This is a genomic window from Clostridioides sp. ES-S-0054-01 (assembly GCA_021561035.1).
Taxonomy (GTDB): Bacteria; Bacillota; Clostridia; order Peptostreptococcales; family Peptostreptococcaceae; genus Clostridioides.
In genome coordinates this window covers 1,135,413-1,250,755 of record CP067346.1, presented here as the reverse complement: position 1 = coordinate 1,250,755, position 115,343 = coordinate 1,135,413, and the positions used below count along the sequence as shown (strand labels likewise).

Below are 115,343 nucleotides of genomic sequence, written 5' to 3'. Positions count from 1 at the left end.
ATATCTTTTTTCTTACCAACTCTTTTTATTGTTTTTACACCTTGTGCAGTTAATCCCATCAAATCACTGACAGCAACTCCAATAGTTTTATCACCAACATCAAGACCCATTATTCTTCCGTCTAACATAGTTCCTCCTTTATTTATTTATATTCTACAGGTTAAATACATATTATCAATCATAAAAATTGCAATATGATTTTTTATGTAAGCGTCCAGTTTACATTAATAATCATATTGCATTTTTTATTTAAATCGTATATGAACAGTAAAAAATTTTTTAGTTATTTTTTTCAAATATTATCATATTTATACTTATTATTATGAGTGGTATAAGTATATATATAGATGCTGTAGATGCAGCAACTATTCCAGAGTCATTAACTAAAAGAGTAATTATACAACCAACCATAGATGCAATAAACCCTTTAAATAAGATTGGGAAGTTGTTCATTATCTTCCTAAAGTGTCTAGATGGTTTAAATATAAGTATTGCAATTACTCCAATTCCTACAAGTAAAATATTTACCCACACACTTGTCTGTGCTAGTTGCATATTCATTTGAATTTTTCTTCCAAATGTTTGTAATATCTCTCCTGGACCATTTAAGAAAATTCGCTGTACAAACATACCTAAATGAGATTCACTACCTGAAACTATATCTAAAGCTGCAAATACACAAACGACAACTACAGCTGAAATAGCCAATAATATAACTTTCTTAAAATCTAATTTAATGTCATATATAAGCATTATAAACAACAAATATGCTACACATTCTGATATAGCTCCACCAACATTTGCACCCATCGAAGGATATGCACTAGTTATAAGTATTGTTAAAGAAAAAGTCACAACATACAATTTAGAGATTTTCTTATAATGTAATAATACTGCTAAACCAAAGACTGCACTTGCTATAGTTACACCCTCATATTCATTTCCTACACCATAGTATCTAGCTCCAATGACAGCATCATAACTCATTATGTTATTTTGCATTAAGTATGTCCCAAATACAGCGTCTATAACTATTACTAAAATAGTAAGTGTTGCAAAAAATCCCATGTGCTTTATATCATTGTCCTTAAATAATTTTCTACCTAATAAGTATAATATTAATGTAGTCGCAAATATTCCCAAAGATATTGAAATTGGAGTTTTAAAATTCATCAAAGGAGCTAACATAAATGATAGTGGCATTATTATACCTAATTTTATAAACTCCTTAAGTACTTTGAATACACGCTCTTTATGTGGCATATAATTTCTAAAGAAAATTGCAAACATTGCAATTACCCAAGAAGCAGATATCACGCCTACAAAACCATTTATAATACTTGACCTTATTGAAGATATAGATACTGCCCTTTCATAAAGTGATTTTAGATAACTAACATTATCATCTTTATTTACTAAGGTATAGCTTCTACCTACCATCTCTTTATTTTCAAGACCAAATGTACTTAATATATCCACTCCAACATCTAGGTTTGCGACAATCCCATCCTTTCTTGTTGTAGCAGATTCCAATACACCTTTTCCTTCCCCACTAAATTTTATTATTGGAGAAAGTCTTCTCTTATTTTTATAATCTAAGTCACTTGGAAATGCACTTGCTATATAAACAGTGTCATTTTCTTCAACCATAGAAAACACTTGTTCAAGATATTTATTTATATTTTTTACAATGTTTTTTTTCATTGTAGCATAAGTATTATCATTTAGATTCAATCTATACATATCTAATCTATATGTATCTCCAAGTTCTACAAATATAGCATCACTATTTTTATAAGATTTTTTAGTTTCATCTAATAACTTATCATAGTCTGTAGATATTCCAAATGGCATTTTAGAATCTTTCTTATTAATATTATCAATATTACCTGAATCAATCCTTCCATATTGGTCCATAGCAACTAAACATAAGTTTCTATTTTTAACTAATTGATTATTTTCAACTATATCAGCGTTTCCAATTACAGATGTCTTTAAACCATTTTCTGATAAAGTTTTTCCTAATGACCCTAAATTTGCTCCATACTCTCCATAATCAAGATTTTCATTTATCGATCTATTAATGCTTAAATCATTTATTTCTTTGGCTTTTTGACCCGTTGCGACTTCAAAAGCTCTAGCAGTATCTTGGTCTACTTTTTGAAAATTGATATAGTCTTCAGTAGTTACATCAGCTCTTGTTCCTGCCCCCATACTTGCATAAGACCTTCTATCATCAGTACCTTGATCCCCTCTTATATTCATGAGAGCTACATAGCCTCTCTTTTCTATCTCATTTTTTAAGATTGGAATATTCATCATACTTCCAAGATTGGTCCTATTCATATCAATAAATATGACCTTGCCTTTTTCTTCGGCAAAACCATAGCTAGCAGTTGATACAAAAATCATAATGACTACTGCAAACAATGACATAATCTTTTTTCTCATTTATTTGACCTACTTTCTATTCAGATAGTGCGTGATAACTTCTTCAAGTATCTCATCTCTTTCAAATTTTTTAATTATAGCTCTTGCATTTTTATGACTAGTTATATAGCTAGAATCACCAGAAAGGAGATACCCTATAATTTGATTTATAGGGTTATATCCTTTTTCAACTAGTGCTTTATATACAAAATCAATAGTATCTCCTACACTCATTCTATCTTCTGGTATTCCTTCAAATTTCATAGTGTAGTCTAAATCTTTTTCCAAATTAAAAACCTCCTTGAGTGAATGTTATTTAACTTGTGTCTTAATAACCTCACTTGCATAGCTTAAAGCTTCGTCAACCTTAGACACATCACTAGCTCCTGCTTGTGCCATATTAGGTCTTCCTCCACCTTTTCCACCAGCTATTTTTGCAACTTCTCTAACAATATTGCCTGAATGTATTCCCTTCTCTAATACATCTTTAGTGGCAGTAACTACAAAGTTAACTTTATCATCTACTACATTTGCAAGTACCACTACACCAGAACCAAGCTTATCTCTTAGATTGTCTGCTGTTTCTCTTAGTGTATCCATATCCATACCTTCAAATTTATTAGTTATCAAATTAACTCCATTTACTTCAACTTTAGAATCAAAAATAGAATCAGCTGATTGTAAACTCATCTTAGCTTTCATATCATGTAATTCTTTAGATAAATTTTTATTCTCTTCTAATAAAGAGCTTATTCTTTGAATTAAATTGTCTTCTTTAGATTTTAAGTTTACACAAACTTCAGAGATAATTCCATCTCTTTCTTTTAGGTATTCATAAACAGCTTTTCCTGTTATTGCCTCTATTCTTCTTACACCTGCTGCTACTCCACCTTCAGATAATATTTTGAACATTCCTATTTGAGAAGTATTTGTCAAGTGAGTTCCTCCACAAAGTTCTGTAGAATAATTTCCCATAGAAACTACTCTTACCTCATCACCATATTTTTCACCAAATAGTGCTGTAGCTCCTTTTTCTTTAGCTTCCTTTATATTCATAATATCACATTTTATGTCTAAAGATGATAAAATAACATTATTTACTTTTTCTTCTATTACTTTTAACTCTTCATTTGATATAGCTTCAAAGTGAGTAATATCAAATCTAAGTCTTTCTGGAGTAACTAAAGAACCAGCTTGGTTAACATGGTCTCCTAATACTTCCTTTAATGCCTTATGAAGTAAATGTGTGGCACTGTGATTTCTTGCAGCTGCCATTCTAGTTTCTCCATCTACTAGTGTCTTTACTTTATCTCCATTGCTTATTGCTCCTGATTTTATTATACCTATATGCTTTATACTATTATTAGCACCTTTCTTAGTATTTAGTACTTCTAAAACTAAGTTTTCATTAGTTATTAATCCACAATCTCCAACTTGTCCTCCACCTTCAGGATAAAAAGTAGTATTATCCAGTACTATAGATACCTTATCTCCTTCTTTTGCACTTTGAACTAACTCATCATCTTTGACTATGGCTTCAATAGTTCCTTCACCATAAATTTCAATATATCCATTAAATATACTGTCAACCGTAGATTCTAATTTTGATAGAGGGTCTTCTTTCCAGCTTTCTCCATCCATATTTCCTCTAGCATTTCTAGCTCTTTCTTTTTGTTTTTCCATTTCTTCATTAAAAGCTTCTTCATCTACAGATAGATGCTCTTCTTCTAATATTTCCTTAGTTAAGTCTATAGGGAAGCCATAAGTATCATATAGTTTAAAGGCTTCTTGACCACTTAGGACAGTCTTTCCTTCATTTTTTAATACTTCTATATAAGAGTTCAATATTTCTGTCCCTTGGTCTATAGTTTCATTGAATTTTTCTTCTTCTATTCCAACTACTTTTTTAATATAGCTTTCTTTTTCAACTAAAATTGGATATGCTTTATCATTTACTTTTATAACTTCATCTATTAGTTTCTGTAAAAATAATTCTTTTACTCCTAATAACTTACCATGACGAGCAGCACGTCTAAGAAGTCTTCTAAGGACATATCCTCTTCCTTCATTTGATGGAAGCACTCCATCACTAACTAAGAATGTTACAGCTCTTATATGGTCAGTTATTATTCTTATTGATATATCATTTTGGGGATTCTCTCCATATTTTACTCCTGTTAACTTCTCAACTGCTTCTAATATAGATTTAATTGTATCTACTTCAAAGATAGTATCAACACCTTGCATGATGCATCCCATTCTTTCAAGACCCATACCTGTATCTATATTCTTGTTTTCTAATAGATTATAATTTCCTTCTTCATCTCTATCAAACTGAGTAAATACATGGTTCCAGAATTCCAAATACCTATCACATTCACAGCCTGGTTTACAGTCTGGATTGTCACATCCGTATTCTTCTCCTCTATCAAAATAAATTTCTGAACAAGGACCACAAGGACCTGTACCTATCTCCCAGAAGTTATCATCCTTACCTAGTCTAACAATTCTTTCTTCTGGGAAATTCATTTCTTTTGCCCATATATCATAAGAATCATCATCTTCTTCATATACAGTTACCCATATCTTATCTTCTGGTATATTTAGCCATTCTGTAACAAATTCCCATCCCCATTTGATTGATTCTCTTTTAAAGTAATCACCAAATGAGAAGTTACCCATCATTTCAAAGAATGTAGCATGTCTTGCAGTTATACCTACGTTTTCTATATCTCCTGTTCTTATACATTTTTGAGATGTACACATTCTTACACTTGGAGGTACTTCTACACCTGAAAAATAGTTTTTTAAAGGTGCCATACCTGAGTTTATAAGCAATAAACTCTTATCATTATTTGGTACTAAAGAATAACTATTTGCTACATAGTGACCTTTTGACTCAAAAAATTCTAAAAACTTACTTCTTATTTCGTTTAATCCCATCTTTTCCATATCATGTTCCTCCTAATAAATTTTATTTTTTCGTTTAAATAAAAAACCTCGTCCCTATAAATAAATTTATAGGGGCGAGGACAATCGCGGTACCACCCTAATTATCATATAAATTATGATATCTTCGGAAAACCTTAGCTATAACGTAACTACCGTCAATCTCTACTTAAATCCTATTTATAAAAGAAAAATTGTTCAAGATTGCTACTAAAAGGCTGCTTCAAATATTATATTCTAAGGGCTTCCAGCATTTCCCTCTCTCTGTAAGACATCAAATATTTTACTATTCCTTATCACTGTATTTACTTTCTAATTAATATACTAATTATATTACTAAACTTTACAAAATTAATCAATACTATATTCTCATATACAATAAATTTATTTTATAAACTTTATTCTTTCTTAATATACTTTATTGTTTATTTTTTTAATTTTTTAGATGTTTTTATAAACTTTTCTCGATTATTCCTCCACCTACTACAATATCTCCATCATACATTACTACAGACTGACCTTTAGTAATAGCCCTTTGAGCTTCATCAAAAACCATTTTAATAGTGTCTTCTCCTATTTTATGGATAGTAGCTAGTGATGGCTTTGCTGAATATCTTATTTTTGCTTGAACTCTTAATGGTTCTTCTAATTTATCTATTGATATAAAGTTAACATTTTTTGCAATAAGTTCCTTTTTAAATAAATCTTCATTATCTCCAAGAACTATAGTATTATTTATTGGATTTATATCTATTACAAACATTGGTTTACCAAAAGTAATTCCAAGCCCTTTTCTTTGACCTATAGTATAATATAGTATACCCCTGTGCTTTCCAAGTATATTGCCTTTAGTATCTACAAAAAAACCTTCTTCAATACGTTTTTTAGAATGTTTTTTTACATAATTTGCATAATCATTATCTTTAACAAAACAAATTTCTTGACTATCGGGCTTATTGTGTACTGCCATACCAATTTCCTTAGCAATTTCTCTTACTCTATCTTTTTCATAATCACCTATGGGCAATAAAGTATGCTCTAGTTGTTCTTGTGTAAGATTATAAAGTGCATAAGTTTGGTCTTTTTTATCTGTAACAGATTTTTTTAGCAAATATCTCCCTGTACTTTCATCCTTTTCTATCTTTGCATAGTGACCTGTAGCTACGTAATCACAACCTATTTGTCTAGCTTTCTTATAAAAATCATCAAATTTTATATGTTTATTACAAGCTATACAAGGATTAGGAGTTTTTCCTTCTAAATATTCATCTATAAAATAATCTATTACTTTCTCTTTAAATACTTCTCTAAAATTCAGAACATAAAATGGTATACCTATTTTATTTGCTACCCTTCTAGCATCTTCAACAGCAGATAAAGAACAGCAACCACCTTCATTTTCAACATCGTCATCATCTTGCCACAATTTCATGGTAACACCAATGACATCATATCCTTGTTGTTTTAAAAGATACGCAGCTACAGAGCTATCAACTCCTCCACTCATACCTATCATTACTTTTTTATTCATAAACAAATTTCACCTCATCTTTTGCATTACTTATTATTATATCATATAGAACAAGCATTGTATTTATTTAAAATATAGCTTGCTCTATTTTCTAAAAAAAATAATTGTTTTCATTATCCAAATATTATAAATATATATTTTGCTAATTAATTGACTTCTAAAACAAGTTAAAACTATTAATTTAAGCAATAAAAAATAGCTATTTTGCAAACAGCTATTTTTTATATCTCATTAATACTTCTTTTTAATCATTTTAAACTTTCTCATAACACAATCACTTATTTTTATTCTTCTTCTTCAACATCATGGTCATGAGCATCATCTATAACATATCCATCCAATTCTGGTATATGGATATTATTTTTTTGAGCATAATCTATAAGTGCTGCTTTTACAGCTTGCTCAGCTAAAACTGAACAATGCATCTTTACTGGTGGTAAACCATCTAAAGCTTCCGCAACAGCTTTATTTGTAAGTTCTAATGCATCTTTTATAGTTTTTCCTTTTATCATTTCAGTTGCCATAGAAGAACTTGCTATAGCTGAACCACAGCCAAATGTTTTAAACTTAACATCCTTTATTACATCTCCATCTATGTCTAAAAATATCTTCATTATATCTCCACATGTAGGGTTTCCAACTTCACCTACACCACTTGCATTATCAATTTCTCCCATATTTCTTGGATTCATAAAATGTTCCATAACTTTATCACTATATTGCATTATTTTTTCCTCCTACTCAATTTATGTCTATTTTTTATGCTTTATCTTTCTGTCTATTTTATTAAGCCTTGTTTCTTCGCATCATCATAAAGTGGTGACATGCTTCTAAGTCTTTCTATAACTTTTGGTAAGTTCTCTAGTATATAATCTATATCATCATCTGTTGTAAAATCTCCAACTGTAAGTCTTAATGAACCATGTGCTATTTCATGTGGTAGACCTATTGCAAGAAGTACATGTGAAGGGTCTAATGAACCAGAAGTACATGCAGAACCACTTGAACCAGCAATTCCTAACATATCTAATAATAAAAGTATTCCTTCACCTTCTATAAATTGGAATGCAAAATTTGCGTTTCCTGGTAATCTATTTTCTAAACTACCATTTATTCTTGTATAAGGTATTCTTTCTAACACACCATCTATTAGCTTATTTCTAAGACGAGTTAAAGTTTCTACATGATTTTGCATATTTGCCTTAGCTAATTCTGCTGCTTTTCCATATCCAACTATTGCAGGTATATTTTCTGTACCAGCTCTCTTACTTTTTTCTTGTGCTCCACCATGGACAAAGTTATGAAGTCTTACACCTTTTCTTATGTATAAAGCTCCTACACCTTTTGGTCCATATATTTTATGTGAAGACATACTCATTAGGTCTATTCCTAATTCTTTAACATCTACTGGAATATTACCTGTAGCTTGTACTGCATCAGTATGGAATAATATCTTATGTTTTTTAGCTATTTCAGATATTTCTTTAATAGGCTGTATAGTTCCTATTTCATTATTTGCAAACATTATACTTATAAGTATAGTCGTATCTTTTATTGAATCTTCTAGTTGTTTTAAATCTACTTTTCCTTCGCTATCAACATCTAAATAAGTTATTTCAAATCCATGATGTTTTGCTAAGTATTCACATGTATGAAGTATTGCATGATGCTCTATTTTTGAAGTTATTATATGATTACCTTTGTTTTTATTAGCATAAGCTACACCCTCTAGTGTCCAGTTATCACTTTCTGAACCACCTGCTGTAAAATATATTTCAGTAGGTTCAGCATTTATAAGGGCTGCTACTTGTTCCCTTGCTTTATCCAAAGCCTCTTTTGCTTCTCTTCCGAATGTGTGAAAACTAGATGCATTACCAAAATAATCTGTTAGGTATGGCATCATTGCATCCAATACTTCTTTTTTAATAGGTGTTGTTGCAGAATAATCCATATACAATCTTCTTTTTTCCATTACATTCATCTCCAAATCTATTTTTTAATATTTGTTATATCATTTTCTAATTTATTTTTGTTATAGTCATTTATCATATCTCTAAGAGTAATTGAATCTATAACATCTTCTATACCCTTTTTCATCTTTTCCCAAACTATTTTTGTTACACACATGTTCGAGTTTTCACATACATCTTCATCTAGTACACAATCAGATAATGCAACTGGTCCTTCTAATACTACAAGTATATCTCCTACTGTTATGTCTTCAGCATTTTTTGAGAGCAAATACCCTCCTTGAGCGCCTCTTACACTTTTTACTAGACCCGATTTTCTTAAAGATGAAAATATTTGTTCTAAGTACTGATCTGATATTTTTTGCTTCTTAGCAATAAATTTTAGTGATACCGGTCCATTATCCTGATTTAATGCTAATTCAAACATTGCTTTTAATCCATATCTACCTTTAGTAGACAACTTCATATATTATCACCTCTATATAGAAATCTAATTCATACTGTTTTAGTAGGAATTACTTTCAAGATAATTTTATTATACCCTACTAAATTTGTCAAGATTAATTTTAATTTTTTTATTTTGAATAAATTCCCCATTTTCCAATGTTTTCAAATCCTAGTTTTTTATATATCTTTCCAGCCTCTTCATTATCATAAAATAAGCAAGGTATTTTGTTCTCTCTTAACAGTTCTGAACATAGCTTAATCAAGCACTTTGTGGCAAGTCCTCTAGCTCTATATTTAGGATGTGTGCCTACTCCAATTATCATTGCATGAGTCCTATTTTCTGAAGTACTCTTTGCCATTGACACTACTTGCTTATTAATCTCTACACAATATCCTCTCCCTGTTCTTAATCCATTTTTTAAATTATCTAAAGTTGTACTGTGAAACTCATCTATCAAATCATAAAGCCTTACTGTTTTTTTTAGATTTCCAAGCCTAATTCTCTTAACCTTTACATTACAATTATTATCTATTAAAAACTTTCTAGTTTGAAGTTTGCAAAAATCAACTATCTTTAAATTATTAAGCCCTAATCTCTTTGCTAAAGCATCTACAGCACATATTTTCCCAGATATTTCTTCATAGTTAGTATTACAAAGTATATTATAAAAGCCTTCAACATCATACTCTCCATCAGAATAAAACATCATAAATTCAAAATATTTAAGTAATATCGCATTTATTTCACCTCGTTCATCTACATCTGCCCATATATTTAAAAAATTATTTCCATATCCATATCTTTCAATATCCCCTATTATAAACAAATTGTACTCAGGTTCTTTTTTTAAGTATTGCATAACTCTACCATGATAAGTTGAGTTAAGTTTTATAATCATAATATCTACCCCCGACACATAAAGTTCAGTTTAAAAATCGCTATCTAGATATTCTAAATATTTTTTTATATTTCTCTCAGTTTTATTTTCTTGTGGTATGTAATAAATACTATCTTTTATGCTATCTGGTAAATACTGTTGCTTTACATAATGATTTTTAAAATTATGAGGATATTTGTATCCACAACCTCTACCTATCTCTTTAGAACCAGAATAATGAGCATCTTTTATGCTATTTGGTATGTCCTTAACAAACTCTTTATCCAGTTCATCCATAGCTTTCATTATTGCTGTACATGCAGAATTAGATTTTGGAGATGTAGCTAAAAGAATAGTAGCTTCTGCTAGTGGTATTTTTGCCTCTGGAAATCCAAGTTGCATAGCTGAATCTACACATGCCTTTACAATCACAATAGCATTTGGATAAGCGAGACCTATATCTTCACTAGCTATTACCAAAAGTCTTCTACAGATACTTATTAAATCCCCACCTTTTATAAGTCTTGCTAGATAGTGTATAGATGCCTGTGGGTCACTTCCTCTTATAGATTTTTGAAATGCACTTAAAATATCATAGTGACTATCACCATTTTTGTCATAGTTTATAATCTTATTAAATGTAGATGCCTTTATTACATCTGAATCTATATAAGTTATATTATTTTTATTAGGTTTAGTTGAGTAAACTACCATTTCCAAAATATTTAAAGCTCTTCTCATATCTCCATCAGAAAGAATAGCTATATCTTCAATAGCATCCTTATTACACTCAATATCCATATAGCTATCTTCATTTAGTACATCAACAGCTCTTTTTAGTCCTTTTTCTATATCAATTTTTTCTAAAGGTTTAAATTCAAATACAGTAGACCTACTTAAAAGAGCTTTATATACATAATGATATGGATTTTCTGTAGTACTAGCAATCAAGGTTATACTCCCATTTTCCATAAATTCTAATATTGATTGTTGCTGTTTTTTATTAAAACTTTGTATTTCATCTATATATAATAAGACTCCATTTATGTTATTTATACTTCCAAGTTCTGATATCACCTTTTTTATATCTTCTAAAGATGAATTAGTAGCATTTATTTTATAGAAACTTTTATTGCTTCTTTCTGCTATTATTTCCGCTACTGTAGTTTTCCCAACACCAGGAGGACCAAAAAATATCATATTTGGTAAAAAATTAGATTGTAATATCTTAGACAATATTTTTCCATTACCTATTATATGACTTTGACCTATTACGTCATTCATTGTTTTTGGTCTTATTTTATCTGCTAAAGGCATCTTCTCACTCCTTTTTAATAAAAATACTTACTCTATAATTATCTCAATAATTCGTCTAAAAAAGGTATCTATTTCAAATAGATACCTTTTCTAATCTAAACCTATAAAATATAGATTATTGATTGTTTTTTAATTTTTTTAATTCATCTGTAAGCTTGTCATTAAGTATTCTTATATGAGTACCTTTCATACCTAATGATCTTGATTCTATCACACCTGCACTCTCAAATTTTCTAAGTGCATTTACTATTACTGACCTAGTTATACCAACTCTATCAGCTATCTTACTTGCTACAAGCAGACCTTCTTTGCCATCTAATTCAGCAAAAATATGTTCGACTGCTTCAAGTTCGGAGTAGGACAGAGTGCCTATTGCCATTTGAACTACAGCTTTCTTTCTCATTTCTTCTTCTAGTTCTTCACCTATTGCTCTTAATATTTCAAGACCAACAACAGTTGCACTATATTCAGCTATTACTAAATCATCATCATTAAATGAATTTGAATATCTTGAAAGTACTAATGTTCCTAGTCTTTGACCACTTCCTAATATTGGAACTACTGTAGTATATTTTTGTAATCTTCCATGCTCTTCAGGAAAGATTTCTAATATCTTCTCACCATTTAAATTTTCTAATGTTTCATTGATTTTTAACACATTTTGAGTATATTCATCTGAAAATTTCTTTTGCTTAGTATACTCATCTTCTATAACTGAACTGTCTTGAGCATCATTTAAATGAAGACCTAGTACCTTACCTTTTGCACTTACTACATAAACATTAGAACTTAAAACATCTCCCAATGCTCCGGCCAGTAAATCAAAAGAGACACTGCTTCCACCACTTGTTTGTAATGTTTTATTTATTTTCCTTGTTTTTTGTAACACTTCACTTGCCATTTAATCATCTCCTCATGAAATTTAGGCCTTTTAATAACCTTTTATATTTTCTAATATTATTCTCACTTTTAATGAAAATTTATTTTTCTATTAGTTGTTTACACTTGAAAGATTATCATAGATTGGAACCTTTTTCAAGAGAATTATGTGATTTTTTTCAATTTTCACTCTTTTCCGTCATTATGCTCTTTTGACTCTTTATTACATTCTTTATTAGAACACACTGTTTTTGTTTCGGATTTAGTCACTTTTTCAACCATATATGAACCACACTTCTCACAAAACTCTCCTGTCGGTTTATTCCAAGCTACAAAGTCACAGTTTGGATAATTAGAACATCCATAAAAAGCTTTACCTCTTTTAGATTTTCTAAGTATAATATCTCCTTCTTCACATTTTGGACATTTAACACCAATTTTATTCATAATTGGTCTAGTTGTTTTACAATCAGGATAGTTTTTACAAGCCATAAACTTTCCAAATCTACCATATTTTATAACCATATTAGAACCACAGTTCTCACAGATTTCATCAGTTTCTTCATCCATATTTACTTTTTCTATATTTTCAAGTGCTTCTTCAATAGCTTCTTTAAGCGGTGCATATGATTCAGATACAATCTTTTTCCAATCTGTATTTCCTTCTTCTATAACATCAAGTTTACTTTCCATATCAGCAGTAAAATCCACATCTATGAATTTATGAAAATTATTTTCCAAAATATCAGTAACTATTATTCCAAGTTCTGTTGGACATAGACTTGTTCCTTGCTTTTCAACATATTCTCTATTCAATATAGTAGCTATTGTTGGAGCATACGTACTTGGTCTACCTATACCTAGTTCCTCTAGTGTTTTTACTAAACTAGCCTCTGTATATCTTGCTGGTGGTTGTGTAAAATGTTGGTCTGGTAATATATTTTCTATATTTAATATATCCCCTTTTTCTATACTTGGTAAAATTTTGTCTTCTCTTTCTGAAAAATTATATACTTTTGTATAACCATCAAATTTCATTTTTGAACCAGTTGCTTTAAATACGATATCTCCTATTTTACATTCTACATTTAATATGTCAAATACTGAATCCTCCATTTGACTAGCTACAAATCTTCTCCAAATTAAATTGTATAACTTGTACTGGTCTTTGCTAAGGGAAGCTTTTATACTATCAGGAGTTCTATCAACAGAAGTTGGTCTTATTGCCTCATGGGCATCTTGAACCTTTTTAGCATCCTTTTTTTCTTTTTTATCACCAGCGTTTTTATAGTAGTTTTCTCCTAGATTACTTACTATATAACCCTTAGCTTTTTCTTTTGCCTCATCAGATATTCTTTTAGAGTCAGTTCTTATATATGATATAAGACCAACAGTACCTTCACCTTCTATATCGATACCTTCATATAATTCTTGTGCTATCATCATTGTTTTTTTAGTCGTAAAAAATAGTTTATTTGCTCCTTCTTGTTGAAGCATACTTGTTGTAAATGGTTTTGGAGCTGATTTACGTCTTGATTTAGATTCTATCTTCTCAACTTTTAAATCTTTACCTTCCATTTCTCTCAGTATTTCATTTACAGCTTCTTCATTTTCTAATTCAATCTTTTCATCATTTTTACCATAAAATTTCAAAGTTATATCTTTATCTTTTGCTGTCTTTGCTTCAACATCTATTGTCCAATATTCTTTTGGAATAAATGCTTTTATTTCTTTTTCTCTATCGCAAATTAATTTTGTTGTAACAGATTGCACTCTACCTGCACTAAGACCTTTTCTAAGCTTTTGCCATAATATAGGGCTTATTTGATAACCTAAAAGTCTGTCTAGCACTCTTCTTGCCTGTTGTGCATCAACCAAATTTGTATCAATATTTCTAGGATGTTTAATTGCTTTTTTGATTGCATCCTTAGTTATCTCATTAAACTCTATTCTACAATCTTCAGATTCATCTAGATTTAGTATATGAGCTAAATGCCATGATATAGCTTCACCCTCTCTATCAGGGTCAGTTGCTAGATACACTTGTTTAGATTTTTTAGCTTCTTTTTTTAATTCCTTTATTACATCGCCTTTTCCTCTTATATTTATATATTGAGGTTCAAAATTATTTTCTATATCTACACCTAATTTACTTTTAGGTAAATCTCTGACATGACCAACTGATGCTTTAACTGTGTAATGACTTTTCCCTAAAAATTTTTCTATAGTTTTAGCTTTTGCAGGCGATTCTACGATGACTAATGTTTTGGCCATAAAACCATACACCCCCACTACCTAATCTTAATTTATACATTTAAACTGTACGTTTTATTATTCATTTCTACTACTAACTCATTTAGTACTAATTCATTGATTATTGAATTTACATACTTTATTTCTATACCAGTATAATCACAAATACTATCTATATGCAAGTTTCCTTCTCTTTTTATAGCTTCAATTATTTGCTTAGACTTGGCATTTAAACTTATATTATCATATTTTTGATTTATTTTTTTATTAATAATATTAAATATGTTATATTCATTTAAAATATCATCTATATTTTCAATTAATTTTGCACCTTCTTTTATAATTTTATGACAACCTCTACTCATTTGAGAATTTATATTACCAGGTATTGCAAAAACATTTTTACCATGTTCAAGAGCAAAATCTACTGTGATTAATGCACCACTTTTTATTGCTGCCTCTACAACAACTACTCCGTCACTTAATCCACTGATAATCCTATTTCTATTAGAAAAATGGTATGGAGCTACTGTCGAGTTAATATTATACTCTGATAATAATAATCCCCCATTTTCTAATATTTTATTTGATAAATGTAAATTTTGTTTTGGAAGAGGATTGTCTACTCCTGAACCAAGCACTGCTATAGTTTTAGATTTTCCACTCATACAACCTATGTGCGAGTATGCATCTATTCCTATAGCTAATCCACTTACTATATTAACTCCACACTGGGATAGTTGACAACTTATTGTTTTTGCACAATTAATTCCATAGGCTGTAGGTTTTCTTGAACCTACTATAGCTATATTAAAATTATTATTAACTAAACCTATGTCACCTTTATAAAATAATAACTTTGGAGCATTGTATATATTCTTTAAAGTTTCAGGATATTCTTTATCATATTGACAAATATATTTAATTGTTTTTTTGTAAAGTAGTTCTTTTATACTTTCTAAATAAGCGTGACCTCTATATTTTACTATATTTTTTCTAATATTCAAGCTTATATTTTTTAAATTATATATTTCTTTTTCAGAAAAATCAAATATATCTTCAATATTTACTATTTCATTTTCTATTATTTCAATTGTTTTTGTTGTTATTCCACTAATTGATTTCAACCATAAATAAGTATCTCTCTTTTCCATAAAATCCACCTCAAAACCTTATTTAAAATAACTATAATAAGCCTTTCTAAATGAAAAAGCTTCTATAATACACTGTGAATTTATCAATTCCATATCCTCTAAATCAGCTATTGTTCTTGCCATTTTTAAAAGTTTTGTATAACTTCTACTGCTCAGGTTGTATTTATTAAATATTATCTCAGCCGTTTTTGAAGCTTCTTTTTCTAATTTACAATATTTTAATAAATTGTAAGCTTTAATTTCACTATTATTTTTTATATTATCTTTCTTAAATCTATTTATCTGTATTTTTCTAGCATTTTCTACTCTTCTCTTTATTTTTTGAGAGCTTTCTTCTTGTTTTGAAGAATTAAAATCTGAATATTTTATAGAATTAACTTCTACAAAAATATCAAACCTATCTAACAGTGGACCTGATATTTTATTTATGTATCTATCAATTTCATTACTTCTACATCTGCACTCTGTCTCTGACATATAATAACCACATGGACATGGATTCATAGCTGCAATTAACAATACTTTACAAGGATATTTTGCATTGTATTTTACTCTAGATATATTTATATATCCATCTTCTATAGGTTGTCTTAAAGTCTCAAGTATTTTTCTATCAAACTCAGCTATTTCATCTAAAAACAAGATACCTCTATGTGCTAAAGCAACTTCTCCAGGTCTTGCATCCATTCCTCCTCCAATTAAGGATTGCTTTGTAGTTGTATGATGAGGTGCTCTAAAAGGTCTCTTATCAATTATTCCTTTAGTCTCATTTATCATACCCAATACACTATAAACTTTACTTACTTCTATCATTTCTTCTATACTTATATCTGGTAAAATTGTCCTTACTCTTTTTGCAATCATAGTTTTTCCTGAGCCTGGAGGTCCAATCATAAACATATTATGATTTCCAGCTGCTGCAATTTCTGCACTTCTCTTTACGAAGTAATTTCCTTTTACATCCTTAAAATCTTCATCATATTTACTTTTTTCTATATTATTAATCTTAGTATATTTATAATCTATATAATTATCATCTTTTTCTAGTTCTTCATTATCTTTTTTTGACTTATCATTCAAAAAAGACATTATCCTTACTTTATCGACTTTTATTTCTTCATTTAAAAAATCTACACATTCTTTTAAACTTTTAATAGGAATTATATCAATTTCATCTACAAATAGACTTTCTTTTATATTCTCAATTGGTATAAAAATACGTTTTATGTTTTGGGTTTTTGCACCCATAATTATAGGCAATATCCCTCTTACTTTTCTTATTTTTCCATCTAATGACAACTCTCCTATAAACATACTTTCTCTTATGTAATTTTCATCCTTTTTTATTAACTCTCTTAAAAGACCTATACTTATAGATAAGTCTAAAAAAGCTCCTTCTTTTTTTATATCTGCTGGCGATAAATTTACAACTATTCTAGTGCTTGGAAATTTATATCCACTATTAAGAATTGCTGACTTTACTCTCTCTCTTGCTTCTTTAATTTCTTTGCTTGGAAGACCAACAATATTAAAACTAGGTATTCCATTGCTTATATCTACTTCAACCTTTATCAAAAAGCTGTCTATTCCCACTAAGTTGCTTGAATTAATAATACTTAACATATTTAATCCTTTCCAAAAACTTTATCTTTTTTAAAAAGCATTCATTATGTGATTTATTCTTTTTTCTAATAAATATACCTCTATAATATCAAATCTTATAGGAGTATTATTTAAGTTATTTTTTATAATATAGTATTTTGCGACATCAATTATCTTTTTTCTTTTTTTAAAACCTACAGATTCGCAAGGGTAGCCATACTTTATGTTAGACCTTGATTTCACCTCCACAAATATAACTTCATCTCCTATATTTGCTATTATATCTACCTCCCCTATCTTTAATCTATAATTTTTTTCTAGTATCTTTGCACCTTTTGATAGCAGATAATTAACTGCTATTTCTTCTCCAAAATCACCTTTTTCTTTATTATTCATTATCTACTCCAATATATTAAATTTTTACTTTTAAATTATCGTCAGTATACAATTTAACTATTCATTTTTTTGAAATTGATTTTATTTCCATTAATATTAATAAATACTTCTATTGACTTTATTCTTTTATGATATTATGCTAGTTTTCATGAGGAAAGTTTATTTTTATGGAGGAATGTCTTTAATGAACAGAAAAAAATTATTTATTTTTATACGATATTTATCTCTATTTATATTACTTGTAAACTATTTGAATAATGCTGAAAATACATTGTATCCAGTTATAACAATGATTATATTATTTCTAATAATAAATAATCAAGTTAGATTTTTTTCTTTATCAAATGAGAATAAATTTATACTTATTTCTTATTTTTTAGAGCTTATTTTAATTTTTATATTGTATAATTATACAAAAACTTTTAATTCACTATACTTTGTCCCTTTAATTTTGGATACCTCATTTTTAATAAAGGAAAAATATAAATACATATTATTCTCTTTAGTTATAATATCCTCTTTTATCATTGGTTTAGATAAAAATGTATATTTAGCACTAGAATCAAGTTCTATATTACTAATTATAACTATACTTTCTATGTATCTAGAAAGTGAGAATTTATCTAAATTATACAATCAAAGTCTTTATGATAAACTCAGAGTTTCTAAAGACGAATTAAAAAAAGCTAATGCTGATTTAGAGATTTATGCAAGTTCTATAGAAGAATTAACAATTTTGAAAGAAAGAAACCGTATATCGAGGGAAATACATGATAGTGTTGGACATTCTCTTTCTACAACGATAATTCAATTAAATGCTATAGAAAAGCTCTTAAAAGACAAACCTCTCATTTCTGATTCAGTTCATGAACTTAGAGAATTTGTAACTGAAAGTTTTCAAGATGTAAGAAGAGCTATATCTGAACTAAAACCTGTTGAATATGAAAATTATCAAAATTTACTTAAAATCAAAGAACTGGTTAAAAGCTTTATTAAGCTTACAAATATCAACGTTAGATTAACTATATCAAAAAATACTTGGAACCTATCTAGAAATCAATCTATCGCTTTATATAGACTTGTTCAGGAATCGCTTTCTAACGCATCAAGGCATGGAAAAGCAACTGAAATTAGAATTTTTATAACATTTAATCCTTCAAATCTTATAATTACTATCAGTGATAATGGTATAGGATGTAACAATATAAAAAAGGGAAATGGACTTAACAGTATTAGCGAAAGAATATATGAATTAAATGGAAAAGTTGAATTCGATAATTCTAATACTGGATTCACAATTAGAGCATCTTTTCCTAAATTTTCAGGAGGTGATTTTTTTGAATAAAATCAAAGTTCTTATAGTAGATGATGAAAAATTGATTAGAAAAGGTCTTAAGATTATTTTATCATCTTATGACGATTTAGAAATTGTAGGAGATGCTTCCAACGGATATGAAGCGTTAGAATTTTGTAAAACAAATGATGTAGACATAGTTCTTATGGATATTCGGATGAAGGTTTGTGATGGAGTTCTAGGAACAAGGCTTATAAAAGAATATGATAGTTCTATAGCATTATTAATTTTGACAACCTTTAATGATGATGAGTACATAAAAGATGCTATGAAGTTTGGTGCTTCAGGATATCTTTTAAAGGATAGTTCAGATGAAGTATTACATGAAGGGATTCGTTCCTCGTTTTTTGGCAATATTGTACTTGATAAAAGTGTAGCTAAAAAAATTATGTCCCCTGAAAAAACTATAGAACAAGAACATATTTCTGATATGTATAATTTAACAGAAAAAGAAATATCCATAATTAGATTAATTGCAAATGGACTTAACAACAAAGAAATCAGCCAAGAATTATTCTTATCTGAAGGTACAATAAAGAATAATATCACTAATATCTTAGGGAAACTAGAGCTTCGTGATAGGACTCAACTAGTTATATTTGCCTTCAAAAATAAAATTGTAATATAAATATATAGGTAAGAAATCCATACCCTAAAAAATTTCTTACTCACAAGCTCATTTATAATAAATAAAAATATAAAGTGACTTAAGTCACTTTTTTTAGTGACTTATAGTAATAGAATTATGATTCATAATTCTTTATTATAGTATTATAGATTTTTAACTTATACAAAATTATTTTGGGAGGGATTATTATGGATATAGTCAGAGTAAATAATATAACAAAAAGATTTAATGATAAATTAGCACTTGATAATATCAGCTTTTCTGTTAAAGAAGGAGAGATATTTGGACTTATTGGACCAAATGGGGCTGGTAAATCTACACTTATAAATATAATTACAAATCTTATGTTACCAAATAGTGGCAACATTCAAATCAATGGTTTAGATTTGTCAAAAGATTATATAAAAGCAAAGTCTATAATAGGATTAGTTCCACAAGAATTAGCACTTATAGAAACACTTACTCCTTTTGATAACTTAGAGTACTTTGGGGCTTACTATGGATTAAAGGGAAAATTGCTTCAAGAGAGAATAACTGAAGCCTTAGAAGTCACAGGACTTACTGATGTTAAAAAGAAAAAAGTTAAAAAATTATCTGGTGGTATGCAAAGGAGATTGAACATTGGAATAGCACTTTTAAATCATCCTAAAATATTAATATTGGATGAACCAACTGTAGGTGTTGACCCTCAATCAAGAAATCATATTTTCAATTTTATAAAAAATATATCTGAAAAGCAAAAAACCACAGTAATATATACTTCTCATTACATGGAAGAAGTTGAGCATCTTTGTTCTAAGATTTTTATTATGGATGAAGGTAAGGAGATTGCTTTTGGAGATAATGATTATTTAAAATCATTAGTATCTACAAATACAAAATTAATTATGGAAATAAAAAATATAAATGCTCAACTTATATTTGATTTAAAAAATACTAAAGGTGTTATATCTATCTTAGAAAATAATTCATTATTAGAATTAGATATAGACAAAAAATTACAACTTACAGATGTGTTATCTGTTGTTGACAAAAATAATTCAAAAATAACACGAATATCTTATGAAGAACCTAGTCTAGAAGACGTGTTTTTGAATCTAACAGGGAAAAATTTAAGGGATTAATGGAGGTGATTTCATGAAATTATACATTAGTGTAAAAACTATGCTAAAAGGTTTAAAAAGCTCCTTTATACTTAATTTAATATATTTCTTAGCTTTACCTCTAGTTTTAGCTGGATTTCTTGGTATGGTGACAGAAAGTATGTTTCAAAATCCTATAAAAACAGATTTGACATCAATTGTTATATATGACAAAGATAATACAAAGCTATCAAATAATTTGACAGGATACTTAAAAAATGATTTATCTTCTATATTAACAGTTCAAAAAGATGATTCTAAGGCAGATTTAAAACTTACTATACCTAAAGGATATGAGAATAATTTATTAAATGAAAAATCAAATAATATAAGTATAGAAAAACTTAAAGCTAATGATTATATTCCAATATTACTTCAAGATATATTAGATACTTATCATGAAAAATTATATTTGAATAATTCTCAAAAATTAAGTTCAGAAGATTTCTCAAAATTATTTAATAAGAATTCTATTGATACCTCTATAATAAAAAATAATGTTAAACAAAACTCTTATGAGTACTTTGCTTTAGTTTCCCTTGGATTCTTCGCAATAATTTTTATAATGAATAACATTTTATCAAATTATGTAAGTGAATCAAAAGGACTTTCAAAAAGACTCTACTCTATGCCTGTAACTAGAGTACAATTTTTAATTTATGATTTTGTAGGTTTATGGATTTACTCATTTATATTTTTATCATTATACGTTTTATTTTTTAGAACACTCGGTGTAACATTCAAAGGTAACTTTGTTATATTAGCTTTACTTTGTGCTTTAGCTTCTTATTTTATGACTTCAATATCTACTTTTATAACTACCTTTTTTAGCAAGAAATATGGTACAGTTATAGTTTATGCATTACTCTTCTTACAAACAGTTTTTGGAGGTATTTTCAGCATGGTAAATGATGTATTTACTAAGTTTACAAGTTTATCTCCTACTTATTTAATAGGAACATTGTTCAGTAATTATGAGACGTTTAAAACTATAGATTCAATAGAAAGTTTAATTTTTACATGCCTAATTGCATCTACAGTATTGATTGCACTTTCTATTATAAAAGAAAAATATAAATGGAGGGAGGTTTAATAATGATTAGGTTGACTATTGCAAACATAAAAAGATATATAAAAAATCATGCTCTTTTAGTTAATATGGTTTTATTTCCTGTTATATTAATGTTTTATCTTAACTTTTTTACTGGCAACTCAGAAAATCAATCAATGTACTTTTCTCCAGTAGCAATTGTATCCAATTCTTCTGGAAAATACGAACATAAGTTAATAGATAATTCTAAATTAAAAGAAAACTCATTTGGATTAAACGAACAAGACAAGGCTATGAATCTATTAAAAAACAATAAAGTTTCTGCTGTCTTCATTTTAGATAAAAACTTTTCAAGCAATATAGATAACTTAAAACGACCTATGGTTAAATGCTTTAAAACTGAAAATGGTGGAGGTAGTCTTTGGGCAGAATCACAAATAGAATCTTTTATTACTAATTCATTAAAATTAAAAATAGATAGAAATATAGATGATAAATTGACCAAGACAAATATAATTGATAACAGTTCAGGTAAGAATAAAAATTCATTTTTAATAGTTTTCTTGATATGTTATTTTATGTACATTAATGCAGCGCATCTAGCTTCTGATTTATTTTCATTAAAAAAATCTAATACCTTAAAAAGACTTGTTTCTACAAAACATAATGATATAAAAATAATTTTCAGCATATTTTTAGGATTATTTTTTACTCAAGCAATTGTATACACCTTAACTTTAGTATGTTTCACATCTATAAGTAATTTTAAATTGACTCTAAGTACATTGATGATTGTACTTGCAAATAGTTTTGTTGCTACTGGATTTGTATTTTGGATAGCTAGGGTGTTTAAAAACGAAGGTTCTATAAGTCTTATGTCTACGTTTTATTCTTTAATAGGTTTAGCTATATCCATATCTAGTATGATACCATCACTTAATAAATTATCCTTTATGGCTAATCTTTCAAAGCTTACACCATTTTATTGGACTATAGATGCTATTAATAATAATGGTAATATATTAATAAATATAATTGTTTTAATTCTTATTGGAATGGTATTTATAACAGCTGGAAGTCTTAACTTAAGAGATTTTGCTAGAAATTAATAATTATTAAATCTAGTTAGTATGTTATTTTATACAGTACTAACTAGATATTTTAATATATTAAATCCTCTTATCTTATATTTTTATATCCAATTATATATATCTATTATTCTAAACTTTTTATTATATATTAACTCATTTGACTTGTCAAGTATTTCATGATATAATATTAATTATTAGATAATTAAAGCATTGTACCCAAATTGCAATATCTAAAATTCAGTTTGGAGGTATAACCATATGTATAAAATCGGTGAAAGTGTAATGTATCCAAAAGAAGGAGCCTGTTATATAAGTGGTCTTGTAACAAAGGATGTAAATCATCATATACAAAAATACTATGAATTGACTGTTATTTACAATAGTAATCTTAAAATTTCGATTCCAGTTTTAAATGCTGATAAGATTGGCGTACGTCCAGTTATGGATGAAAATGAAGTTGACAACTTTATCCAATCCATTGATAAAGCGGATTGTTTATGGGTTCTTGATAGAAAAAAACGACTTAAACTATACCAGGATAAATTTCATTCAGGAGATGTTTTCGAGATTGTGAAATTAATTAAGATGCTTATGATACAAGATAATTCAAAACAACTATGTAGCACAGATAAGGACTTTCTAAATAAGGCTCAAAGATTTGCTTTGTCAGAATTGGCTGCAGCACAATGCAAATCCTACACAATTGTATTAGAAGAAATGAAAAACCATATACTAAATTCAAAAAATAACAATTAAACTAGTTTAATTGTTTAACTATTCATATGATTACTATACTCTTCTTCAAACCTTTCAATCTAAAATTAATAAAGATAGATTAATTAGATAGACATCTTTATTTTAATAAAAAAGTCTAGGGGTAAATCATATTCTTGATTTTCCTCTAGACTTAGTAATAAAACTTACTCTTGCTCAAGTTCTTTTTTCTCTTCTAATAAAACACTTAACTCATTTGCTTCTAAAATTTGTGCCTCTGCAATATCAAGTAACTCTTGTTGCCATTCCACACATTTATCTTTGTAATCAAAAGGTAGCGTTCTGTCAACTATGTACTTATCAATACAGTCCTCCGCACTTTTAATTATTTCTTTTCTTTCATCAATAAATTTTTCTAATTCTACTAAGGCTTCTTCATAAGCTTTTCTACTCATATAAATTCCCCCTTTGTACAATTATTCTACATTAAAATGATTTTTCCTCTTTTTTGTATAAAATTTTATTTGTATATAACTTTTCCATCAATATCTTTTATAGTTTGACATCCAGTTAATATCATAGAACTACTTAGTTCTGATTGAAGCTTATTTACGTAAGTTTCTACACCATCAGTTGCTCCACCAAATGAAGCAGTCACAAAAGGTCTTCCTATTAATACCGCATCTGCCCCTAGTCCTATCATCTTTAATACATCTAATCCTGTTCTAACTCCACCATCTGCAAGTATTGTAACTTTGCCTTTAACAGCATCAGCAATTCTTGGTAAAACTTCACATGCTCCTGGTGTACAATCTAGTACTCTTCCTCCATGATTTGATACAACTATGGCATCTACACCTGCTTCAACTGCCATTAATGCATCTTCAACAGTCATTATTCCTTTTAATATAAATGGTAGTTTAGTAGAGTTCACCAACTCTTTTATTTGTTCAACATTTTTAGGAAGTACTGGCTTTCCATGTAGTGATAAAGTCACTAGACCACAAGCATCTATATCAACTCCAACTGCAAATGCCCCAGCTTCTTCAGCTAGTCTTATCTTTTTTATAATATTTTCATTATCCCAAGGTTTAATAAATACAATTCCAGCTCCATTATACTTTTTAACTACATCTAAATTTTCCATTAAAAAAGCATCTACTGCTGTATCTCCAACCATTGCATAAATACCACTATTAGCACATCCTGCAACTACTGGTTCTATGTAATCTCTTTCATTAATTTTTCCACCCATATTTAAAGTAGTTCCTGTTACTGGAGCTGCAAATATAGGCGCACTCATTTTTTTCCCAAACATTTCTATAGATGTATCAGGATTTGAGACATTATGTATTACTCTCATATTTACTTTTACTTTTTCTAAGCTCTTACTATTTTCTATAAAAGAAGAACCACTGCCTTTACCTCCCATACCAGGAACTTCCCCTGCACAAACAACTCCATTACAAACCTTACAAACTTTACAACTTCCATTTAAATTTTCTCTAGCATTTTTTAATAATTCATTATACTCCATCTTTAATCCCCCCATTTATTATAGTAATTTATATCATATACATTATATCATATTGTATTTACAGTATATTTTTCAAAAAACTTTTCCTATGTATAGGAGTTATTCCGTGTTTTTCAATGGCTTCATAATGTTCTTTAGTCCCATACCCTTTATGAGATTTAAAACCATATTCTGGATAGACCCTATCATATTGATACATTATACTATCTCTAGTAACCTTAGCCAATATACTTGCTGCTGCTATTGATATAGATTTTGAATCTCCTTTTACAATTGGATTTTGAGCTATATCAATCCCTGGTATTGTCGCTGCATCAACCAATAGATAATCAGGTGCTTGTTTTAAACAATTTATAGCTTTTTTCATTGCCATATATGTAGCATTCAATATATTAAATTCGTCTATTTCTTCATTATTTACTATACCTACTCCATAGTCTAATGCTTCTCTTTTTATTACTTCAAAAAGTTCATCTCTTTTTGCTTCACTTAGTTTTTTAGAATCATTTACGCCTTCTATTTTTGTGTTTTTTTTAAATACTACTACAGAAGCTACAACAGGTCCAGCAAGAGGTCCTCTTCCCGCTTCATCAATTCCTCCAATATATAAATAACCTTTATTGTAACCTTCATTTTCAAATATATTTATAGTTTCTAATCTTTCTTCTTCTTTTCTAATATTGTCTAATTTTTTAGCTAGTTTTACAGCTAAGCTTTGAACAGATTTTCTGTCATCGACTCTCAATAGTTCTATATATTGCATATATTTTTCTACTTCTAAGGTCTCAATTATTTCTTTAATCTCCCTCACGCTTTTATTCTGCATACAATTACCTCATCTTTCATTTGTAAAAATATAAGTTTTTAAATCTATTAAAATTTTGCTAACACAAAGTTTAATTGCACCCACTATATCCACATTTTAAGCATATACTACAACCACCTGTATGTGCAATTCCTTCACTTCCACACTCAGGACACACAAATTTTTCATCTTCTTCAAAATTTTTATTTATTATTTCTTTGGCTTTTTCCTCTTTATTATCTTTTTCTTTTTTATTATTTTTATAACATTCTTTTTTATTATTTTTATAACATTCTTTTTTATTATCTTCTTTTTTATTATTTTCTTTATTATTTTCTTCCTTTTTTTCATTTATTAAAATTCCACTCCTTTTACATCCATCTCTAAATATTGTTACTCCTTTAAGACCAGCCTCCCATGCCTTAATATATATATTGAAAACATCTTCAACTGTAGTTTCAAAAGGTATATTTATTGTAGATGATATAGAAGCATCAATATACTTTTGCCAAACTTTTTGCATGTTTATTCTTTCTTCATATCCTATATTCATAGCAGTAACAAAAAAATCTGGCAAACATTCTTCATCCGTAATCCCCTTCTTATCCATATACTCTTTAACAATTGGAGTATATACTTTATAATATACATCTTCATCATGCAAGCTTTCAGTTTTTCTTATATATGAAAGGTTAAATATAGGTTCTATTCCACCACTAATTCCTATCATTGTAGATATAGAGCCTGTAGGGGGTATAGTTAAAAGCTGTGAATTTCTAAGCCCATACTTTTTAACCATTTCCTTAGTATCTTCATTTAAATTTTCTATAAAAAACTTAGATTTAGAAATATTTTCATATTTATACTCACTAAATGTTCCATATTCTTTAGCAATTAATGCTGATTGCTTTACAGCTTCATTTAGCATAGTCTTACCAATTAAATCACATAATTCTAAAGATTCATCAGAGCCATATCTTATTCCCATCTTTATAAGCATATCAGCTATACCCATTACACCTAAACCTATCTGTCTATATTTATGTACACTATCTCTTTGCTCCTGTAACGGGTGTAAGTTTAATCCTTCATCTAAGACATCATTTAAAGCTACTACAGCTTCTCTAACGCAAGATTTTAATTTATTAATATCAAACGTAGCATGTTCACCAAATGGTTGTATTATAAACTCTGACAAGTTTATTGAGCCAAGTAGACAACTTCCTCCACTTGGAAGTGGCTCTTCTGCACAAGGATTTACTCCTGAAAAGCAAAAGTTTTTATCTTCACTCATAAAATTATATGTTCTTATTTTATCCCAGAACAATATACCTGGTTCTGCATAATCCCAGTTATTCTTCACAAATTTATTAAACAACTCATACGCGTTTACTATCTTGACTATTTTTTCTCCAGTAGTTTCAACTTCAAAAGTACAATTATATAACTTTTTTTCCTTTACAGCTTGCATAAATTCATCTGTTACTCTTACAGAAATATTTGCTTTAGTAACCTTCTCCAAATCTGTTTTTATATCTATAAACTCTTCTATCTCTGGATGATTTACGTCCATAGAAATCATAAGAGCTCCTCTTCTCCCCCTTTGACCAATCAAACCAGTTGTCATACTGTAAAGTTCCATAAAAGAGACTGCTCCAGTCGTATGTTTTGCGGCATTGTTCACTTTGGCTCCTTTTGGTCTTAACTTTGAAATATCAATTCCAACTCCTCCACCATAACTAAATGTTCTAGCAAGTTTTTTTGCAGTATCAAAAATGTCTTCTATGCTATCTTTCGGTGGTTCTATTACATAGCAATTGGAATATGTTATTTTTTTTCCTTCTTTTTGTAATCCTCTATTTGCCAAAATTCTTCCAGCAAATAGAAATCTTTTTTGTCTTATTAGTTTTGATATTCTTGAACTATTATTTGAAATTCTCTTTATCCATTCATCAAAACTCTCACCATTGTGTCTATACTTGTTCTTCCATATTGATTTTTGTAATTCATCAAAGTCCCAAGCTTTATTTCTTATTTCAGAACGTCTTTCTCTATATAATATGTAGTGTTTTGCTATATCTTTTCTATTTGATTCCATAAGCAATACTTCAACTATATCTTGTATTTCTTCAACAGATAAGCATTTTTCCATAGAACTATAGTCATTAGCTATTTTTCTTGATATATCATATGCTAAATCTCTATCCACTCCACCTTCACTGTTTATACTAGCTTTATAGACAGCATCTTCAATCTTACTTTTACTAAAAAGTTCTTTCGTACCATCTCTTTTTATTATGTACTTCATCTTTAGACCTCCAATAAATTAGTATTAAATTAATACACATATTAACTATAACTCTAAACAAACTTTTTTATATACTTGTATATTTTCATATTAATTATCTAACATAATATATATTATACTATTTTATATTCAATATAACACTCCTTATAGTTTTCTCAACTTTTAAAATATGTTTATAAAAAACTCAAAAAAATATAAAAAAGTATATAAAAGTCCAATTATACTTTTATATACTTTATTTTTTTATATTTTTTTTATTTTAACTTTGATTAATTAATAAGTGATTAAACGATAAATTCTTTATTTTTTCTTTACAAATATATATTAATATTTTTATATTAATATTAAACATTCATAGTATGTATAATTTTATTTATAATTCTAAATAAATCTTTTTTATTTTACACACTATATAAATCATACTGCTCCAAAATAAATTTTATAATTTGATAAATAAGACTAATAATATTTTTTAATCTACAATAATTAATATACTTTCAAATATAAAAAGGAATTGCCTATATAATTTAAAGACAATTCCATAATTATCAATTAGTTTTTATTATTATGCAGTTTTACTGCTTTTAGATGGAATAAAGATTCCTATTATTCCCGCTATTACAACTGGAACTATCCAGTTAAATCCTAATGAAGCAAATGGTAAAATATCAATTAGAGGAATATTTACACCAAAGCTCTTTACAACTGTTAATACACTTACTAATAACGCCATATATGTAGCACATTTGAACACATTGTCATTTTTAATTTTATCACTAAATAAAGCTAGTATAACTAGAGTTATAGTTGCTGGATATACCATACTTAATATAGGAGAAGAGAATTTTACTATTGTACTTACTCCAAAGTTTGATATGATTGCACTAAACACACAAACTACTATAACTATATGCTCATACTTTAATTTTCCATCTGTAAGTGTTGAGAAATATTGACCTGCTGCTGAAGAAAGTCCTATAGCTGTTGTTAAACATGCTAATGTAACTATAATAGCTAATAAGATTTTACCTGTAGTTCCAAGTAAAGCTGCTGTTATTGCAACTATTAAAGCTGTTTGTTGAACATCTTGTCCATATTGTTGAGATACAGTTGCTCCAAGATAACATAATCCACCATAAACTAGTGCCATACCTATTACTGCAATAACACCTGCACTTACTGTGGCTTTCATCTTTTCTTTCTCACCTGTATACCCTTTAGCTATTACTGACATGATTATAATTGATGCAAATACACTAGCTGCTAATGCATCCATTGTTTGATAACCTTGAGTTATACCTTCTGCAAATACATTTTGTATTAAAGAACTGTCTCTTATTTCTCCTAATGGAGATATGATACCCTTAACTATTAATACTGCTAAAGCTATAAGTAAAGCTGGAGTTAAGATTGACCCAACTATATCTACAACTTTTGATGGTCTTATTGTTAAAACCAATACTAGAGCAAAAAATACTACAGAGAATATTACTGGACTTATTCCAGAACCTATTGTAGGTAATATACCCATTTCATAAGTTGTTGCTGCTGTTCTAGGTATTGCTAAAAGTGGCCCTATACAGATTACCATTGCACATCCTATTGCAATACTTAATCCTTTGCCTGCTCTTGAGAACATCTTTGATGTGTCTCCATTGAACTTAGTTGCTGCTATAACTGCCAATAATGCCAAACCACCATCTGCAAAAAGGAATCCTATGAAAGCTACTAGCCAACTACTTCCAGATAAAACTCCTAGATATGGAGGGAATATTAAGTTCCCAGCACCAAAAAACATTGCAAATAGTGCAAATCCAATTACAATTACATCTTTAAAATTGATTTGTTTCTCACCCATTTAAAGCACCCCCATCTGAATTTTACTACCTTTTACTAAGAAATAAGTCCAATCTCTTCTTAAATGAAAACCTTTTGACGAGATTTTATTTAATTATACATTTTTGACTTAAATTTGTCAATTATATTTCATAATTTATAAAATCTTCACAATATTTAATACAACTTTTTTAATTAAACAAAACCAACCTGTATACTTTAAACATAGTTGTTTTTTTATTTTTTTTCTAATTTTTCTTGACAAAATTAACTATTCTGAATAATAGAAATATTAAGATTTTTTAATTATTCGATTTATTGCCAAGTTGTATTGCTTTATACTATGTATTGTATATATCAACCTCCTTTTTACATACATATAATCCTTTTAATTCAATTTAAATTTTAAATATTTTGTGTTTATTATATAGTCTGAAAAAAAAGCAGTCAATATCATTTTTAATTTTTTAAATTTTCAAAATTATGATTCTCGAAAAATCGTTTTCCTTTTATCAGAACTCCTATTTACGTTAGTTCTTGTAGTATTTTGTATTTATTTTGCTAAATTGACTATTAATTTTATTTAATTATTATTCTACTTTTATAGATTTATCACTTGTTTTTTAGTCTAGAAATCGTTTTTTCTGAAAATTCCTTATTATGATTTATTAGCTTATTTTTCTTCATAGCAATTATTTTCTAACTTCCAACTTACTTAAACTTTGCAGTTGCTAGTATTCATGTTTATGTACTCATATATCATAATTAACTAAAAATTCTTAATATATACCTGTGAGAAAATAATTTAGTCGTTTACTCAATTCATTTGCATAGTTATATGTCTTAAATTTTGTTTTATTATTTTATTATTGTCATAATTTTATTTATATTATATTTTTGTAAAAATCATCTAATACATATACTTAAAATTATAAAATTACTATAAAATTATTTTTTTAATCTCTATTATTGTTAAAAAATAAACCATCTATCTTTTTTATATTTTCTTATATTTTTTCTATATTAAATACAAATAACTAATTATAGAATCCAAAAATAAAAGGAGTTATTTATACAAATAACTCCTTTTATTACAGATAACTCATTTATTTACAGTTGATTATATTTTAATTAAATAAAACTTAATTTGTTCCAAGTGTATTAGATTGGCTCTTTGATGGTATAAAATTACCAATTATTCCAGCTATTATAACTGGAACCACCCAGTTAAATCCTAATGAATGAAGAGGTAAAGATTTTACTACTGGAACATTTACTCCATAACTAGATATAACTGTTAATATACTTATAAGTAATGACATATATACTGCTCCTTTGTACACATTATCATTCTTAATTTTTTCATTGAAGAAAGCTAAAATTATTAAAACAATTGATGGTGGATAAACTATACTTAGTATAGGAGATGCTATCTTTATAATAGTTCCAACACCAAAAGATGCTACTACTGCACTGAATACAGACACAGCTAATACTATTTTTTCATAACTTAACTTTCCTTTTGTAAGTCTAGAGAAATATTGACCTGTGGCAGATGTAAGACCTATAGATGTAGTTAAACATGCTAGTGATACTACTACTGCTAAAATCGCTTTCCCGATATTTCCAAGTAAACCTTCAGTTATATTTACTATTACTTGTGATTGTACTGCATCTGTTCCATACATTGTGGATACAGTTGCTCCAAGGAAACATAAGCCTCCATAAACTAGAGCCAATCCTCCACAAGCAAGAACGCCAGCTTTACCAATCATTTTTAACTTATCACTAATAGTAGAATATCCTTTTTCATTTAAAGATACTATTAGTACTGACGCAAGTGCTATTGCTGCAAAGGCATCCATTGTCTGATATCCTTGACCAATACCTTCTGCAAATACATTAGGTATCATAGGTTTATCTATTATCTCTCCAAGTGGCGATACAACACCTTTTATAATTATAAATGCTAAAGCTATTAGAAGAGCTGGAGTTAAAAACTGTCCAACTATATCTACGACCTTAGAAGGTCTTATTGTCAATACATATGAAATCGCAAAAAAAAGTATACAGAATAATAACACTGGAATTGAAGTTCCAAATAAAGGCATTATACCCATTTCATAAGTTGTTGCACCTGTTCTTGGTATAGCTAGGAATGGTCCTATACATAAAATATCTGCACAACCTATAAGAATTCCTAGTTTCATACCACATCTTTTAAACATTTCAACTACATTTCCATCGAATTTAGCTGTAGCCATTACTGCTAGAAGTGCCAAACCAGCATCAGCAAATGTAAATCCTAAGAAGGCAATTAACCACTCTGGACCTGTAATTATTCCTAAGTACGGTGGAAATATTAAGTTACCTGCTCCAAAAAACATTGCAAATAACGCAAATCCAAATACTATAATATCCTTGGTCTTACCCATTATAAAATCCCCCTTTTTAACCTTATTAAATTAATAAAATACTTCAACTGTTTACACTTGTATAAATAAATTAAATAAAACAATAGAACTTATTATTAAATTAATAAAATTAAATTTTTAATATATTGTATTGATTTGTGCTTATTATATATTATACGAAACAAGCAAGTCAATATACCAAAAGTTTAAATAATCCTACTCATTTTAATTTTCAAAATATTAGGTATATTTGTCTTAAATTAATATTTTTAAAATTTTTCTAATCTAATTTATACTTTTACATGACAATATTTGTCCATATTTCAAAAAAATAAAAAAAACCTTTATAAAAAGGTTTTTTTAAATTTATAATATTAAATTTTTAATTTTATTTTAAAATCTATCTTTTAACATTTTCTGGTACTTCTAAAGTTATATTTCCTATTTTTCCATCTCTAAATTCATTTAAAACAGTTGTGGCTATACGTGTATAATCTAACTCTTTTTTCCCTGTTATAAAACCCCTTTTATGACCAATCATATCCATAGTTTCAATTGGAGTTTCTCCTAGATAATCCAACTTATATCTAGCTTTCAACTTCTCAGGTTCTATTTTCATAAGTTTTTCTATAAGTCTTAAAGCCAAAGTCTCAGTATCTAAAATCTCATCCTTTATAGCTCTACTAAATGCTAAATTTAATGCAACTTCTTGGTCTTCAAACTTAGGCCAAAGTATTCCAGGTGTATCTAAAAGTTCAAGATTTCCCTTTAATCTAACCCATTGCTTCCCTTTCGTTACTCCTGGCTTATCTCCAGTTTGAGTGCTTTTTCTACCTGTTAACTTATTTATAAGAGATGATTTACCAACATTTGGAACGCCAACTATCATTATTCGTATAGCTCTTTCTTTTCTACCTTTATCTTTCAAAGAGCTCATTTTTTCTCTAGTTACATTCTTACATTCTTCAATTATCTTATTTATACCAATCCCTTTTATTGTATCTACAGGTATAGCTTTTATATTAATTTTTTTATAGTACTCAATCCATTGATTTAATTTATCTCTATCTGCCATATCACTTTTATTAAGTACGACAACTCTTGGTTTATCTCCTACAAGCCTATCTATATCTGGATTTTTACTACTAAATGGTATCCTAGCATCCAAAAGTTCAACCACTACATCAATCAATTTTAAGTTGTTTTTTACCAACTCCTTAGTTTTTTTCATATGACCCGGATACCAGTTTATATGTAGATTGTCATCCATAAGATACTCTTCATATTCATTTGACACATGCATCACTCCTTATTAAATATTATATTATTATATCCTAATTCCACTTAAAAAATATATCTTTACAAACTAATAATATTGTCACCTTTTTAACACCATACTTTACATAATATTGTTCTCTTATTTTTAATATCATTACAAAATATAATACAGTATTTACCAATTTTATTTTTCATTTTAAAAAACATAAATTCATTAGTAAATAATGTATATTTTCAACAAATAGTTCTATTTATTTCTAATATAATCGTCTGCTGTAATTTTCATTAAAATAGAAAGAGGACTGATAAATCAGCCCCCCATTTATAAGTAAAGTTTTTAATTATTTATTTCTAGCTTCTTTTATCTTAGCAGCTTTACCTACTCTACCTCTTAAGTAGTTTAGTTTAGCTCTTCTTACTTTACCTTTTCTAGTAACTTCTATTTTTTCTATTTTTGGAGAGTGAACTGGGAAAGTTCTTTCTACACCAACATTGAAAGACATTTTTCTAACTGTGAAAGTCTCTCTTGCTCCTCCACCTTGTCTTTTTAATACTACACCTTCGAATACTTGTATTCTTTCTCTTTTTCCTTCTATAATTCTAACGTGTACTCTAACTGTGTCCCCAGGTCCAAAATTAGGAACTTCATTTTTTAATTGTTCTTGCTCAATTGCTCTTAGCATTTCATTCATCTTTCTTCCTCCTAAATATCATAGACGTTCTTAACTACCCGACCAGTGTAAACAGAGGAACGCCCGTATTTTCAACATTTTATATTATACTATACTTCAATAGTTATTACAAGCACTTTTATGTTTTTAATTCCATTTATTAGGTACTTTATTGTACACACATATATTAATTTTGTATTATATTTTTATTTTTCTTTAGACTTTTTATATAAATCGAATCGTCTTTCTTTGGTTATTCTTATAGATTCTTCTCTTCTCCATTCATCTATCTTTTTGTGATTACCTGATAAAAGTACCTCTGGTACTTTTAATCCTTCAAAATCTCTAGGTCTAGTGTAATGAGGATATTCCAACAAATTATTTTCAAATGATTCTTCTTCAAATGATTCTTCTTGGTTTAATACACCTGGTATTAATCTTGATATAGAGTCTATCATTATAAGTGCTGGAAGCTCTCCTCCAGTTAATACATAATCTCCAATTGAAATTTCATCAGTAACTATTAAATCAATGATTCTCTCATCTATTCCTTCATAATGACCACATAGCAGTATTATATCTTCTTTGACAGACATCTGCTTTACTATAGACTGATTATATACCTTACCTTTTGGAGTTAGATAAATCACGCTTGGATTATCTATATTGTGAGTTGTTATTATATGCGTATACGTGTCATATATAGGTTGAGGAGTCATTACCATACCAGCCCCTCCTCCAAACGGATAATCATCTACTTTTTTATGTTTATTATTAGAAAAATTCCTTATATTATATATATGAACTTCAATTATACCTTTTTCAACTGCTCTTTTCATTATACTTTCATCCATATATGAATTAAATATTTCTGGAAAAAGTGTCATTATATGAAATCTCATATTACCACCTAATCTATCATTCCCTTAATAGGGTCTATAATCATTTTTCTTTCATCAATGTTTATTGTAGGTACAAATTTTTTTACAGCTGGTATCATAAATTCTTTATCTTCCTCACCTTTCACTACGTAAACATCATTTGCTGAATATTGAAGAACATCTTCTAGCACTCCTACATATTTTCCATCTACAGTTAAAACTTCCATTCCAATCATATCTGCTATAAAAAATTCTCCTTCTTCAAGCTCTCTGCTATCTTCTCTAGACACGTACATAAATTTATTTTTTAACTTTTCTGCTTTCTCTATGCTATCTATCCCTTTTATTTTCATTATAACCATAGAACCTTTGTATCTTACTTTCTCAACAGTCCATTTATTATTTAAATCTTTTCCTAGATAGAAGTCTTTTAATTCATCGAATCTCTCTATATCATCAGTAAGTGGATAAACTCTTACCTCACCTTTTAGACCTTGTGTATTTACTATTTGACCTACCTTAAAATGAGTTAATTTTTCTTTCATGTTATCACCTTCTTAAAAAATTTAATCTTATGTGGTCATATCATCATAAAATCTTAAACGACATATAATTATATAAAAAGGACTAGGTATTATACCTAATCCTCCTATTTACACTATCTCAAGAGAAACTTTTATATTTTCTCTATTTGCAACAGATCTTACGACAGTTCTTATAGCTTTAGCTATTCTTCCCTGCTTCCCAATAACCTTACCCATGTCTTCTTGAGCAACTGTAAGTTTTAAAACGATACCGTCATTATCTTCAAATTCCTCAACAATAACTGAATCAGGATTATCAACTAGAGCCTTAGCTATATCTACAACTAGCTCTTTCATATATTTCATCTCCTAAAGTAACCTCAGCAATGAGTACTTACTTAAACTAATTGCCAAGAAAAAATTATTTTGCTTGTTTAGAAGCTTCGAATTTTTCTATTACTCCGTTTTTTACAAGTAATTTCTTAACTACTTCTGTTGGTTGAGCACCAGTAGCTAACCATTTTATAGCTTTTTCATCATTTATTCTTACTTGTTTAGGTTCAGAAATTGGATTATAGTATCCTATTTCTTCTATAAATTTTCCATCTCTTGGAGCTCTTGAATCAGCTACTACTATTCTGTAGAAAGGTTTTTTATTAGCTCCCATTCTTTTTAATCTTATTTTAACTGCCATTACAGTCACCTCCGAATAATTTTTACTTTTTTATATTTTATTTAAAAAAAGGTAAACCGCCTAAGCCGCCCCTTTTCTTCATACTTTTTTGTGAACCAGCAAACATCTTCATCATTTTTTTCATTTCATTAAGTTGTTTTATAAGTCTATTTACATCTTGTACACTAGTTCCACTACCCCTAGCTATTCTTTTCTTTCTAGAAGCATTTAATATTCCTGGGTTTCTTCTCTCATATGTAGTCATTGATTGAATTATGGCTTTAGTTCTCTTCATTTCTTTGCCATTCAAATCTACATCTCCAAGTTGGTCTTTTACATTTCCCATACCAGGTATCATACCAAGTATCTTGTCAAGAGGTCCCATATTTTGTATTTGTTCCATTTGTTGTAAGAAATCCTCAAAATCAAGTTCTTGTTTTTTGATTTTTTGTTCTAATTCCTTAGCTTTCTCTAGGTCTATGTTTTCTTGTGCTTTTTCTATTAAACTTAAGACATCTCCCATACCTAATATTCTCGATGCCATTCTATCTGGGTGGAAAGGTTCTATATCGTCTAGTTTTTCTCCCATACCCATAAATTTTATAGGCTTTTGTGTAACTGCTCTTATTGAAAGTGCAGCACCACCTCTAGTATCTCCATCTAATTTAGTTAATACAACCCCATCAACACCAAGTGCTTCATTGAAGCTTTCAGCAACATTTACAGCATCTTGACCTGTCATAGAATCTACAACTAAAAGTATTTCATGTGGCTTAATTTCTGATTTAATAGATTTTAACTCATCCATAAGTAATTCATCTATATGAAGTCTACCAGCTGTATCTATAATAACTAAATCATTAGCATTTTTAATTGCATGGCTTAAACCTGCTTTTGCAATATTTACTGGATTTTCCTTATCTCCCATATTGAATACAGGTATATCCAATTTTTCTCCAACAACTTGAAGTTGCTTTATAGCTGCTGGTCTATAAATATCACAAGCCACTAATAAAGGTTTTTTACCTTGCTTTTTAAAATATCCTCCAAGTTTACCTGCTGTAGTAGTCTTACCTGCACCTTGCAATCCAACCATCATTAAAATTGTAGGTGGCTTTGAGGAAATCATTACTTTACTTTGTACATCTCCCATTAAACTTGTAAGTTCTTCATTTACAATTTTGATTACATGCTGAGCTGGAGTTAAGCTTTGCATAACTTCTTGTCCAACACATCTCTCTTGAACTTTTTTTATAAAATCTTTAACTACTTTAAAGTTAACATCTGCTTCAAGAAGAGCAAGTTTAACTTCTCTCATAGCATTTTTTACATCTACTTCTGTAAGTTTTCCTTTTGATTTTAACTTACTAAATGCCCCTTGTAGTTTATCAGACAATCCTTCAAATATCATTTTATCATCTCCCTACATACATCTTCTATATTTTCTAGCTTAGGGATTAAATTAGCACAATCTCTATTGTGCAATAAATCTTCTTTAATGTCAATAATTTTATCTTTTATAATCTTAATATTTTTTTCCTGCTCTTGAATCTTTGATACTAAGTGTAACTTCTCTTCATAATCTCTTAGTATTTTTTCTGAACGCTTTAGAGTATCATACACACCTTGCCTTGATACATTCAGATTTTCACTAATTTCACCTAAAGAATAATCTTCTTCATAGTATAGAGCAACTATTTCTTTCTGCTTGTCAGTTAATAATTCTTTATACTGTTCAAATAACAATCCAATTTCGACCATTTTTTCTATATTCATATCTTACACTTCCTAGCAGTATACTGTAAAGGTTATTTACTTTACACTATTGTATTTTATATCATATAAACACTCTTGTCAACCATTATTTTTAAAAGAATACTAGTTACCAAATAATGCATCTGAAAATGATTTTGCATTGAAATCTTGTAGGTCTTCTACTCTTTCTCCAACTCCAATGAGTTTTACAGGTACATCCACTTCTGATTTCACTGCAAGCACCACTCCACCTTTTGCTGTACCATCAAGTTTTGTAAGTACTATACCTGTTATATCTGCAACTTCTTTAAATGTCTTTGCTTGCACAACTGCATTTTGACCTGTTGTAGCATCTACTACAAGAAGTACTTCACGCTTTGCTTCTGGAAATTCTCTATCTACTATTTTAAATACTTTTCCAAGCTCATTCATAAGATTAGCTTTATTGTGTAATCTTCCTGCTGTATCACATATTAATACATCTATTTTTCTAGCCTTTGCTGCTTTTATAGCATCAAATACTACTGCTCCAGGGTCTGCTCCTTCTTGATGCTTTATTATATCTACATTGGTTCTATTTGCCCAGATTTCTAATTGCTCTGTGGCTGCTGCTCTAAATGTATCTGCTGCTGCTAATAAAACTTTTTTGCCATCTTTTTTGTATCTATTTGCTAGTTTACCTATTGTAGTAGTCTTACCAACTCCATTTACACCTACCATTAATATTATACATGGTGCTGGTTCTATATCTAACGTAGAGTTTTCATTTGTAAGAATATCTTCAACTATAGATTTAAGTTCCTCTCTTACTTTTATTGGTTCAGTAATACCTTTTTGCTTTATTTTATCTCTTAGTTTTCCAATTATATCCATAGTTGTATTTACACCAACATCTGCTGTTATTAAAATTTCCTCTAAATCTTCAAGTAATTCTTCGTCTATTTTTGTATATGATTTTAAAACCTCATCTATTCTATCAGTTATTCCTTGCTTTGCCTTTGTCAATCCTTGTTTTAGTCGTTCAAATAAGTTAACTTTCTTTTCTTCTTTATCTTCCACCTCTTCAACTTCTTTATCATAATTTTCTAATTCTTCTGTTATATCCTCATTAGAATCAGCACTTGAAATATCATCTACTTCTAGTTCATCACTAGTTATCTGACCTTCTACTGCTTCATTTTCTCCAGTAATTTCATTGTTAGTTGCTTCTTCATCTTTTTCTTCAATATCTTCTACTTTATCTATCACTTCTTCTTCAAGCCCTGAAAAAATAGTTTCTTCCAAGTTTTCTAGACTATCTGTACTGCCTTCTACTTCTTCTTCTGCATCTTTTTTTTCGATTTCCTTTTCCTTGTCTTTTCCAAAACCAAATAATTTTTTTAACACTGTTTTTCCTCCTATGTCAATCTAAGTTATATAATATCTGTTATTTCCTGAGCTTCTTTTAATTTTAAACTAATAACTTTTGAAATGGCTTTTTCCTGCATTGTAACTCCATAGATATAATCAGCAGCTTCCATAGTTCCTCTCCTATGAGTTACTGATATAAACTGCGTTTCTTTAGATAAATCCTTCAAAAATTCTCCAAATCTAAATATATTTGCATCATCAAGTGGAGCTTCAATCTCATCTAATATACAAAATGGTGTTGGTTTTGTAATCAATATAGCAAATAATATACTTATTGCTGTTAAAGCTTTTTCTCCACCAGACAATAGGTTTAGGTTTTTCATTTTTTTACCTGGTGGTTGAGCTGTTATTAGTATATCACTTTCTAATAAATTTTCTTTATCTAAAATAGTTAATTCTCCACAACCTCCACCAAATAATCTCTTATACACATATTTAAAGTTTTTGCTTATTTCTTCAAATTTAATCTCAAATTCAGACTTCATATTTTCTTCTAATGTATGTATAAGTTTTTCTATCTCTTCCATAGACTCCTCTAAATCTTGTTTTTGTTCACTATAAAAATCGTATCTTTCTTTTATTTCTTCATATTCCTTTATAGAGTCTATATTTATATTTCCAAGACTTCTTATTTCTCTCTTTAGACTTTCTAAGAATTTTCTATCTATATCCAAATCTTCATCTTTAATTTCCAATGCTTGTACTAGAGTCATCTCATATTGCTCAAATAACTTATTTATATATGTGTCTTGACTAGTTTTTAATCTTTCTAATCTTCCACCAACTTTAAATAAACTTTCTTTAAGTTCTATATGTTGTCTATCTATAGTTTTTAATTCTTTATTAATTTCATCAAAACTATTTTTCAAATCATCTTTTGCTATTTTTCTAGTTTCAAGATTTCTATTACTATCTCCTAATTGTTTTGTTAAATTTTCTTTTTCTTTTTCTTCAGTAGCTATAGAATCTTGTAGTTTAACTATTTCTTGTCTTTCATAATTCAATGACTCTTCTAATTGTTTATTCTTTTCTTCTAGTTCACAATTTTCACTAGATATTCTCTTTATATCTCTAACTATACTATTGTAAGCTTCTGTTTTCTTCACTAAGCTTAAGTTTAATTCATCAAATTCAGATTTTTCTTTATCATATAAATCATTATATCTTTTTATTTCATCATTCAATGCATCAATTTTTTCTTTATTTTGATTGTATATATTATTTAACTCTTCCATATCTTTTCTAACATCATCGCTTTTTTCGAGTGTATAACTTAAATTAGAGTTTAAATCATTCTTCTCATTTTCTAATTTAGTAATACTACCTTTTAACGATTCAATTTCAGATTCAATATTCTTTATACTGGTACTTTTTATTATTATACTTTTTTCTAAATCTTTTATTTTACTTTCATGTGAGTTAATTTCATTTTTTATATTTTTTACATCTTTGTCTAGAGATTCTCTTTTTAATTCTAAATGTGAAATCTCATTCTTGATATTATTTATCTTTTCTGTATATTCATTAATGTATCTTTTTCTCGATAGTATATTCCCATTAGTTTTTAGACTTCCTCCAGTCAAAGAACCTCCTGGATTTAAGATTTCACCGTCTAAAGTTACTATTTTAAACCTATGACCAGTTTCTTTTGCAAATTTTATACCTTCATCTATATTATTTATAAGTATTGTTCTTCCAAGTATATTTTCAAGTATATTTCTATACTTTTCATCAAATGTAATTAAATCACTTGCTATTCCTATGAACTTAGTATTCGCTTTTAAGTTTCCTAGACTTATTTTATTTGATTTAATTATATTTAATGGAAGAAATGTTACTCTACCTAAATTATTCTGCTTTAAATAGTTTATTGCAGATTTAGCACTAAACTCATCATCAGTTATTATATTTTGCATATAAGCACCAAGAGCTGCTTCTATAGATTTCTCATATTTTTCAGGTACACTTATAATTTGACCTAATGCTCCATGAACCCCTTTTAAGTTTTTATTTTTTAGTACTTCTTTTACTCCTCTATTAAATCCTTCATAATGATTTTCCATATCTATATAGACATTTAACTTTGAATTATATCCATTTAGATTATATTTACTTTTCTGTATTTCATCTTCTAGTTTATTGTATTCACTAATTGAATCTTGCAAATTAGTTGATAATTCTTTATGTCTATTATTTACATTCTTTAAATTCTCACTTTGCATATTAAACTCTTTATTTATACTATCTAATTCAGATGACTTTATTTCAATACTCCTGTTTAATTCTGCTATTTCTGAGTTTATATTTTCATCTCTGATATTCATATTTTCTTTATTTGCATTTAAAGTGGACAACTTATTACTAAACTCTTGTTTTTTATTTAATATATCTATTATACTTTCTTTAAATAATTCTATCTCATTATTTAAGGATTCTAACTTAACTTTTTGTTTGTCTTTACTGGATTCCAATACTTTTATATTTTCTTGCAAGGTAGATAGTTCTTCATTACCTAATGACTTATTAATTTCTAACTCTTTTATGTATTGCTTATTTTCATTTAGTTTTTCTTTTATATCATTTATTTCTATATTTTTTCTATTAATTTCATTCGTAAAATTTATTATTCTTTCCTTAATTAAATTTATTTGGGACTCTTTTTTTGATATAACCCCTTTAATTGAGTTTATATAATCTACAGATTTTTCAATTACATCCTGTAATACCTCTATCTCTTTATTAATATCTTCTTGCTTTTTCTCTACAACACTTTTTTGTTCTTCTTTTTCATTGAGTTCCTTTTCAATTACCTTGCTATGTTCATTAACTTCGCTTAATTCTTTTTCTATTCCTTCAATTTCTCTTATAAAACTATTTACTTCAAATATCTTTAATTTTTCACTTATTTCCAAGTACTTTTTTGCTTTTGTCTGTTGATTAAAAAGAGGCTTTAATTGATTTTCAATTTCTATATATACATCATCTATTCTTTCTAAATTTTCCTTTGTATTACTTAGATTTCTTTCTGCTTCCTGTTTTTTATATCTATATTTTGATATGCCACAAGCTTCATCAAAAACTTTTCTTCTGCTTAAAGGATTATTACTTAATATTTCATCTACTTTTCCTTGTTCTATGATTGAATAACCATCTTTTCCAATACCAGTATCTAAAAAGACTTCTTTTATATCTTTTAATCTGCAACTCTTATTATTTAGAAAAAATTCACTTTCACCATTTCTATAAGCTCTTCTTCTTATAGTTACTTCTGTAAAATCTAATTCTAATTGATTTTCAGAATTATCAATAGTAAGGGCCACCTCACAATAATTCATAGGTTTTTTTGTATCTGTACCTGCAAATATTACATCTTCAAGTTTATCACCTCTAAGACTCTTAATACTCTGTTCTCCTAATACCCATCTTACAGCATCAGATATATTACTTTTTCCACTTCCATTTGGTCCCACTATTGCTGTTATTCCTTCTTTAAAAATAATATCTGTTTTTACTGGAAAGGATTTAAATCCCTTTAACTCTAGTCTTTTTAAATACAAATAGTTTCTCTCCCTTCATTATTAAAACTAAAAGTCATAAATGTCATACAATTTTCTATGAATGTCTCTCATATTAGCACTAATTAAACTTTTCCCATCTAACACAATTTCTAATTGATTTATATCTAAATCCGATTCTTGTGTTTTTAAAATCACACCAAGTTTTTTTTCCATATAATTAACATTTGTTTTTTTATTTCCTATAATTTTAGAAATATTCTTTTTATTAGATTTCACCAACATCTGTTTTATATTTTTATTTTGTAAAATAATAAATTCTAAATAATCTTTTATCATATCAGCTTCTACCAATTCTCTAAATGCAGGATGATATGGTCCTGCTAAAACAGCTTTTCCAATTTGTATATCATCAGTAGCTTGAAGTCCAACTCTTATTACATTAATATTATTAACATAAAACAATACAAGAACTTTTTTTACTATGTTTACACTATCTTCAAGGGTAGATGGATTGTATTCATTTTGTTCCATTAACTTTTCAAGACCTGTATCTTTTACTACTAAAGTTGGATAAACTCTAACACAATCTGGTTTTAGCTCTACAAATTTTTTTGCTGTAAATATACATTTTTCTTCTGTATCCGCTGGAAGACCAATCATCATCTGTAAGCCAAGTTTAATTCCACTATTTTTTATCATCTTTGAACTCTTATACACAATTTCAGACTTATGACCTCTTATACTATCTAATAGTACTTTTTCATCTAAAGATTGTACTCCAAGTTCAATTATGCTTGTCTTATATTCTTTTAACATACTTAATATGTCTTCATCAATACAATCTGGTCTTGTAGACATTCTAATATCTTTTACAAGACCTTTTTCTACATATTCTTTAGCAACTGATAATAAACTTTTTTGTATATCAATATCTATAGCAGTAAAGCTACCACCAAAAAATGCTATTTCTACATCAGCATCTTTATCTATAGTCTCTAAACATTCTTCAATTATATTTCTTGCATCTTCACTAGTAACATCAGTACTCACGCCTGTTATTTTTTTTTGATTACAAAATATGCAATCATGGGGACATCCTTTATGAGGAACAAATATAGGTATAATTCTCTTTTTCATCTACAACATCCTTCTAATATAAATATTTCTTTTTATATTTTTACATATTATATTTCTTTTTCCCATAATTTTTTCTTTAAAGCTACTTTAGCAGCTAACTGTTCAGCTTCTTTTTTACTCTTGCCTTCTCCAATACCCAGTACATCTTCATTAATTCCAACTTCCATTATAAATCTTTTATTATGATCTGGTCCTTTTTCTTCTATAAGCCTGTACCAGATATTATTTTCTCCATTCCCTTGTAACACTTCTTGAAGATGCGTTTTGTAGTCTCTAAATATATTTCCTTTTCTTGAATCATAAATTATATTTTCCATATAATGAAGTATAAACTGTCTTGCACTTTCAAAACCTCCATCAAGATATATAGCTGCTATTACAGCTTCAAATGCATCTGCTAATATTGAAGTTCTATGTCTTCCTCCAGTTGCTTCTTCCCCTCTACCTAATAACATGTGAACACCTAAATTTATATCATTAGCTACTTCACTTAACGAATCTTCACAAACTATATTTGCTCTAAGTTTAGTTAGTTCCCCTTCGGGCAGATTAGCTTCTTCATTAAATAAATAATCACTTATCACTATGCCTAAAACCGAATCCCCTAAAAATTCCAACCTTTCATTAAAATTATATTTTTTATTTTCATTAGAATATGAGCTATGAGTAAGAGCTTCTAATATATATTCTTTATTTTTAAATTTATAATTTATAACATTTTCAAATCTTTGTATATTATCTAGTAATTTTTTACTTATTTTCATATTTACATCCCTCCAAAATCCTATTCTATAAATTCTAGTGTACTATTTTTGTCCAAGTATTGCAAAACCAAAATCCGTAATAATCTTCCTCATAAAAATAAAACTACCTATGAAACAAAATATCTCATAGGCATCATAGGCAGTTTTAATTCTTATGAATTTTTATTCTCTATCATCACAACTTGAACAACCACCACATGTACAATCATCATCACAATCATCTTCTGATGATAATATTACAGCCTTGCAATCAGGACAAACAACATCTACCTCATCATCATATAACAAATCTTCGTCTATTTCTACTAACTCTCCACAATTTGGGCATTCCATTTCTATATAGCTGAAGTCCTCATCATCGTCATCTTCTTCATAAATATCTTCTTCCATATCAGCAATATTTTCTTCTAAATCTGCTAAATCTTCATCTATAGATTCAACAAAATCTTGAAGTTCTTCTTGTTCTTCGTCCAATGTTACAATAGCATCTGCAAATACTTCTAATGCATCAACTATTTTATGTATCATTTTCCCTTCTTTACTTTCATTACTTATTTCTAATCCTTCTGCTAGGCCTTTTAAGTATGCAACTTCTTCATATAAACGTTTCATGTAACACCCCTCGCTTTCTTTTTTATATATAAACTAAAAGCTCATATATCTTATATTATTAAGATATATAAGCTTTTATATACATAAATTTTTATACTCTTGATAAATATTCACCTGTTCTAGTATCTATCTTTACTTTATCTCCAGTATTTATAAATAATGGAACTTGAACAACTGCTCCAGTTTCAACTGTAGCTGCTTTAGTTACATTACTTGCCGTATCACCTTTTATACCTGGCTCTGTATCTGTAACTTCTAGCTCTGCAAAGTTTGGAGCTTCCACTTGGAATGGTTGTCCTTGGTAAAATCTTATTGTAGCAACTTCATTTTCTTTTAAGAACTTAATTGCATCTTCAACTTGCTCATAGTTTAATGGTATTTGTTCAAAATTTTCTTGATCCATAAAATAATATAACTCACCATCATTGTATAGATATTGCATTTGTCTTGTATCTATAACAGCCTTAGGGAATTTTTCACTTGGATTGAAACTTTCTTCTCTTATAGCTCCTGTTTTTAAGTTTCTGTATTTAGTTCTAACGAAAGCAGCTCCTTTACCTGGCTTAACGTGTTGAAAATCAACTACTAAACATGGTTGTCCATCTTTTTCAAATGTAACACCTTTTCTAAAATCACCTGCTGATACCATTTCTTGTTCCTCCATATTAAAATAAATTTCTTATTTTTTAGTAAATTTTACATTACTATGCCTTTAAAATTATATCTCTTACTTGAATTCTGTCAAGTCAGGATTACAAATTTTTACTATTATCATAATATCATAAGTTATACAATATAAACAAGTATTTGGCAAATTACTTATTCTATTATTTTTATTATTCTCCTCTACAATCTTAATCTATACATTTTATATATTGATATTATTTAGTTATATAGTTCTCAATAATTATATATTATATGACTTATTGATGTTATTTCTTGCTCTTAAACTTATGTATTTTTATATACTTTTACTAAAATTCCATATTTTTATTTTAAACTTGGTTTCATAGTTTTGACTACGTTTTGATAATTTCAATTTAATATTAACATATTGACCATCATTAGTAATTGATACATACATTTCATCTACATAATCTCCAATTTCATAACCACCAGCTTGACTATTTTCACCATTTAAAGAATTCACAAATAACTTATTTCGTCTTTCATTTAATATAATTTCTTTATTAGTTATATTTTCTTCATTATTAGTTATATTTTCATCTACATATCTACATTTTATAGATGTAGTCTTTTTAAATGCTTCTTCATCATTAGATACATTTATTATTCCCATAGAATTACTAATAATTCCTTCCATAGATTTTATGATTTCAAGACTTTGTTGTTGTAGTTCTATCTTATCTTCTATTCTTAGTTTTAAGTTTATTGTAAATACAAATACAGAATATAGAACTATTATCAGTATTACAATTGAAGTTAATGATATTACACTTTCTAAAAGTAAGTATCCATATTTACGTTTCATATTTTCCCTCTTTCAGAAGTACTCTTCCACTTACAGGTGTTATTGTTATAGTTTTTCTTAATCTATTATTATATATTTCTATTGTAGATGCTTTTTGAGGTGAGCCATCAGATTTAAACTTTATTATTTCAATACTTCTAGCTATTTTTACATTTTTAGGTAGTATCATTGATTTAATATTTTTGCCATCTTTTCTCAATACATAACCTTCATGTTTATCTTGATTTATATAGTATATATATGTATTGTAATTGCTAAACATATTAATCCGCCTAACATACCTTATATCTGAACAAAGTTGACGTGCAAATAAATTTATTTTATGATTTTCAAGATTATCTTTTGGAAAAGATAATGTAGCTATCAATAGTATTATACTGATAGATACAATTAATTCTATTACAGTCACATTCCTTCTTTTTTCAAAGTTATACACCCCTATACTTATATACACATACTAGTTTTTTTTCATCAAAATTCTTCTTTATATTTTCAATTATGTTTTGTTTAAGTTCTTCTTCATATTCTTCAATATCTTTGTCTGTGGGTTCAACAACATCTTGATTAATGATATTTTCATTCTTAGTTTTAAATTCATTTAGAACTTCATCCTTTTTAGAGACTTTATAATCATTGAATGTTTTATCATTAATTTTATTGTTATTAAATTTATCCATATAATCTTCAATGTCAATTCCTACCCATGGATTTTTAATTTTTACTCTTACTTTTATTACTTTTAAAAATTCTTTTTCTCTAACTGTACTTGCTATATCAAATTCAAAAAAGTCACCTCTATCATAGATAGTATTATTTTCTACCTTTAAAGAAAGCTCCTCTAAGTTACTATAAGATGTATCCTTTATTTTTTTTATACAATCAATCATGTTATTTCCTAAGAAATATTCTCTAAATTCGTCTTCATTATTAGCTTCATTAATGGCTTCCTCAACACAAGAAAGTACATTGCTTACTGATATTTCAATTCCACTTAAAGAAATTTCTTTTAGTTGAGTGTCTTTGTATTCTAACTCAAGCATATTATTATGTGTATAAATTAAACCTATGCACATAATGCACACAGTACTTATAATAGAAAATATTATCAATGCTATTATTAATATAGAGCCTTTATTTTCTAGTAACATAGCTATTAAACCTCAATTTTTTAATTTTATTTTTTATTTCTATATTTATTTCATAACATTGATAATAATCTAAAACTTGTTTTACTGTACTGCTAATTTCATATCCATTTATGTAATTTTTTTCTGTCTCATCTTCAATTGACTCATATTTACTATTTTGTATTCGATACTTCTCATCTTCTATATATTTTTTTGCTGTATTTAACATTTCTCTATCAGATATATTTCTACTAATAAAACTATAACAACTATACAAAGATGTAGAAACTAAATAAACAATCAAATATAATATAGTAATACTTATTATACATTCGATTGATATAAAACCACTCTTTCTTGTTTTCAATAATAAAAACTCCTAAGTAATATTTTATATATAAACGTGTAATTATAAGTTTTTTCATAAATATCTTTTGTAAGTTTTTTCATTGTAATCAAAATCTCCTCCTGTCCATATACAAATTAATACACCACCTTCATTCTTAATAGTATTAACTACGACTAATACTTTTTACTTGTAATAAACTTTACCCAAACAATTAATTACATTTACCTTTTTAAGTATTGTAAGATTACACCTCCTATATGCACATTTTTTATGATTTCTAATGCTTTTCCTGAATCTTTTGGCTCCAACATCAAAACATGCATAAATATTATTTCCTTTATATTTATTGACACCTAAATTTCAATTTATACTTTATAAATTAATAATTCCTTCGCCTTGTTTCATATATATACAACAAAAATTTAATTTTCCATTCTTTATGCTATATTACATCCAAAAGTTTGCAAATGTATGTTTTAAATTCTAAAAGTATGCATATTATTTTATTAGATAACAGTCAACTTGGATAAGTCTCCTTCATATAATTTAAAGTGACCGTTGAAAAGGGGGTGACCTATTGGCAGCTCTTAAATCTTTTGAAAAACCCTTAACCCCTGAAGAAGAGATTGAGTATTTAACTAAATTTAAAATAGAAAACGATAAAAGTGCAAAAGATACATTAATTGAAAGAAACATGAGATTAGTAGCTTATATAGCAAAGAAATATAATAATTCGACGGAAGACCAAGATGATTTAATATCCATAGGTACAATAGGATTAATTAAAGCTATAGAAACTTATAACATAGATAAAGGAACTCGATTAGCAACATATGCTTCTAGATGTATTGAAAATGAGATTTTAATGAATATTAGGTCTAACAAAAAAAATAAAACTCAAGTATCTCTACAAGACCCTATCGGAACAGATAAAGAAGGTAATGAAATAAGCCTTTTAGATATACTTGGTACAGAAGCTAACTATGTTCTTGATGAAGTTGAGCTAAAAGTTCAAGTTGGAAAACTTTATGAACAACTAAACAATATTCTTACTCCTAGAGAAAGAGAAATTGTCCAGTTAAGATATGGGTTAACTCCTTATGGCTATAAGACGCAAAGAGAAATTGCACAAAAACTCGATATATCGAGGTCATATGTATCTAGAATCGAAAAAAAAGCTCTTAAAAAACTAGAAAAAGAGCTTGTTCAAGAAAGTTAATACTATATTTTAAAAGGATATATCGTACATTATTAGACAAAACTTTCTATCTCAAAATCAAAGTTACGGTATATCCTTAAATTTTATAGTACATAATTTTATTGTATACTTTCACATATTTCCTTAAATATAGGTACTGCAGATTTATTTCCTTTTTGAGTTCCTTCTACTAATACAGTTATTACATATTTAGGTCTTTCTTCAGGATAAAATCCAGTTATCCATCCATGGTCTATTGCTTTTTTATTCAAACTACTTTGAGCTGTACCAGTTTTAACTCCACATCCACCCTCAATATCTTTCAAGTCTTTAGCTGTACCAACTCTAGACACAGACTTCATATATTCTTTAACTAGTGTACATACATAAGGAGAAATAAGTTCTTCCTTTTTTGCAGACTTATAAGTTTTTATTGTATTCATATCATTGTCCACAAGACTTTTATACAGGTATAATGGTTTGAATGTCCCATTATTAGCCATTATTTGAGTCATTTGATTTATTTGAAGTGGTGTAAATTCTATATTCTCTTGACCTATAGCTAAATTTCTTATTGATATGTTTTTTGGAGCTTCTCTAATTTTTTCTTCATCAAGACCAATATTAACCTTTTCAAATAAATGTAATTTTTCAGCAGATTTAAGTATCTTTTCTTTTCCAAGTTTCATGGCTATATCTAAAAATGCAGGATTGCATGAATTAGAAAAAGCTTGTCTTAAGTTTTGGAAACCATGACCATCTCTTTTATTACATCTTAGTATTTCATTAGTATTCCCAACTTTAGTCTTTCCTGTACAACTATAAGTATAGTTCTCATCTACAACACCATTTTCAAGTGCAGAAAATAAAACTACCATTTTAAATACAGACCCTGGTGGATATGTCGCCTTTATAACTCTATTTTCAAATTCCCCATTTTTTCCTTTTAAACTTTTTGATATGTCATTTTGGTCAAAATTAGGTCTAGAACACATTGCAAGAATTTCACCTGTAGAAGCTTCCGATATTACTACTGCTGTAGGGTTTTCTTCTTTATTTAGTATCTGTTCTAATTTTTTTTGAATATCATAATCAATGGTAGTTTTTAGATGTATATCTTTATCCTTATTATCAACAGTTTTTACACTTCCCTTTAGTATATTTAGGGATTTTTCATTTCCTGCATCTCCAGCTTTAAAAGCACTTATATACTTTTCATTTGAATTTCTAAGCACACTGTCCATACTTTTTTCAATTCCTGATTGACCTGATTTATCATCTTCTTTTATATATCCTATTGTGTGTGATAATAAACCATCTTTTGCGTATCTCATAGTTTTTTCTTCTACCATTATTCCATTTTTCTCAAGTTCTTTTTTCATACTCTTATCAATATTTTTGGTCTGAATCTGTATTATAGGGCGTGTTAATTGCTCTTGTACGGCTTTATATATATCTAAATCATCCATCTCAGTAGCTTTCTTAATAAGCTCTAAGATTCTATAGTTATTATTTAATTTTTCCTTTTCAACAACCAATACCTGAGACTTACTTATATCTGTAAGCTTCTTGTTGTTTCTATCGTAGATTATTCCTCTTCCACTATTTAACTCTACTTTCTCAATACTTTGTGATTCAACACTTTGTTTGTATTTATCACCTTTTAACACTTGTATATCAACTAGCCTATAAATTAAAGCACTATAAATTATTAAAACTATAGTAAATATACACCAGCTTCTCTTTCCCACTTTTTTCAAAAATGAAGTCTTCTTTTTTGACATGAAATCACCCCTTAGATAATTTCATTATTGACAATTTCTAAGGGGCTAATACTATCTTTATCAAATTTTTATTATTCTTCAACCTTTTCTTCTATAGCTTTTCTAAGCATATAATCTTTACCAACTTTTACTGACAACTTTAATTTCACTATTTGTCTAGGATGGGGAGCTGACTCTATAGCTTCTCCTTCTTCATTATACATTTCTTCAATTTTAGTAAACATAGTTTCTTTATATGGTCCCATAACTTCTATTTCATCACCAACGCACATTTTATTTCTTTGCTCAACTACAATAAGACCATCTTCATCTTCTGTTTCCCTAACTATACCTATAAAATCATAGTTTCTAACATATGATGCTGACTGATAATTTTGGTCTTCTGTTGTTGGTTTATTCAAGTAAAATCCTGATGTAAAATGTCTATGGCTACCTTTTTTTAACTCTTCCATCCACATTGGGTTGAACTTCCAGTTTTCTGGGTCTTTGTAAAATTCATCTATTGCCATTCTGTATGCTCTTACAACAGTAGCTACATAGTATGAAGTTTTCATTCTACCTTCTATTTTTAAACTTGTTATACCAGATTTGATTAATTCAGGTATATACTCTATCATACATAAATCTTTTGAGTTAAAAAAGAATGTACCCCTTTCATCTTCATATATTGGGAAATACTCACCAGGTCTTTTTTCTTCAACTAAGTGATATTGCCATCTACAAGATTGAGCACAAGAACCTTTGTTTGCATCCCTTCCAGTCATATAGTTGCTTATTAAACATCTACCAGAATAAGAGATACACATAGCTCCGTGCATAAACGCTTCTATATCCATATCTAAAGGTGTTTTTGCTCTTATTTCAGATATTTCATCAAAAGATAACTCTCTTGCCACTACAACCCTTTTTATTCCATGCTCATACCAGAAATTTGCACTTAAATAATTAGTTGTATTTGCTTGTGTACTTAAATGTATTTCCATATTCGGAATTACTTTTTTAATAACACTAAGCACTCCTGGGTCAGCTATTATAACTGCATCTATTCCTATCTCTTCTAACTCCAACAAATAATCTTCTAATTGTAGAAAATCTTCATTATGAGGTATTATATTTACTGTTACAAATACTTTTTTACCTCTTTCATGTGCAAAAGCTACTCCTTCTGCCATATCTTCCTTACTAAAGTTCTTTGCAGCGGACCTCATTCCAAAAATTTCTCCACCTATATAAACAGCATCTGCTCCATACGTTATAGCTATTTTCAATCTCTCCAAATCGCCTGCTGGAGCTAAAAGTTCAACCTTATTTAATTCCATCTACGTCACCTCTTTTACTTTCTTTATAACTTAGTGCTACACCATCACCTATTGGTATCAATGATGTACTTAAATAGTCACAATTACATATATAATCTAAATAACTTCTCATTCTTTTAACTATAGTTTTTTTTCTTCTTACAACAAAATCATCATGAGCAACCATACCTTTATATAAAATATTATCAGATACCAAAAGTCCACCATCTTTTAATTTATCTATAACTAAATCAAAAAATAGCTTGTATTGACCTTTAGCTGCATCTATAAATATAAGGTCAAATTCACCTTGGACTTGACTAAGTTTTTCTTCTGCATCTCCTTCTAGTATGGTTATGTTATTGTCAAATCCAGCTAATTTTATATTTTCTTTTGCTTTTTCTATCATTTTTTCATTTCTCTCAACAGTTATTATATCTGCATCTTTTCCTATAATACTTGCAAAAAAAATAGAAGAATAACCAATTGCACATCCTACTTCTAAAACTCTCTTTGGCTTTTGAACCTTTAATAATACTTTTAACAAATCTGAAACTTCTTTATGTATTATAGGAACACTATTTTCCTCTGCATAAATTTCCAAATCTTTTAAAAATCCTTCTTTTTCTTTTAATGTCACCCTTATATAATCTTCAACTAAGTCATTAACTATATTACTCATAAAAACACTCCCTAAAATAATAAACATTCAAGTTTTGTCTTAATTTATTATTTTTTAAATTCATATTGTTATATATATTTACACTTTCTTTATTATAAATCTAAGAATAACAATTTTCAATAAAAAAGCCCAACATTATTTTTACCCTGTCAGACTTTTTATAATCACTGTTTATTTTTTTGTATTTTCTTTATTTGTTGCTTTTGTATCTTTTGATTGCTTATCCCTTGCTTCTTTATATTCTTTAACATATTTTAAATGGTCTTGATAGTTTGTACTATAATTATTTCCACCATCAATCTTAGCTACAAAATATAAATAGTCTGTTTTATCTGGATATAGTGCTGCTTCAATAGATTTTATACCAGGATTTGATATTGGCGTAGGAGGCAATCCTTTATTTTTATAACTATTATATGGTGAATCAATTTTTAAATCATCATACGTTACAATTTTCTTTCTCTCTTCAAATATATATTGTATTGTTGCATCTGATTGAAGAGGCATACCTACCTTAAGTCTATTATAAAACACACTTGCTATTATTGGTCTATCTTTGTCAAGAACAGCTTCTTTCTCAATTATTGATGCCATTTCCATTACTTCTTGAAGAGTCATCTTTGATTCTTTTTGTTTCTTTTTAAACTTGTCCGCGTATTTACTGTCAAATACCTTTAACATTTCGCTTAAAATATCTTCTTCTGATTGTTTCTTTGAATTAAAATAATACGTTTCTGGATACAAGAACCCTTCTAAAGAAGTTATTCCATCTTCCTTTAAGTATGGAAATTTATTATAAAATTCTCGAGGTTCTTTTATTAGTTTTTCAAAAGTGGCTTTATCTCCTAAATTTTTATTTACTAACATTGCTATAATTTCTTTAGATGTAGCACCCTCTGGAATAGTTACTTTTAAACCATCCTGATATACTTTACCTGAAACTAAAAGACTTATTATATCATTATTTGAATACGATTGATTAAGTAAGTATGTTCCTGATTTTATAGATGGAGCTTTATTACTAACTTTTACCAAAAGTTTAAATAATAGTTCATTTTTTATTAGTTTATTTTCATATAATATGTCAGATATTTTTCCAACAGATGCTCCACTTGGAATGTCAATAATTACATCTTTTTTGTTATTTTTATCATAAGGACCTATTTGCATAAACACAAATATACCTCCTAAGATAATTAAAATAACAATTATTAATACTGCTATTTTTAATCTATTTTCTTTAAAGTTCATAATATAATCTACTCCTTATGTATATTTACCCATTTTCTATTATAAAACTAGATGCTTTAATTTTCAATCATCTTGTAGAATAAACTTATTTATATTGTAAAAAATGTTTTAAAATATATCTTTTTGCTATAATTTACAACTTATCAAAAAATAAAAAACCTAACATTATTTTTGACATGTTAGGTCTTTTATAATCACTTTTCTAAAATTTTCTAAAACTTTTTAATCTCATCTTTAGTTACAATACCATATATTAATTTATTTTTGTCTATTTTTACATCTACAATAGAATAGGAATCAACAAATCTGTCTTTTGCCAATGAAAGCTTTTGTTCATCATTATAATACATATAGGCTAAAACTTCACCTTCATTTACATAATCTCCAACTTTTTTTTCTAAAATTATCCCTGCTGATAAATCTAAAATATCATCCTTAGTTTCTCTACCTGCTCCAAGAATCATAGCTGATACACCAACATCTTCAGCTTTAATTTTACTTATATAACCTGATTTAGTTGATTTAACTGGATATTTGTACTTTGATTTTTTGAATAAAGAATAATTATCTACTACATCTTTATTACCACCTTGATTTTCTATAAACTCTTTGAGTTTATGTATAGCACTACCAGATTTTATTGATTCTCTTATTTTTTCAATACCATCATCAAAATCACGTGCTACCTTTGATAAAACCAACATATATGCTCCCAGTACTTCACATAGCTCAACAAGGTCTTTAGGACCATTTCCTTTTAAAGTCTCAATTGCTTCTATAACTTCTAAAGAGTTTCCCACTGCAAACCCCAAAGGTTCATCCATATCTGTTACAATTCCTATTGTATCTCTATTCATATCAGTACCTATATCAACCATAGATTTAGCTAGCTCAAAAGACTCTTCTAAGGTCTTCATAAATGCTCCATCACCAGTTTTTACATCTAACACAATTGCATCAGCTCCTGAAGCTAACTTTTTAGACATTACACTTGATGCTATCAATGATATATTATCAACAGTCGCTGTAACATCTCTAAGAGCATATATTTTCTTATCTGCAATTGCTACCTTTGCACTTTGACCACAAACTGCAATTTTGTACTTATTTACAGAGTCAATAAACTTACTTATCTCCATTTCTGTCGAAAAACCTGGTATAGACTCCAGTTTATCAATAGTCCCACCAGTATGACCAAGCCCTCTACCAGACATCTTTGCAACTGGTGCTCCACATGAAGCAACCAAAGGTATAAGAGCTATAGTAGTCTTATCTCCAACACCACCAGTACTATGCTTATCTACCTTTATTCCATCTATATCAGATAGGTTTATCATATCACCAGAGTTCATCATTGCTTCTGTAAGATGCACTGTTTCTTGTTTATTCATCTTATTTAAATAAATAGACATTAATAGTGCAGAAGCTTGATAGTCAGGTATATCCCCTTTTGAATAGTTTTCTATAAAGTAGTTTATTTCTTTTTTACTAAGTTCTAGCTTATCTCTCTTTTTTTTTATAATATCATACATTCTCATACTTCAAATCTCCATTCTAATCTGTAATAATTTAAATCAATCTTTAAATTTGAAAACATTTTTAAACGTGATAGTATTATAAAAAAACTGTCTTTTATTAGAAATAACTTTCTATATCAAGACAGCTCCTTATTAATTCTTTTCAAATCAAACACTGATTATTTTATTATAAATTTACTCAAAAAATTTATAATAATCTTTAATTTATAAATTTTTAACTGTTCTTTTAACTAAATTCATAAATTCTGATTTAACTTTTTGAGTGGTTTGTATTACTTCCTCATGACTTAGTGGCTGATTTAAGATACCAGCAGCCATATTTGTTATACAAGATATACCAATAACACTAATATTAGAATGTGCCGCTACTATGACTTCTGGAACAGTAGACATACCTACAGCATCAGCTCCTAAAATTTGAGCCATTCTCACTTCGGCTGGTGTCTCATAGTTTGGTCCGCTAAAAAACATATAAACGCCTTCTTTTACATCTATATTACATTCTTTAGCACAGTTTTTAACTATATCTACATATTTAAAAGAATAGGCATCCGACATATCTGGAAATCTAGCTCCAAATCTATCATCATTTTTTCCTACTAATGGATTATTTCCACTAAAGTTTATATGGTCTCTTATAAGCATCAAATCTCCTGCTTTAAACTCTTTATTTACGCCTCCAGCAGCATTGGTTACTATAAGAACCTCAACTCCTAAGGCTTTCATAACTCTTACAGGAAAAGTAGCTTCTTTCTGAGAATATCCTTCATAATAATGAAATCTACCTTGCATAGCAATTACTTCTTTTCCTTCAAGTTTTCCAATGACAAGTTGTCCAGCATGTCCTTCTACTGTTGATACAGGGAAATTTGGAATTTCACTATATTTAATTGTGACAGAATCTTCTATATCATTTGCTAAATCACCTAGTCCAGAACCTAGTATCAAACCAATTTTAGGTTTTATATTAATTTTAGAATTTATAAATTTACTGCTTTGTGCTATCTTTTCAAACATTCCCATCTCTCCATCCTATTAAGTTAAGTTTTTTAACATTTTATCATTTTCTAATTTAAAATAAATCTTCTTTAAAGCTTGACCCATGTTTAGGCAATTTTACATTTAGTATATCTGCAACAGTTGCTCCAATATCAGCAAAAGTATCTTTTACTCCTAAATTAAAACCTTTTTTAATCTTATTGCCATAAATCATAACTGGTATATATTCTCTTGTATGGTCTGTACCTTTATATGTTGGGTCATTTCCATGGTCTGCATTGATTATTAAAATATCATCTTCTCTCATATTAGCCATTATTTCAGGAAGTCTACTATCAAACTCTTCAAGTGCTTTCTTATATCCCTCTGGGTCTCTTCTATGACCATATTTAGAATCAAAATCAACAAGATTTGAATATATCAGACCTTTATTATCTTGTTTCATATAATTTAAAGTTTCATCCACTCCATCCATATTACTTTTAGTGTGGATAGCATCTGTAATTCCTTTTCCATTAAAAATATCTTCTATTTTTCCAACTGCTAAAACGTCAAGCCCTGATTCTTTTATATTGTCAAGAACTGTTGGTTCAAATGGGTCTAATGAATAATCTCTTCTATTTGAAGTCCTCACAAACTCACCTTTTTTCTTACCTATGAATGGTCTAGCAATTACTCTAGCTACTGCATTATCCCCCATCATTATTTCCCTAGCGATTTTGCACATATTATAGAGTTCTTCTAGGGGAATTACTTCTTCATTAGCAGCTATCTGAAATACACTATCAGCTGATGTATATACTATTACATTACCAGTTTTTATTTGATGCTCTCCATACTCATCTATTATTACAGTTCCTGAAGCTGGTTTATTTCCTACTACTTTTCTTCCAGTTTTTTTCTCAAACTCTTCTATTATCTCCTTAGAGAATCCATGTTCAAATGTCTTAAAGGGTTTGTCAACTATTATACCAGTCATTTCCCAATGACCTGTAGTAGTATCTTTTCCCTGAGACATTTCCTTACACTTTCCAAAACAACCTATTGGTTCTTTTATACTTTCAAAAAAATCTATACCATCTATATTGCCTATACCTAAATTTCTCATATTAGGAATCTGAATATCTGGATATTCCTTAAATATATTTCCAAGGGTACTTACATCCTTGCTATCACCAAATTTTTCAGCATCAGGTAATGCTCCTATCCCAACACTATCAATTACAATCCAAATTACTCTGCTCATATAAATATGCTCCTTCTAAGTTATAAAATTTGCTATACAGTTTATTTAGCCTCTGCTTTTTGTAATTCTATATCAATATCATTTCTAGGATGTTTTTCCTTTATTTCTCTTCTCACGTTTTTATCTATATGATTTAAATATACTTGCAAACTAGATAAATTAACATTTCCTAAAATTTTACTTACAACAGCAATGTTAGCACCTTCATTTAATAAATGAATTGCAAATGAATGTCTAAGCATTGTAGGATTTATATTTTTATCTATATTGGCTAAATTAGAATATTTTTTTATGACTTTCCAAAGACCTTGTCGTGTAAATCTTTGACCTAATGAGCTTACGAATAATGATTTTTCACCTTCTACAGCCATTTTAGGTCTTGCTTCTTTTATATACTTTTCTAAATAAAGTTTTGTAATATCACAAAGTGGTATCACTCTTTGACTTTTACAACATGAATTACAATATATATAATCAATGTCTAGGTCAACATCTTCTATATTCATCTCTACTAATTCAGATACTTTTATACCAGTACCATATAGTACTTCAAAAATAGCCTTGTCCCTAATCAACTTAGGAGTTGTTAGCTTTGGAAAATTTAATAGTCTTTCAATTTCTTCTTCTGTAAGTATATTTATATTTTCTTTTTTTATTTTAGGTTTTTTTATATCTTTTGCAGGATTATTTGTACATATATGATTTAAAAATAAATAATCATGAAAAGATTTTATAGAGGATATCATCCTCGCTATTGTAGCTATTGATACATTATCTTTTTCCAACTTTATTAAGTAACTTATAATATCATTTTCCACTATATCTACTAGTTTAATACTCTTTTGATTTATATATTCCATATATTTTTTTATATCCATAAAGTATGATGCCACTGTATTTTCTGATAATCGCTTTTTATCTTTTATGTAATCTATATATCCCTCTATAATATCCATTATAAACTCCTTTATTTAACTAGGAACTTAATAATACCAATACTTGCAGTATTTAATATTAATTGCAACCCCAATGATAGTGCTATTATAATTATAATATTTAGTATATACCTCTTAATTAAAAATTGCATATTTTTTCTATTTTTCTTTTTAAATTCATAAACCATCTCTTTAAAATAGCTTAAACTAATTAATGCTAATATGATTGCACATGGAATAATAATCAAATTTTTAAATAATATTATTAAAATCATTTTTATACTTTTAAATTTTAATGCCAGTATACAACTATTTATTGTATAACCGATTGACATACCTTTTAACACAAAAGCTACCAGAACTGCCGGAATTGTTACTACAAACAGGCTTAATAGAGCTATTGAGCCCATAAAAATTGCATCTGATTTTAAATTCTGTATAACTGTATCTTTTATGCTTATATTTAAATTATAATACTCTACAGCAGGATTTATATTGTTTAATATATTGTTACTAGAACCAGGCAATACTTTATTTATATAAGACCCAACAACAATAGACATCATAAACAACAATCCTATAATAATTATTTGTCTATTCAATTCTCTAAAATCATTTTTTCTATATGTTCTTCTCAATTTTATTCCCCCTTGTCCTTTATAAAATAATATGCTTTAGGACAAGGGGTTATTCATCTTATAAATATTAATTTTTAAACATATCTTTTACTAATAACAATCCAATAGAAGTTTTTGCATCCTCAATATCATTTTTTAATACCATATTATATGCTTCTTCAAGCTCAATTTCATAGACATCTAAAAACTCATCTGCATCTAGATTATTCTCTCCTGGAGTAAGACCCGTTGCTAAATATACAAACATTATCTCATTAGAAAAACCTGCTGAAGTGAAAAATTTATGTATTAGTTTAATATTTTTTGCACTATACCCAGTTTCTTCTTTTAATTCTCTTTCAGCACATTCTTTTGGACTTTCATTTTTTTCTAGTTTACCAGCTGGAATTTCAAATATTGGCTTTTCTATAGGTTTTCTAAATTGCTTAACTAGTACAACTTTATTATCATCTGTAATTGCAACTATTCCTACTGCTCCACCAACTTCTACTAATTCCCTTTTTTGATATCCTTGCCCTGGAATTTCAACAGTATCAACCTTTAAAGTAATTACTTTACCTGTATAAACCCTATCACTACTAATAGTTTTTTCTTCTAATACCATCTTAAACCTCCATTAAGTAATATGCTGCTGTGCTTGCAGCTTTGAAAAATGCCTCATCTTGTTCATAATTTCTTCCCATACTCTTTACTTTTAGATTAAAATAGTCTAAATCCTCTTTCGTTTTATTATTATCTATATAAATTATATTATGCTTTTTGTCTAAACCATTTGAATCGACTTGCTCTTTTATAAATTTTAATTTTTCATCATCATATATAGTTATCGGTATGTCTACATTTACATTTACAATATCTTTAAATACAGTCATACTATGGTGTGAAATGCCTTGATGTCTTTCCCGTTTATCAGCAAAACTAACTCTTGGAATTGCTATTGCTCTTCCACCAAGTTTTTTTACAGCATCAAGAATTGGACCTTGTTCAATCCCTGTAAATCCATATTTTGTTCCTGTTCCAGCAATTCCTGGTCCCATGCTTACAAATACTACATCTGCCTTTAGTATTTCTTTTGCTGTAATTAGTGCAGTATATATATTTATACATTCATAATCTCCACCAAAAGCATTTCCTATAGTTATCGTACTATCTATTAATTTTTTTTCTTTTAAAGTATCCACATTTTTACTTAAATAAATTGAAAGAGAAGCCCCATCAGTCATTATATATACTAATTTTTTATTTGGATTATTTCTTTTAAATGAAGCTGCAAATGGAGTCAACATACTATGAAGAGTCCCCACTACAACAGAAAGACTTTCTAATCCTTTAAAATTCTCAAATTCATCATGATAAATACTTTCTTGTTCTTCAACAGAATCCACTTTTATTTGAAGAGGTGTATATCTAAGTTTCATTATATGACCACCTTCAGTTAAAGTAGATTCTAAATTATTTAAATTAGTTATTACAAAATGGTATCCACCTGTACCTAAGCTTAGTTCTACTGCTGTTGTATTTAAAACTACTTCATCTCCTATATTTATAGTTCCAGATATTTTGGGATAATTATATGCCCTTTGTATTTCTCCATTTACATTTACTCTTATATCATCTAGAGTTTCAGTTTGACTTACTATTGATTCAACAATCCCCACTCTTTTGCTTATCATAATACTACCTTCCCAATTTATCTATAAAATTTAATAGTTTATTTTTTTCTATTATCTTAGTTAATGAGTATTTCTCAGTGAATATATGCATAATAACTATAAATATTAACCATCCTAATCTAACATTAAATGGATACCCAAAAGAAATGAGCATCCCAATAGATATTCCAAGGACATTTGAACCAGTATCTCCCATCATGGCTCTTGCCTTTAAATCATAGTTAAAATATGCAAGTACATTTGGTACTATAAGTAATGGAAGAACTTGAACAAATCCTGTCAGTGTTAAAAATATAATTACCATTATGAATAAATATGCTTTTATTGCTCTTCCTGGTCTTAAGTCCAAAAGATTCATTAAATTAGTTGATAGAGCTATTATCAGTGTATTTATTATTATATCAATTATATCCTTTGATATAGCAACAGAAACTATAAGTCCTACAAATCCACCAAATAAGGCTTTAAAACCTCCTGTTGTAAGACTTCCTTTAAATAAACTCTTAAAATGCCCCTTTAAACCACTTACATCTCTATTTCCAATGACATCGTCTAGTATCCCTGCAAAAAACATGGATATCATACCAAACATAAACATAAATATATACGCTAAATCCTTAAATTCTGTAGTAAAGAAAGCAAGTATTATTCCATTAATTACAATCATAGGTAAAAACACAATTCCCATACTTACTGGTATCATATCTTTTTTATAGTTTGGTCTAAGTACATTTCCATTTATCAATAAATTTTTAAATAGTGGAATTACAGCATAGGTTCCAAATAATCCAGTTAATAATAAAATGGTATAAAGTATATAATCTTTCACTAAGATATTACCTCCATTCTTTCTTTTTTTGTCCCAAAACCTTTTTTATATGATAATACTGTTTCCCTCTATGAATAAAACCTTTTAAATTTCTTCCTGTTTCATTATGAGTCATATTTACTAGTACTTCTTTAATTTTAAATCCATGCTTTAAGATATCAATGGTCATTCCAACTTCTACTCCATATCCAAAAGGTATTTCATCAAATTTTTCTAAAACTTCTCTTTTAAATACTCTTTGACCTGATAAAGTTGCATCTAACTCAACACCAGTCATCTCAAATACAGAATTCTTAGCTAAACCCTTTACAAATCCCAAACCTCCTTTTTTCTTCGCAGGAGGAAACTTGGCTATAGTAACATCAGCATCACCATTTAATATAGGTACTATTAATTTTTCAACTTCTTTAGCAGAATTTCCTAAATCTCCATCTAAAAAACCTATAATATCTGCATTTTTCATTGCTAACTTGATACCATAATTTAAAGCATATCCTTTACCTCTATTTTTATCTAACTTAAAAAATTTAATCTTTTCACTTTCTAGTTCAGATACAACTTTAGTAGTATTATCAGTTGAACCATCATCGACAACTATTATTTCATTTATTTGTTTAATATCAACTATACTATCTAATGTATATTTTATTCTACTTTCTTCATTATAAGCTGGTATTATTATACTTATATAAGAATCCATTTTTTCTCTCCTTAAAATTATTTCTATTTAATAGATGGCAACAATGAAGTTGCAGTATCTAATCTACCAAAATTACCAACTATATTACCTTGTTGTAGAAGAATAGCTAGAGATATACTTCCTATACCTTCATCAATATTATCTACAGTTGCAACCTTGTTTTTAGAATATAGTTCTACATAAGAAGTTTTAACTCCTGTATTTTGAACTTCTACTAAATATTTATTTTCTGATTTAAGTTTTGAAACTACAAATTTTTCTATCTTTTCAAACTGTTTTGTACTGTCTTTTGCATCATTTCCACCAGCTATTACAACAGAATCATATTTTAGATATGTATTTCCAAGAGAGTTAAATTTTATTACATCTAGTTCTTGAAGATATGTTAGAATATCACTTGCATCTTCCTTTTTAAGAGTATCAATTATATAATTAATTGCATCATTTGCATTTTTTACCTCTATACCTAATTTAGTTGAGATTTCTTTTAACTTTTCTGGATTTGTTATATTTTCTTTTAATACTATATTAAATGCAATACTTCCATTAGATTTATTTATTATGTCTTCTATATTCTTTGTATAATCGTCATTTTCATTAGCTGATATTATTCCTATACTTTTACCATTCAACGAGCCAGCTAAAATCTTATCTACATTTTTATTTATAAAATTAACTGACTCTTCATAATCTCTATTTACATTTGCTAGGTCACTATCAAGTTTATCATTTTTTTCTTTTAAGATATTAAACTTATCATCCAAATCATTTATTATATTTGCTTGTTGTTCACTTAATTGTTGATTATTATTTAAATTAAATCCTACTAACATGCCTATACCCAAAGCTATAAATATAGCACCTATAGTGACTATATAATATTTCATATTAATATGCATATTTATCCTCCTAAAATTTACATCTGTAATAATACTCTAAACTTCAATTGCATTAGTTGTACAAATTGTTGAACTCCTGGTGATAATGATGCAACTACCAACACAGGAAATAATGCTGTTGCTATTAATGCCCATATGTACTTTATTTTTAATTTACTTCTATATAACAAATTAACTCCTTTAGCATCTATAAGCTTTGAACCTATTTTAAGTCTAACTAAAAAAGTACTTGCCATACCTTTTCTTCCTTTTTCAAGGAAATCAATCATATTTGAATGTGTGCCAACTGCTACTATTAGCTCAGCTTTATACTCATAAGCGATAAGCATAGCTATATCTTCACTAGTTCCTGGTGCAGGAAATACAACTGCATCTAAGCCTAATTCCTGAACTCTTTCAAGACCTGGTGCTCTTCCATCCGTATAAGCATGTACTACTATTTCACTAGCCTTTTTTAAAGCTTCATCACTCACGCTATCCATATCTCCTACGATTACATCAGGAGTATATCCAAACTCAATTAAAGCATCTGCTCCTCCATCAACACCAACCAAGACTGGCTTTACCTCTTCTATATAAGAAAGCATAGTACTCAAATCTTCTTTGTAGTCCTGACCTCTCACAACTATCAATACATGTTTATTAGCATAATTAGTTTTCACTTTTGGAATTTCTACTTCTCCAAGTATAAATCCTTTTTCTTTTTTAGCATAATCTATAGTATTATCTATAAATCTATCCAATTCTACAGCTAAATTCTCATAGGCAGCCTTTATTAGATGCGAAACTTCATACTTGTCTAAAACTTCGCCAGCACCTAAAAATTTTCCTTTTCTATATATCTTTCCATCTACAACTTCTATAATCTGTCCTTCTTTTAATTCTTCAAATAACTCTTCTCCAACATTATCAATTATTAGTATATTATTTTCAGTTAATATTCCTGGACCTTTATTGGGATACCTACCACTTATAGAAGGAGCCGCATTTATGACAAGTTTTATTTTAGCTTCTACTAAAGAGTTTGCAGCAACTTCATCTATATCGATATGATTTACAACTGCTATTTCCCCACTCTCAACTCTTTTAGCAAGCTTTTTAGTTTTTCGATCTACTTTTATAGGGGCCTCGACTCTCATTTTTAAACCTCCACTATCATTATTAAAATCACATTATATTATAGCATTACTTAACAATAAAATAAATGTTTTAAGTTTGTTTTGCATCTTTGGAATTCACAATACTATATTTCATCATTTTTTTATTTAATATATTCCATAATACACTTAAAAATACAAGTTTTATCTATGCTAAAATTAATATTTACATTAAAAAATAAACCATTGTCAATTTACAACTTGTAAAGACACATACTATAACCATAGTATAATAAAGTAATTATATTGATATATTAAGCAAATAATAAAGAAAAATTTTATATTTATTAAAATAGCGAAACGGTATAACCCTACTGGTTATACCGTTTCGCTGCTTGTAATACGCATTTATAGCCAATGCCTTAATTAAAAAGGCTTACTTTTTATGTCTGTTTATTTAACCATACTATGTTCTAGTCTTAATTTATCAGCAATCATTGCTATAAATTCTGAGTTAGTTGGTTTTCCTTTAGTATTGTGTACCGTATATCCAAATAGTTGATTTATTGTGTCAACTTTTCCTCTACTCCATGCAACCTCTATCGCATGTCTTATTGCTCTCTCAACTCTACTTGGTGTTGTATTGAATTTTTTAGCTATACTTGGATATAACTCTTTCGTTACTGCACCTAAAAGCTCAACATTATCAATAACCATCTTTATTGCTTCTCTTAAATATAAATATCCTTTTATATGAGCTGGTACTCCTATTTCATGTATTATGTTTGTGATTTCTGTTTCTATATTTCCTACATTCTTAACAAAATCACTTCTAGTCATTTGAGTTTCTTGAACAGGTCTAGGCTTTGGCTCAACTTGAGTAACTCTATTAGAAACTAATTCTCTAATTCTGTTTATAAACACAACAAAATCAAACGGCTTTACTATGTAGTAATCTGCTCCTAGATTTATTGCGCTTTGAGTTATCTTATCCTGACCTACTGCTGATAGTACTATTATCTTTGGCATTTTAGGTATATCCATAGTATTCAATTTTTCAATTACACCTAATCCATCTAGATGTGGCATTATTACATCTAGTATTAATAAATCCGGTTGTGTCTTTTTTACTAAGTCTAATGCTTCAATTCCATCCTTAGCTATGCCTAATATATCGATATCATCCTCATTAGACAAATACTCTTTTAATACCTGACAAAAATCCTTATTGTCATCTGCTAAAACTATTTTGATTTTTTCCACTAAAAATCCCCCCATTAAAAAACATCTTCTTATTACAGAAAACTAAACTTTTTACACAATTGCTTCCTAATTATCTACTCTAAAGCATATTCGACACTCCAAAATTATATTCCTCCTAGATAATTGATAAAATAATAAAATTTTTAATGCCTTACCTATAATTTTATCATTTCATCTATAAAAATACCATATCCTTTTTTCGGATTATCTCTAAAAACATGAGTTATTGCACCAATAATTTTATTATTTTGTATTATTGGAGCTCCACTCATGCCCTGTACAATACCTCCTGTGTATTCCAATAACTTATCATCTACTACTTTTATTACCATATCTCTATAATTTCCTTTATCATATACTATACTTTCTATTTTTATATCATAGCTTGTTATATTTTTGTTTTTGTCCTCAAAAAGAATTACTGCATCTCCTATTTTTACATCTTGTGCTCTTCCAACCTCTATTAACTGCATTTCTTTATTTGCTAAATTAAATTCTTTATTATGTTTTTCTGTAATATTACCACTTATACCTAGCTCTGAATTATTTGAGAAATTACCCATTAAATTACTGTCATTAAAATCTCCTTTTATTTTACCTACTTTTTCATTACTAGCTTTTACTATTTTTAACTGTTCTGGCTTATATATATATCCTTGTTTTATTTTTAATAGTTCATTAGTGTCCGAATCTTTTATAGCATGACCAATTGCTTTGAACTTTTCCATACTAGGGTCATAAAAAGTCATAGTTCCAATTCCAGAAATTTTATCTCTTACCCATAATCCAAGCTTATACTTGCCATTTTCTTTTTTAGTATCTATTACTTCTGTTTTATACTTATTTTTTCTCTCAAAAGTCACTTCAACTTTACTTTTTTTAATCTTATTCAAAATCTCTGATACATCTTGACTATTTTTTATCCTTTTATTATCTATTTTTACTATATTATCACCAATTTGTATGCCTCCAATATAGTCTACATCTTCTTCCTCATATCCTAAGACCAATACACCGTCTGTATTTGCTTTTACTCCAATTATATTTCCCATAGGATATACAAATTTTTTATCATGATTCTTAATTGTAAAAGCTTCTATTTGGGTCTCTTTATTCACATTACAATTTTTATAAAAAATTATAACCATGGTAAAAATCGATACAGCTCCTAATATTATCCAAATATTTTTGAAATTTTTATTTGTTTTGTTCATATATTCATCTACTCCTATGCTGTATTATTATGTATTTATAATTCCTTTTTATAGAGAATTTATTCATTCAAAAACCTCATTTAAAATCTTAATAAGTGATTTTTAATATATAATATGATAGTATTATATTGTAACAAAAAGTTTGAAGGGCGGTAATATCTTGAAATTAAATGTAAGAATCGCAGACATAAATAATTGGCGTGATTTAGTTGATTTGTCTGTAGATAAAAGTCAGTTAGATTATATAGAAAGCAATGCACTTTCTATTGCTGAATCTAAATTTATAACAGCTTGGATACCTGTTGGAATATATGATGAAAATTCTTTAATAGGATTTGCTATGTACGGTCGCTTAGAAGATGATAGAGTTTGGCTTGACAGATTTATGATTGATTCAAAATATCAAGGTAGAGGATACGGAAAAGCATCATTAGATTTTCTTATAAATCATCTTAAAAAGGAATATAACTGTGATGAACTATATCTTAGTATATTCGATGATAATAAAATGGCTATTAAGCTTTATAAAGATTTTGGATTTGAGTTTAATGGAGAGCTTGACTATGGTGGAGAAAAAGTAATGGTATTAAAATCTAATTGATATTAATAAAAATATACATATATCAAGGAGGTGAAGTCATTATATAAACATATTTATATAATGATGGATAAAATGGCTCAAAATATAACTTTAGAATTTGTTGAAGAAAAAGATTTAGAAAACCTTGAAAACGTAAAAATTTTATTTACTGAATATTCAAATTCTCTAAATATAGACTTATGTTTTCAAGACTTTAATAATGAATTAAAAACACTTCCAGGAAAATATATAAAACCTTCAGGTTCATTGATAGTGGCATTTGTTGATGAAAATTTAGCAGGTTGTGTTGCTTTAAAAAAACTTGAAGGTAAAATATGTGAATTAAAAAGATTATATGTAAGAAATCAATTTAGAGGATTAAAGATAGGAAAAATATTATTAGAAGAAATCATTGAAGAAGCTAAAAAAATTGGATATACACATATGAGATTAGACACTCTTCCAAGCATGAAAAGTGCACAAGGATTATATGAAAAGCTTGGTTTTTATGATATAGAACCTTATACTTATAATCCGATTGAAGGGGCTAGATATATGGAATTAAAATTATAATTTTTTAATAGAGTATAAATAGAACTACTACAGTTTTATTTATACTCTATTTTATTGAACAAACTTATATTTCAATAAAGTATTCTCTATTATCCCTTATTCCAGAATTAAATACAGGTTGTTCAGTCATATAATCAGACTTAGTCAATTTTTGCACATCAGAACTTTCAGATATAACTCCACTTGTAACTACTTTATAGTCATATTCACTGCCTGTATTTATCTTTATTTCACAGGTATATGATAATTTTCCATGTTTTGTCATTTCAATTTCATTCCATTTATCACTATCTTCTTTAATACATAAAAAATAAGTGTAAAGCATTTATCTAAAAATTCTTTACACCTATTAAAATATCCATTTTTCACTAATATTTTTTAGCCAGTTCAATGATTTCACTTGCATGCTCAATAGTTTTTTCTGTTATATTATTACCTGCTATAAGTCTGGCAATTTCATTTTTTCGTTGAGACTCATTTAATTTACTGACATTAGTGAATGTCCTATTGTTTGAGGTATCTTTCTCTATACAATAATGAGTATTTGCATTTGCAGCAATTTGAGGTAAGTGAGTTATACATATTATCTGTTTTTTCTTTGCTATATCACTCAATTTTTCTCCAACAATCTGTGCTGCTATGCCACTTATCCCTGTATCTATTTCATCAAACACTAATGTATCAATATCATCTATATCAGCCAATATTGTCTTAAATGCTAACATAAATCTAGACATCTCCCCACCTGACGCAACTTTATATATAGGTTTAATATCTTCTCCTAAGTTAAAAGATATCATAAATTCAACATCATCTATTCCGTTTAAAGTAAATGGACCTTCTTCAAAATTAACCTTGAACATTACATTTTTCATATTTAGGCTTTTTAATTCATCAAGAAGTATTTTTTCTAAAGTAGTGGCTACTTCTATTCTTGCTTTAGTCAATTTATTAGCTTTTATTTTTAAATCTTCTTCTATCTTCATCAGTTGACTTTTTAACTGTTCAACTCTTTCATCTCTATTTAATATTTCATCTAATCTATCTTTAATTTTTCCATAATACTCAAATATATCGTCTATGCTATCTCCATATTTTCTTCTTAAATTGTTAATCTCATCAATTCTAAGCTCAATCTGCTCTAGTTCATAAGGTTCAAAATCTATATTATCTTTGTAATTTCTTATATCAGCAGATATATCTTGCAACTCATACATAATCCTTTCTACAGTATCACTATATTCATTTAAAACACTGTCATATTTAGATATGTCATTAAGTTCTTTAGATGCAAGACCTATTAGGTCAATAACACTATACTCGCCATTATGTAACTTGCTATAACTCGAATTTAGATTATTATATATCTTTTCACTATTTCTATAAACTTCTCTTTGTTTTAATAAATCTTCATATTCATTCTTATTTAGATTTGCAGCTTCAATTTCATTTATTTGAAATCTTAATAAATCTATTTCTCGTTGAATTTGCATCTCATCTTTATTTTCCATCAAGCAATTCAAAGCTTTTTTTACTTCACTATATTTACAGTACACTTTTCTATAGGCAACTTTAAACTTTTCCAATTCATTTTCTCCAAAAAGGTCTAGAAATTTTAAATGAGTGTCTTTATTAAATAAAGCTTGATTTTGATGTTGACCATGTATATCTATAAGTGTAGATGCAATTTCTTTAAGAAGAGACACTTTAACAGTCCTTCCATTTACTCTAGCAGTACTCTTTCCATCTGAGTATATCAACCTAGTTATCACCAATAAATTATCATCTTCCATACTTATATCATTTTCTTCTAATATTTTTTTAAGAGATATATTATCCGAAAAAAATACAGCCTCAACAAGTCCCTTATCTGTTCCCTTTCTTAGAAAAGACCTATCATATTTATCACCTAGACAAAGTCCAAGTGCATCTATTATTATAGATTTTCCTGAACCAGTTTCACCTGTAAGTATATTTAAATTTTTATCGATATTCAACCTTAGCTCTTCAACTAAAGCACAATTTTTCATATATAATTCGAGGATCAAATCTAAGCCCCCTTTTAACCTATTTGTCTAAATTATGAGAAGCTTCAACAACTTCTACTATTTTATTATTATATGTCTCACCATCAAATTCATATCCTTCATTTCCATTTCTCAAATGAATTAGATATTCTATATTTCCTTCTGGTCCTTTAATAGGAGAAAAATCTAACCCTAAAATCTCAAATCCATTTTCGACTGAAAAGTCAGAAATCATTTTTATAACTTCTATATGTGTAGATTTCTCTCTAACTACTCCTTTTTTACCCACTTTTTCTCTTCCTGCTTCAAATTGAGGTTTAATTAAAGCTACAATTTCTCCATCATGACGTACTAGCTCCTTTGCTTTTGGAAGTACCAACTTTAATGATATGAAAGACACATCAATCGATGCAAAATCTGCAAACTGCTTTGTATCTTCTATTGTCACATTTCTTATATTGGTCCTTTCCATACACACAACTCTATCATCTTGTCTCAATTTCCATGCAAGTTGACCATAACCAACATCTATAGAAAATACTTTTATTGCTCCATTTTTGAGCATACAATCTGTAAAACCACCTGTAGATGCACCAATATCCATACATACTTTTCCATCAATAGTTAAATCAAAGTTTTTCATTGCTTTTTCAAGCTTTAAACCACCCCTACTTACATATGGTATTGGATTTCCTTTTACTTCTATATTGCAGTCCTCTTTTACTTCTGTACCAGCCTTATCACACCTTTGATTATCAACAAAAACTAATCCAGCCATTATTGCTTTTTTAGCTCTTTCCCTACTTTCAAAATGCCCTTGTTCTACTAACAATAAATCTATTCTTTTTTTCATACAATTACCTTTCTGTTAAAAGCTACTTTAATAATAACTAAAGTAGCTTGAAGTAACACACTTGATATTTATTCTAATTGATAAACTTTATATTTTATATAGTTTTTAATTTATAATATTCAAACTAATCTTTTACTCAATGACTAGTTTCCTTATTTTATCAGCAATACTCTTTGGCGATAATCCTACAAAATCATATAATTCATCTGCATTGCCATGTTTTATAAATTCTTCTGGTATTGCTATATTAAGTATATTTACCTTATACTTATTATCTATAATAAACTTATTTATTCTACTTCCAAACCCTCCAGTTACAATGTTATCCTCTATAGTAACTACATTTTTATGAGTTTTTAATAAAACACTCAGCATATCTTCATCCATCGGTTTTAGAAACCTAGCATTAACTATTGTGGGATTTATTCCTTCTTTTAATAACAGTTCTTTAGCTTCTAAAGCATGTTTCACCATACTTCCAATAGAAAATATAACTGTATCTTGTCCATTATCTAATACCTCAAACTTACCTAATATAATTTCTTTATATTCTCCCTTATTTAGGTAATAACTATTTCCTCTTGGGTATCTAATCGCTAATGGGCAATCTACTTTCAATGACAAATCCATCATAAGTTCCATCTCTTTTGTGTCTTTTGGTGCCATTACTACAATATTTGGAATAGAATTCAAGTAACTTAAATCAAACATACCATGATGAGTTTCTCCATCATTTCCAACTAACCCAGCTCTATCTATAAGAAAGGTAACTGGCTTTTTTGTTATACATACATCGTGAATAACCTGGTCATATGCCCTTTGCAAAAATGATGAATACACAGCAAAGTAAGGTTTCATACCACTTTTTGCAAGACCTGCTGCAAATCCTGTTGCATGTTGTTCAGCTATACCAACATCATAATATCTTTTCGGGTATGCACTTTCAAATAAATTTAACCCAGTACCAGATGGCATAGCAGCAGTTATTGCTACTATCTCTTCATTATCATTAGCCATATCAACCAGTTTTTCTCCAACACTAGTTGACATAGACTTAACTTTTGAAGTTGTAACACCTGTCTTTATATCAAACTTAGATACTCCATGATATTTATCAGGTTGTACTTCTGCAAATCTATACCCTTTTCCTTTTTTCGTAATTACATGTAAAAGAACAGTCCCTTTTTTGTGTTTAGCCTTTCTCAATATATCTATTAAGTCTTTAGTATTATGACCATCTATAGGTCCATAATATCTTATACCTAATGAATCAAAAAATGAACAGTCCTGAGGAGAAAAGCTACACATTAGTTTATCTTTAAATCTATGTGCAGTCTTAGATAAAATTTCACCTGTTTGTGTAACATTTAAAATTTTATCAACTTCATCTGTCATTTTCTCAACTGTTGAGTTTCTTATAATACTTGACAGATATTTAGACATTCCACCAACATTTTTATCTATGGACATCTCATTATCATTAAGGATTACTATCATATTGGTATTTATATATCCTAATTGGTTTAAAGCTTCAAGTGCCATACCTCCAGTTATAGAACCATCTCCTATTACAGATATAACACTATAGTTTTCTTTTTTTATATCCCTAGCACAGGCAATACCTGTAGCTATAGAAATAGATGTACTGCTATGTCCTGTGTCAAAAATATCATGAGGACTTTCACTCTCCTTTGGAAAACCACTTAGTCCATTAAATTGTCTCAAAGATACAAAACAATCTTTTCTTCCAGTAACTATTTTATGAACATAAGATTGATGTCCTACATCCCATACAATCTTATCTTTAGGACTATTAAATACTTTATGAAGTGCTAATGTTAACTCAACTACTCCTAAATTAGAGGCTAAGTGTCCTCCTGTCTTTGAAACAGATTTTACTAAGAACTTTCTTATATCCTTTGCAAGTAAATCCATTTCTTCTATACTCATATTTTTTATATCCTTTGGAGAATTTACTTTATCTAAATATTTATACATATTATCCTCACCTTTATTTTGTAAATTTTCAATTTACATCAATATTAAAGCTGTTACTATCCCAAGTAAAGCTCCAAACCAAACTTCTAGTGGTGTATGACCTATTAATTCTTTTAATTTCTTCTGCTCTATATGCTTTCCATGTTGTATATCTGCTACCATTTGATTTAATATAGTGGCTTGTTTACCAACAGCCCGTCTAACACCTGCTGCATCGTACATTATAATCAAGGCAAGCACGGTAATTATAGCAAAATCAGTAGAATTAAACCCTTTTTCAATACCTACCACTGTGGCTAAACTTGTAACAAAAGAACTATGGGAACTAGGCATACCTCCTGAAATAAGTATTCTTGATAACTCAATTCTTTTTTCTTTGCCAGTAAATATTTTTATAAATTGTGCTAAGAAACAAGCAATCAGACTTATTCCCAAAGCCCCATTGTTAAAAATCTCCGAAAAAAAGTCCATTTTTCCCTCCTCGATTTTAGCTGTATATTTTAGTATTCTCTATCTATTATATATTCAGCCAATCCCTTTAAAAAATCTACATCGTCAGATAATTTTTCTATACTCTTCTTTGCTTCATCAATCAGATTATGTGCAATTTCTTTAGATTTATTTAAACCTAAAATAGATGGATACGTTGACTTATGATTTTCTATATCACTTCCAACCTTTTTCCCTAACTTAGCTTCATCTCCTACTATGTCTAGTATATCATCTACTATCTGGAATGATAATCCGATATTTTTTGCATATTTAGTTATATCTTCCATTTGTTCTGAATTTGCTCCACCTATAGTAGCTCCTGCCCTCATACAGCCTACCATCATTGCAGCAGTTTTATTCATATGTATATAGTCTAATTTTTCTTTTTCAATTTGTTTATTTTCACTTTCTACATCTACTACTTGACCGCCTATCATTCCATATATACCAGCACCTTTAGCTATCTCATTTATAGCTTTTAGATATTTTTCCGGGTTTTCTTTATTGATTGAACCTGCAAGCATTACTTCAAAAGCATAATTTAGTAGCGCATCTCCTGCTAAAATGCCCATAGCTTCTCCATATACTTTATGATTTGTTGGTCTTCCTCTTCTTAAGTCATCATTGTCAAGAGCTGGCAAATCATCATGTATTAGTGAGTATGTATGTATCATTTCAATTGCAATAGCAAAAGGAATAGCGTCTTCTTCATTCCCTCCAACTATTTTACAGGCCTCTAATGTAAGTATTGGTCTTAATCTCTTACCTCCAGCACTCAAACTGTAGTTCATAGCTTCAATAACAGTTTTTTGATACCCCTCTTCTTTAGGCATATATTCTTTAAGTATATTTTCTATAAAACTCGCTTTTTCTTTCAGGCATTGTTTAAATTCCAATTTTATTCCTCCTCTACTCTAAAGTCTTCTTCTATTCCTAATTGATTAAATTTACTTATTTTCAATTTAGCATCATCTAAAAGCTTATTACAATGTTTATAAAGGCTTATACCTTCTTCATACAAGCTTAAAGATTCATCTAAGCTAGCATTTTTAGATTCTAAATCATTTAAAATGCTCTCTAATCTTTTATAAGCTTCTTCATAGGTTAAATTCATACTATCCCTCTTTATTTTCAATTTTATCTATTATACATTCTAAATTTCCATCTTTTAATACTATATCTATACTATCCTTTATTTTTAATCCTTTTATACTATTTATTACCTTTCCATTTTTTTGAGCTATACTATAACCTCTGTCCATAGTAGCTAATGGACTTAGATTATGGAGTAATGCTCCAATTTTTACTAGTTTTTCATCTTCTAATTTTAAATTATTTTCTATTCCAAAAATTATTTTATCATATATTTTATCCAATTGTATAACTTTATCTTTTATTGTGTAAGAATCTAAATAGTTATTTATCTTATTAAATACTGCCTCTAACCTATATTGGTCTATCTCAATTTGATTTGTAAGAGACTTACTCATTCTGCTTTTTATGTTTCCAAGTTTATAGTTTATATCATCTAATGATGGAGTGGCAATCTCAGCTGCTGCTGACGGTGTCGGTGCTCTCATGTCAGATACAAAGTCACAAATAGTAAAGTCAGTTTCATGCCCAACTGCTGATATTATTGGAATTTGAGAATTAAAAATCTCTCTTGCCACCATTTCATCATTAAAAGACCAAAGTTCTTCTATCGAACCCCCACCTCTACCAATTATAAGTGTATCAACATTCTTCATATGATTGAAAAATCTAATTGCTTCACAGATTTCTTCAGCTGATTTATCTCCTTGAACTGTTACTGGATAAAGCTTTATATTAACTTTCGGATATCTTCTTTTTATCACATTTATTATATCTCTTATAACAGCACCTGTTGGAGATGTTATAACACCAATTGAGTTTGGCATTTTGGGTATAGGTATCTTGTATTTAGGGTCAAATAATCCTTCTTTATTAAGTTTTTCCTTTAGTCTATTAAATTCTATGTGTAAATTTCCTATTCCCTCTATTTCAATTTCATTAATGTATAACTGATACGCACCATCTCTTTCATAAACTGATATATATCCATTAGCTATAACTTTCACACCATTATCTAATTTTAGATTGCGATTAAAATTACTTTTAAAAATTACACAGTTTAACTTTGATGTTTCGTCTTTAAGTGATAAATATACATTTCCACTACTATGAACCTTAAAGTTAGAAATTTCTCCTTTGACTTTGAGGTTAGAAAGTATTGGGTCGTTTATTAAAATTCTTTTAATATATGAATTTGCTTCACTTATATCTAAAGCTCTTAGTTTCATACTCTTTCTCCTAAAAAGTTATTCAATCCTATTATAGCACACCCAACAGCATTATCAGTTGAATATTGTGGTTCTGTAAAGTAAGCTTCTATATGCTTTTTTCTTAATTTCATGCTTAATTCTCTAAGAATATACTTACTTGCAGAAACTCCACCTGCAAATACTACTTCATTTACATTATAAGTTTCACATAAATATACTAAAGATTTAAACATATTTCTAACTACTGAATCTAATACTAACTTAGATATGTATTCTTTTTGATTAGTATTGTATCCATTATCCTCTATAATCTTATTTACCTGATTTTCTAAACCAGATAAATTCATATATCCATCTCTTACAGAGGTTTTCAGACCACTTTCTATTTTAAGATTACAATTTAAAGCATTTTCATCTAAATATTTTCCTGAAGGAAACTTATATCCAAGCTTAACTCCTACCCTATCTATAAGTTGACCAAAGCTAATATCTTTACTTCCTCCAATTATATCTATATTATATCCAAAATTATTGTATAACTTACTTTTATCATCTTTTTTATTACTTATTTTGCTAATTCTATCTAAATTAGTATCCGATATATTATCATTACTATCCAATTTGCTTATTAAAAGTATCTCTGTAGTGCCACCAGACATGTGAACAGAAATAAATCTATTATTATTTTTTAATTTACTATTTAATAAACTTGCTTCAATGTGATTTTCTTGATGAGTAGTCTCATAAAACCCACAACCATATATACTGGATAATAGCTTTCCAAAATTATGCCCTACATTGAATACAGGCATATATGAGTTTTCAACGGGTCTAGGTTTTGTAGATGAACAAACCCCTTCTACATTAAACCTATCTTTAAAAGATTTTATCCTATCACTAAGAATCCCTAAATTATTGATATGTTGGAATACAGCTTCACTTTGTCTTAGACCTTTTGCATTCTCTCTTACTTCTAACATTATTTTTTCATTGAATATAACTTTCTTATCTAAAGAGATAGCTGCTATAGAAGTAGTATAGCAGCTAGTATCAATTCCAATTATTATATTATTTCGCAATTTCATCAACAACACTTCCCAATATACCATTTATAAATTTAGGAGATTTATCATCACAATATATCTTTGCAAGTTCTACAGCTTCATTTATTGATACTTTATTAGGAGTATCTAAATAAAGTATTTCACACACAGACAATCTAAGTATAGACACATCTACCTTTGGCATTCTATCTACTGTCCAGTTTTTAGCATGCTTATTTATTAACTCATCTATCTTATCATGATTTTCTTTTAGTACTTTGCATACTGAATTTATATATGTTCTGTCTATAACATCTTCAAGCTTATTATCTTCTAACTTTAAATTTGAGTTACTTGAATATTGAAGAGCAAGCTCTTCATATCTATTTATAATATGTTCTGAATTATCTTTTAGAAAAGTATCTACCTTATCCTCTAAAGCTTCAAAATCTTCTTTATTAATATTTATTTGATATATAAATTTCATTATATATTCTCTTGTTGTACTCTTTTGCGCCCTATCTTTTTTCATCAATTAAAATTCTCCTTTAAGTTTAATTATCCATATAAAATCAATTTTCAGCAAAAAGCCCTCTGACTTTTCAGAGGGCTAATATTAATTTTTCTTAGTTGCTTTTGCTTCTTCTTTATCAACTTTATCTTTTTTAAAGCTGATTCCTTGAATGTGTATATTTACTTGAGAAACCTTCAGTCCTGTCATTGTCTCAACAGTATTTTTTACATTTTCTTGAACTTTAAAAGCTGTATCTGGTATTGACATTCCATACTTTATCGTAACCATTACATCTAAATTAACATCCTCTTCTTCTATTTGTATTTTTACCCCGTTATTTTTTAACAACTTATCTGTTAATGTTGCTGTAGTTTCTATGCCTTCAACTTCTAATGCTGCTAGACCAGCTATTGTAGCTATTACATCATTAGATATTTTTACTTGTCCAAATTTATTATCTTCCATATTAAAACTTACCTCCTGATTTTAAGGAACTATTTTTATAAGTATAATAATACCAAATACAAGTCTACTTTGCAAGAAAATAACCTCAGTTAATTCTGAGGTTTATACTTTACTTATTATTATTATTTGTAAGTTTAATATTTTCATACTTTACATTGGCTTGTTCTGCAACTAAATCAAATATTTTTGCTGCATCTTTCTTTTCTAATTTAGCTTCGTTCACAACTACATTAACTTTGTTATCGCTTATATAAACTAATGCTTCCTCATATCCTTTTGTACTCAAAAGATTTTCTATTTGAAGTTCTTTTTCTTGAATTTTAACTATATTTAATTTCATATTAGAAGCTTCTTTTCTAGATTCTTCTGTTGTAGATGGATTATTTATCATTTCATTTAAATCTTGAACTAACTCATTTCTTTGTTTTTCTCTGTTCATTTTCATATCTAAAATATAAGATGCCTTTTTCATGTTTTTCTCAGATGATAATTGAGCTTTTATTTCCTTACTTGTCTCAGTTGCTTTTTCTTTTACTTTACTAGCTTTGCTATCAACTATGTCAATATCAGCACTTTCCTTTCCATCTTGTTTATCTACATTACTAGAATCCTCTGTCTTACTACTATCATCAGTATTTTTTTGCAACTGTGCTTCTTCATATGCCTTAAACTCTTTTGATGTTTCCAATAAGGATTTCTTACTTAATTGATAATTCACTGTTCCTACTACAACTAACATTGCAGTTAAAGTTATTATTACAAATCCTCTTCCCTTATAATTAAACTTCATTCATTTATCCCCCCGGTTATATGTATTTATTTAGAATATATTTCTACTTGATGACCAGCTACTTGTAATGATGTTTGTACTGCACTATAAAGTGTTTCTTTAACACTTGGGTCATTTGCTCCACTTGCTACCACTATCACTCCCTTTATCTTTGGCTCTGTAGTTTTTATAACTACAGGGTCACTTGAATTTGAAGTTATCATTGTTTTATTTTCACTAGAAGTCGTAACTGTTCTTTCTCCACCTTGTGCATCTTTTTCCTCCGTTGTTTCTGTTGTATTATTTGAATTAAAGGCAGGTTGTATCTCTTCACTTGATTCAAATGTAACCATTACATCAACATCTCCTGCACCATCAATTTTAGATAGTATTGTTGTTAATTTTGATTCCAAATCATCTTTTTCTTGTTCTTTAGTGACTTGCTTTTCAGTACTTTTGTTAGCCTCTGTTTTTCCAACTTGTTTATCATTATTGCTACTAGGAAAACAAGATAATAATACTAATGAAACCACACATATTCCAGCTATAGTTATTAGTGAATATACCTTTCTCTTATCTTTGTCATTTAAGTTTTTCAACATTCTCCCAACTCCTATTTATCAATTTGTATATCTTCTATAGAAACATCAAGCACCTTTATTAAGTCATTTTTTAATTTTTCTTCATTTAGATTCAGTCCATATTCTGTACCTTTTTTAAAGACTTGTTTAGAATTTTCTTTGTCATTAGAGTTTATGTTTTCTTCATCTCTTTTAGTACTATTATTTTTATTTTCTTCATTAATACTGCCATTATTTTTTGTATCATTATTCTTTTCTTTTATTTTTATATTATTTATATTTGCTCCATTAAGCTCTATATCTTCTAAATCATAACCATATTCGTCAAGCTTTAATTTAAGTACTTCTTTTAAACCATCCTCATATCCCTTAGATAGACTATTATTTCCAGTCTCTTTTGCCAAAGCATTTGTGCTATCTACATACTGTTTGTTGTAGTTTCCCATAGATTTCAAGATTCTGTCTTCTAAACTCATATCTTTTGAAAAAAAACCTACTACTGGAGTTATTACAATAAATACAAACATAAAGTTTAAAACTAAGTTGACATAAGGTTTTATCTTAGAATTTGGTAAAATCATGTCTACTATATTTACTATAAAAGCTCCTATCAAAACACTAACTATCCATGCCTTTATGCCCTCTAACATAGCATCCTCCTCTCTAAAAACTTTAGATTAAACGTAATCATTTTTCATTGATATATGAATTATCCTTGACTTACGACACTTATCGAGGTCAAAATAGCTACAGTTACAAAGAACATTACTGTTATAGCAATTACTGATGCTAGCATTATTATCATTAAATTTGCAACTTCATTTAAAAAATTAGATATTCCATCTTCTCCAACAGGCTCTACAATTATTGCCGCTAATTTGTATACTACTATCACTGATAAAATTTTTATCACTGGAAGCAAACAAATTCCAACAAGTAAGATAAGTCCTATTCCTCCAAATATATTTTTTATAAGCTGAGATGAAGATAATAAAATATCCACAGAATCGGATACAAATCCACCGACAACAGGAATAAAATTACCTATAGCAAATTTAGCAGTTTTTACACTGAATTTATCAAAACTAGTTACATACAAGCCTTGTATAGATACAAGACCCAAATAAACTGTAAACATCGCTCCAATAGAAACATAATTTATTTGTTTTACAAAGGAGAAAAATCTCTTTAGCCTTATATTTTTTGATAAATTGTTTATTATTAAAATTCCAAATGCAACAGTAATAGATACAAATAGGAAGTTTTTAAAAAATACATTTATAAATGTTACTCCTCCTATGAAGATAGGATTCAAAGTGGTAGATGTTATTGGGAATCCAATTAAAAGTAAAAATGTTATTAATATTGGCATTATGACTTGCATAAGACCTACAGTATGGTCTATTGCATTATAGCAAATCTGTAATACATCTTTGAAACCAACAAGTGTAAGTGATACCATTGTGATAAATATTATATATGTTGCTATTTGACTTACTGCACCTGATGAAAAAGAGTTTTCTAGACTCTTTAAAATGGATGATAACAGAGCCAGTACCAAAATCACTGCTACTACTTTTAAACTTGCTTTAAATTCATCAAACATCAATATCTTCAATCCATCTTTATTGAATAAATCTAAGATATTTTTTTCTCCACTAATTAAATCTTTTACAAACGATTTTAAATTAACATCATTAATAACTATTTCTTTATTTATATAGTCTTGAATTTCATTTATGTCCAGCTTATCTAACTGACCATCTATATATTTATCTATGCTATTTTTTGTTTCACCATATTCTTTATCTTCACTACTTGGTACTTCATTAGCAAATATCATAATAGCAAAGATATTTATAAAAAAGAAAGTAAATAAAAAACCTATAATCATTGGTAAAAATCTTTTTTTCATAAGCAACCATGCCTCTCTTCACTCTATAAACCTCAATACAACTAAAGCTCTCTAATATACCCATAGTCATTCCAAGATATACAACTATGGAATTATGTTTACCACCATTTCTACAATGGATAAAAGTATAGGGAAAGACATTGACATAACTATTATCTTACCTCCAAACTCTAGTTTTGAAGCAATGTTTCCTTCCCCACAATCTTTACAAAGTTGTATCGCAAATTCCATTAAGTATGCTATCCCAATTAATTTTATTATTAATGATATATACATAGTCGGGATATTAGCCTTATTAGCTAAATCTTGTATACTATCTACTATGAAATTTAGCTTAAACATAACTGATAGTAGTATTATTACTCCAGTTATTATTGCTATGAAATTTGCTATCTCTGGTCTATCTTTTTTAATTACTAAACAGAGTGTAGTTGAAATGATTGCAATTCCTATTAATTGCATTATTTCCAAATTACTCCCTCCTCTTTAGTAAAGTTGAAACATTGTTCTTACAGTATTAAACAAATCACTTATTTCTGTTATTACCATGCCCAATACGATTATTACACCTGCTAATGTAGTAAGACCTGCCCAATCTTTTCTATCTGTTTTTTCCAATATCATATTCAATACTGATATTAGAATACCGACACCTGCAACCTTTAATATCAATGATATTTCCATAATAAACCTCCCCATATTAAATCAATATAATACATATACCTATACCTATAAACGTCACTAATTTTTTATACAATACGCCTTTTTTGTTTATATCTTCCTTTGTCTCATAGGTTTGTTTTTTCAAATTTTCTATAGATAAATCTATCATTCTTTGTTGTGACTCTATATCACTTTTCCCTAAAGTAAGTATTAGATTTTTCAGTTCCTCGATTTCTCTATTACCTAGATAAGTTTCTTTATTTAAGACATCAATATTTTCTGATATTATCATTTCCAAAGTTTTACTTTGTTCATTGTGAAGCCCTTCTGATATTTGATAGAAAAATTTCCAAAAACAAAACTCTTTATTTCCACCTATTCTATTAAAAATTTCTTCTAATGTATAAAGCCCGAAAGATAAATCCATCCTCAAAATTTCTAAAACTCTTATTAAATCGTTTAATTGTTTATGTCTACGAGTATAAGTTTTGTATATATGTTCACCTATTAAATAACTACTTCCTATTAAAAGAGCTATAATAATTATTTTAATTTGCAAAATACCATCTCTTTTCTTCTAAATCATAAATTTTCTCAATCGTTCCTGCTCCTCTTTTTGCAGAAAGAATTATAACTTTTTTAAATAATTCTTTATCTAGAAGTCTACTTAACTCTTTTCTATTTTGTATATCATCTATTGAATCCCCATGCACAGTAGTTATTAATCCTATCCCTCCATTTAATGCTGTGTATAATGCCTTTATTTCTTTTTCACTTCCAATCTCATCTGTCACAATAACATTTGGCGACATAGACCTTAAAAGCATCGTAATACCCAAGTCTTTTGGGCAAGTTTCTATTATATCAGTCCTTATTCCAACATCCATTTGTGGAACACCTAGATAAGCACCTGCTATCTCATTACGCTCATCTACCAGAGCTACTTTCAAACCTTTAAATCCATAATCCTCATTACCATTACTTAAATTTCTTACTATATCCCTTATTAAAGTTGTTTTTCCACATTGAGGTGGTGATATTATCAATGTATTATTAATCTGATTTTTTCCCTTTATGATATGACTTAAAATCTTATTAGAGCATCCAATAATTTCCCTTGATACTCTTATATTTAAAGATGATATATGCTTTATGTTTTTGACTTGTCCATCTTCTACTATTACTTTTCCAACTAATCCTACTCTATGACCACCTCTCAAAGTTATAAATCCTTTTTTTATATCGTCCATAAATGAATGTATTGAATATTTACATATTATTTGAAAAGTTTGCTCTACATCTTCTCTTGTTACTATATATGAGTTTTGTTGATTTAAATCAAGGGTCATAGTTTTTTGATTGTAAAAATAATCTTTAGAGTTTGCATTTAGTATCAATGGTTTTTCTGAGCGTAACCTAATTTCTTCTATGTTTAGATTATTGTTTGAGATTTTTTCTACCTTTTCTCTTATAGTTGTAGAAAGAGAGTTTATTATTTCATCAGAAAGTTTATTCATTTCTTGTCCTCCTCCTTTGTTTATATAATTCTATTTATAAAGGACAAGGAATATTACCAAAACATATATATTTTTTAAATAATGTTTATCAATAAAAAAAGTAAATCTATTTATTTAGGATTCATTTAGTAAGTAGGTTCTGTTAAATTACTATTATTAATCTTTATAATATATTACTCAATAAAAAGGGGCTGTCACATGAGCAAATTAAATTTGTTCTGTGAGAGCTCTTTTTTACTTATCTTAATAGGTGTATTTTTAATTATTTTATATAAAATTTATGTTCTAAGTAAAATTATGCATGACAAATAAAGGTATAAAAATACCATTTTTCAAATAATATTTGATTATAAGTAATAAATTGAGACTGTAAACTAACCTGTGCTTTTGCCTTTTAAAAAATTCATGTCAAAAAAAGAGCTGTCACTCATGATTAATTTTAATCATTTTGCAACACCCCCTTTAAGCTAATGTTAAACTATGTCTTTACTCATTTACTAAACTATAATATGTATTTTCATTTAATATAAGTTCCTCATGATTACCTGATTCAATAACTCTACCTTTGTCTATAACATATATTTTATCTGCATTTTTTATAGTAGATAATCTATGGGATATAACAATAACGGTTTTATTCTCTAGCAAGTTACTTATATTTTCTGTTATTATTTTCTGAGATATATCTCATAATCTCATTAGTATCCAAATAATCTTTTGCTTATCAGTAAATCTTCAACTTTAAACTCTATTTTTATATTATCAATCATTTTTTTATCAGTCATTTTTGCTCTACATTTTATTTTATATAGTTATGCTTAATCATTTTGTGAAAAACACTCAACAATAGATTCTCCTTCAATTTTATCTTTCGATATATATACAGAAATAAATCCCATAGCAACAAAAATTGCAAATAGTATAATTATTTGAGTCCAAGGAATATTGAGTTCTGCTGTCCTAGTATATCCACCTTCTAAAAGAGATTTATTTAGATTTACTATATTATAATTGTAATTAACTGTTGCAATCACAGATCCGATTATAGAAGCTATAATTCCATATAGTTGACTTTCAATAATTAGAATTTTTTTAATACCTTTTGTACTCATACCAATTGCTCTTAAGGTTGCCAACTCTTTTCTTCTTGCAATAATATTACTTCTCATAATGAAAATGATATTCACTGAAAGTATTAATAGAATCAAAATCTGATATATTATAGAAAGCCTTTCTTCTGAACTTTGTTGAGCTCCCATAAGTTTTAGTTCTTCACCTTTTCCATTGATTTCTGTAGCTCCATAATTCTTGGTTAATTCTTCTACTCTTCTTTCTACAGAATATAACTGTCCTTTTTCAGCTGTTATAAAAAGTTTATTGTACTCTTTTTGACCTGTTAATTCTTTATAATCATTTTCTCTAAATATTATTTGAGCCCCTTGAGCTTGTGTATTCCCATCCTGACCTGCTGCATATGATTCTTTCATGATAGCGCTAACCTCCACCTTGAAGTTTTCATATTTTTCAATTCCATCTCTATATACAGGTAGTTTTATTTCTATAATATCTCCTATTTTCACATCATCAATCACCTTTGTAGCAAAAGAATGTGTAACTTGCGAATTTGTATTGTTAACTAAGATTACTTTCTTATACTCACCATATATAGGACTTAGTATATTTTTACCTTTTTCAATAAATCCTTGTCGTTGCTTTAACATATCATCGCTATATCCTCTTATTAAAAGTGGATATTCATTGATATATTCATCTTGATAAGAGGATTTCTTTCTGTCCAATTCGTCTTGATATGCTTTTGACAACTTATCTTTAGAAAGCAAAATATGGGCACGATGATTATAAAAATGTGGTTCTACATACCTTACTCCTTTTGTATCATTTACTTTTTGTATTAAATTATTGTCTAATTTATAAAATAAAGATTCTGAATTTCCAGAATAACCCTCAATAGTTTTATCCACACTTCCATATGACATCGACCAGGAACCACCTGTTATTCCTTCTGCCATATTGGATTTTACAAAACTTTTAGTACCTAAATTTAATATAAACATTGTTCCAATAAAAGTAATTGCTAATATTGTCAATATTGTTCTAGGTTTATTTCTCCATATATTTCTAGTTGCTATACTTATAAGTAAATTTTTACTTTTTTCATCTCTCTTTTTATTTTTGTTTTTTGATTTTCTCTCATACTTTTCACTTGTCATTATAGCTTCGATTATAGACATTTTCATAGACTTTTTAATTACTATAAAACTAGAAAGAGATACTGATATGATTGAAACTACAAAAGAACATATTATACTAGATATTTGTATTGTTAGTACCGAACTGTATCCATACACTACTCTTAACCCAACATATGAAAAAATCATTCCAAATACTATTCCTATTAGGGTTCCTAAAATTATATAAATAAAGCCCATAGTAATAAGCATGCTTTTTACTTTTTTATTTGACATACCAATAGATCTCATAAGACCTATTTGACTAGTCATATCCTGAAAAATAATATTAAATATATTGTATATCACAATAGTTGATACAAAAACTAAAAGGACTGAGTTTATAATATTTTCTTTACTAAATTTTGAAGTTTGTCTTTGATGTTTTGCTAAATCAACCTCCCCATTTTCATGCAACTTAGATAGATTAGTATCTAGCTTTTTTGTCATTTTAGTTATAAATTGAGATACATTTTTCTCTGACTTAAGATATATTGTTCCAGTATATGTATCGTTTACTTTTATTGGTAACTTAGAGTCATTATACACAAAGGCTCTAAATATGGAACCATAGCTAGATGTGTCATAATATTTAGCTGGTTTTTCTATCAAACCAACGATTTTGAATGTTTTATTTGCACTGTCTATCTGATTAATTCCATTGTCATCTAAGTACTTGTTCAAAAGCATTAAGTCTATACTTTTATTTAATGGAGCAGATATTCCCATCTGATTTGTAGCCTCTTTTTCTATTACTATTTCTCCATCTTTTATTGGTTCTCTTCCATCTATCTTATATCTCAAAAAATTTATAAATTTTTTGTCAAATGAATTTAAATCAAGCTTAACGCCGCTTTTTTTATCGACTATTTCACATAGTTCTTTTGAGGTATTCGACTTTGATATATCATTTTCATTTATAAGATTCTGTACTTTATCCTTATCTAACTCCTTAAACTCTACGTGATAGTCACCCTGTAAATCCTTCGCCTCTGTTATTTGAGAATCATATCCAGAATTCCTAATCACACTCATTGAGAAAATAAGCATCACAGCAAGAACTATACATGATAATAGTGCTATTGTTTTTCCTTTTTGTTTTTTCATGTAAGAAACTGCTAGTTTCCATGTATTATTCATAATCATTCTCCCCTATATTTATTAAAAAGTATTAAATCAGTAAATCTCATATAAAAAATATAGATTTCCTGCTTCAAAACTCTGTCACATAAAGTTACTCTTACTTTTTATCTAATTCTTAATACGCTGTTAATCCAAATGGCGATGGTCTACCATCTATTGGTTCACAATCTGTATAACAGTAGTAAGTTTCTGCACTTGGATTATATCTACATGAATCTACTTGTACCTCAACCTCTTCAATTTCAACCTTACCAGCTATTGCGCTAATTGTTAATTTTTCCATAGTATTCGTCTCATCTAAACCATTAACGATATAACTATGATAGTCTGCTTTTTTACTCATTAATTCCTATATCAAATACACATTAACTAAATAGATTGAAATAAATGATAATAAACATTTTTTGTAATTATCTGCATGATATCCACCTGTAAATTATCGTATTGGACAGTGTCATATAAAAATAATGCAGTTTCCTTAAATCGATTTAGTATATATCCTATAATAATATAACAATTATATTAACTATAAATGCTATTAATGTTTTAAATCCATATAAGTATAAATCATATTCCTTTTCGTTTACTGTTTTATTACAAATTAAAAAGGATGTTATCTTATTAACACAAGATTCGGTCATATAAATCGCCTCCAAACCTTCTATACTTAAAAAATAACACACCTTATTCTATTATTCAACATAATCTCTCCAACTGGTCATTTTGGATACCCAACTGGGTTTACATTGTAAAATTGATTTAGACAAGTGTTTATGTTTTAATAAACCTCTTACATTTAAATTTTCTACTACTACTCTACAAGGCTTGGTTTTCACTATTGTATTAGTAGTTTGGTGTATATGATTTAATTTAATATCAGAAAGTTTTTTATAGACAAGTTTTATCTGCGTTTCAACCTTTATGATATTTTAAGTTTTTATAAGTTTTTCACCTTTTTGAAAGGTATTACCACTTTTTAACATATCACATTTCCTTGAAACTTACCTTTGAAGTTTTTTAAGTTTCTTATTTAATCTTTTAACTTCTTTTATCTTAGATATCATTGCAGGAGATACGTCAATACCATATAATTCTTCCATTTCTTTACCTCCAAAAGTTTAATATGAATATTATTCCAATCTTACCAATTTTACATTCAAAAAAGACTATAGGTAAGTTTGTATTTACACAAACCTACTTACAGTCTCGAACGAAAACCTCCTATAATATCTACATTTCTTTTATCATACCTTTCTTATAAGCCATCAAAAGTAGTTTTAAATCTTCTATTTCTTCTTGTATTTTTACTCCTTCATCAGTATCCCTCACCATTTTTCTCTCTGTTTTATGCTCTACTACAACGGTTGTAGATAAAATATCGCTTTCATTTGCAATGGCTTCTTCTGCAGAATTAAATGGTTCATGTGATACTAATTGTAAGGTTCTAGAATTGTATATCAAAGTGTATCCAGCTATACCAGTAGTTTTTTGGTAAGCTCTAGAAAAACCACCATCTATAACGAGAATTTTACCATTAGCTTTTATTGGACTCTCCCCATTTTTACTTTCCACAGGAACATGACCATTTATTATATGTGATTCATCAAGTTCTAAATCAAATTCTTCAAATATTTTTTCACAAGCCATCTCATTTTCTCTAAGCTTAAAATATGGATTCTTATTTTCTTTATGAGTCTCTTTTTCTGCTATAAAATACCTTTCAAATGTAGTCATATCATCTTTTCCAAATAATGATGAACATTTTCCAGTCCACAAATACCACATAATATCCATACCATATAGTTTTTCTTCTGCTTTATCTTTAAAGAAAAACCCTTCTCTTGCTAGAGATTCCATTTTATCCATAAGAGCTTTACCTTTATACTCTTTTCCCATTATATTCATAGACATAAAACTTCCATCTTCATTTAATGGTACACATCCATGAATCAGTAAATTTGAGTTTGCTTTTAAATATATACTTCCTTTAGAAAATAAAAATGAAACATGTTTTTGTAATTTTTCACTGCCTCTAAATGAAGATACTAATTTATCCATAACGTTTTTTTCTTCTATTGTTAATTTATATGGGTCTTTTTTGTCTATTGTAGGCAAATAGGTATCTTTTAATTTATATGTTTTCCCTTTTAAAGTAATCGTACCTTCATCATAATTTATCATGTTGAGCAAAAGTCTATGTTCCATCTCAAACTCAGGTCTTCGTCTTATAACTTCACCTTCAAGCTTAAATTGAATTATACTTATTGCTTTATGCATTTTCGCCATTAAAGATTTTTCTGTTGTTGTTACACTTTGGTCATTAATCTTTGGAATAAATTCTTTACAAGGGTCATCTTTATACATCTCTATAGCAAAAGTGGCTAAAGGCAATAGATTTATTCCATATATGTCTTCTACAATGTCTAAATTCGCATATCTAGCTGATATCCTAAGTGCATTTGCTATACAAGTTTTTTCACCTGATGCTGCACCCATCCATAATATATCATGATTTCCCCATTGAATATCTACACAATGATGCTCAATAAGCTTGTCGACAATTATATCTGGTCTTGGACCTCTATCATAAATGTCTCCTATTACATGCAGTCTATCCACAACTAATTTTTGTATAACTGTAGAAATAGCAATTATAAACTCTTTAGCTATTCCTATATCAACTACTGTTTCAACTATACTTTTATAGTACTCTTCTTTATGCTCACTTTTAACATGCTCGTGCAAAAGTTCTTCTATTATGTATTTAAAATTTTCTGGTAAAAGCTTTCTGACTTTAGACCTAGTATATTTGCTAGAAGCATACTTACAAAGTTCTATAAGCCTATAAATATTTATTCTATAAAAATCATCTATATTTTCCTCTTGCTTAATTATTAAATCTAGTTTTTGTTCAGGATAATATACAAGAGTTGCTAACATTTTTTTTTCACTGTCTCTTATTGTATTTGAAAACAATTCTTCTATTTTTCTCTTTATTACACCAGAACCATTTTTTAATACATGGACAAATGGTTCATATTCACCATGTACATCTGTTATAAAATGTTCTGTTCCCTTTGGAAGATTTAATATAGCCTCTAAATTTATTATTTCTGTACTTGCTTTTGATATACTTGGATATTGTTTTGACAATAACTTTAAATACTTAAGCTTGCTGTTTAAATAATCATCTGATATTTTACACAGATTTTTCATAATTCGTCCTCCAAAATTATATTAAGTTATATTCTTTTTTAATTATACCATACTTAATATACTTTTTCCGAGATAAAATATACACTAATTATATTCCCAATAAAAGTGACATTCCTATTAAATTAGTATAAATACCATTATAATAACATTCTTTTTTTAGTATACTCTCTACTTCAAATCCAACTTTTTTGTATAATTCTATAGCATTATAATTTTCTTCATTAGTGACAAGAGTTATTTTCTTAGTTATTCCATTTGATTTACACCATTCTATAAGGTCTAACATAAGCCTCTTACCTAATCCAATGCCCCAATATTTTTCTTTTACAACAATTCCTAATACTCCGACATGCTTTCCTTTCGCTTTTTGATTAGAATCAATCGTCGCAATACCAACTATTTCACCTTCTATAAATGCAATCAATTTTATTGAATTATCAGACGCTTTTGCTGCTTCTATAGCATTTTCTTGTTCCTCCAAAGATATTTTATATTCATTCTTCCCAAATGAGAGAAAATGAGTTTCTCCACCTACTTCATTATAAAAATTTATAATACTTTGAGCATCTTCTTTTACTCCTTCTCTAATAATCACGTCTACACCATTTTTTAATGTTATTGTTGGCATAAATTTACCTCCTAATAAGTTTTTTTATCTATAAACATGATACTATTGTTTTTATGTTGTTACAATATTTTTCATGTATTAATAACAATATAAGGCTATACTAAAATAAAAAACTAATAATATTTTAATATAACCTTATATGTACTTATTTGTATTTAATTTTCTGCCAATATTTAACTTTAGCTTAATAAACTATTATAATATAATTAAACTATTTTCTTTAAATCTTCACCATAAACCTTTCTATTATAAGACTTCATTATAAAGTATAATGGTACTCCGATTGCTAAAGCTCCTAATCCCATAATTAACTGATGCATAGATGCTTGGAACAATAACCATGTACCAACACATACTGCAATTAGAGGGATTACTGCTCCAAAAGGAGTTTTAAAAGTACCTACTAATTCTGGTCTTTTCTTTCTAAATACTAATACTGATAACGATGTTGGTATATACTGTATAAATCTAGCAACTGCACTTATCGCTGCTAATTCAGCAAAGCTTCCAGATAAAGCTATTGGTATAGTGATTAGCATAGTAGCTATTATCGCTACATATGGTGTACCTTTTTTATCTTTTCTTGCAAATATTCTTGGTAACATTTTATCATCAGCTAAAGCCACACAACTTCTTGGATTTACGAAAGCACCACACATACAAATTCCACCAACAGAAACCAATGTTCCAAAAGTAACCAATCCAGCACCCATATTTCCAAAACATATTCTTGCAGCATCTGCAACTGGTGTAGATGTATTAGATAATGAATCTCCTAGTATACCAACACATACAACTTGATTTAATATATATATTATTGATGCAATTACTATTACACTTATAATTGCTATTGGTATATTCTTTTTGGGATTTTCCATATCTTCTGCTGCAACTGCTATAGATTCAAACCCTGTAAATGAATAAAACATTAAAAGTGCTGCTGCTCCAAACTCTGTTGCTCCAGCTCCTGGAGGTACCATTGTTGAAGTAGTAAAATTAACTCCTTTTATAAAAAATATTCCTATTCCTATAAATAATATTAATGGAATTAGTTTACCTACAGTTATAACATTTTGTACAATTTTTGATAGAGATACACCTAATAAGTTTATAATTGTAAGTCCAACTATCATGGCTACAATTATAATTTTTTGTATATATGGGTCACCTGCTGGAGCCCATACTGCTGATAATGATGTAGGAAAACCTACTATCAAAGCTCCCCAGGAGATACATCCTATTACCCATTTCATAAGACCTACTTCAAAACCACAAAAATCTCCAAAAGCTTCCTTAGTATATACATAGGCAGCACCGTTTTTGTTAAATTTACCTGCCACCTCAGCAAAACAGAATGCCATAGATAAAACTAATAACATATCAAACATGTATACAAATATACTTGCTACACCAAATGCTTTCATTGCATCTCCTGGTAATAGGAAAACTCCAGCTCCTACTACTGCATTAATACCTAAAAGTATAATACTTATCAATCCCATTTTATTCTTTTCATTCATGCTCAATCCCCCCAAGGTATATTATAAATTCGAACAAATACTTATAAAATATTTAAATAAATTTTCCATTTTATTACAGTAATCTACCATCATTTCTGGATGCCACTGTATTCCTACTACAAAATTTTCATTCTCTTTTTCAATAGCTTCTATTATACCATCTTTTGAGTATGCTATGGCTTTTAATCCTTTTCCAAGTTGATTGATACTTTGATGATGATAACTATTTGTAAGTAATTGTTTTCCTAAGATTCCTTCTAAAATGCTTCCTTCTTTAACATCTACTTTATGAGTAGCTACATGTCTTTTGGAAGATTGTGTATGTTTTATATAACTTCCTTCTATAAGATTATTATCTTGATATAAAGTTCCTCCTAAACTTACATTTAAAATTTGTAGTCCCCTACATATACCTAATATAGGCTTTTTAAGTTCTAATGCTATACTTATTGCAATTAAATCAAATTCATCCACTTCTGGATATATAAATGTCGTTTCTTCTCTTATTTCTTCTCCATATAACTGAGGATTGACATCCCATCCTCCAGATATTAAGACTCCATCAACCATCTCAATCTGTTTTCTTATAACTTCTTTATCTGTATTTACTGGAATGATGACTGGGCTACCTCCACCTTTTAGTACTGCATTTATATAATCATTATTTACATATGACCTTTCAAGACCTGGAAACATACCATTTTCCATTATTATTAAATTTCCTAAAATCCCTATTATTGGTTTCATAATTAAACTCCTAACTAATCGATTGTTTTATGTATTTATTTTATATTTATATAATTTTCCAATGCTAGAGAAAGCTGGTCTGGGCAAGATGTTGGCTTTGTTTTACACTCTATTCCTTTTAACTTTTGAATTACATCTTCTATATTCATACCTTCAACTAATACCTTTATCCCTTTTAAATTTCCATCACATCCACCTATGAAGTTTACATTTGTAACTTTATTTTCCTTTACCTCAAATTCAATTTCTGTAGCACAAGTCCCTGTTGTTTTGTATTTCATAATTAAACCTCCCAATTATTTTGTCGTCTTATCTTTATAAATAGCAATATACATGCCAAAATTTATAATTATTTTTATTTATTATTTATTTAGTATTTTCAGCAGTTTTATTAATTGTATTTTTTATTTTTAATTCTATTTGCACTTTTCTTACAAAAAAAATAGGTAATGGGTTATTTTATTTTAACCTATTACCTATCTAATCCTATTTTTAAAACCTATTAATATTTAATCTTAAATATAGAATATTCTTTCTGACATAATACAAATCAAATTCTACAGATGTAAAAATCTATTATTTAAGTATATATATTCAGAATATATCATTTCAATATCTGTATACTTAATTTAATTTATGCTATTATAAAGTTTTATACCCTCTGAAGTTATTTGACTTCCACACCTACCAGATTTAGATGATATATATCCACATTCACTCAAATAAGATAGCACCTTTCTAACTTTACTTTCAGAAATCTCAATCCCTTCCTCCAAAAGTTTTTCGATTATAAATCCTCTTCCAATTCCAGAAGATGACTCCCTTCTTTCATATAGAATCCTTAGTATTTCCTCAAATTCTTTTTTTGTATAGCCAAATCCATCTTCATAATTAGTAGCACATTCTACCTTTATATATGGTGGCAAGTCATCTCTAAAAACCATACTGTCACACATTAGACTTACATAAGAAGCAACGTTTTGCAACTCTCTTATATTTCCTGGCCAATTATATTTTTCTAAAACAGTTATAACCTCAGGTGAAAGTCTTATATTATTTTTCAAAAAGAAATTCATAAGTGTTATTATATCTTCTCTTCGATTACTTAGTGATGGTACATCTATTGGCAATACATTTAGTCTATAATACAAATCTTCTCTAAATTTTCCTTCTCTAATCATCTTAGGTAAATTTTTGTTTGTTGCTGCTATTATCCTAACATCTATATTTATAATATTATGAGAGCCTACAGGCATAACTTGCTTCTCTTGGAGTACTCTTAGTAACTTTGTCTGTAATAATGGAGGCATATCTCCAATTTCATCTAAAAATATAGTTCCATTGTTAGCAAGTTCAAATAAGCCCTTCTTTCCTTCTCTTAAAGCTCCTGTAAAAGAACCTTTCTCATATCCAAATAGTTGACTTTCTAATAGACTATCTGGAACTGCTGCACAATTGACTGCTATAAATGGTTGATTTCTTCTATTAGAAGCATTATGAATTGATTGTGATAACAATTCTTTACCAGTACCACTTTCTCCTATTATTAACACAGAAAGGTCTGATTTAGATATTTTTTTAGCCAATTCTATACACTTTATCATATTTTTATTTTTAGTTTTTATATCTTTAAATGTATATTTTGCTATTTGCCCTTGTTCTCTTAATTTATTAGTAAGGTTTTGTTCTAATTTTTTTATATACGTTATTTCTTGTAGATTATAATATACACCAGCTTTATTTCCCATAGAAAAAATACTTTTTTTATTTACATTTATATATTTTTTATTTGTAAATACGACTTCATCAATTATTTCTTTGTCTCCAAGTAGAATGTTTAAATCTTTAGAAATAACTTCTTCTATGTTTTTACCTTGTGGATTCTCATTTATACCTAAAATTTTTAAAGCTTCTTTATTAAACGTGTTTATAACACCATCTGCTGAAGTAAATATTATTCCATCTTTGGATAGATTTAATATAACATCTTGTTCTTCTATTTTTAGAAACAATTGTCTATAATTATCTTTAACTCCATTATCTAGGCTTATTAAGCTCTCAGAATATGCCATTAAGTTTTTACGTATTTCTTTAACATCAATTCTAAGACCATTTATTATTTCTATAAAAGTAGATATATCAATATATCTATTACCAAGGTCAATTACTTTATTTATATAACTTGGTACTTTTTCTTTTACTCCAGGCGTTATAGCTATATCTATATTTTTATAAATTTTTCCTTCAATATAGGGAGTAAACTTTAAATTTTTTACTCCTATCTTGTAAAATAAGCTTATCGTTTCTAAGGTAGTTTCTTTTGTATCATTTACAACCAATACCTCTGTTCCATTGGGTATTGAAAATAATCCATATATTTCATTTTCCTTAAGAGTTCTCCTTACCACTATAATCTTACTATCTTGTACTAAATGCTTTCTCATGCTATTTAACCTATCATCATTCATTACTAATACAAAATCACCTTGTATTTTATCATCCTCTTTTAAATTTTCTAAATAATAATGGTTTATATCAATATAATCACCTAAAACCAAGCGTATATTTTCTTCTAAAAAAGATGACAATTTGGTTATTTTATCAGTTACTATAGCTATTGATTGTTTCATATTTATACCTCTTATTTATACAGCATACAATTACTTATATACCACTTTATTCCTACCCAGTTGTTTTGCTTTATATAGATTTTTGTCAGCTTCTTCTAGTATATTTTTGCTATCCGAAATATGAGCTACACCTGCACTTATAGTCACAGTCACATCTTCATTCCATTTTTTATTAGCAATTTCAATCCTTATATTGTCAATGATATCTACTACCTCTTCTCCAGACTTATTTCTTATTAACACAGAAAACTCTTCTCCTCCATACCTAAAGATTTTGTCTCCTTTCTCCAACATAGCACAAATAGTATTTGTTATACCTTTTATAACAATATCACCAAATTTATGACCATAATTATCATTTATGAGTTTAAAATTGTCAATATCTATCATTACAAGTGCAAAATTATCATCTTTCTCTCTGTACTTTTTATACATAATATCAAAACTTTTTCTATTATAAATATTTGTAAGCCCATCATGTAAGTTTTGTGTTTTAAAATAATTCAGTCTATTATATAAAAAAGTAGACCCTAATATAGCAATTAAAATTACTGTAAATAATATTTTATAATATTTCATTTCTTTTTTAGTTTTTTCAAATAACTCACTTTCATTTGATACTTTATCAATTATATAGAAACTAGTCTCTGAATCTCTTATACTTTTGTTCTCTTTATATTCATTTATTAACATCTTTTGATACTTATTTAAAGATTTTACATTTCCTTGTTTTTCATATATATTTAATATCTTATTTAAATTTTTTATTTTCTCTTGAGTTAACTTTCTTTCGGTGGATATCTCTAAGCTTTTTTTATAATTATCTATTGCAGAATCATAATTTTCGCTTTTATACTCTAAATTTCCCATTGCCATATAATAATACATATCTTTATCTAATATATGAACTGTTCTATCAGATTTTATAAGATAATCAGCTCTTTCTAAAAAAGTCTTTGCCTTTTGTACATTATTTTTTCCTACATATGCATTTGCCTGCATTATAGAAGCTATTATCTCAAAATCATTGTAATCATCCGCATTTACAAATTTTTTATAATCTTTTACTCTATCAGCTGTTTCAATAGCTTTATCATATTCTCCCAACTCTACGTATACTTCTGATAGATTTATAAGAGCATATAATCTAACCATCCCATTTTTTTCACCTTCATCAATATCTATCTTAAAAGAATCTTTTATTAATTTCTCTCCTGTTTCATAGCTACCTACCTTTAAAAATATGCTCGCCAAATCAACATCTAGTCTTGCTTTTTCATAATTATCCCCCAATTTTTCAGCCAATTTTATAGACTTTACAGTTAAATCTACTGCTTTAGAATAATTATTATCCATTATATAAACTGATGCTAATCTTTTTTCTATATTAAATCTACACTCATCAGATAACTTTACATCTGATTCTCTCATCTTTTCTAAAGAATCAATAACTATCTTCGTTCCATCTGGAATATATGAAATAGTCTTTAACATATCCCAAACTTCATTATATACTTTATTGTATTTTTTTTCTGGGATAGATTCAAAAGAAGCCTTAACCACTTTTTTTGCTTCATCATACTTCTTATCTGCCACAAGACTTTCAGACATAGATTTTCCCTTATTTATAATTTCTCTTTCTTTCAGTCCATTTTGGTCATACTTTACAAACAAAATAATACTAATAAGTATTATGCATATAAAAATTAACTTTTTAGGTAACCTCTTCCTTGGTAGTCTAAAATTCAAAATTTTAGTCCTCCTTTTGTATATTGTAAAATGAAAACTTGCATATATAAATAACCTCTTAATAATTAATAATACAATATATCAAAATGATTTACAACATATGCTAGAATTAAATCTTAACAAAAAAATCTCCTAAAATAATTTAGGAGACTTTAAATTTAAGCCAATGTAAATTCATAAAGTTGAAACAAGTACTTATCTTTTAATTTTATATTTATACATATTTTTTTAGTACTATTGTGGCATTATGCCCACCAAACCCTAAAGAATTTGATAGTGCATATCTAACATTTTTTTCTTTACCTCGATTTGGAACATAATCTAAATCCAAATCTTCACCAACTTCTTGTATGTTTATAGTTGGAGGCACAAAACTATCTTCTATACTCATCGCACAAACAACAGCTTCTATAGCACCGGATGCTCCTAATAAGTGACCCGTCATAGATTTTGTTGATGATACACATAAATCATATGCCTTTTCTCCAAATACAGTTTTTATAGCCATAGTTTCGTATAAATCATTGTAATAAGTTGAAGTTCCATGAGCATTTATATAATCTACTTCTTCTAATGGAACATTTCCATCTTTCAAAGCCATATTCATAGACCTAGCTGCTCCTTCTCCATTTTCAGCTGGAGTTGTCATATGATATGCATCAGCAGTTAAACCATATCCAACTACTTCTGCATATATTTTAGCACCTCTTGCTAAAGCATGTTCTAGGTCTTCTAAGATAACGATTCCTGCCCCTTCCCCCATTACAAAACCATCTCTGTCTTTATCAAATGGTCGTGATGCAGTTTTAGGGTCATCATTTCTAGTTGACATAGCCTTCATATTACAGAATCCAGCAAAAGCAAGACCTGTTACAGCAGCTTCAGAACCTCCTGATACCATAATATCTGCATCGCCTCTTTGTATTACCTTAAAAGCATCACCTATTGAATGAGTTCCTGATGCACAAGCTGTACATACATTGGTGTTAGGTCCTTTTGCTCCTAAAAATATTGAAACTTGACCAGCTGCCATATTTCCAATCATCATAGGTACAAAAAGTGAACTTACTCTTTTATTTCCTTTTTCTAAAAGAATTTTATGTTGAGTTTCTATTGCTTCAACTCCACCTATTCCAGAGCCTATTATAACACCAACACGCTCTCTATCAACTTTATCTAAATCAAGATTTGCATCTTCAACTGCTAATTTTGCAGATACTACTGCAAATTGAGCAAATTTATCTAATCTCTTTAATTCTTTTTTGCTTATATATTCTTCTGGATGAAAATTTTTAACTTCTCCTGCTATCTGAGTTTGATATGTGCTAGCATCAAAATTAGTTATTGTATCTATACCAGATACTCCAGATTTTATGTTGCTCCAGAACTCATCTTTTCCCGTTCCCAACGGTGTAACACATCCAAGTCCCGTTATCACTACTCTTCTCTTCATCGGATACCTCCACTTTTTTAAAGCTCGACTATTTATTAGCTTCTATATAGTTAACTATATCACCTATAGATTTGAAGTTTTCTGCTTCTGTATCTGGTATTTCTATACCAAATTCATCTTCAAGTGCCATTATTATTTCTACTGCATCTAATGAATCTGCTTCTAAATCCTTCATTAATGATGTCTCCATAGTTATTTCTTTATCTTCTACTCCTAATTGCTCTATTATTATTTCTACAACTTTATTAAACATTGTGTTCCTCCTAAGATTTTTTATTTTAATAGATTTCTCTACTTTTTAAATTATTATTTTGATTATTGCATTACCATTCCACCATCTACATTTATTACTTGTCCTGTTATATAACTTGACATATCACTAACTAAAAATGCTACAGCATTGGCTACATCTTCTGGTTTACCATAAGATTTCTTTGGTATGTTTGCTAGTGTTGATTCTTTTACGTCATCACTTAGTACTTTAGTCATATCTGTTTCTATAAATCCAGGTGCTACTGCATTTATATTTATGTTTCTTGATGCTAACTCTCTTGCAGAAGCTTTTGTAAATCCAATTACACCTGCTTTTGATGCACAATAATTAGTTTGACCTGCATTACCCATAATTCCAACTACTGAAGTCATATTTATTATTCTTCCATACTTCTTTTTCATCATAGGCTTAGTAACTGCTTTTGTACAATTAAACACACCTTTTAAGTTTATATCTATAACTCTATCAAAATCTTCTTCTTTCATTCTCATAAGCAAACCATCTTTAGTTATACCTGCATTATTAACCAATATATCAACTTTTCCAAATTCTTTTACAACAGAATCTATCATTTGATTTACTTCATCAGATTTAGACACATCACATTTTATAGAAGTACATTTTACATTCATGCCTTCTATTTCATTTTTAGTTTTTAGTGCTTCATCTTCTCTAGAAGTATAGTTGATTACTATATCAGCCCCGAAAAATGCTAGTTTTTTTGCTATTTCTTTCCCTATACCTCGAGACCCACCAGTAACAACTGCTACTTGTCCTGTAAGATTTATCATTATATCTCTCCATTTCTATAATTTTGTACAAATTCATTAAGAGAATCTATGCCATCTATATTATAAATATTTACATTTGCTTTTTTATTAGAAGCTATCTTCTTAATAAACGCTTTTAAAGTTTTTCCAGGTCCCATTTCTATAAAAGTATCATATCCATCATTTAAAAGTCTTTCTATAGAATCTTCCCAAAGAACAGATGAACTTACTTGTTTTATAAGCAGGTCTTTACCTTCATTTTTATAGTAATCTGCATTTACATTTGCCACCACATCAACTTTAGGTTTAGTTATGTTAACTTTTTCTAACTCACCAGCTAATTTTACTCCTGCTTCTTTTAACATCGATGAGTGAAAAGGTCCACTTACATTTAATTTAACTGCTCTTTTTGCTCCTGCTTCTTTACATTTTACCATTGCTTCTTCTATCTTTTCATTTTCACCAGATATAACTATTTGTCCAGGAGAATTGTAATTTGCTACTTCTACAATACCTCCTCGTATATCCTTAACTACATTTTCAAGTACACTTCTATCTAGACCTAAAATTGCTGCCATAGCTCCAATACCTGTTGGAACTGTTTCCTGCATAAATTTACCTCTTTTTTTTACTAAACATACAGCATCCTTAAAGTCAATTGCATCTGCTGCAACCAATGCACTATATTCTCCTAAAGATAATCCTAAGCATGCATTATATTTTAAATCTATTTGAGCTTGTACTGCTTTTAATACTGCTACACTATGTGTAACCATAGCAGGTTGAGTATTTTCAGTTTTAGAAAGCTCTTCTTCATTCCCATTAAACATAAGTTTTTTTAAGTCCATTTTTAAGGCATCACTAGCCTCATCTATTACACTTTTAGCAACATCATTATTTTCATATAAATCCTTGGCCATACCCACATATTGAGCTCCTTGACCAGGAAATACTAGTGCAACTTTTCCCATCTTGCTCCTCCTGATTTACAGTTTGATTGCTGGCATAATTTCTCTTGCTTGATTTACCATAGTTTCTATAATTTCTTTACAAGGTGTTATTTCTTTTACCATAGCAGCACTTTGACCTGCCATAAATGAACCTTTTTCTATGTCTCCATCTACTGTTGCAAATCTTAAAGCTCCTGTACCTTTTTTATCCAACTCTTCAGGAGTAGCTCCATTTTGTTCCATCTTTAAAAATTCTTTTGATAATTTATTTTTTAATGTTCTTACTGGATGACCAGTACTTCTTCCTGTTACAATAGCATCTCTATCTTTTGCTTTTAGTACTAAGTTTTTATAGTTTGAATGTACAGAACACTCTTCACTACAAATAAATCTAGTTCCTACTTGAACTGCACTAGCACCTAATGCAAATGATGCAGCAATTCCTCTACCATCTACAATTCCTCCAGCAGCTATTACAGGTATGTTTACAGCATCAGCAACTTGTGGAACTAAGACCATAGTAGTAAGTTCTCCTATATGTCCTCCACCTTCAGTACCTTCTGCTATTACTGCTGTAGCTCCTAGTTTTTCCATTCTTTGCGCCAAAGCTATTGTAGGTACTACAGGAATAACCTTTGTTCCAGCTTCCTTTAATCTATCCATATACTTTGCAGGGTTTCCAGCACCAGTAGTAATAACTTGAACTTTTTCTTCTATAATTAAATCAATTATATCATCAACAAATGGTGACATAAGCATTACATTTACCCCAAAAGGTTTATCTGTTAATTTTTTGCATTCAACAATTTCTTTCTTTATAGCTTCTTTTGGTGCGTTTCCTGCTGCTATTACTCCAAGCCCTCCTGCATTAGATACAGCACTTGCTAATGATGCAGTAGCTACCCATGCCATTCCCCCTTGGATAACTGGGTATTTTATATTTAATATTTCGCAAATTTTATTCATACAATTCTCCTTCACTTGAAATCATAAAAGTAAACTTTTTATTATTAATCAACTTTGCGTATATAAAGTTAATTTTGTTGATTAAAGCATTTTAGACATTTTATACTATAAAGTCCACTTGACAACTGAAGCCCCCCAAGTTAGACCTCCACCAAAGCCAACTAAAACTACATTATCACCCTTTTTAATTTTGCCTTCTCTATAAGCCTCATCTAACGCTACTGGGATAGATGCAGCAGACATATTTCCATATTTGTTTATATTTACATAAACTTTTTTCATATCAAGTTCTAATCTTTTAGAAGAAGCTTGTATGATTCTTATATTAGCTTGATGTGGTACTAAATAGTCTATATCAGTTGTATTTAAATTTGCTTTTTCAAGAGCTATTAAAGAAGTTTCTGCCATCTTTCTAACTGCAAATTTAAACACATCACTACCTGCCATTTCTATTGTATGTAGATTAGCTTCTACAGTCTCTTTACTTGCTTTAAGTCTTGAACCCCCAGCAGGTACTTTTAAGCAATCTTTTCCTTTACCATCAGAACCCATATGTGTAGATAGTATTCCACCTTCACTTACAGGACCAATAACAGCTGCTCCAGCACCATCTCCAAATAATACTGCTGTTGTTCTATCATCATAGTTTAAAAACTTAGAACAGGTTTCTGCTCCTATTACAAGTACATTTTTATAGCAACCAGTTTCCACAAATTGCTTTGCAATAGTTACTCCATATACAAATCCAGAACAAGCTGCTGATATATCAAATGCAGTAGCATTTACTGCCCCTATTGCATCTTGTACTATACATGCAGTTGAAGGCAAAGACATGTCAGGAGTAATTGTCGCTAATATAATCAACTCTATATCCTCTACATTTAGCTTTGCACATTCTATAGCTTTTAAGGCAGCTTTAGATGCTAGGTCGGAAGTTGCTTCAGACTCCTTGGCAAATCTTCTTTCCTTAATACCAGTTCTAGTACTTATCCACTCATCTGATGTATCCATTATCTTTTCGAAGTGAAAATTATCATATGATTGCTCAGGTAGATAACTTCCTACTCCCAATATTCCAGCCTTTGTATTCATTATATATTAAACCTCCAAAACGAGTTTATTCATCTTCGTTATTTTTATTTTTTTCATTATATTTGCTTATAAATTGATTAATATCTTCAACGACTTTTCCTTTTGAAAATTTTATTCCTTGATTTATGGCATTTTTTATAGCTTTAGCATCAGAACTACCATGAGCTTTTATAACGCCTCCATTTAAACCTAAAAGTGGAGCTCCCCCATACTCAGAATAATCTATAAAACTCTTTAATTTTCTTAAATCATCCTTTATAAGCAATGCTCCTATTTTACTTTTTGTGCTGGCCATAAAAGTTTCCTTTATAAGACTCATAACTGAAAGGGCTACACCTTCAGCAGATTTCAGTAATATATTACCTGTAAATCCATCACATATGATTATATCTGTGTATGCATTTATAACTTCCCTAGCTTCTACATTCCCTATAAAATTTAAATCTAATTTTTTAATTTCTTCATATGACTTTTTAACTAAATCATTGCCTTTGCCTTCCTCTAGTCCAACATTTGCCAATGCTACCTTAGGATTTTCAAGACCTAAAACTTTTCTTGAATAAATATTACTCATAGCTGCAAATTCAACTAGATTCTTAGGTTTACAATCTGCATTTGCGCCACAGTCTGCTATAAGTGTCATTCCTCGCTTTACATTTGGTATTGCCGAACATAAGCAAGGTCTATCGATTCCTTTTATTCTACCAACAACAAATAATCCACCAGCAAGCAAGGCTCCTGTATTTCCAGCTGATATTATAGCATCTGCCTTTCCTTCTTTTACAAGGTTTAATGCTACTACCATAGAAGAATCTTTTTTACTTCTTATAGCCTTTACTGGTTTATCTTCATTTTCTATAATCTCAGTAGTATGAACTATCTCTAATTTATTTCTATCAAATTCATAATTTGAAAATTCCTTTTCAAGTAAATCTTTATCTCCTGTGATTATTAAATCAACTTGATATTCTTTTATAGCATTTACTGCGCCTTCTACATTAGATTTAGGTGCATTATCTCCACCCATTCCATCAATTACTATTTTCATAATTTCCCTCCTAATCTAATTCTTCAAAGATAAACTTTCCTCTAAATATTTGCTCTTGAGCTTTATTGTTGATAACAACTTTTACATAATGCTTTTTATCTATATTTCTATACACTTCTGCTTTTGCTATAAGCCTATCTTGTTGTTCTATCAACTTAAAACTTTTTACATTTGCAACTCTCATAATAACTTTAGGTGCATCTATTATAGCCATTGCCAATGAATCTGCTAGAGAAAATATATACGTATCTTTTAAAGTATTAGTCTTAGAGTAAATCATGTCTTGTGTAACTTCTAACATAGATATACCTAATCGCCCTACAGATAAATCAATGATTTCTCCTGTAATTTCCTTTACTCCTAAAGTCTTTACTTTTGAACTCTGAGTTTCTGCTATTGATTTGACTCTTTCTCTTAGCTCTGGTATGTTTAGACTCATTCTATCTAATCTTATAGTCTGAATACTTACATCAAACAGACTTGATAATTCTTCATCAGTATAAAAAGGATCCGTCTTTAGCATATCTATAAGCTCTTTTTGTCTTTGGGCTTTACTTTTCTTTTTCATGTTCCCTCCAAATTTTATAGCTGTAATTAGTACCAGCTACTAATAGTAGTATATAGTAACACTCAAAAATTTTCAATACTTATATTATTATTTTTCTATTTTTTAATATGCATAAAATCCACTTATTTCTCTAGTAAATCATCTTTTTTTATATGTACAAAAAAAACATGTAGAGTATACTCTACATGTTTTTTAGAAGCTATTACTTAGATACAACTTCTTTACCTTTATAATATCCACAGTCTGGACACACTCTATGTGGTAATTTTGGCTCATGACATTGTGGGCAACTTACAAATCCTGTTGCTTCCATCTTTGAGTTAGCTGCTCTTCTCATTTTTGTGTTTGATTTAGACGTTTTACGCTTTGGTACTGCCATTTACGCCACCTCCTTAGTCAAAATTTAATTAAATAAATCTTTTAATTTAGCAAAACGAGGATCTATGTATTCCTCATCGTTTGTAATTTCACTGCAAGAACACTCTTCTTCATTTAAGTTTGCTCCGCATACTTGACAAAGACCTTTACAGTTTTCACTACAAAGAACTTTATGAGGTACATTAAAATCTAATGTCTGTTCTATTATATCAACAAGGTCGATTTCTTCACCATCGAATATAAAAGGATCAAATTCCTCAAACTCATCTTCATCATAATCTTCTTCTTTTACTAAAAAACCTTCTATAGAATACTCTAATGGTATTTCTACTTCTTTAAGACATCTTGAACAATTGTCAACAACTGTAAAATTGACATCTATATCTAGATATAAACCTTTATTAGTCTTTGACACTTTCCCTTTTAAATTTACAGGTGATACTAATTTGTAAATCTCATCACAATAACTAATAGTATCAATTTTTTCACAAAAATTCAAGTCTATTTTGTCAGTTTCTTTTCTATTTATTTTTTCTATGCTAACTTTCATTAAGTTCACCTCAACATATCACCAAATTTATTATACAAATCTAGCATTTGTTTGTCAAGTATTTTTACTTGATAGGCATCAGTTTACTTAAATTATTTTACTAATCTTAATGTATCTCTAGCTATCATTAATTCTTCATTAGTTGGTATTAAAAGCATTTTTACTTTAGAATCAGCAGTAGATATTACTGTTTCTTTTCCTCTAACATCATTAGCTTCTTTATCTAATTTCATTCCTAAAAACTCCATGTTAGAAGCAATGTCTGCTCTTATAGCTTTTCCATTTTCACCAACACCTGCAGTAAATACTACGACATCCAATCCATTCATCTCAGCAGCATAAGCACCTATATATTTTTGTACTTTTTTAACATAAGCTTCTAATGTTGCTTGAGCTCTTTCGTCTCCATTTTTAGCTGCATCTTCTATATCTCTGAAGTCACTAGAAATTCCAGTCATTCCATATACTCCAGATTCTTTGTTCATTAAGTTATCCAATCCATCAGCATCTAAACCTTCTTTTCTCATTAAGAAAGGTAATATAGCTGGGTCTATATCTCCACATCTAGTTCCCATTATTAATCCTTCTAATGGAGTGAATCCCATAGATGTATCTACACATTTTCCACCATCAACAGCAGCTATAGAAGCACCATTTCCTAGGTGACAAGTTACTATTTTTAAATCTTTTATATCTTTTCCTAATATCTCTGCTGCTCTTTGAGATACATAGTTGTGAGAAGTTCCGTGGAATCCATATCTTCTTACCCCATATTTAGTGTATAACTCATGAGGTAAACCGTATAAATATGAAGATTTAGGCATTGTTTGATGGAAAGCAGTATCAAATACTCCTACCATTGGTACATCTGGGAGTATAGCTTTACAAGCATCTATTCCCATTATGTTTGCTGGATTATGAAGTGGAGCTAAATCTATACACTCTTTTAAAGCTTCTTCTACTTCTGGAGTTATTACCACTGAAGTTGCAAATTTTTCTCCAGCATGTACAACTCTATGTCCTACTGCATCTATTTCTTTCATTTCTTTAACTGCACCAAATTCTGGATGAGCAACAGCCTCTAAAACTAATGCTATTGCATCTTTATGGTCCTTCATTGGTTGTTCAACAACGTATTTATCATCTCTACCTGCTTTTTCATGTTTTAGTATAGAACCTTCTATTCCTATTCTCTCAACTAACCCTATACATAAAACTTCTTCATTACTCATATCTATTAATTGATATTTTAATGAAGAACTCCCACAGTTTAATACTAATATTTTCATTATTATTTCCTCCTTAGATTTTTTTATAAATAATATGTAATAAATTTTGATTTGTAATAAATGTCTAAATAAAACTCTATCTTTTATTATTTTGTCATAGATATATTATTGTATACATTAAACGATTTTCATAAATAATATATCACCTTTTAATATAAAAGTATATACTTTTTTTTTATATTATATCATATTTCTAGTATGGTAAATTGTATCTTTCACTAATAATATATCAATAAATTAACTTAATGTAGATTATTCTTTCCCATTTGCTATAATAATATAATATAAAGCTCTAATAAAGTTATTTTAATAACATTTAATTAGTTTTTTATTATGTAGAATTTCTACATTTTTATAAATTTTTTTACGTTTTTTAGCTTTATAATTAAATTTTTAAATTTTATACATATTGTAATAAATTACGATATATATAAAATAACTAAATATAAAAGGAGTATTTTATGAATGTACTTGGATTAATAGTTGAATATAACCCATTTCACAATGGGCATATATATCATTTATCTAAATCTATAGAAAAAACAAATGCAACACATACTGTAGCAATAATGAGTGGAAACTTTCTACAAAGAGGTGAACCAGCTTTATTTGATAAATATACCAGAGCAAAAATCGCTGTCGAAAATGGTGTAGACTTAGTTATAGAATTACCAACTCTATTTGCTTGTCAAAGTGCTGAAATTTTTTCTCATGGTGCTACAACAGTTTTAAATTCACTAAACTGTATAAATTCTATATGTTTTGGTAGTGAAGAGGGAGATACAGAAATTCTTTATAATATCGCCGAGATTTTAGCAAATGAACCTGATAAATTTAAGCTACTTTTAAAAAAATATTTAGATGATGGTCTTTTATTCCCAACAGCTAGAGCTAATGCACTTTTGGATTATATACATCAATACAAAAAAAATAACTTTATACAGAATTCTTCAAAGGAACAATTAGCAAAAATATTAAATTCATCAAACAATATACTTGGCATAGAATATATAAAAAACCTCATCTACTTAAATAGTAGTATAAAACCATTTACTATCTCTAGAGTTCAATCAGAATATAATTCTGAAGAAATTGATAGTGAAATTTGCTCGGCTACTGCTATAAGAACTTCACTTAAAGAAAATATAAACCTTTTTTATTTAAAAAATGTTATTCCAGAAAAAACTTATAATATCCTAAATGAAAAAATAAATAATGGTTTTTTACCTATGTTTGATAACTTCTTCTTTGATGCTTTAAATACAATTATACTTAGAGATATAGACACTTTAAAAGATTATTTTGAGGTAAATGAAGGCATAGAAAATAAAATCTACAAAAATATTTTTACATCTAAATCTCTACATGAACTACAACTATCAATTAAATCTAAGCGATACACTTTAACTAAAATCAAACGAACTTTAAATAATATATTGTTAGGTATTAAAAAAAGTGATATACAACTTGTAAAAAATATAGATGTAATCCCTTATATAAGAATACTTGCTTTTAATGACAAAGGCAGAGAAATCCTAAAAGAGATAAAAAATAAATCTGAAATAAAAATAATAAATAAATTCTCAAATATATCATTTTCATTAGATGATGTTATTTTTAGAACACTCATAAGTTATGACATAAAATCTACAAATATATACAACTCAGTATATTATAAAAATAATAAAGACTTAATAAAAGGTCCTATGGATTTTTACACTCATCCAATCTATATAAAATAGATTTTTAAAATAACTATATTTGTAAAAAACTATTTTATTAACACTTTATACAAGACACAATAATCTTACTTTATCTACATACACAGGCTTTTAGGATGGCAACATCAACTTAAATATTATCTAACTTTCTAAATTTAAGTAAATATTGCCATCCTAAAACTTTTACAATTTAGCTTTAGATTTAAGAGTAAATTTTAAAATATTACATTTAAATATAATTTTATATTTTTTGTTTTGCAAACATTATTAAATTAATATTTCTAATATATTTTACCTGGATTTAAAATATTTTTAGGGTCAAAAGCTAACTTTATATTTTTAATTAACATCATATAAGCATCTGAATTTGATTCATGCAAGTACTCTTTTTTAGCATATCCTATACCATGCTCACCAGAAACTTGACCACTAAGTTCTCTGGACTTTTTATACATACAGTCAAAAGTTTCTTTTAATCTCATTTTCCATGTATTGTCATCCATACCATCTTTTAAAATATATATGTGTAGATTTCCATCTCCTGCATGACCAAAACTTTGTATTCTTATTTTTAATTTATCTTGAAGCTCGTGAGTGTATCTTATAAACTCTGCTATCTTATCTCTTGGAACAACTACATCACATTCATCCATCTGTGTAGTAGATGCCTTTATAGCCTCTAAAAATGCACCTCTAGCTGACCATATAGAATCATTTCTTTCCTGTGTATCTGATATAAATACATCTAATGCACCATTTTCTAGACATAAATTAGCTACTTTTTCATATTCTTTTTCTATATCTTCAGTACTATTTCCATCAAATGTAAGTAAAAGATAAGCATCTGATGTATTATCTGGAAACTTTTTACCTAAAAATTCTTCTGCTGCCAGTATCACATCTCTTTCCATAAATTCTATAGCTGTTGGTATTGATTTTGATTTTATTATTTTAGGAACAGTTTCTATTGCCATTGATAAATTTGGAAATGGTATAAGCAAACTTATGCTTTTCTTTGGTAAAGGAAGCAATTTTAATATAGCTTTAGTAACTATTCCTAAAGTACCTTCTGAACCTACTAATAAGTCCTTTATACTATATCCAGAACTATTTTTAACTATCTTTCCACCTACATTTATAATTTCTCCATTTGGCAGTACAACTTCAAGACCTCTTACATAATCTCTTGTGACGCCATATTTTACTGCTCTCATACCACCTGCATTAGTGTTTATATTCCCCGCAATTGTAGCACTTTTCTCACCTGGGTCAGGTGGATAAAATAAGTCTCTATCTTGAACATATTGACCTATTGTCATCAACAAAACACCTGGCTCTACTGTCAATGTTAAATTTTCATAATCAACTTCAAGTATTTTATTCATTTTGCACAGGTTAATCATTATTCCACCATTTATGGAAACAGCAGCACCTACAAGACCAGTACCTTGACCTCTTGGTGTGACTGGTATGTTATTTTCATATGCGTACTTCATTATTTTAGATACTTGTTCAGTTTCAAGCACATTTACTAAAACTTCAGGGTACTTCTCAATCCCTCCAAGTTCATCATGTGAGAAATCTTCATTTATATTACTTCCAACTACTACATTTTCTTCTCCACAAGTATCTATTAAAAAATCTATATCTTTTTTATCAACTAATTTATACATTTCTATCCCCCTATTTAGCTGCTGATGCTATATAATTTTGATTATCATCTTTTTTATTTTCTATCTTTTCAATCAATTTAGGAATAATATCGTAAATATCTCCTATTAAGGCTAGATGTGCTACATCAAGTATAGGTGCCTTATCATCTTTATTTATGGCTACTATATAGTCAGCACCCTGCATCCCTGCAACAAATTGAACAGCTCCAGATACACCACAAGTTATTATAAGCTTAGGCTTTACAGTTCTACCACTAAGACCTATTTGTCTTTTAGCATCTATCCAACCTGCTTCTATTACAGGTCTTGTTCCTGCAACTTGAGCATTTAACTTATCAGCTAATTTATATATCATCTCCATATCTTCTTGTTTTTTTATTGCTCTACTCGCTACTATTATTACTTCAGCTTCTTCAAGACCCACTTCTTTATTTTTTTCTTTTACACTTAGTACTTTAATCTTAGATTTCAACTCATTTTTTTCTATTTCACATAATGTTACTTTACCCGTTGCATTTTCTACTTTTTCTGGTACTGAAAATATTTTATACCTTACAGTTGCAAATTGTGGTCTATTATTTGGTGTATTTATATGAGCCATTATATTTCCGCCAAAAGCAGGTCTTATTTGGTCTAAATCTGTATTTGATTGAATATCAAGTATTGTACAATCTGCTGTAAGACCTGTTCTAAATCTAGCAGCAAGTCTTGGAGCCAATGACCTACCTAGTGTAGTTCCACCAACTAACATTATTGTTGGTTTTATTTTATTTATGAAGTTTTCTATTGCTTTTGAATATGGTTCTATTCTAAAATCTTTAAATTCATCTTCATCATATATAAATACCTCATCCACACCATAAGAAATTAAATTACTGCACTTATCTCTTATGTCTTTTCCCACAAACACACAATACACAGGTTGTTTTATTTTTGATGCCATCTCACGAGCCTTACCTATAAGCTCATACGTTACAGGATGTATATTTCCATTGTGATGTTCAACATATACTGCAACTCCCCTCCATTCATCTTTATTAAGTTGTACTTTACTACTCTCTATAAATTCAAATGCACCTTTTGGTCCACTTTTGACACATAACTTACACATCTTACAGCCAGCACTTATCTCTACTATACCTGACTTTTCTTCTATAGCCCCAAAAGGACATATTTCTAATACTCCCTTTAAGTCAGTTATTTTATCTTGATTTACAACTATCTTTGACATTTATTACTCCTCCTTACACTAATTTTAATTCCTCTAATTTATTTACAAGCGCAGAACTTAGTTCATCTGCATTTCCTCTCACAATATTTTTATCTGTGTTTGGCTTTGGAGGAAATATTCTTACAACTTGAGTAGGAGAACCATTGAGCCCATAATTATTTTCGTCTTTATCTTCAAAATCATCTAGGCTATATACAGGTATTTTTCTATCTTTAGTATCTAATTTTAATTTAAATGAAGGTAGTCTTGGTTGAAAAATATCTTTTTCTACAGTTATTAAACATGGATATTCAATCTCACATACTTGTAAATCATTTGGCATATCTATTTCAACAACTATACTTTCATCTTTAACATCAATTAATTTTGTAACATTAGTAACATGAGGTATATCTAAAAACTCAGCTACTTCAGGTCCAACCTGTGCTGTATCACCATCAGTAGTTTGTTTTCCACAAATTATCAAGTCTACTCTTCCCATCTTCTTAATACCTTGTGATATGGTATAAGAAGTAGCCAATACATCTGCCCCTCCAAATCTCCTATCACTTATTAATGCTCCTTCATCAGCTCCCATCATAAAGCTTTCTTTAATTACCTTCTTTGCTTGAGGAGGACCCATGCTAAGTACTTTTAGATTAGCTCCTTTCTTTTGTTTTATTCTAAGTGCTGTTTCTAAAGCATATAAGTCATAAGGATTCATTTTTGAATCTACTCCATCTCTCTTTAGTACTCCTGTAGTTTCATCAACTTCTACTGAAGTTGTTCCAGGCACTTGTTTAATACATGTCAAAATTTCCATAAAGTACACTCCTTTTTTATTTAACTATAACTGAAACTCCATCAGGTATAACTACTACTTTACTCTCTTTACCAACTATACTAGTTGCCATTTCTAAAGCTTCTCTAAAATTAAATGCATGTTTCATATGCATTTTTTTTATCATTTCAGGATTACATTTATCTGTTACCATTATTACAGTATATTTAGATAGTATTCTTGCTAGTATCTGAAATTCCCATTGGTCTGGAATTGTGTTTAATCTGCTGACACTTCTAATTTTATCTAAAAGTTGTTTTGGAGAATCTGCATTTGCCACATTTTCATAAAAAGATTGACCACCATGACCATCATTACAAGCCGCAATCATTATTATTACTCCACCTTCTCTACAAGTAGCTTCGGCTGCTGTCATCCCTTTAACAGATTGATAAATATTTTGGTCTAGTGGATATCCACCATTTGTAGTTACAACAATATCTGATTTTATAGGATTTACTTTCGATAACTCTGTTACAAATTTACACCCTTTAGTATGTGCTTTTTCGACATCGCCAGCAAAAGAGGCAATTATTTTTTTATCTTTATCTATTACAACATTCAATATGAATGCTAGTTTTGCAACTTTAGCTGCATATACCATATCCTCATGAATAGGATTATTATTCAATTTTCCAGTCCTTGAATTATCACTGTCTATAAAGTCACTACAATGGTTATACATTATAGTCTTTGCAGATGCAATTCCTGGAAGTACACTTTTTCTGCCACCTGAAAAACCTGCAAAGAAATGAGGTTCTATAAAACCTTCTGCTATTAAAAGTTCTGCCTCATATGCTAGTTTGTTTATATATAAATCTCCACCTGAAGGTAATACGCCTACCTTACACATAGATTCGTCATCAGTAGACACGTGCATAACTATATCTTCGTTATCTACTATTTCTTCTCCCATTTTATAAACTAGTTCTTCTCTTGTACTTGCCCTATGAAATCCAGTTGCCACCATAATCTTCACTTCAATTTCTGGATTAACCTTCCTAATTCTTCTTAATATAATTGGCATAGTTATTCTACTTGGTACAGGTCTTGTATGGTCACTTGTAATTATGACTACATTCTTTTTCCCCTTAACTAGTTCTTCCAGTGAACTAGAGCCTATAGGATTATTCATAGATTCTTCAACTATTTCTTCTTGAGTCTTATGTTCTATATAATTATCCAATTTTGCCTCTAAAACCCCAAGAAAACGTTTCTCAGGTATTTCTAAAATCATTCCTTGTTTTGAATACGGTACTTTTAACTTTACCATTTTTAATCTCCTATTATAATAAATTATAAAATTGGTATGTGGTCATACCAGTTTTACATTTATATAATAGTACCATTATCTACCATTTGCAAGAATAATTTATTTTATAACAAACTTTTAATTTTCATTTTTTCTATAATTTTTACTTATAAAATTCATATGTTCCTTTACTTTCTCACATGCAAGCTCTATATTATTTTCTACAACTGCATTGTATATAGCCTCATGCTGCTTAAGTAATATATTTTCATTAAAGGGCTCTGCGATTATTTTTTCTCTTGCATCTTCTATAAATCCATCAAATAATTTTGATGCTGTCATAAAAAGACTTTGAATTAAATAATTTTTACTCAATGTTGCCAGTTTACTGTGAAATTTTTGGTCTAATAAAACCAACGCCCGATTATTATCTTTTTTATTAGTTTCTATTTTCATTTCATCTATTATACTTTTCAACTCTATAGCTTCAGAAGAAGTTATTCTCTTTGAAGCTAGTTTTGCAGTCTCAATTTCTAAAATTATTCTAAGCTCTAATATATCTTCGAGTGTACCATTATTAAGTTTAAAAATCATAGATAAGGGTTCTATTAAAGTTTTTTCTATATTTGTACATATAAAATTTCCTTCACCCTGTCTGCTTTCTATCACTCCCATAGTCTCTAATACTCTAATAGCTTCTCTGATGGAAGTTCTACTTACGTTCATTTGCTCAGACAATTCTCTTTCTGATAGTAATTTATCACCCTTTTTTAACTCTCCATTTAGTATTTTATATTGTATTTGCTCAATTACTTGTTCATAAACTTTTTTACTAGCTATACTATTAAACATTTTTTCCTCCAATGTGATAATCGTTGTTGTAATATATATCTATTATATATCTTAAGTCATTACATTCATATATTTTTATTACTTTTAATATAATATCTTATAACTCAAATTTACAGGTGATATTATGAAAAAAAATAAAATTATTGCTTTTTTTGCTCCA

General features: G+C 28.4%; 112 protein-coding genes, 2 pseudogenes and 1 other annotated feature (2 of these 115 cut by a window edge). Of the genes and pseudogenes, 11 read left to right on the top strand and 103 right to left on the bottom strand.

Annotated features, from left to right (window positions below; translation table 11 throughout):
- The 15 genes from ruvX to JJC02_06015 form a co-directional block, all read right to left on the bottom strand.
- Positions 1 to 128 carry the beginning of a Holliday junction resolvase RuvX gene (ruvX, locus tag JJC02_06085; protein UDN55743.1) on the bottom strand. Its footprint begins 298 nt before the window's first position, so only the first 128 of its 426 coding nucleotides appear in the window; its start codon is at positions 126 to 128; its stop codon lies off the left edge, out of view.
- 151 nt (positions 129 to 279) lie between these two features.
- The gene (locus JJC02_06080; protein ID UDN55742.1) at positions 280 to 2,451 is read right to left on the bottom strand and encodes a hypothetical protein; all 2,172 of its coding nucleotides are present in this window, start codon (positions 2,449 to 2,451) and stop codon (positions 280 to 282) included.
- Between the two features lie 9 nt (positions 2,452 to 2,460).
- Positions 2,461 to 2,718 carry an IreB family regulatory phosphoprotein gene (locus tag JJC02_06075; GenBank protein ID UDN55741.1) on the bottom strand — a complete coding sequence of 86 codons (258 nt, stop codon included), beginning with the start codon at positions 2,716 to 2,718 and terminating at the stop codon, positions 2,461 to 2,463.
- Positions 2,719 to 2,742: 24 nt separating this feature from the next.
- Positions 2,743 to 5,382 (bottom strand): alanine--tRNA ligase, encoded by a 2,640-nt coding sequence (alaS, locus tag JJC02_06070; protein ID UDN55740.1) that lies wholly within the window; start codon positions 5,380 to 5,382, stop codon positions 2,743 to 2,745.
- A gap of 67 nt (positions 5,383 to 5,449) precedes the next feature.
- Positions 5,450 to 5,688: a binding site (T-box leader), on the bottom strand.
- 142 nt (positions 5,689 to 5,830) lie between these two features.
- Positions 5,831 to 6,910, bottom strand: coding sequence for a tRNA 2-thiouridine(34) synthase MnmA (gene mnmA, locus JJC02_06065; protein ID UDN55739.1), 1,080 nt, complete (start codon positions 6,908 to 6,910; stop codon positions 5,831 to 5,833).
- Between the two features lie 284 nt (positions 6,911 to 7,194).
- Entirely contained in the window at positions 7,195 to 7,635 is a 441-nt protein-coding gene (gene nifU, locus JJC02_06060) for a Fe-S cluster assembly scaffold protein NifU (GenBank protein UDN55738.1), read from the bottom strand.
- A 53-nt stretch (positions 7,636 to 7,688) separates the two neighbouring features.
- Complete coding sequence (nifS, locus tag JJC02_06055; protein ID UDN55737.1) at positions 7,689 to 8,882, bottom strand: cysteine desulfurase NifS; 1,194 nt, start codon at positions 8,880 to 8,882, stop codon at positions 7,689 to 7,691.
- A 17-nt stretch (positions 8,883 to 8,899) separates the two neighbouring features.
- Positions 8,900 to 9,346: an Rrf2 family transcriptional regulator gene (locus tag JJC02_06050; GenBank protein UDN55736.1), complete on the bottom strand. Its 447-nt coding sequence runs from the start codon at positions 9,344 to 9,346 to the stop codon at positions 8,900 to 8,902.
- A gap of 109 nt (positions 9,347 to 9,455) precedes the next feature.
- Positions 9,456 to 10,226 carry a GNAT family N-acetyltransferase gene (locus JJC02_06045; protein UDN55735.1) on the bottom strand — a complete coding sequence of 257 codons (771 nt, stop codon included), beginning with the start codon at positions 10,224 to 10,226 and terminating at the stop codon, positions 9,456 to 9,458.
- A gap of 30 nt (positions 10,227 to 10,256) precedes the next feature.
- A complete protein-coding gene (locus JJC02_06040) occupies positions 10,257 to 11,522 on the bottom strand; it encodes a replication-associated recombination protein A (GenBank protein UDN55734.1) in 1,266 nt (421 codons plus the stop codon).
- A 115-nt stretch (positions 11,523 to 11,637) separates the two neighbouring features.
- Positions 11,638 to 12,423: a GTP-sensing pleiotropic transcriptional regulator CodY gene (gene codY, locus JJC02_06035; GenBank protein UDN55733.1), complete on the bottom strand. Its 786-nt coding sequence runs from the start codon at positions 12,421 to 12,423 to the stop codon at positions 11,638 to 11,640.
- Positions 12,424 to 12,587: 164 nt separating this feature from the next.
- Entirely contained in the window at positions 12,588 to 14,675 is a 2,088-nt protein-coding gene (topA, locus tag JJC02_06030; protein UDN55732.1) for a type I DNA topoisomerase, read from the bottom strand.
- A gap of 32 nt (positions 14,676 to 14,707) precedes the next feature.
- Positions 14,708 to 15,808 carry a DNA-protecting protein DprA gene (gene dprA / locus JJC02_06025; protein ID UDN55731.1) on the bottom strand — a complete coding sequence of 367 codons (1,101 nt, stop codon included), beginning with the start codon at positions 15,806 to 15,808 and terminating at the stop codon, positions 14,708 to 14,710.
- A gap of 18 nt (positions 15,809 to 15,826) precedes the next feature.
- Positions 15,827 to 17,431 (bottom strand): YifB family Mg chelatase-like AAA ATPase, encoded by a 1,605-nt coding sequence (locus JJC02_06020; GenBank protein ID UDN55730.1) that lies wholly within the window; start codon positions 17,429 to 17,431, stop codon positions 15,827 to 15,829.
- Between the two features lie 30 nt (positions 17,432 to 17,461).
- Positions 17,462 to 17,806, bottom strand: coding sequence for a YraN family protein (locus tag JJC02_06015; GenBank protein UDN55729.1), 345 nt, complete (start codon positions 17,804 to 17,806; stop codon positions 17,462 to 17,464).
- Between the two features lie 184 nt (positions 17,807 to 17,990).
- On the opposite strand from JJC02_06015, the gene JJC02_06010 reads away from it, so the two are divergent.
- The 6 genes from JJC02_06010 (at position 17,991) to JJC02_05985 (ending at position 23,828) form a co-directional block, all read left to right on the top strand.
- Positions 17,991 to 19,151, top strand: coding sequence for a sensor histidine kinase (locus JJC02_06010; GenBank protein ID UDN55728.1), 1,161 nt, complete (start codon positions 17,991 to 17,993; stop codon positions 19,149 to 19,151).
- Positions 19,144 to 19,788, top strand: coding sequence for a response regulator transcription factor (locus tag JJC02_06005; protein UDN55727.1), 645 nt, complete (start codon positions 19,144 to 19,146; stop codon positions 19,786 to 19,788). Before JJC02_06010 ends, JJC02_06005 begins: the two co-directional genes overlap by 8 nt.
- 188 nt (positions 19,789 to 19,976) lie before the next feature.
- Entirely contained in the window at positions 19,977 to 20,912 is a 936-nt protein-coding gene (locus JJC02_06000) for an ABC transporter ATP-binding protein (GenBank protein ID UDN55726.1), read from the top strand.
- A 13-nt stretch (positions 20,913 to 20,925) separates the two neighbouring features.
- Entirely contained in the window at positions 20,926 to 22,023 is a 1,098-nt protein-coding gene (locus JJC02_05995) for an ABC transporter permease (GenBank protein UDN55725.1), read from the top strand.
- Positions 22,024 to 22,025: 2 nt separating this feature from the next.
- On the top strand, positions 22,026 to 23,090 hold the full coding sequence (locus tag JJC02_05990; GenBank protein UDN55724.1) for an ABC transporter permease: 1,065 nt from the start codon (positions 22,026 to 22,028) through the stop codon (positions 23,088 to 23,090).
- A 240-nt stretch (positions 23,091 to 23,330) separates the two neighbouring features.
- Entirely contained in the window at positions 23,331 to 23,828 is a 498-nt protein-coding gene (locus JJC02_05985; GenBank protein ID UDN55723.1) for a CarD family transcriptional regulator, read from the top strand.
- Between the two features lie 164 nt (positions 23,829 to 23,992).
- On the opposite strand, the gene JJC02_05980 is transcribed toward JJC02_05985, so the two are convergent.
- The 24 genes from JJC02_05980 to JJC02_05865 form a co-directional block, all read right to left on the bottom strand.
- Complete coding sequence (locus tag JJC02_05980; GenBank protein ID UDN55722.1) at positions 23,993 to 24,241, bottom strand: hypothetical protein; 249 nt, start codon at positions 24,239 to 24,241, stop codon at positions 23,993 to 23,995.
- 65 nt (positions 24,242 to 24,306) lie between these two features.
- Positions 24,307 to 25,323 carry an alpha-hydroxy-acid oxidizing protein gene (locus JJC02_05975; protein ID UDN55721.1) on the bottom strand — a complete coding sequence of 339 codons (1,017 nt, stop codon included), beginning with the start codon at positions 25,321 to 25,323 and terminating at the stop codon, positions 24,307 to 24,309.
- Positions 25,324 to 25,381: 58 nt separating this feature from the next.
- Positions 25,382 to 26,149, bottom strand: coding sequence for a ribonuclease HII (locus tag JJC02_05970; GenBank protein ID UDN55720.1), 768 nt, complete (start codon positions 26,147 to 26,149; stop codon positions 25,382 to 25,384).
- A gap of 70 nt (positions 26,150 to 26,219) precedes the next feature.
- A complete protein-coding gene (locus JJC02_05965) occupies positions 26,220 to 28,436 on the bottom strand; it encodes an adenosylcobalamin-dependent ribonucleoside-diphosphate reductase (GenBank protein UDN55719.1) in 2,217 nt (738 codons plus the stop codon).
- Positions 28,437 to 29,001: 565 nt separating this feature from the next.
- The gene (brnQ, locus tag JJC02_05960; protein UDN55718.1) at positions 29,002 to 30,294 is read right to left on the bottom strand and encodes a branched-chain amino acid transport system II carrier protein; all 1,293 of its coding nucleotides are present in this window, start codon (positions 30,292 to 30,294) and stop codon (positions 29,002 to 29,004) included.
- 1,120 nt (positions 30,295 to 31,414) lie between these two features.
- Complete coding sequence (brnQ, locus tag JJC02_05955) at positions 31,415 to 32,707, bottom strand: branched-chain amino acid transport system II carrier protein (GenBank protein ID UDN55717.1); 1,293 nt, start codon at positions 32,705 to 32,707, stop codon at positions 31,415 to 31,417.
- A 379-nt stretch (positions 32,708 to 33,086) separates the two neighbouring features.
- Positions 33,087 to 33,983: a ribosome biogenesis GTPase YlqF gene (ylqF, locus tag JJC02_05950; GenBank protein UDN55716.1), complete on the bottom strand. Its 897-nt coding sequence runs from the start codon at positions 33,981 to 33,983 to the stop codon at positions 33,087 to 33,089.
- 322 nt (positions 33,984 to 34,305) lie between these two features.
- Positions 34,306 to 34,656 (bottom strand): 50S ribosomal protein L19, encoded by a 351-nt coding sequence (gene rplS / locus JJC02_05945; GenBank protein UDN55715.1) that lies wholly within the window; start codon positions 34,654 to 34,656, stop codon positions 34,306 to 34,308.
- A gap of 185 nt (positions 34,657 to 34,841) precedes the next feature.
- Positions 34,842 to 35,537, bottom strand: coding sequence for a tRNA (guanosine(37)-N1)-methyltransferase TrmD (gene trmD, locus JJC02_05940; protein UDN55714.1), 696 nt, complete (start codon positions 35,535 to 35,537; stop codon positions 34,842 to 34,844).
- A gap of 8 nt (positions 35,538 to 35,545) precedes the next feature.
- A complete protein-coding gene (rimM, locus tag JJC02_05935) occupies positions 35,546 to 36,061 on the bottom strand; it encodes a 16S rRNA processing protein RimM (protein ID UDN55713.1) in 516 nt (171 codons plus the stop codon).
- Positions 36,062 to 36,169: 108 nt separating this feature from the next.
- Positions 36,170 to 36,397, bottom strand: a complete 228-nt coding sequence (locus tag JJC02_05930; GenBank protein ID UDN55712.1) for a KH domain-containing protein — start codon at positions 36,395 to 36,397, stop codon at positions 36,170 to 36,172.
- Between the two features lie 64 nt (positions 36,398 to 36,461).
- Positions 36,462 to 36,734 (bottom strand): 30S ribosomal protein S16, encoded by a 273-nt coding sequence (gene rpsP, locus JJC02_05925; GenBank protein ID UDN55711.1) that lies wholly within the window; start codon positions 36,732 to 36,734, stop codon positions 36,462 to 36,464.
- A gap of 37 nt (positions 36,735 to 36,771) precedes the next feature.
- Positions 36,772 to 38,124, bottom strand: coding sequence for a signal recognition particle protein (gene ffh / locus JJC02_05920; protein UDN55710.1), 1,353 nt, complete (start codon positions 38,122 to 38,124; stop codon positions 36,772 to 36,774).
- A complete protein-coding gene (locus JJC02_05915) occupies positions 38,121 to 38,489 on the bottom strand; it encodes a putative DNA-binding protein (protein UDN55709.1) in 369 nt (122 codons plus the stop codon). Before JJC02_05915 ends, ffh begins: the two co-directional genes overlap by 4 nt.
- Before the next feature lie 102 nt (positions 38,490 to 38,591).
- Positions 38,592 to 39,854: a signal recognition particle-docking protein FtsY gene (ftsY, locus tag JJC02_05910; protein UDN55708.1), complete on the bottom strand. Its 1,263-nt coding sequence runs from the start codon at positions 39,852 to 39,854 to the stop codon at positions 38,592 to 38,594.
- Between the two features lie 26 nt (positions 39,855 to 39,880).
- Entirely contained in the window at positions 39,881 to 43,435 is a 3,555-nt protein-coding gene (gene smc, locus JJC02_05905) for a chromosome segregation protein SMC (GenBank protein UDN55707.1), read from the bottom strand.
- A gap of 27 nt (positions 43,436 to 43,462) precedes the next feature.
- Positions 43,463 to 44,533: a radical SAM protein gene (locus JJC02_05900; GenBank protein ID UDN55706.1), complete on the bottom strand. Its 1,071-nt coding sequence runs from the start codon at positions 44,531 to 44,533 to the stop codon at positions 43,463 to 43,465.
- A gap of 47 nt (positions 44,534 to 44,580) precedes the next feature.
- A complete protein-coding gene (locus tag JJC02_05895) occupies positions 44,581 to 45,297 on the bottom strand; it encodes a ribonuclease III (protein UDN55705.1) in 717 nt (238 codons plus the stop codon).
- 162 nt (positions 45,298 to 45,459) lie between these two features.
- On the bottom strand, positions 45,460 to 45,909 hold the full coding sequence (locus JJC02_05890) for a zinc ribbon domain-containing protein (GenBank protein ID UDN55704.1): 450 nt from the start codon (positions 45,907 to 45,909) through the stop codon (positions 45,460 to 45,462).
- A gap of 91 nt (positions 45,910 to 46,000) precedes the next feature.
- A complete protein-coding gene (efp, locus tag JJC02_05885; protein ID UDN55703.1) occupies positions 46,001 to 46,558 on the bottom strand; it encodes an elongation factor P in 558 nt (185 codons plus the stop codon).
- 312 nt (positions 46,559 to 46,870) lie between these two features.
- Positions 46,871 to 47,401 (bottom strand): hypothetical protein, encoded by a 531-nt coding sequence (locus JJC02_05880; protein UDN55702.1) that lies wholly within the window; start codon positions 47,399 to 47,401, stop codon positions 46,871 to 46,873.
- The gene (locus tag JJC02_05875) at positions 47,391 to 47,810 is read right to left on the bottom strand and encodes a hypothetical protein (GenBank protein UDN55701.1); all 420 of its coding nucleotides are present in this window, start codon (positions 47,808 to 47,810) and stop codon (positions 47,391 to 47,393) included. The genes JJC02_05880 and JJC02_05875 overlap by 11 nt, the downstream gene beginning before the upstream one ends.
- 19 nt (positions 47,811 to 47,829) lie before the next feature.
- Positions 47,830 to 48,549, bottom strand: a complete 720-nt coding sequence (locus tag JJC02_05870) for a hypothetical protein (protein UDN55700.1) — start codon at positions 48,547 to 48,549, stop codon at positions 47,830 to 47,832.
- On the bottom strand, positions 48,533 to 48,895 hold the full coding sequence (locus tag JJC02_05865; protein UDN55699.1) for a hypothetical protein: 363 nt from the start codon (positions 48,893 to 48,895) through the stop codon (positions 48,533 to 48,535). The genes JJC02_05870 and JJC02_05865 overlap by 17 nt, the downstream gene beginning before the upstream one ends.
- A gap of 559 nt (positions 48,896 to 49,454) precedes the next feature.
- On the opposite strand from JJC02_05865, the gene sigK reads away from it, so the two are divergent.
- A complete protein-coding gene (gene sigK, locus JJC02_05860) occupies positions 49,455 to 50,096 on the top strand; it encodes an RNA polymerase sporulation sigma factor SigK (GenBank protein ID UDN55698.1) in 642 nt (213 codons plus the stop codon).
- A gap of 98 nt (positions 50,097 to 50,194) precedes the next feature.
- Here sigK and JJC02_05855 read toward each other — a convergent pair whose 3' ends face one another.
- From JJC02_05855 to JJC02_05775, 17 genes are all read right to left on the bottom strand, one after another.
- On the bottom strand, positions 50,195 to 51,859 hold the full coding sequence (locus tag JJC02_05855; GenBank protein UDN55697.1) for a penicillin-binding protein 2: 1,665 nt from the start codon (positions 51,857 to 51,859) through the stop codon (positions 50,195 to 50,197).
- A gap of 71 nt (positions 51,860 to 51,930) precedes the next feature.
- Complete coding sequence (locus JJC02_05850) at positions 51,931 to 53,178, bottom strand: U32 family peptidase (GenBank protein UDN55696.1); 1,248 nt, start codon at positions 53,176 to 53,178, stop codon at positions 51,931 to 51,933.
- Positions 53,165 to 53,839 (bottom strand): O-methyltransferase, encoded by a 675-nt coding sequence (locus tag JJC02_05845; protein ID UDN55695.1) that lies wholly within the window; start codon positions 53,837 to 53,839, stop codon positions 53,165 to 53,167. The genes JJC02_05850 and JJC02_05845 overlap by 14 nt, the downstream gene beginning before the upstream one ends.
- Before the next feature lie 171 nt (positions 53,840 to 54,010).
- Positions 54,011 to 55,090: an endolytic transglycosylase MltG gene (gene mltG, locus JJC02_05840; GenBank protein UDN55694.1), complete on the bottom strand. Its 1,080-nt coding sequence runs from the start codon at positions 55,088 to 55,090 to the stop codon at positions 54,011 to 54,013.
- Between the two features lie 212 nt (positions 55,091 to 55,302).
- Positions 55,303 to 56,628: a pyrimidine-nucleoside phosphorylase gene (locus JJC02_05835; GenBank protein ID UDN55693.1), complete on the bottom strand. Its 1,326-nt coding sequence runs from the start codon at positions 56,626 to 56,628 to the stop codon at positions 55,303 to 55,305.
- Positions 56,629 to 56,832: 204 nt separating this feature from the next.
- Entirely contained in the window at positions 56,833 to 57,651 is an 819-nt protein-coding gene (locus JJC02_05830) for a purine-nucleoside phosphorylase (protein UDN55692.1), read from the bottom strand.
- A 49-nt stretch (positions 57,652 to 57,700) separates the two neighbouring features.
- On the bottom strand, positions 57,701 to 58,873 hold the full coding sequence (locus JJC02_05825) for a phosphopentomutase (GenBank protein UDN55691.1): 1,173 nt from the start codon (positions 58,871 to 58,873) through the stop codon (positions 57,701 to 57,703).
- A gap of 41 nt (positions 58,874 to 58,914) precedes the next feature.
- Positions 58,915 to 59,829 carry a tyrosine-type recombinase/integrase gene (locus tag JJC02_05820; GenBank protein ID UDN55690.1) on the bottom strand — a complete coding sequence of 305 codons (915 nt, stop codon included), beginning with the start codon at positions 59,827 to 59,829 and terminating at the stop codon, positions 58,915 to 58,917.
- An 11-nt stretch (positions 59,830 to 59,840) separates the two neighbouring features.
- Positions 59,841 to 60,446: a stage II sporulation protein M gene (locus JJC02_05815; GenBank protein ID UDN55689.1), complete on the bottom strand. Its 606-nt coding sequence runs from the start codon at positions 60,444 to 60,446 to the stop codon at positions 59,841 to 59,843.
- Positions 60,447 to 60,513: 67 nt separating this feature from the next.
- The gene (locus JJC02_05810; GenBank protein UDN55688.1) at positions 60,514 to 61,050 is read right to left on the bottom strand and encodes an NUDIX hydrolase; all 537 of its coding nucleotides are present in this window, start codon (positions 61,048 to 61,050) and stop codon (positions 60,514 to 60,516) included.
- A 1-nt stretch (position 61,051) separates the two neighbouring features.
- Positions 61,052 to 62,119: a DUF3866 family protein gene (locus JJC02_05805; GenBank protein UDN55687.1), complete on the bottom strand. Its 1,068-nt coding sequence runs from the start codon at positions 62,117 to 62,119 to the stop codon at positions 61,052 to 61,054.
- 4 nt (positions 62,120 to 62,123) lie between these two features.
- Entirely contained in the window at positions 62,124 to 62,948 is an 825-nt protein-coding gene (locus tag JJC02_05800; GenBank protein UDN55686.1) for a glycosyl transferase, read from the bottom strand.
- Positions 62,949 to 62,955: 7 nt separating this feature from the next.
- Positions 62,956 to 63,648, bottom strand: a complete 693-nt coding sequence (locus tag JJC02_05795) for a glycosyltransferase family 2 protein (protein UDN55685.1) — start codon at positions 63,646 to 63,648, stop codon at positions 62,956 to 62,958.
- A gap of 23 nt (positions 63,649 to 63,671) precedes the next feature.
- Entirely contained in the window at positions 63,672 to 64,547 is an 876-nt protein-coding gene (locus tag JJC02_05790; GenBank protein ID UDN55684.1) for a copper transporter, read from the bottom strand.
- Between the two features lie 17 nt (positions 64,548 to 64,564).
- Positions 64,565 to 65,686, bottom strand: coding sequence for a hypothetical protein (locus JJC02_05785; protein UDN55683.1), 1,122 nt, complete (start codon positions 65,684 to 65,686; stop codon positions 64,565 to 64,567).
- A gap of 411 nt (positions 65,687 to 66,097) precedes the next feature.
- Complete coding sequence (gene spo0A / locus JJC02_05780) at positions 66,098 to 66,922, bottom strand: sporulation transcription factor Spo0A (GenBank protein ID UDN55682.1); 825 nt, start codon at positions 66,920 to 66,922, stop codon at positions 66,098 to 66,100.
- Positions 66,923 to 67,062: 140 nt separating this feature from the next.
- The gene (locus JJC02_05775) at positions 67,063 to 68,121 is read right to left on the bottom strand and encodes a peptidase S55 (protein UDN55681.1); all 1,059 of its coding nucleotides are present in this window, start codon (positions 68,119 to 68,121) and stop codon (positions 67,063 to 67,065) included.
- A gap of 160 nt (positions 68,122 to 68,281) precedes the next feature.
- Here JJC02_05775 and JJC02_05770 point away from each other — a divergent pair, with 160 nt between their 5' ends.
- Both JJC02_05770 and JJC02_05765 read left to right on the top strand, forming a co-directional pair.
- Complete coding sequence (locus JJC02_05770; protein ID UDN55680.1) at positions 68,282 to 68,722, top strand: GNAT family N-acetyltransferase; 441 nt, start codon at positions 68,282 to 68,284, stop codon at positions 68,720 to 68,722.
- A 60-nt stretch (positions 68,723 to 68,782) separates the two neighbouring features.
- A complete protein-coding gene (locus JJC02_05765; GenBank protein ID UDN55679.1) occupies positions 68,783 to 69,274 on the top strand; it encodes a GNAT family N-acetyltransferase in 492 nt (163 codons plus the stop codon).
- A 53-nt stretch (positions 69,275 to 69,327) separates the two neighbouring features.
- On the opposite strand, the pseudogene JJC02_05760 reads toward JJC02_05765, so the two are convergent.
- From JJC02_05760 to JJC02_05555, 42 genes and pseudogenes are all read right to left on the bottom strand, one after another.
- Positions 69,328 to 69,588, bottom strand: a pseudogene (locus tag JJC02_05760) (hypothetical protein).
- Between the two features lie 54 nt (positions 69,589 to 69,642).
- Positions 69,643 to 71,322 carry a DNA repair protein RecN gene (gene recN / locus JJC02_05755; protein ID UDN55678.1) on the bottom strand — a complete coding sequence of 560 codons (1,680 nt, stop codon included), beginning with the start codon at positions 71,320 to 71,322 and terminating at the stop codon, positions 69,643 to 69,645.
- Positions 71,323 to 71,341: 19 nt separating this feature from the next.
- Positions 71,342 to 72,154 (bottom strand): TlyA family RNA methyltransferase, encoded by an 813-nt coding sequence (locus tag JJC02_05750; GenBank protein ID UDN55677.1) that lies wholly within the window; start codon positions 72,152 to 72,154, stop codon positions 71,342 to 71,344.
- 132 nt (positions 72,155 to 72,286) lie between these two features.
- Complete coding sequence (locus JJC02_05745; protein ID UDN55676.1) at positions 72,287 to 74,152, bottom strand: 1-deoxy-D-xylulose-5-phosphate synthase; 1,866 nt, start codon at positions 74,150 to 74,152, stop codon at positions 72,287 to 72,289.
- A 33-nt stretch (positions 74,153 to 74,185) separates the two neighbouring features.
- The gene (locus tag JJC02_05740) at positions 74,186 to 74,623 is read right to left on the bottom strand and encodes a divergent PAP2 family protein (protein ID UDN55675.1); all 438 of its coding nucleotides are present in this window, start codon (positions 74,621 to 74,623) and stop codon (positions 74,186 to 74,188) included.
- Positions 74,624 to 74,652: 29 nt separating this feature from the next.
- On the bottom strand, positions 74,653 to 75,540 hold the full coding sequence (locus JJC02_05735) for a polyprenyl synthetase family protein (GenBank protein ID UDN55674.1): 888 nt from the start codon (positions 75,538 to 75,540) through the stop codon (positions 74,653 to 74,655).
- Between the two features lie 2 nt (positions 75,541 to 75,542).
- Positions 75,543 to 75,758 carry an exodeoxyribonuclease VII small subunit gene (gene xseB / locus JJC02_05730; protein ID UDN55673.1) on the bottom strand — a complete coding sequence of 72 codons (216 nt, stop codon included), beginning with the start codon at positions 75,756 to 75,758 and terminating at the stop codon, positions 75,543 to 75,545.
- Position 75,759: 1 nt separating this feature from the next.
- Positions 75,760 to 76,965: an exodeoxyribonuclease VII large subunit gene (locus JJC02_05725; GenBank protein ID UDN55672.1), complete on the bottom strand. Its 1,206-nt coding sequence runs from the start codon at positions 76,963 to 76,965 to the stop codon at positions 75,760 to 75,762.
- On the bottom strand, positions 76,962 to 78,032 hold the full coding sequence (locus tag JJC02_05720; GenBank protein UDN55671.1) for an O-sialoglycoprotein endopeptidase: 1,071 nt from the start codon (positions 78,030 to 78,032) through the stop codon (positions 76,962 to 76,964). Before JJC02_05720 ends, JJC02_05725 begins: the two co-directional genes overlap by 4 nt.
- On the bottom strand, positions 78,016 to 78,522 hold the full coding sequence (gene nusB, locus JJC02_05715) for a transcription antitermination factor NusB (protein ID UDN55670.1): 507 nt from the start codon (positions 78,520 to 78,522) through the stop codon (positions 78,016 to 78,018). The genes JJC02_05720 and nusB overlap by 17 nt, the downstream gene beginning before the upstream one ends.
- Before the next feature lie 84 nt (positions 78,523 to 78,606).
- On the bottom strand, positions 78,607 to 78,969 hold the full coding sequence (locus tag JJC02_05710; protein ID UDN55669.1) for an Asp23/Gls24 family envelope stress response protein: 363 nt from the start codon (positions 78,967 to 78,969) through the stop codon (positions 78,607 to 78,609).
- A gap of 109 nt (positions 78,970 to 79,078) precedes the next feature.
- Positions 79,079 to 79,759 carry a SpoIIIAH-like family protein gene (locus tag JJC02_05705; protein UDN55668.1) on the bottom strand — a complete coding sequence of 227 codons (681 nt, stop codon included), beginning with the start codon at positions 79,757 to 79,759 and terminating at the stop codon, positions 79,079 to 79,081.
- A 26-nt stretch (positions 79,760 to 79,785) separates the two neighbouring features.
- A complete protein-coding gene (locus JJC02_05700) occupies positions 79,786 to 80,340 on the bottom strand; it encodes a stage III sporulation protein AG (protein ID UDN55667.1) in 555 nt (184 codons plus the stop codon).
- 11 nt (positions 80,341 to 80,351) lie between these two features.
- Positions 80,352 to 80,969 (bottom strand): stage III sporulation protein AF, encoded by a 618-nt coding sequence (locus JJC02_05695; protein UDN55666.1) that lies wholly within the window; start codon positions 80,967 to 80,969, stop codon positions 80,352 to 80,354.
- Positions 80,970 to 81,028: 59 nt separating this feature from the next.
- Entirely contained in the window at positions 81,029 to 82,234 is a 1,206-nt protein-coding gene (gene spoIIIAE, locus JJC02_05690) for a stage III sporulation protein AE (GenBank protein UDN55665.1), read from the bottom strand.
- 84 nt (positions 82,235 to 82,318) lie between these two features.
- Positions 82,319 to 82,705, bottom strand: a complete 387-nt coding sequence (spoIIIAD, locus tag JJC02_05685; protein ID UDN55664.1) for a stage III sporulation protein AD — start codon at positions 82,703 to 82,705, stop codon at positions 82,319 to 82,321.
- A gap of 15 nt (positions 82,706 to 82,720) precedes the next feature.
- A complete protein-coding gene (gene spoIIIAC / locus JJC02_05680) occupies positions 82,721 to 82,918 on the bottom strand; it encodes a stage III sporulation protein AC (protein UDN55663.1) in 198 nt (65 codons plus the stop codon).
- A gap of 16 nt (positions 82,919 to 82,934) precedes the next feature.
- Positions 82,935 to 83,456 (bottom strand): stage III sporulation protein AB, encoded by a 522-nt coding sequence (locus JJC02_05675; protein UDN55662.1) that lies wholly within the window; start codon positions 83,454 to 83,456, stop codon positions 82,935 to 82,937.
- Positions 83,446 to 84,414, bottom strand: a complete 969-nt coding sequence (gene spoIIIAA / locus JJC02_05670; protein UDN55661.1) for a stage III sporulation protein AA — start codon at positions 84,412 to 84,414, stop codon at positions 83,446 to 83,448. The genes JJC02_05675 and spoIIIAA overlap by 11 nt, the downstream gene beginning before the upstream one ends.
- Positions 84,415 to 84,900: 486 nt before the next feature.
- Positions 84,901 to 85,062 carry a hypothetical protein gene (locus tag JJC02_05665; GenBank protein ID UDN55660.1) on the bottom strand — a complete coding sequence of 54 codons (162 nt, stop codon included), beginning with the start codon at positions 85,060 to 85,062 and terminating at the stop codon, positions 84,901 to 84,903.
- A gap of 170 nt (positions 85,063 to 85,232) precedes the next feature.
- On the bottom strand, positions 85,233 to 87,770 hold the full coding sequence (locus JJC02_05660) for an ABC transporter permease (protein ID UDN56383.1): 2,538 nt from the start codon (positions 87,768 to 87,770) through the stop codon (positions 85,233 to 85,235).
- Between the two features lie 151 nt (positions 87,771 to 87,921).
- Positions 87,922 to 88,149 carry a hypothetical protein gene (locus tag JJC02_05655; protein UDN55659.1) on the bottom strand — a complete coding sequence of 76 codons (228 nt, stop codon included), beginning with the start codon at positions 88,147 to 88,149 and terminating at the stop codon, positions 87,922 to 87,924.
- 6 nt (positions 88,150 to 88,155) lie between these two features.
- Positions 88,156 to 88,239 (bottom strand): annotated as a pseudogene (locus tag JJC02_05650) (accessory gene regulator B family protein).
- Between the two features lie 67 nt (positions 88,240 to 88,306).
- Complete coding sequence (locus JJC02_05645) at positions 88,307 to 88,447, bottom strand: hypothetical protein (protein ID UDN55658.1); 141 nt, start codon at positions 88,445 to 88,447, stop codon at positions 88,307 to 88,309.
- 589 nt (positions 88,448 to 89,036) lie between these two features.
- On the bottom strand, positions 89,037 to 91,022 hold the full coding sequence (locus tag JJC02_05640; protein UDN55657.1) for a fructose-1,6-bisphosphatase: 1,986 nt from the start codon (positions 91,020 to 91,022) through the stop codon (positions 89,037 to 89,039).
- 88 nt (positions 91,023 to 91,110) lie between these two features.
- Positions 91,111 to 91,650 carry a GNAT family N-acetyltransferase gene (locus JJC02_05635; protein UDN55656.1) on the bottom strand — a complete coding sequence of 180 codons (540 nt, stop codon included), beginning with the start codon at positions 91,648 to 91,650 and terminating at the stop codon, positions 91,111 to 91,113.
- Between the two features lie 206 nt (positions 91,651 to 91,856).
- Positions 91,857 to 93,170 (bottom strand): amino acid permease, encoded by a 1,314-nt coding sequence (locus JJC02_05630; protein ID UDN55655.1) that lies wholly within the window; start codon positions 93,168 to 93,170, stop codon positions 91,857 to 91,859.
- Between the two features lie 21 nt (positions 93,171 to 93,191).
- Positions 93,192 to 93,917, bottom strand: a complete 726-nt coding sequence (locus JJC02_05625; protein UDN55654.1) for a gamma-glutamyl-gamma-aminobutyrate hydrolase family protein — start codon at positions 93,915 to 93,917, stop codon at positions 93,192 to 93,194.
- A 35-nt stretch (positions 93,918 to 93,952) separates the two neighbouring features.
- Positions 93,953 to 94,198: a TIGR03905 family TSCPD domain-containing protein gene (locus JJC02_05620; GenBank protein ID UDN55653.1), complete on the bottom strand. Its 246-nt coding sequence runs from the start codon at positions 94,196 to 94,198 to the stop codon at positions 93,953 to 93,955.
- A gap of 348 nt (positions 94,199 to 94,546) precedes the next feature.
- Positions 94,547 to 96,547 (bottom strand): sigma 54-interacting transcriptional regulator, encoded by a 2,001-nt coding sequence (locus JJC02_05615; GenBank protein ID UDN55652.1) that lies wholly within the window; start codon positions 96,545 to 96,547, stop codon positions 94,547 to 94,549.
- 30 nt (positions 96,548 to 96,577) lie between these two features.
- The gene (locus tag JJC02_05610; protein UDN55651.1) at positions 96,578 to 98,296 is read right to left on the bottom strand and encodes a GGDEF domain-containing protein; all 1,719 of its coding nucleotides are present in this window, start codon (positions 98,294 to 98,296) and stop codon (positions 96,578 to 96,580) included.
- Between the two features lie 214 nt (positions 98,297 to 98,510).
- On the bottom strand, positions 98,511 to 99,749 hold the full coding sequence (gene fabF, locus JJC02_05605) for a beta-ketoacyl-ACP synthase II (protein ID UDN55650.1): 1,239 nt from the start codon (positions 99,747 to 99,749) through the stop codon (positions 98,511 to 98,513).
- Between the two features lie 28 nt (positions 99,750 to 99,777).
- Positions 99,778 to 100,002, bottom strand: coding sequence for an acyl carrier protein (gene acpP / locus JJC02_05600; protein ID UDN55649.1), 225 nt, complete (start codon positions 100,000 to 100,002; stop codon positions 99,778 to 99,780).
- Positions 100,003 to 100,064: 62 nt separating this feature from the next.
- Complete coding sequence (gene fabG, locus JJC02_05595) at positions 100,065 to 100,814, bottom strand: 3-oxoacyl-[acyl-carrier-protein] reductase (protein ID UDN55648.1); 750 nt, start codon at positions 100,812 to 100,814, stop codon at positions 100,065 to 100,067.
- The gene (gene fabD, locus JJC02_05590) at positions 100,814 to 101,764 is read right to left on the bottom strand and encodes an ACP S-malonyltransferase (GenBank protein ID UDN55647.1); all 951 of its coding nucleotides are present in this window, start codon (positions 101,762 to 101,764) and stop codon (positions 100,814 to 100,816) included. The genes fabG and fabD overlap by 1 nt, the downstream gene beginning before the upstream one ends.
- Positions 101,765 to 101,779: 15 nt before the next feature.
- The gene (gene fabK / locus JJC02_05585; GenBank protein ID UDN55646.1) at positions 101,780 to 102,709 is read right to left on the bottom strand and encodes an enoyl-[acyl-carrier-protein] reductase FabK; all 930 of its coding nucleotides are present in this window, start codon (positions 102,707 to 102,709) and stop codon (positions 101,780 to 101,782) included.
- 105 nt (positions 102,710 to 102,814) lie between these two features.
- Positions 102,815 to 103,801, bottom strand: a complete 987-nt coding sequence (locus JJC02_05580; protein ID UDN55645.1) for a ketoacyl-ACP synthase III — start codon at positions 103,799 to 103,801, stop codon at positions 102,815 to 102,817.
- 25 nt (positions 103,802 to 103,826) lie between these two features.
- Positions 103,827 to 104,849 (bottom strand): phosphate acyltransferase PlsX, encoded by a 1,023-nt coding sequence (plsX, locus tag JJC02_05575; GenBank protein UDN55644.1) that lies wholly within the window; start codon positions 104,847 to 104,849, stop codon positions 103,827 to 103,829.
- Between the two features lie 10 nt (positions 104,850 to 104,859).
- Positions 104,860 to 105,417, bottom strand: coding sequence for a transcription factor FapR (fapR, locus tag JJC02_05570; GenBank protein UDN55643.1), 558 nt, complete (start codon positions 105,415 to 105,417; stop codon positions 104,860 to 104,862).
- 202 nt (positions 105,418 to 105,619) lie between these two features.
- Positions 105,620 to 105,796, bottom strand: a complete 177-nt coding sequence (gene rpmF, locus JJC02_05565) for a 50S ribosomal protein L32 (GenBank protein UDN55642.1) — start codon at positions 105,794 to 105,796, stop codon at positions 105,620 to 105,622.
- 24 nt (positions 105,797 to 105,820) lie between these two features.
- Positions 105,821 to 106,345, bottom strand: coding sequence for a DUF177 domain-containing protein (locus tag JJC02_05560; protein ID UDN55641.1), 525 nt, complete (start codon positions 106,343 to 106,345; stop codon positions 105,821 to 105,823).
- Positions 106,346 to 106,437: 92 nt separating this feature from the next.
- Complete coding sequence (locus JJC02_05555; protein UDN55640.1) at positions 106,438 to 107,634, bottom strand: acetate kinase; 1,197 nt, start codon at positions 107,632 to 107,634, stop codon at positions 106,438 to 106,440.
- A gap of 461 nt (positions 107,635 to 108,095) precedes the next feature.
- On the opposite strand from JJC02_05555, the gene JJC02_05550 reads away from it, so the two are divergent.
- Positions 108,096 to 109,376 (top strand): nucleotidyltransferase, encoded by a 1,281-nt coding sequence (locus tag JJC02_05550; protein ID UDN55639.1) that lies wholly within the window; start codon positions 108,096 to 108,098, stop codon positions 109,374 to 109,376.
- 260 nt (positions 109,377 to 109,636) lie between these two features.
- Here the strand turns inward: JJC02_05550 and JJC02_05545 are convergent, their stop codons facing one another.
- The 5 genes from JJC02_05545 to JJC02_05525 form a co-directional block, all read right to left on the bottom strand.
- The gene (locus JJC02_05545; GenBank protein UDN55638.1) at positions 109,637 to 111,028 is read right to left on the bottom strand and encodes an FAD-binding protein; all 1,392 of its coding nucleotides are present in this window, start codon (positions 111,026 to 111,028) and stop codon (positions 109,637 to 109,639) included.
- A gap of 10 nt (positions 111,029 to 111,038) precedes the next feature.
- Complete coding sequence (locus JJC02_05540; protein ID UDN55637.1) at positions 111,039 to 112,259, bottom strand: electron transfer flavoprotein subunit alpha; 1,221 nt, start codon at positions 112,257 to 112,259, stop codon at positions 111,039 to 111,041.
- Positions 112,260 to 112,272: 13 nt separating this feature from the next.
- The gene (locus JJC02_05535; GenBank protein ID UDN55636.1) at positions 112,273 to 113,061 is read right to left on the bottom strand and encodes an electron transfer flavoprotein subunit beta/FixA family protein; all 789 of its coding nucleotides are present in this window, start codon (positions 113,059 to 113,061) and stop codon (positions 112,273 to 112,275) included.
- Positions 113,062 to 113,077: 16 nt separating this feature from the next.
- Positions 113,078 to 114,352: a nickel-dependent lactate racemase gene (larA, locus tag JJC02_05530; GenBank protein UDN55635.1), complete on the bottom strand. Its 1,275-nt coding sequence runs from the start codon at positions 114,350 to 114,352 to the stop codon at positions 113,078 to 113,080.
- Between the two features lie 117 nt (positions 114,353 to 114,469).
- Complete coding sequence (locus tag JJC02_05525) at positions 114,470 to 115,183, bottom strand: FadR family transcriptional regulator (GenBank protein ID UDN55634.1); 714 nt, start codon at positions 115,181 to 115,183, stop codon at positions 114,470 to 114,472.
- A gap of 124 nt (positions 115,184 to 115,307) precedes the next feature.
- On the opposite strand from JJC02_05525, the gene JJC02_05520 reads away from it, so the two are divergent.
- Positions 115,308 to 115,343 carry the start of a sporulation integral membrane protein YlbJ gene (locus JJC02_05520; GenBank protein UDN55633.1) on the top strand. 1,224 nt of this gene lie beyond the right edge of the window, so the window shows 36 of its 1,260 coding nt (coding positions 1-36); its start codon is at positions 115,308 to 115,310; the stop codon falls past the right edge of the window.

What these genes read in the sequence shown, in the direction of transcription:
- JJC02_05695 (UDN55666.1), bottom strand. Translation starts at nt 80,969, where the DNA reads ATGTTAGAGGGCATAAAGGCATGGATAGTTAGTGTTTTGATAGGAGCT.
- JJC02_05930 (UDN55712.1), bottom strand. Translation starts at nt 36,397, where the DNA reads ATGAAAGAGCTAGTTGTAGATATAGCTAAGGCTCTAGTTGATAATCCT.
- rplS (UDN55715.1), bottom strand. Translation starts at nt 34,656, where the DNA reads ATGAATGAAATGCTAAGAGCAATTGAGCAAGAACAATTAAAAAATGAA.
- plsX (UDN55644.1), bottom strand. Translation starts at nt 104,849, where the DNA reads ATGAAAATAGTAATTGATGGAATGGGTGGAGATAATGCACCTAAATCT.
- JJC02_05705 (UDN55668.1), bottom strand. Translation starts at nt 79,759, where the DNA reads ATGAAGTTTAATTATAAGGGAAGAGGATTTGTAATAATAACTTTAACT.
- JJC02_06000 (UDN55726.1), top strand. Translation starts at nt 19,977, where the DNA reads ATGGATATAGTCAGAGTAAATAATATAACAAAAAGATTTAATGATAAA.
- mltG (UDN55694.1), bottom strand. Translation starts at nt 55,090, where the DNA reads ATGAACTTTAAAGAAAATAGATTAAAAATAGCAGTATTAATAATTGTT.
- JJC02_05645 (UDN55658.1), bottom strand. Translation starts at nt 88,447, where the DNA reads ATGACCGAATCTTGTGTTAATAAGATAACATCCTTTTTAATTTGTAAT.
- rpsP (UDN55711.1), bottom strand. Translation starts at nt 36,734, where the DNA reads ATGGCAGTTAAAATAAGATTAAAAAGAATGGGAGCTAATAAAAAACCT.
- JJC02_05895 (UDN55705.1), bottom strand. Translation starts at nt 45,297, where the DNA reads ATGAAAATAAGTAAAAAATTACTAGATAATATACAAAGATTTGAAAAT.
- spoIIIAC (UDN55663.1), bottom strand. Translation starts at nt 82,918, where the DNA reads ATGGAAATATCATTGATATTAAAGGTTGCAGGTGTCGGTATTCTAATA.
- JJC02_05880 (UDN55702.1), bottom strand. Translation starts at nt 47,401, where the DNA reads ATGAAACGTAAATATGGATACTTACTTTTAGAAAGTGTAATATCATTA.
- JJC02_06045 (UDN55735.1), bottom strand. Translation starts at nt 10,226, where the DNA reads ATGATTATAAAACTTAACTCAACTTATCATGGTAGAGTTATGCAATAC.
- JJC02_05970 (UDN55720.1), bottom strand. Translation starts at nt 26,149, where the DNA reads ATGCAGAATAAAAGCGTGAGGGAGATTAAAGAAATAATTGAGACCTTA.
- JJC02_05555 (UDN55640.1), bottom strand. Translation starts at nt 107,634, where the DNA reads ATGAAAATATTAGTATTAAACTGTGGGAGTTCTTCATTAAAATATCAA.
- rimM (UDN55713.1), bottom strand. Translation starts at nt 36,061, where the DNA reads ATGAAAGAAAAATTAACTCATTTTAAGGTAGGTCAAATAGTAAATACA.
- topA (UDN55732.1), bottom strand. Translation starts at nt 14,675, where the DNA reads ATGGCCAAAACATTAGTCATCGTAGAATCGCCTGCAAAAGCTAAAACT.
- JJC02_05975 (UDN55721.1), bottom strand. Translation starts at nt 25,323, where the DNA reads ATGGAGTATAATGAATTATTAAAAAATGCTAGAGAAAATTTAAATGGA.
- brnQ (UDN55718.1), bottom strand. Translation starts at nt 30,294, where the DNA reads ATGGGTGAGAAACAAATCAATTTTAAAGATGTAATTGTAATTGGATTT.
- larA (UDN55635.1), bottom strand. Translation starts at nt 114,352, where the DNA reads ATGGTAAAGTTAAAAGTACCGTATTCAAAACAAGGAATGATTTTAGAA.
- JJC02_05550 (UDN55639.1), top strand. Translation starts at nt 108,096, where the DNA reads ATGAATGTACTTGGATTAATAGTTGAATATAACCCATTTCACAATGGG.
- JJC02_05725 (UDN55672.1), bottom strand. Translation starts at nt 76,965, where the DNA reads ATGAAACTAAGAGCTTTAGATATAAGTGAAGCAAATTCATATATTAAA.
- JJC02_05830 (UDN55692.1), bottom strand. Translation starts at nt 57,651, where the DNA reads ATGGGAATGTTTGAAAAGATAGCACAAAGCAGTAAATTTATAAATTCT.
- fabK (UDN55646.1), bottom strand. Translation starts at nt 102,709, where the DNA reads ATGAATAAAATTTGCGAAATATTAAATATAAAATACCCAGTTATCCAA.
- JJC02_05765 (UDN55679.1), top strand. Translation starts at nt 68,783, where the DNA reads ATGATGGATAAAATGGCTCAAAATATAACTTTAGAATTTGTTGAAGAA.
- mnmA (UDN55739.1), bottom strand. Translation starts at nt 6,910, where the DNA reads ATGAATAAAAAAGTAATGATAGGTATGAGTGGAGGAGTTGATAGCTCT.
- acpP (UDN55649.1), bottom strand. Translation starts at nt 100,002, where the DNA reads ATGTTTAATAAAGTTGTAGAAATAATAATAGAGCAATTAGGAGTAGAA.
- nifU (UDN55738.1), bottom strand. Translation starts at nt 7,635, where the DNA reads ATGCAATATAGTGATAAAGTTATGGAACATTTTATGAATCCAAGAAAT.
- JJC02_05560 (UDN55641.1), bottom strand. Translation starts at nt 106,345, where the DNA reads ATGAAAGTTAGCATAGAAAAAATAAATAGAAAAGAAACTGACAAAATA.
- JJC02_05540 (UDN55637.1), bottom strand. Translation starts at nt 112,259, where the DNA reads ATGTCAAAGATAGTTGTAAATCAAGATAAAATAACTGACTTAAAGGGA.
- JJC02_05890 (UDN55704.1), bottom strand. Translation starts at nt 45,909, where the DNA reads ATGAAACGTTTATATGAAGAAGTTGCATACTTAAAAGGCCTAGCAGAA.
- JJC02_05700 (UDN55667.1), bottom strand. Translation starts at nt 80,340, where the DNA reads ATGTTGAAAAACTTAAATGACAAAGATAAGAGAAAGGTATATTCACTA.
- JJC02_05900 (UDN55706.1), bottom strand. Translation starts at nt 44,533, where the DNA reads ATGAAAAAGAGAATTATACCTATATTTGTTCCTCATAAAGGATGTCCC.
- JJC02_05775 (UDN55681.1), bottom strand. Translation starts at nt 68,121, where the DNA reads ATGAACAAAACAAATAAAAATTTCAAAAATATTTGGATAATATTAGGA.
- JJC02_05545 (UDN55638.1), bottom strand. Translation starts at nt 111,028, where the DNA reads ATGTATAAATTAGTTGATAAAAAAGATATAGATTTTTTAATAGATACT.
- JJC02_05750 (UDN55677.1), bottom strand. Translation starts at nt 72,154, where the DNA reads ATGAAAAAAAGAATAGATTTATTGTTAGTAGAACAAGGGCATTTTGAA.
- JJC02_05805 (UDN55687.1), bottom strand. Translation starts at nt 62,119, where the DNA reads ATGATAAGCAAAAGAGTGGGGATTGTTGAATCAATAGTAAGTCAAACT.
- JJC02_05795 (UDN55685.1), bottom strand. Translation starts at nt 63,648, where the DNA reads ATGGATTCTTATATAAGTATAATAATACCAGCTTATAATGAAGAAAGT.
- JJC02_05965 (UDN55719.1), bottom strand. Translation starts at nt 28,436, where the DNA reads ATGAAGTACATAATAAAAAGAGATGGTACGAAAGAACTTTTTAGTAAA.
- JJC02_05535 (UDN55636.1), bottom strand. Translation starts at nt 113,061, where the DNA reads ATGGAAATTTTGACATGTATTAAACAAGTGCCTGGAACAACTTCAGTA.
- ffh (UDN55710.1), bottom strand. Translation starts at nt 38,124, where the DNA reads ATGATATTTGAAGGATTGTCTGATAAACTACAAGGGGCATTTAGTAAG.
- JJC02_05660 (UDN56383.1), bottom strand. Translation starts at nt 87,770, where the DNA reads ATGAAAAAACAAAAAGGAAAAACAATAGCACTATTATCATGTATAGTT.
- JJC02_05915 (UDN55709.1), bottom strand. Translation starts at nt 38,489, where the DNA reads ATGAATATAGAAAAAATGGTCGAAATTGGATTGTTATTTGAACAGTAT.
- JJC02_05835 (UDN55693.1), bottom strand. Translation starts at nt 56,628, where the DNA reads ATGAGAATGTATGATATTATAAAAAAAAAGAGAGATAAGCTAGAACTT.
- JJC02_05740 (UDN55675.1), bottom strand. Translation starts at nt 74,623, where the DNA reads ATGGACTTTTTTTCGGAGATTTTTAACAATGGGGCTTTGGGAATAAGT.
- fabD (UDN55647.1), bottom strand. Translation starts at nt 101,764, where the DNA reads ATGGGAAAAGTTGCACTAGTATTTCCTGGTCAAGGAGCTCAATATGTG.
- JJC02_05870 (UDN55700.1), bottom strand. Translation starts at nt 48,549, where the DNA reads ATGTTACTAGAAAATAAAGGCTCTATATTAATAATAGCATTGATAATA.
- spoIIIAE (UDN55665.1), bottom strand. Translation starts at nt 82,234, where the DNA reads ATGAAAAAAAGATTTTTACCAATGATTATAGGTTTTTTATTTACTTTC.
- spo0A (UDN55682.1), bottom strand. Translation starts at nt 66,922, where the DNA reads ATGGGGGGATTTTTAGTGGAAAAAATCAAAATAGTTTTAGCAGATGAC.
- fapR (UDN55643.1), bottom strand. Translation starts at nt 105,417, where the DNA reads ATGAAAAAGAAAAGTAAAGCCCAAAGACAAAAAGAGCTTATAGATATG.
- brnQ (UDN55717.1), bottom strand. Translation starts at nt 32,707, where the DNA reads ATGGGTAAGACCAAGGATATTATAGTATTTGGATTTGCGTTATTTGCA.
- fabF (UDN55650.1), bottom strand. Translation starts at nt 99,749, where the DNA reads ATGAAGAGAAGAGTAGTGATAACGGGACTTGGATGTGTTACACCGTTG.
- JJC02_06010 (UDN55728.1), top strand. Translation starts at nt 17,991, where the DNA reads ATGAACAGAAAAAAATTATTTATTTTTATACGATATTTATCTCTATTT.
- JJC02_05980 (UDN55722.1), bottom strand. Translation starts at nt 24,241, where the DNA reads ATGAGTAGAAAAGCTTATGAAGAAGCCTTAGTAGAATTAGAAAAATTT.
- JJC02_05710 (UDN55669.1), bottom strand. Translation starts at nt 78,969, where the DNA reads ATGGAAGATAATAAATTTGGACAAGTAAAAATATCTAATGATGTAATA.
- dprA (UDN55731.1), bottom strand. Translation starts at nt 15,808, where the DNA reads ATGGAAAAGAGAGATACTTATTTATGGTTGAAATCAATTAGTGGAATA.
- JJC02_05855 (UDN55697.1), bottom strand. Translation starts at nt 51,859, where the DNA reads ATGTCAAAAAAGAAGACTTCATTTTTGAAAAAAGTGGGAAAGAGAAGC.
- JJC02_05720 (UDN55671.1), bottom strand. Translation starts at nt 78,032, where the DNA reads ATGAAATTGCGAAATAATATAATAATTGGAATTGATACTAGCTGCTAT.
- JJC02_05625 (UDN55654.1), bottom strand. Translation starts at nt 93,917, where the DNA reads ATGAAACCAATAATAGGGATTTTAGGAAATTTAATAATAATGGAAAAT.
- JJC02_05825 (UDN55691.1), bottom strand. Translation starts at nt 58,873, where the DNA reads ATGAGCAGAGTAATTTGGATTGTAATTGATAGTGTTGGGATAGGAGCA.
- JJC02_06020 (UDN55730.1), bottom strand. Translation starts at nt 17,431, where the DNA reads ATGTTAAGTATTATTAATTCAAGCAACTTAGTGGGAATAGACAGCTTT.
- JJC02_05630 (UDN55655.1), bottom strand. Translation starts at nt 93,170, where the DNA reads ATGAATGAAAAGAATAAAATGGGATTGATAAGTATTATACTTTTAGGT.
- spoIIIAA (UDN55661.1), bottom strand. Translation starts at nt 84,414, where the DNA reads ATGAATAAACTTTCTGATGAAATAATAAACTCTCTTTCTACAACTATA.
- fabG (UDN55648.1), bottom strand. Translation starts at nt 100,814, where the DNA reads ATGATAAATCTTACAGGACAAGTAGCAGTTGTTACTGGTGGGTCTCGA.
- JJC02_05995 (UDN55725.1), top strand. Translation starts at nt 20,926, where the DNA reads ATGAAATTATACATTAGTGTAAAAACTATGCTAAAAGGTTTAAAAAGC.
- JJC02_05580 (UDN55645.1), bottom strand. Translation starts at nt 103,801, where the DNA reads ATGAATACAAAGGCTGGAATATTGGGAGTAGGAAGTTATCTACCTGAG.
- nifS (UDN55737.1), bottom strand. Translation starts at nt 8,882, where the DNA reads ATGGAAAAAAGAAGATTGTATATGGATTATTCTGCAACAACACCTATT.
- efp (UDN55703.1), bottom strand. Translation starts at nt 46,558, where the DNA reads ATGGTATCAGCAGGTGATTTTAGAAAAGGTGTTACATTTGAAAAAGAT.
- JJC02_05745 (UDN55676.1), bottom strand. Translation starts at nt 74,152, where the DNA reads ATGTATAAATATTTAGATAAAGTAAATTCTCCAAAGGATATAAAAAAT.
- JJC02_05810 (UDN55688.1), bottom strand. Translation starts at nt 61,050, where the DNA reads ATGGTATTAGAAGAAAAAACTATTAGTAGTGATAGGGTTTATACAGGT.
- rpmF (UDN55642.1), bottom strand. Translation starts at nt 105,796, where the DNA reads ATGGCAGTACCAAAGCGTAAAACGTCTAAATCAAACACAAAAATGAGA.
- JJC02_05635 (UDN55656.1), bottom strand. Translation starts at nt 91,650, where the DNA reads ATGCCAACAATAACATTAAAAAATGGTGTAGACGTGATTATTAGAGAA.
- xseB (UDN55673.1), bottom strand. Translation starts at nt 75,758, where the DNA reads ATGAATTTAACCTATGAAGAAGCTTATAAAAGATTAGAGAGCATTTTA.
- JJC02_06050 (UDN55736.1), bottom strand. Translation starts at nt 9,346, where the DNA reads ATGAAGTTGTCTACTAAAGGTAGATATGGATTAAAAGCAATGTTTGAA.
- codY (UDN55733.1), bottom strand. Translation starts at nt 12,423, where the DNA reads ATGGCAAGTGAAGTGTTACAAAAAACAAGGAAAATAAATAAAACATTA.
- JJC02_05620 (UDN55653.1), bottom strand. Translation starts at nt 94,198, where the DNA reads ATGAAATACAAAACAACAGGGACTTGTGCTACAGAAATTGAATTTGAG.
- JJC02_05640 (UDN55657.1), bottom strand. Translation starts at nt 91,022, where the DNA reads ATGAAAAATCTGTGTAAAATATCAGATGATTATTTAAACAGCAAGCTT.
- JJC02_05850 (UDN55696.1), bottom strand. Translation starts at nt 53,178, where the DNA reads ATGGAATTAAATAAGGTTGAACTTTTAGCTCCAGCAGGCGATTTGGAG.
- alaS (UDN55740.1), bottom strand. Translation starts at nt 5,382, where the DNA reads ATGGAAAAGATGGGATTAAACGAAATAAGAAGTAAGTTTTTAGAATTT.
- nusB (UDN55670.1), bottom strand. Translation starts at nt 78,522, where the DNA reads ATGAAAAAAGATAGGGCGCAAAAGAGTACAACAAGAGAATATATAATG.
- JJC02_05790 (UDN55684.1), bottom strand. Translation starts at nt 64,547, where the DNA reads ATGCATATTAATATGAAATATTATATAGTCACTATAGGTGCTATATTT.
- JJC02_05655 (UDN55659.1), bottom strand. Translation starts at nt 88,149, where the DNA reads ATGAGTAAAAAAGCAGACTATCATAGTTATATCGTTAATGGTTTAGAT.
- JJC02_06080 (UDN55742.1), bottom strand. Translation starts at nt 2,451, where the DNA reads ATGAGAAAAAAGATTATGTCATTGTTTGCAGTAGTCATTATGATTTTT.
- JJC02_05820 (UDN55690.1), bottom strand. Translation starts at nt 59,829, where the DNA reads ATGGATATTATAGAGGGATATATAGATTACATAAAAGATAAAAAGCGA.
- JJC02_06015 (UDN55729.1), bottom strand. Translation starts at nt 17,806, where the DNA reads ATGAATAATAAAGAAAAAGGTGATTTTGGAGAAGAAATAGCAGTTAAT.
- JJC02_05525 (UDN55634.1), bottom strand. Translation starts at nt 115,183, where the DNA reads ATGTTTAATAGTATAGCTAGTAAAAAAGTTTATGAACAAGTAATTGAG.
- JJC02_05615 (UDN55652.1), bottom strand. Translation starts at nt 96,547, where the DNA reads ATGAAACAATCAATAGCTATAGTAACTGATAAAATAACCAAATTGTCA.
- JJC02_05990 (UDN55724.1), top strand. Translation starts at nt 22,026, where the DNA reads ATGATTAGGTTGACTATTGCAAACATAAAAAGATATATAAAAAATCAT.
- JJC02_05985 (UDN55723.1), top strand. Translation starts at nt 23,331, where the DNA reads ATGTATAAAATCGGTGAAAGTGTAATGTATCCAAAAGAAGGAGCCTGT.
- JJC02_06040 (UDN55734.1), bottom strand. Translation starts at nt 11,522, where the DNA reads ATGCCTTTAGCAGATAAAATAAGACCAAAAACAATGAATGACGTAATA.
- JJC02_05845 (UDN55695.1), bottom strand. Translation starts at nt 53,839, where the DNA reads ATGAGTAATATAGTTAATGACTTAGTTGAAGATTATATAAGGGTGACA.
- JJC02_05785 (UDN55683.1), bottom strand. Translation starts at nt 65,686, where the DNA reads ATGAGAGTCGAGGCCCCTATAAAAGTAGATCGAAAAACTAAAAAGCTT.
- trmD (UDN55714.1), bottom strand. Translation starts at nt 35,537, where the DNA reads ATGAGATTTCATATAATGACACTTTTTCCAGAAATATTTAATTCATAT.